The organism is Micromonospora sp. NPDC023966, from assembly GCF_040639095.1.
GTDB lineage: Bacteria > Actinomycetota > Actinomycetes > Mycobacteriales > Micromonosporaceae > Micromonospora.
The window spans coordinates 112650-200148 of record NZ_JBEZZJ010000009.1 but is presented as its reverse complement, the minus strand read 5'-3'; the positions used below and the strand labels follow the sequence as shown (position 1 = coordinate 200148).

General features: G+C 72.1%; 72 protein-coding genes and 1 pseudogene (1 of these 73 running past the window's edge). 20 read left to right on the top strand and 53 right to left on the bottom strand.

All coding sequences use genetic code 11. The features are described from left to right. On the bottom strand, window positions 1–619 hold a 619-nt coding region (locus AB0F68_RS15490), incomplete at its 3' end, for an IS5 family transposase (protein ID WP_357337784.1). Window positions 620–704: 85 nt separating this feature from the next. Continuing rightward, the gene (locus tag AB0F68_RS15485; RefSeq protein ID WP_357337781.1) at window positions 705–983 is read right to left on the bottom strand and encodes a TIGR03618 family F420-dependent PPOX class oxidoreductase; all 279 of its coding nucleotides are present in this window, start codon (window positions 981–983) and stop codon (window positions 705–707) included. 190 nt (window positions 984–1173) lie between these two features. Here AB0F68_RS15485 and AB0F68_RS15480 point away from each other — a divergent pair, with 190 nt between their 5' ends. After that, complete coding sequence (locus tag AB0F68_RS15480) at window positions 1174–4248, top strand: DUF3427 domain-containing protein (protein ID WP_357337779.1); 3075 nt, start codon at window positions 1174–1176, stop codon at window positions 4246–4248. Window positions 4249–5313: 1065 nt separating this feature from the next. On the opposite strand, the gene AB0F68_RS15475 is transcribed toward AB0F68_RS15480, so the two are convergent. The 6 genes from AB0F68_RS15475 to AB0F68_RS15450 form a co-directional block, all read right to left on the bottom strand. Further along, a complete protein-coding gene (locus tag AB0F68_RS15475) occupies window positions 5314–7152 on the bottom strand; it encodes a DUF262 domain-containing protein (RefSeq protein WP_357337772.1) in 1839 nt (612 codons plus the stop codon). 159 nt (window positions 7153–7311) lie between these two features. After that, a complete protein-coding gene (locus AB0F68_RS15470; RefSeq protein ID WP_357337770.1) occupies window positions 7312–12840 on the bottom strand; it encodes an AAA domain-containing protein in 5529 nt (1842 codons plus the stop codon). 381 nt (window positions 12841–13221) lie between these two features. Next, entirely contained in the window at window positions 13222–15663 is a 2442-nt protein-coding gene (locus AB0F68_RS15465; RefSeq protein ID WP_357337768.1) for a M14 family zinc carboxypeptidase, read from the bottom strand. 146 nt (window positions 15664–15809) lie between these two features. After that, the gene (locus AB0F68_RS15460) at window positions 15810–17963 is read right to left on the bottom strand and encodes an MMPL family transporter (RefSeq protein ID WP_357337765.1); all 2154 of its coding nucleotides are present in this window, start codon (window positions 17961–17963) and stop codon (window positions 15810–15812) included. Between the two features lie 199 nt (window positions 17964–18162). Continuing rightward, window positions 18163–18759 carry a hypothetical protein gene (locus AB0F68_RS15455; RefSeq protein WP_357337763.1) on the bottom strand — a complete coding sequence of 199 codons (597 nt, stop codon included), beginning with the start codon at window positions 18757–18759 and terminating at the stop codon, window positions 18163–18165. Between the two features lie 71 nt (window positions 18760–18830). After that, window positions 18831–20012 carry an L-histidine N(alpha)-methyltransferase gene (locus AB0F68_RS15450; protein ID WP_357337760.1) on the bottom strand — a complete coding sequence of 394 codons (1182 nt, stop codon included), beginning with the start codon at window positions 20010–20012 and terminating at the stop codon, window positions 18831–18833. 209 nt (window positions 20013–20221) lie between these two features. Between AB0F68_RS15450 and AB0F68_RS15445 the strand changes: the two genes are divergently transcribed. After that, window positions 20222–20575 (top strand): nitroreductase/quinone reductase family protein, encoded by a 354-nt coding sequence (locus AB0F68_RS15445; protein ID WP_357337754.1) that lies wholly within the window; start codon window positions 20222–20224, stop codon window positions 20573–20575. Between the two features lie 266 nt (window positions 20576–20841). On the opposite strand, the gene AB0F68_RS15440 is transcribed toward AB0F68_RS15445, so the two are convergent. The 3 genes from AB0F68_RS15440 to AB0F68_RS15430 form a co-directional block, all read right to left on the bottom strand. Next, window positions 20842–21108 carry a hypothetical protein gene (locus AB0F68_RS15440; protein WP_357337751.1) on the bottom strand — a complete coding sequence of 89 codons (267 nt, stop codon included), beginning with the start codon at window positions 21106–21108 and terminating at the stop codon, window positions 20842–20844. A 206-nt stretch (window positions 21109–21314) separates the two neighbouring features. Further along, a complete protein-coding gene (locus AB0F68_RS15435; protein ID WP_357337749.1) occupies window positions 21315–22235 on the bottom strand; it encodes a hypothetical protein in 921 nt (306 codons plus the stop codon). A gap of 356 nt (window positions 22236–22591) precedes the next feature. Then, window positions 22592–22792 carry a hypothetical protein gene (locus tag AB0F68_RS15430; protein WP_357337812.1) on the bottom strand — a complete coding sequence of 67 codons (201 nt, stop codon included), beginning with the start codon at window positions 22790–22792 and terminating at the stop codon, window positions 22592–22594. A 249-nt stretch (window positions 22793–23041) separates the two neighbouring features. Here AB0F68_RS15430 and AB0F68_RS15425 point away from each other — a divergent pair. Beyond that, a pseudogene (locus AB0F68_RS15425) lies at window positions 23042–23242 on the top strand (IS5/IS1182 family transposase); the annotation flags it as partial. Between the two features lie 120 nt (window positions 23243–23362). Here the strand turns inward: AB0F68_RS15425 and AB0F68_RS15420 are convergent. The 12 genes from AB0F68_RS15420 to AB0F68_RS15365 all read right to left on the bottom strand — a co-directional run bounded on the left by AB0F68_RS15420 (window position 23363) and on the right by AB0F68_RS15365 (window position 43421). Next, window positions 23363–29551 (bottom strand): S8 family serine peptidase, encoded by a 6189-nt coding sequence (locus AB0F68_RS15420; protein WP_357337747.1) that lies wholly within the window; start codon window positions 29549–29551, stop codon window positions 23363–23365. A gap of 15 nt (window positions 29552–29566) precedes the next feature. Further along, on the bottom strand, window positions 29567–29719 hold the full coding sequence (locus AB0F68_RS15415) for a hypothetical protein (protein WP_357337745.1): 153 nt from the start codon (window positions 29717–29719) through the stop codon (window positions 29567–29569). Window positions 29720–29799: 80 nt separating this feature from the next. Next, on the bottom strand, window positions 29800–32754 hold the full coding sequence (locus tag AB0F68_RS15410; protein WP_357337744.1) for an AAA family ATPase: 2955 nt from the start codon (window positions 32752–32754) through the stop codon (window positions 29800–29802). A gap of 102 nt (window positions 32755–32856) precedes the next feature. After that, a complete protein-coding gene (locus tag AB0F68_RS15405; protein ID WP_357337742.1) occupies window positions 32857–35103 on the bottom strand; it encodes an FtsX-like permease family protein in 2247 nt (748 codons plus the stop codon). Further along, window positions 35100–35771 (bottom strand): ABC transporter ATP-binding protein, encoded by a 672-nt coding sequence (locus tag AB0F68_RS15400; RefSeq protein WP_357337740.1) that lies wholly within the window; start codon window positions 35769–35771, stop codon window positions 35100–35102. The genes AB0F68_RS15405 and AB0F68_RS15400 overlap by 4 nt, the downstream gene beginning before the upstream one ends. Continuing rightward, a complete protein-coding gene (locus AB0F68_RS15395; protein ID WP_313722872.1) occupies window positions 35768–36292 on the bottom strand; it encodes a PadR family transcriptional regulator in 525 nt (174 codons plus the stop codon). Before AB0F68_RS15395 ends, AB0F68_RS15400 begins: the two co-directional genes overlap by 4 nt. Before the next feature lie 51 nt (window positions 36293–36343). Next, complete coding sequence (locus AB0F68_RS15390) at window positions 36344–37168, bottom strand: PPOX class F420-dependent oxidoreductase (RefSeq protein ID WP_357337735.1); 825 nt, start codon at window positions 37166–37168, stop codon at window positions 36344–36346. A 265-nt stretch (window positions 37169–37433) separates the two neighbouring features. After that, window positions 37434–38294: a replication-relaxation family protein gene (locus tag AB0F68_RS15385; protein ID WP_357337733.1), complete on the bottom strand. Its 861-nt coding sequence runs from the start codon at window positions 38292–38294 to the stop codon at window positions 37434–37436. Window positions 38295–39669: 1375 nt separating this feature from the next. Continuing rightward, the gene (locus tag AB0F68_RS15380; protein ID WP_357337730.1) at window positions 39670–40929 is read right to left on the bottom strand and encodes an RNA-guided endonuclease TnpB family protein; all 1260 of its coding nucleotides are present in this window, start codon (window positions 40927–40929) and stop codon (window positions 39670–39672) included. Window positions 40930–41072: 143 nt separating this feature from the next. After that, window positions 41073–41444 (bottom strand): YciI family protein, encoded by a 372-nt coding sequence (locus AB0F68_RS15375; RefSeq protein ID WP_357337728.1) that lies wholly within the window; start codon window positions 41442–41444, stop codon window positions 41073–41075. A gap of 1 nt (window position 41445) precedes the next feature. Further along, window positions 41446–42096 (bottom strand): DUF998 domain-containing protein, encoded by a 651-nt coding sequence (locus AB0F68_RS15370; RefSeq protein ID WP_357337725.1) that lies wholly within the window; start codon window positions 42094–42096, stop codon window positions 41446–41448. A 77-nt stretch (window positions 42097–42173) separates the two neighbouring features. Continuing rightward, the gene (locus AB0F68_RS15365; RefSeq protein WP_357337719.1) at window positions 42174–43421 is read right to left on the bottom strand and encodes an RNA polymerase sigma factor; all 1248 of its coding nucleotides are present in this window, start codon (window positions 43419–43421) and stop codon (window positions 42174–42176) included. A gap of 126 nt (window positions 43422–43547) precedes the next feature. On the opposite strand from AB0F68_RS15365, the gene AB0F68_RS15360 reads away from it, so the two are divergent. Then, the gene (locus AB0F68_RS15360) at window positions 43548–43916 is read left to right on the top strand and encodes a VOC family protein (protein WP_357337716.1); all 369 of its coding nucleotides are present in this window, start codon (window positions 43548–43550) and stop codon (window positions 43914–43916) included. On the opposite strand, the gene AB0F68_RS15355 is transcribed toward AB0F68_RS15360, so the two are convergent. Continuing rightward, window positions 43847–44536, bottom strand: a complete 690-nt coding sequence (locus tag AB0F68_RS15355; protein ID WP_357337714.1) for a Fic family protein — start codon at window positions 44534–44536, stop codon at window positions 43847–43849. The genes AB0F68_RS15360 and AB0F68_RS15355 overlap by 70 nt on opposite strands. Further along, entirely contained in the window at window positions 44526–45275 is a 750-nt protein-coding gene (locus tag AB0F68_RS15350) for a hypothetical protein (RefSeq protein ID WP_357337711.1), read from the bottom strand. The genes AB0F68_RS15355 and AB0F68_RS15350 overlap by 11 nt, the downstream gene beginning before the upstream one ends. 142 nt (window positions 45276–45417) lie before the next feature. Here AB0F68_RS15350 and AB0F68_RS15345 point away from each other — a divergent pair, with 142 nt between their 5' ends. After that, on the top strand, window positions 45418–46290 hold the full coding sequence (locus tag AB0F68_RS15345) for an alpha/beta hydrolase (RefSeq protein WP_357337706.1): 873 nt from the start codon (window positions 45418–45420) through the stop codon (window positions 46288–46290). Between the two features lie 33 nt (window positions 46291–46323). Next, window positions 46324–47058: a DUF2071 domain-containing protein gene (locus AB0F68_RS15340; RefSeq protein WP_357337704.1), complete on the top strand. Its 735-nt coding sequence runs from the start codon at window positions 46324–46326 to the stop codon at window positions 47056–47058. Between the two features lie 4 nt (window positions 47059–47062). Here AB0F68_RS15340 and yidD read toward each other — a convergent pair whose 3' ends face one another. Beyond that, window positions 47063–47422 carry a membrane protein insertion efficiency factor YidD gene (gene yidD / locus AB0F68_RS15335; protein WP_357337810.1) on the bottom strand — a complete coding sequence of 120 codons (360 nt, stop codon included), beginning with the start codon at window positions 47420–47422 and terminating at the stop codon, window positions 47063–47065. Between the two features lie 127 nt (window positions 47423–47549). Here yidD and AB0F68_RS15330 point away from each other — a divergent pair, with 127 nt between their 5' ends. After that, window positions 47550–48452, top strand: coding sequence for an AraC family transcriptional regulator (locus AB0F68_RS15330; protein ID WP_357337807.1), 903 nt, complete (start codon window positions 47550–47552; stop codon window positions 48450–48452). Here the strand turns inward: AB0F68_RS15330 and AB0F68_RS15325 are convergent. Continuing rightward, a complete protein-coding gene (locus AB0F68_RS15325; protein WP_357337702.1) occupies window positions 48401–49570 on the bottom strand; it encodes an aminoglycoside phosphotransferase family protein in 1170 nt (389 codons plus the stop codon). The two genes, AB0F68_RS15330 and AB0F68_RS15325, sit on opposite strands and share 52 nt — an antisense overlap. 108 nt (window positions 49571–49678) lie before the next feature. Here AB0F68_RS15325 and AB0F68_RS15320 point away from each other — a divergent pair, with 108 nt between their 5' ends. After that, window positions 49679–50260: a hypothetical protein gene (locus AB0F68_RS15320; RefSeq protein WP_357337696.1), complete on the top strand. Its 582-nt coding sequence runs from the start codon at window positions 49679–49681 to the stop codon at window positions 50258–50260. A gap of 9 nt (window positions 50261–50269) precedes the next feature. Continuing rightward, window positions 50270–50701 (top strand): VOC family protein, encoded by a 432-nt coding sequence (locus AB0F68_RS15315; RefSeq protein ID WP_357337695.1) that lies wholly within the window; start codon window positions 50270–50272, stop codon window positions 50699–50701. A gap of 4 nt (window positions 50702–50705) precedes the next feature. On the opposite strand, the gene AB0F68_RS15310 is transcribed toward AB0F68_RS15315, so the two are convergent. After that, on the bottom strand, window positions 50706–51869 hold the full coding sequence (locus tag AB0F68_RS15310; RefSeq protein ID WP_357337692.1) for a hypothetical protein: 1164 nt from the start codon (window positions 51867–51869) through the stop codon (window positions 50706–50708). Between the two features lie 253 nt (window positions 51870–52122). Between AB0F68_RS15310 and AB0F68_RS15305 the strand changes: the two genes are divergently transcribed. Continuing rightward, entirely contained in the window at window positions 52123–53664 is a 1542-nt protein-coding gene (locus AB0F68_RS15305) for a gluconokinase (protein ID WP_357337690.1), read from the top strand. Window positions 53665–53710: 46 nt separating this feature from the next. Then, entirely contained in the window at window positions 53711–55228 is a 1518-nt protein-coding gene (locus AB0F68_RS15300; RefSeq protein WP_357337687.1) for an SLC13 family permease, read from the top strand. 48 nt (window positions 55229–55276) lie between these two features. On the opposite strand, the gene AB0F68_RS15295 is transcribed toward AB0F68_RS15300, so the two are convergent. The 5 genes from AB0F68_RS15295 to AB0F68_RS15275 form a co-directional block, all read right to left on the bottom strand. After that, window positions 55277–55594, bottom strand: coding sequence for an antibiotic biosynthesis monooxygenase family protein (locus AB0F68_RS15295; protein WP_357337684.1), 318 nt, complete (start codon window positions 55592–55594; stop codon window positions 55277–55279). An 18-nt stretch (window positions 55595–55612) separates the two neighbouring features. After that, on the bottom strand, window positions 55613–56371 hold the full coding sequence (locus AB0F68_RS15290; RefSeq protein ID WP_357337681.1) for a MerR family transcriptional regulator: 759 nt from the start codon (window positions 56369–56371) through the stop codon (window positions 55613–55615). Between the two features lie 147 nt (window positions 56372–56518). Beyond that, window positions 56519–57151 carry a hypothetical protein gene (locus tag AB0F68_RS15285; RefSeq protein WP_357337679.1) on the bottom strand — a complete coding sequence of 211 codons (633 nt, stop codon included), beginning with the start codon at window positions 57149–57151 and terminating at the stop codon, window positions 56519–56521. A 129-nt stretch (window positions 57152–57280) separates the two neighbouring features. Continuing rightward, complete coding sequence (locus tag AB0F68_RS15280) at window positions 57281–59560, bottom strand: EAL domain-containing protein (protein WP_357337676.1); 2280 nt, start codon at window positions 59558–59560, stop codon at window positions 57281–57283. A 136-nt stretch (window positions 59561–59696) separates the two neighbouring features. Then, a complete protein-coding gene (locus AB0F68_RS15275; protein WP_357337673.1) occupies window positions 59697–60215 on the bottom strand; it encodes a helix-turn-helix domain-containing protein in 519 nt (172 codons plus the stop codon). A gap of 56 nt (window positions 60216–60271) precedes the next feature. On the opposite strand from AB0F68_RS15275, the gene AB0F68_RS15270 reads away from it, so the two are divergent. Next, window positions 60272–61225 (top strand): S41 family peptidase, encoded by a 954-nt coding sequence (locus AB0F68_RS15270; protein WP_357337670.1) that lies wholly within the window; start codon window positions 60272–60274, stop codon window positions 61223–61225. 11 nt (window positions 61226–61236) lie between these two features. Here the strand turns inward: AB0F68_RS15270 and AB0F68_RS15265 are convergent, their stop codons facing one another. The 4 genes from AB0F68_RS15265 to AB0F68_RS15250 all read right to left on the bottom strand — a co-directional run bounded on the left by AB0F68_RS15265 (window position 61237) and on the right by AB0F68_RS15250 (window position 64374). Then, window positions 61237–62760, bottom strand: coding sequence for a hypothetical protein (locus tag AB0F68_RS15265; RefSeq protein WP_357337667.1), 1524 nt, complete (start codon window positions 62758–62760; stop codon window positions 61237–61239). Window positions 62761–62791: 31 nt separating this feature from the next. Further along, window positions 62792–63871, bottom strand: a complete 1080-nt coding sequence (locus AB0F68_RS15260; protein WP_357337665.1) for a hypothetical protein — start codon at window positions 63869–63871, stop codon at window positions 62792–62794. Between the two features lie 90 nt (window positions 63872–63961). Continuing rightward, window positions 63962–64138: a hypothetical protein gene (locus AB0F68_RS15255; RefSeq protein ID WP_357337662.1), complete on the bottom strand. Its 177-nt coding sequence runs from the start codon at window positions 64136–64138 to the stop codon at window positions 63962–63964. A gap of 2 nt (window positions 64139–64140) precedes the next feature. Next, the gene (locus AB0F68_RS15250; RefSeq protein WP_262281738.1) at window positions 64141–64374 is read right to left on the bottom strand and encodes a zinc ribbon domain-containing protein; all 234 of its coding nucleotides are present in this window, start codon (window positions 64372–64374) and stop codon (window positions 64141–64143) included. Window positions 64375–64503: 129 nt separating this feature from the next. Here AB0F68_RS15250 and AB0F68_RS15245 point away from each other — a divergent pair, with 129 nt between their 5' ends. Together AB0F68_RS15245 and AB0F68_RS15240 are read left to right on the top strand one after the other, a co-directional pair. Further along, window positions 64504–64824 carry a YciI family protein gene (locus AB0F68_RS15245; protein ID WP_357337804.1) on the top strand — a complete coding sequence of 107 codons (321 nt, stop codon included), beginning with the start codon at window positions 64504–64506 and terminating at the stop codon, window positions 64822–64824. A 5-nt stretch (window positions 64825–64829) separates the two neighbouring features. Continuing rightward, entirely contained in the window at window positions 64830–66032 is a 1203-nt protein-coding gene (locus AB0F68_RS15240; protein WP_357337657.1) for a sigma-70 family RNA polymerase sigma factor, read from the top strand. A 73-nt stretch (window positions 66033–66105) separates the two neighbouring features. Here AB0F68_RS15240 and AB0F68_RS15235 read toward each other — a convergent pair whose 3' ends face one another. The 6 genes from AB0F68_RS15235 to AB0F68_RS15210 form a co-directional block, all read right to left on the bottom strand. Further along, window positions 66106–66957, bottom strand: coding sequence for an SRPBCC domain-containing protein (locus tag AB0F68_RS15235; protein ID WP_357337654.1), 852 nt, complete (start codon window positions 66955–66957; stop codon window positions 66106–66108). Beyond that, window positions 66950–67510 (bottom strand): helix-turn-helix domain-containing protein, encoded by a 561-nt coding sequence (locus AB0F68_RS15230; RefSeq protein WP_313722899.1) that lies wholly within the window; start codon window positions 67508–67510, stop codon window positions 66950–66952. Before AB0F68_RS15230 ends, AB0F68_RS15235 begins: the two co-directional genes overlap by 8 nt. Before the next feature lie 84 nt (window positions 67511–67594). Next, the gene (locus AB0F68_RS15225) at window positions 67595–68530 is read right to left on the bottom strand and encodes a hypothetical protein (RefSeq protein WP_357337631.1); all 936 of its coding nucleotides are present in this window, start codon (window positions 68528–68530) and stop codon (window positions 67595–67597) included. Next, window positions 68527–69048, bottom strand: a complete 522-nt coding sequence (locus AB0F68_RS15220; protein WP_357337622.1) for a SigE family RNA polymerase sigma factor — start codon at window positions 69046–69048, stop codon at window positions 68527–68529. The genes AB0F68_RS15225 and AB0F68_RS15220 overlap by 4 nt, the downstream gene beginning before the upstream one ends. A gap of 122 nt (window positions 69049–69170) precedes the next feature. After that, window positions 69171–70514, bottom strand: a complete 1344-nt coding sequence (locus AB0F68_RS15215; RefSeq protein WP_357337620.1) for a class I SAM-dependent methyltransferase — start codon at window positions 70512–70514, stop codon at window positions 69171–69173. Beyond that, entirely contained in the window at window positions 70511–71896 is a 1386-nt protein-coding gene (locus tag AB0F68_RS15210; RefSeq protein ID WP_357337617.1) for an FAD-binding oxidoreductase, read from the bottom strand. Before AB0F68_RS15210 ends, AB0F68_RS15215 begins: the two co-directional genes overlap by 4 nt. Window positions 71897–71989: 93 nt before the next feature. On the opposite strand from AB0F68_RS15210, the gene AB0F68_RS15205 reads away from it, so the two are divergent. From AB0F68_RS15205 to AB0F68_RS15195, 3 genes are read left to right on the top strand one after another with little or no spacing between them, the layout of a single operon-like run. Further along, window positions 71990–72460: a YbaK/EbsC family protein gene (locus AB0F68_RS15205; RefSeq protein WP_357337615.1), complete on the top strand. Its 471-nt coding sequence runs from the start codon at window positions 71990–71992 to the stop codon at window positions 72458–72460. A 41-nt stretch (window positions 72461–72501) separates the two neighbouring features. Beyond that, window positions 72502–72786 (top strand): DUF427 domain-containing protein, encoded by a 285-nt coding sequence (locus tag AB0F68_RS15200; protein ID WP_357337611.1) that lies wholly within the window; start codon window positions 72502–72504, stop codon window positions 72784–72786. A 58-nt stretch (window positions 72787–72844) separates the two neighbouring features. After that, on the top strand, window positions 72845–73564 hold the full coding sequence (locus AB0F68_RS15195; RefSeq protein ID WP_357337603.1) for an RICIN domain-containing protein: 720 nt from the start codon (window positions 72845–72847) through the stop codon (window positions 73562–73564). Between the two features lie 4 nt (window positions 73565–73568). Here the strand turns inward: AB0F68_RS15195 and AB0F68_RS15190 are convergent, their stop codons facing one another. Next, window positions 73569–74864, bottom strand: a complete 1296-nt coding sequence (locus AB0F68_RS15190; protein WP_357337601.1) for an MFS transporter — start codon at window positions 74862–74864, stop codon at window positions 73569–73571. 52 nt (window positions 74865–74916) lie between these two features. Between AB0F68_RS15190 and AB0F68_RS15185 the strand changes: the two genes are divergently transcribed. Then, window positions 74917–75903, top strand: coding sequence for a helix-turn-helix domain-containing protein (locus AB0F68_RS15185; RefSeq protein WP_357337599.1), 987 nt, complete (start codon window positions 74917–74919; stop codon window positions 75901–75903). 135 nt (window positions 75904–76038) lie between these two features. Here the strand turns inward: AB0F68_RS15185 and AB0F68_RS15180 are convergent, their stop codons facing one another. The 9 genes from AB0F68_RS15180 to AB0F68_RS15140 form a co-directional block, all read right to left on the bottom strand. Next, a complete protein-coding gene (locus tag AB0F68_RS15180) occupies window positions 76039–76515 on the bottom strand; it encodes a hypothetical protein (protein WP_357337801.1) in 477 nt (158 codons plus the stop codon). A gap of 200 nt (window positions 76516–76715) precedes the next feature. After that, on the bottom strand, window positions 76716–77288 hold the full coding sequence (locus tag AB0F68_RS15175; RefSeq protein ID WP_357337595.1) for a hypothetical protein: 573 nt from the start codon (window positions 77286–77288) through the stop codon (window positions 76716–76718). Between the two features lie 867 nt (window positions 77289–78155). Beyond that, window positions 78156–80108 (bottom strand): VWA domain-containing protein, encoded by a 1953-nt coding sequence (locus AB0F68_RS15170; RefSeq protein WP_357337581.1) that lies wholly within the window; start codon window positions 80106–80108, stop codon window positions 78156–78158. 2 nt (window positions 80109–80110) lie between these two features. Then, the gene (locus tag AB0F68_RS15165; RefSeq protein ID WP_357337579.1) at window positions 80111–81556 is read right to left on the bottom strand and encodes a magnesium chelatase; all 1446 of its coding nucleotides are present in this window, start codon (window positions 81554–81556) and stop codon (window positions 80111–80113) included. Window positions 81557–81604: 48 nt separating this feature from the next. Next, window positions 81605–82699, bottom strand: coding sequence for a hypothetical protein (locus AB0F68_RS15160; protein ID WP_357337577.1), 1095 nt, complete (start codon window positions 82697–82699; stop codon window positions 81605–81607). A gap of 76 nt (window positions 82700–82775) precedes the next feature. After that, window positions 82776–83426, bottom strand: a complete 651-nt coding sequence (locus AB0F68_RS15155; protein WP_357337573.1) for a response regulator transcription factor — start codon at window positions 83424–83426, stop codon at window positions 82776–82778. Further along, window positions 83423–84673: a histidine kinase gene (locus AB0F68_RS15150; RefSeq protein WP_357337571.1), complete on the bottom strand. Its 1251-nt coding sequence runs from the start codon at window positions 84671–84673 to the stop codon at window positions 83423–83425. The genes AB0F68_RS15155 and AB0F68_RS15150 overlap by 4 nt, the downstream gene beginning before the upstream one ends. Window positions 84674–84730: 57 nt before the next feature. Beyond that, window positions 84731–85228 carry a hemerythrin domain-containing protein gene (locus AB0F68_RS15145; RefSeq protein ID WP_357337798.1) on the bottom strand — a complete coding sequence of 166 codons (498 nt, stop codon included), beginning with the start codon at window positions 85226–85228 and terminating at the stop codon, window positions 84731–84733. Window positions 85229–85233: 5 nt separating this feature from the next. Then, on the bottom strand, window positions 85234–86202 hold the full coding sequence (locus tag AB0F68_RS15140; RefSeq protein WP_357337568.1) for an aldo/keto reductase: 969 nt from the start codon (window positions 86200–86202) through the stop codon (window positions 85234–85236). A 113-nt stretch (window positions 86203–86315) separates the two neighbouring features. Here AB0F68_RS15140 and mgrA point away from each other — a divergent pair, with 113 nt between their 5' ends. After that, a complete protein-coding gene (gene mgrA / locus AB0F68_RS15135; protein WP_357337554.1) occupies window positions 86316–87305 on the top strand; it encodes an L-glyceraldehyde 3-phosphate reductase in 990 nt (329 codons plus the stop codon). Window positions 87306–87342: 37 nt separating this feature from the next. Beyond that, on the top strand, window positions 87343–87499 hold the 5' portion of the coding sequence (locus tag AB0F68_RS15130; protein WP_357337546.1) for a hypothetical protein. 152 nt of this gene lie beyond the right edge of the window; only the first 157 of its 309 coding nucleotides appear in the window; its start codon is at window positions 87343–87345; the stop codon falls past the right edge of the window.

Sequence of the window (87499 nt, the reverse complement as noted above, 5' to 3'; positions counted from 1 at the left end):
GGGTCCGCTCCACGACCCACCTGCGCGGGTGCACGGCGAAGCCCCGCTGGTCAGCGGGCTTCCGCACGATCTCCAGCGTGATCTTCAAGGTGTCGTGGGTCCAGTCGACGAGACGGTCCGCGAAGCCCTGGTCGGCGAAGACGTGCCGGATCGGGGTGGCCAGATAAGCGCTGAGCAGGGCGATCTTCGCGCCGTCGCGGTCCTGCCACGACGCGGCCATCACCGCCACCGTGACCAACAGCCCGCCGGTATCGGTGATGATGAACCGTTTCTTGCAGTTGACCTTCTTACCCGCGTCGTAACCACGCGTCTGCTGCCCGACGGTGTCGGCGCCCTTCACCGACTGCGAGTCGATGATCCCCGCCGACGGCTCCGGCTTCCGCCCGTCCTGCACCCGCGCCTTAACCCGCAGCGTGGCCAGCAGGTTCTCGGTCACACCGGCGTCTTCCCAGCGCACGAAGTACCAGTACACCGTCTGCCACGGCGGCAGATCCGCCGGCAGGTACCGCCACGGACACCCCGAACGGACCACGTACAAGATCGCGTTGACGATCTCCCGACGAGGGTGCTTCTCCCGCCGCCCGTCCGTGCTCGGCTCCGGCAACAACCCTTCGATCAACGCCCACTGGGCATCGGTCAGGTCCGACGGGTAACCACGACGAGGCGACGACGCCCGGACACCCTGCCCGCCCCGACGGCCATCGTCACGCCGCCACACCATCCACACTCGACCTTGTCAAACACGCACTTAGCGGCACGAACGCGTATAGCGGGTTCTCGTCGTCGACGCACAGCACGGCCCTGCCGTCGCGGGCGAGGTTGCGGCCCTTCACCGAGGTCTTGCCGGTGTCGAACAGCACGTCGTCGCCGTCGAGTACGAACCACACTGGGACGATGTGCGGCGAGCCGTCGGCCCGTGTTGTCGCGAGCTTGCCGGTGCGGGTGCCGTACGAGACGAACTGCAGCCATTGCCCATGGATCATGGACTTGGCCGTACGGCCATTATGGGCGGCCGACGGATGCAGCCATGCGGGCCCGGCATCTCGATGGTGTCGGCGGTTCCGGCGCAGCCGCTCGTGTCTTTGAGGCCCCGGAAGGCCCCGGCTGGAGAACGGCGCCTGAGCGCGACAGTCGGGGCAGTGCATTGCCGCATCTACTGGTTAGCTTCCTGATGTGACGGATCCTGAGCGGGGTATCTACGAGCACCTGATCACCCAGCAGCTCGCCGAGCGGCTTCAGCACGTCGACCCCGCCCTCGTCCAGCGCCACAAGCTCGACCCGGCCGACGCGCACGAGGTACTCGCTCGGCACATCGCGGCGCTCGCCCGCCGCGCGCTGCTCGCCGTTGTCGGTGGCGACGACAAACTCGCCCGCCAGATCGAACTGGCAAACCGGATTGCTGAGAGCATCGCCGAGGCCGAGCCGGGCGCCGTCAGCGCCGATGACCAGGTCGCTGACGCTCAGCGCCTGCTGCACGCCATCGCCTCACCGCCGATGCCGCCAGCCCTAGCCAGCTTCCCAGTACGCCCCACGACCCCGCTCTCCACCGGTGGGCTCCTGGTCAATGGCCGGCACCAGCCTCGGATCGGCCACGAGGTCACGCACGAGATGGCCTCCGCCGACAACGTGGACCTGCTCTGCGCCTTCATCAAGTGGCACGGTCTGCGCATCGTCGAGCCGGCGATCCGCGACCTGATCGCCCGCGGCGGCAGGCTGCGCGTCATCACCACGACATACATGGGCGCCACCGACCAGCGGGCTCTGGACCGGCTCGCCGAGCTGGGTGCCAATATCAAGGTCTCCTACGAGACCAGGACCACCCGACTGCACGCCAAGGCGTGGCTGTTCCGCCGCAACAACGGCACCACGACCGCGTACGTCGGCTCCTCGAATCTTTCCAAGGCCGCGTTGGTCGACGGCGTGGAGTGGAACGTCCGGGTCTCCAACTTGGAGCAGCCGCACGTCATTGACACGTTTGAGGCGACGTTCACCGACTACTGGAACGACTCAGCTTTCGAGGCGTACGACCCCGCGAAGGACGCCGACCGGCTACGCATCGCCCTGCGCGGCGAGCGCCCCGACGAGGCACCGACCGAGATCGCGAACCTGGACGTTCGGCCGTTTCCCTACCAGCAGGAGATCCTCGACGACCTGGACGCCGAGCGACTCGTGCACGGCCGCTGGCGAAACCTGGTGGTGATGGCGACCGGCACCGGCAAGACCGTGGTGGCCGCGCTGGACTACCGGCGGCTCCGCAAGGCTGGCCACGTTCAATCGCTGCTCTTCGTCGCACATCAGGAGCAGATCCTGCGACAGAGCCGCTCGGTGTTCCGGCAGGTAATGGGGGACGGCAGCTTCGGCGAATCTCTCGTCGGCGGCGACCGGCCCAAGAACTGGAAGTACGTATTCGCTTCGATCCAGTCACTACACCGGCAGGAGATAGACCCCGAGGCGTACGACATGGTGATCGTCGACGAGTTCCACCACGCCGAAGCGCCTACGTACGCCCGGCTGCTGGAACGGCTGCGGCCGCGCGTACTGCTGGGGCTGACCGCAACCCCGGACCGCAGCGACGGTGGCGACGTGCGCCGGTGGTTCGACGGCCGCGCCTCGGTGGAGCTGCACCTGTGGGAGGCGTTGGAGCGGCAGCTGCTAGCGCCGTTCCAGTATTTCGGGCTGCACGACGACGTCGACCTGTCGCAGCTGCGCTGGAAGCGCGGGCAGGGCTACGACCCGGCCGAGCTGGACGGCGTCTACACCGGAAACCATGCCCGAGCCCGGATGATCCTGCGGGCAGTTCGCGACACCGCCGACGTCGGGCAGATGCGGGCGCTCGGCTTCTGCGTGAGCATCGGGCACGCCCAGTTCATGGCCGACTGGTTCACCGAGCACGGCGTACCGTCGGCGGCGGTGACCTCGCGGGTTGACCCCGCTGGGCGGCAGGCGCTGCTGACCGCGTTCCGCAACCGTGAGCTGCGGGTGCTGTTTACCGTCGACCTGTTCAACGAGGGCGTCGACCTACCGATGGTCGACACGATCCTCATGCTGCGACCCACCGAGAGCGCCACGATCTTCCTGCAGCAGCTCGGCCGCGGCCTGCGCCTCGACGACGACAAGCCCTGCCTGACCGTGCTCGACTTCATCGGCGGGCAGAACGCCAACTTCCGGTTCGACCTGCGCTGGCGGGCGCTGACCGGGATCAGCCGGCGGGCAGTGTACGACGCGGTCGACCAGGACTTTCCGAGCTTGCCGAGCGGCTGTCACATCCAGCTCGACCCGGTCGCCCGAAAGGTCGTGCTCGACAACCTGAAGTCGGCCCTACCGACCTCGAAGAACGGCCTGGTGGCAGAGCTGCGACAGCTCGGTGATGTGAGCCTGGCCGAGTTCCTGCGGGAGACCGGCCTGGAGATCGAGGACGTCTATCGGTCGGCGAGCATTGGCGGGTGGGCCGGGCTGCGGCGCCTGGCGGGCGTCGAGACCTCGACCGGCGGGTCGGACGACCGGGAGCTGGGCCGGGCCATCGGCCGGATGCTGCACATCGACGACGTTGCCCGGCTGGACCTCCTGGCTCGCGTGGCGGCCGGCGTGCACCCCGGCAGCGGACAGCTCCTGGACATGCTGCACTTCAGCCTCTGGGGGCCGTCGGTACCACTGAGCGAGCGCGAGGCACGGCTGAAGCGGCTCTGGGCGGAGCCGGCGCGGTGCGCCGAGCTACGCCAGGTCGCCGAGGTGCTGCGGGATCGGATCCACCGGGTGACGGTCGATCCGCTGTCGGACCGGGTGCCGCTGCGGGTGCACGCCCGCTACAGCCGCAACGAAGCGTGCGCGGCCTTCGGGATGGCGAACCCAGGATCTCTGCGTGAGGGGGTCAAGTGGCTGCCGGACCAGCAGGCCGACCTCTTCTTCGTCACCCTTGTCAAGTCCGAGGAGCACTACTCCCCCACGACGATGTACGCGGACCGGGCCATCACCGACAGCCTGTTCCAGTGGGACTCGCAGAGCACCACCTCGTCGGCGTCGGCCACTGGGCAGCGCTACATCCATCACGTCGAGCGTGGGTCGACGGTGCACCTGTTCGTCCGGGAGACCAAGGTCGCCGACCGTGACCTGGGCGCACCACCGTACCTGTACGCCGGGCCGATGACGTACCAGGAGCACACGGGTGACCGGCCGATGCGAATCCTCTGGCACCTACACCATCCGCTCCCCGCCGACGCGTACGCCGCCGCTCGGGCGATCGCCGCCTGAGAAGTCTCCCTGGGTGCAGCTACGAGCAGCGGCACGTGCCGAGGATGGAGATACGGACTGCGCATGAGGGGCAGATCTCGACAGGCTGTGGCGGGGGCGTCCGCCGCGACCGACGAGTGCTCCTGGCGATAAAACGGGCAACTTGTGTGGGCTGAGGCCTCTTGGATTTGCGAGACGAGGCGTCACGGAGGGTCTTCAATACTTTCCGCACCTCTGTCTCTGTGCAAGCGGGCCACCCATTCCTCCGCAGATAATGAGCTAGGCCGGCCGCATCCAGGAGGGGCTTGTGACTCCGGGCCATGCGGACTGCCTCCTCAAATCGACTACGGAGTTGGGGGCCATCGCCCCCGCGCGGCTGATCTGGCGCCTTCGTTGGGCGGAGCGCCTTCTGGCTGGCAGGGCGGGGCCCCGGTTGAGTCGCCGCGCGATTCTTGGCACCTGTCGTGGGGATCGGATGGCGCTGCAGGGCGGCGGCGACCTCCAGCGAGTCCACGTGGGTCCACCCTCGTTGCCGCAGCCGCTTGGCAATGGCCTTCGGGCGGATGTTGGGAATCTCGGCCTTGATGGTGTGGGCAGCGTCGGCGATTTCGCGTTCGGTCGGGCGGGATGAACCGGCGGTACGACCTACCCCACCATTGGCGCGGCCCTTTGTCTGGGGTTGTCGGGCCGACCTGTTGGTTGTGCCCCTCAGCCGATTGCCGTAGAGCTGCGTTGAGGGCGCGGAGGTCAGCCGATCGAGCCAGACGTCAGGTGTACGGTCGGGGCGGTCGTCGTACTCCCAGTCATGTCCGGGCGTGTCCCAGCCCTGACCTTCGGCATCAGCGTAGAAGTCGCCGATGCCCCTTCTTGCGACCACAGCCACCCCCGAAATCCAACGGCCCTGCGCCACCCATCGGCGGCATAGGTTCTTTTGGATTCTTCGGCAAAGTTGGGGGTCGGTAGAACCGTCGATCAGACACCGGTCCTGGCTGAACGGCGGCTATCGGGCTCCTGTCCGCCTATATGCTGGTCGCCGCCCGAGGCATCCAGCTTCTTTAGATGCCCCGGGCGCCGGCATGGCTCAGCTCACTCTGGCCCCGGCCAGGCCAGGCAGGCCACCTCAATGAGCGTCGCGGACCGCACGGCAATATGGTCTTCGGTCCATCCCTGCGTCCAGGTGCGCGCCATGTCCTGCGGTGCATCGGCCGGTGCCTGAAGAACGCTTGCGGAGGTCAGCAGGAGGACGGCGTGCTTGTTGAGTTCGGTGCGCTTGGCGTACCAGGGCCCGTTGCTGATAGAGGAGTTGAGCTTGGTGGTGGTCAGGGTCAGGTTGCCCAGCATGTGAAGGGCGTTTTCGCGCATCTCTCTGGCCCGGTCCGCCGGCTCGTCGGTGCGCAGCGGGTAGTGCTGTTCCCACTCTTGGGGCAGCAGGTGCTCGACGCTCAATTTGGCGGCCTGCGCAGGGCTGAAGTCCATCTCCGACTTCTCTCCCCGCAGTTGAGCCTCTATCCCGCCGAGCAGAACGCGCAGTCGGGGACCACGCAGCAGGAAGTACAAGTTCGTCTGCAGCAGGCGGTCTATGAACTCGTCGTCGTCTGGCCAGTATCGGGACTCAGCAGTCTGGGTGGCGAGTTGATCGCGGAGCTGCTCGCCCACGACGGTGTCGTCGGTGGCCCGGAGGTTCTGCAGCACTGCCAGGAACAACCGGTTGTAGTCCTTGGTGGTCCTGCCGCAGACAAACCTGCGGACTAGGAAGGATTCGATGGCAGTGGCCGCAATTGCTCGCTGCTCTGGGCTAACGCCGGCCCGCGCCTGCAGGTGCAGCAGGACCGGCACCGGGGTGGTGGTGTTGAGCAGATTAAGCACCTGCAGCAGCCGGCCGCTTGGCTCGGAGCCGGGAAGGCTTTCCATCCGCCGCATCGCCGTGCCGTGGTGGCTCAGGTCGGCCAGGACCTCCCCGGCAGCGGCCTTGCTGGCCGTTAGCCAGCGCCGGAAGTCGGCGAACAACCGCTCGACCGGAACTTCCTGCCCGGTGCGAATTGCCAGCCAGTACGACAGCAGCAGGTCGATCCGAGCGCGCTTGAACCGGCCGGTGGTGACTTCCTGGCTCCACCACGCGGCCTCGAGGGGCACCCAATACTTATCGTGCAGGTCCGTGACGTCCTCACCCTGCTGCTCTGCCAGCCGGAACAGGGTGTTCTTCACGAGGTCGGAAGCGCGCAGCCGGGTACCGCGGTCGTTTAACGTCTCGAAGATGACCTGGGCGTCGTCATATCCCTCCAACTGGATCTCGACTAGACCGAGGCGCTCTCGGAGGGCGATCACGAGGGCGTCGGCTCGCTGGACCGGGGTGGGTGATTCGGCGAGCCAGTCCCGCAGTTCGTTGTCGAAGTAGCGGCGAGCCGCCAGCAGTCGGTGTTCGTCTGGCCGCGCCTGTGGAAGGTGGGCGGCGAAGATGGCCTTGAACGCGTCTCGGTCCGGCAGCGACGGCCATACCTTGTACCGCTCATACGGGTGCTGTGGGTGGACCAGCTGCTCGGTGTTGTTCAGCAACAGTTTCAACAGCGCTTCAGCGTTATCGGCGGAGTGCTCCCGGGCGACGACTCGACAGGAGGCCAGCAGTACCTGCAGGGTCGTCAGGCGCTGCTGACCGTCGATCACGTTCATCGCCAGAATCCTGCCTGGCGCCGGGGGCGTCCGCTCAAGCACGATGGCGCCGAGAAAGTGGGTGCGAGGCGTGGTCGGGTACCCGCCGGCGGCACCGCCCATTTCCCCTTCCACTTCCTCGGCTGCCACCCGCACGTCCGACCAGAGCGGTGCCCAGTTGCGCTCCTCGTCCCAGACATAGGGCCGCTGGAAAACGGGGATGACATGTCGGCGGTCTGTGCCGAAGATGTGGACAAGCTGGACGGTATCCGCCTTCATACACGTTCTCCCCTGCTCATCGTTGCGGACTGTATTGCAGCCTTCCGGCACCTCAGGCCAGGTGTGCCGACGCCTCCACTACTCGGCTGCTGGCGGTCGCCAACTCGTCGTCGGTGAACAGCGCCCGGAACTTCGGTCGGATGACGACCGCCTCAACGGTCAGGTCCACCCGCCCCCGCTCCCAGAGCGCCGTAAACCCGTCGGAGACGCCGGGGTTGCGCAGCAATTGCCGGGCGGTCGCCAACCCACCCTTCTCGGTGAGCATGCGGAGGAACAGCGCGGCGTGTAGTTCGCCTCGTCGCGCGCCCGCTCGTAGCTGCGGACCATGGCGTCGTGGAAGGTCGCTTCCAGCGCCCGCCGGTCGGTCGTCTCGCCGTCCGGCTCGTCCGGCACGTCCTCGGCGCCCCCGTAAGCCCGCCCGATCGCCTGGTTGAGGGTGTCCTCGAGAGTCGTGCGATCGGTCGTCTCGAGGGCGGCTGAAGGCGGCGAGGTGGGCGGGACCTCCCGGCCCTCATTACTGCCGGAGAGCCGCAGCAGCCGGGTGGCGCTGCGGAACCGAACCGCGGCTGGGCTGGTCGGCGGGAAGTACTGCACCAGCCCAGCGTGGCGGCCGCGACTGTCTTCCACCGGCGTGTCCCGCTTCATCGAGGCGGCGCTGATGACGGCCTTCGCCTCGTGGGGGCGTACCCAGCAGATCAGTCGCGCGCCGGTCGGGTGGGCTCGCTCGACCCGGACGTTGGCCCGGTACTTGCGAGCCTCGGGGGACGCGCTGTCGTAGTACCTGGCCCAGCCCAGCACCTTGCCTTCGTGCCGGATCGGCACGTCCCGGCAGTGCTGGTAGCAGTCGACCGCGGCCACCGCCTCGTACGGCCGTAGCCATGCGACGTTGCGGTAGCCGACCGGCACGGGCACCATGCCGTCGTCCGTCGCAGGCCCGTCGGTCGACTGCGAGACCACCTCCGGCCCAGGCTGCCGCGGGGGTACAACGACCGCCGGCTCCCGAACGGCCTGCCGAGGCGGCACGACGACCGGCGGTGGCGTCCGCTCCTCGGCGGCGGGCCCGACCGCAGGTGTCGTACCAGGGTCCTGACTCGCCGGCACGGCGGCCGGCGGTGGTGCCGGCTCCTCCGCGGCCGGTTCGACACCGGATGGCGAACCAGAGTCGAGCCGGACCGGCGATGGTCGGGCGGCCTCGCGCGCGGCGGGCTGCGGCAGCAGAGTTTCGGGCGCCGCCGGCGCAACGGACACCTCGCCGACGGGCTCGGCCGCGACGGGCGCAGTGATCGGAGGCGACAACGGCTGTTCCGATGGCGGTGTCACGGCCTCGGTCAGCGCGGGCTCGGCAGGCCGCGCCGAGGGGACCTCCGGCGCGACGAACGGCGCAGACGTAGGCACCGCGACGACCGGCGGCGGGACGCTGATGCCCAGCTCGTCGATCCGCTGCCACAGGGGCTCCAGCGCCGCCTCCGGATCCCGGCTGAACACACTCCCCCGGATGCGCACGAAGACGCAGTTGCCGACCCGCTCCAGCACCGCCTGCCGGCGCATGTCGCTCTCCCACTGGTCCGGCCCGTGGTACGCGTCGCCGTCGCACTCGATTGCTAGCCGCCGGCCGTCGGGCGCGGGCAGGACGAAGTCGATCCGGTACCCGCCGATGCGGAACTGCGGCAGCGGCTGGTATCCGCGGCGCAGGATACGGCGCAGCACTTCACGTTCGAAGTCGCTGTCGCAGCGCTTCTCCAGGTTGTCGTACGCCTCGTCGGCTGCGGTGACGTTCTGGCAGTAGGTGAGCAGCAGCCCGCGGGCGTCGTCCTCGCGCAGGTGGGCCGGCTGCACCGAGTGGAACACCCACAGCTGGTCCCGGGCACGCGAGGCGGCGACGTTGACGCGCCGATGGTGGTCACGTTTCGTGAAGGGGGACACCGGGCCGTGATGCGGCTCGACGACCATCGACACCAGGACGATGTCCCGCTCGTCGCCTTGGAAGGTGTACGAATCGCCGACGCGCAGCCGGCGCCGTTCCATCTCTGCCTCGCCGATTTCCTCGCGGAGGCGGGTAAGCAGGTAGAGGGCCTGGCCGCTGGTGCTGAGCAGGCTGACCACACCGATGCTGCGTGCCTCGTATGCGGGGTCGGCAACAATCGCCGCGACCCGTGCGACGAGGGCTTCGGCTTCCGCAACGTTGACGTTGCCGTAGCCGGACAGGTCCTGGCGGATGCCCTCCGGCACGTGCACGGCGTTGACGGGGTCGCCGATGCCGGCGGGCCGGTCCGTGCGCAGCGGCTCGATCTCCCCGCCGTAGTACGTCTCGCTGGAGAAGCGGATGATCGCCGGCACCGAGCGGAAGTGCTCGGTGAGCAGGATGCGTTCCGGGGAGCGCCGGACGGCGTGGTCGTAGAGGCTGCTCTCCTGATCGAAGTGCTCGGCGGAGGGCACGTCAACCAGGTGCGAGTTGATCAGGCCGCTGATGGTGCCCACGCCCACCAGCTGTGGACCGATCTGCTGGTCGTCGCCGACGACGACGGCGCGTTCAGCCAGGCTGAGGATGGGCAGCGAGAACATGTCGGCCTGGGACGCTTCGTCGACGATCACGACGTCGAAGTGCGCGCCGCCGGCGAACTGCTCGATGGCCCGGTCGACGGACATGACCCAGACTGGTACGGCGTCGACGGCGGCGCTCATGGCCCGCTGGGCGTGCGCCTGCCACTGGGCGGCGTTCTTACCCGTACCCTTTCCGATCTTGCGCAGCGCGGTGGTCCAGTCGGCAAGCGCTGCCCGCCGACGGTCGTCGAGCGCCTTGGAGACTTCCAGCCAGGAGGAGGCGACGACGAGTTCCTGGGTGAGCCGCCGGATGCGGTCCCGGGTTTGCTCGACCCGCCGCCCGAGCGCGAGCGGGTCGATGCTGCCCACGACGGTGTCGAACCAGGTCTGGGTGCGGCGCCACTGCCACCGGTGCAGGCAGTCGCCGCCGGTGCCGGCGATGGCGGTGGCGGTGCCCTCGTCGATCTGGGCGGTCCAGGCGGGGGCGGCCGGGCGGAGCCGTTCGACGAGCTGGGTGAACCGTTGGGCGTCGGGGCGCAGGCCGGCCAGCCGGCGTACCTCGTCGAGGATTCCGTCCCAGCCGGGCAGATCGGCCTGCCGCCGGCTCTGGTCGAGCAGCCGCCACAGCTCACTGGCGTCGCTGGTGGACATGCCGACCTGGAGCACGACGCCCAGCTCGCGCTCCTCGGCGGCGAGCCGGTCGTGGGTGAAGATCGCCGCGCACCGGGCGACCAGGTCGGTGAGCGCGGTCAGCCGGCGTACGTCGATCGCGTGCTCGGCCCGGGGCACCAGCCGGCGGACGGTCGCGTGCAGGGTGGGCCAGCGTCGGCGGTCCCAGTCCAAAGCGGTCGCCGCGTCGGTGAGCAGTCGGCCGGTCCAGAGTTCGGGCTGGTCGCTGGGTTCCTTCGGCAGGTTGAGCAGATTCCGCCACTCGGTCCACCGGGTGGCGAGTTCCTGCCGCAGGCGGAGGCGGTTGACGTACGCGACGACGATGTCGACGTCCTCGGCGGTGCGCAGGATCTCGCCGTCGATGTGGCAGTCCGCGGCGAGTTTGGCGAGAGTGCCCTGGAAGAGCTTGCTGACGCCCTTGCCTATGGCGAAGCGCTGGCGAAGTTCGCCGAGCTGCGCCAGCAGCCGGCGCGGCTCGGCCAGGTGCCCGTCGGGGACGGTTACCTGGTGGCCGGCGACGGCCCGGGTCGCCGTGGCGAGTTCGGCGAGCGCCCGCTGGCAGGCGGCAACGTGGTCCTCCCATATCGCCTGCCAGTTCGGGTCGGCCTGCAGCAACTTGGCCAGCGCGTCCGTCCACGCACCCTCCCTGGCGGTGAGCAGGGTGAGGGCCTCACGCAGGTGTCCGGCGAGCTCATCGAGGGCGGGCCGACCGAACGCCCGTACCTCCGGCAGCACCACACCGTCGGCGACGAGCCGGTCGAGCTCGGCGCGGGTCGCGGCAAGTTCTCGCCGCGCGGCGAGCACGGCCGAGGCGGCCGGCAGCGCGGCCGCCGTGGGCAGATGTCGTAGCGCCTGAGTGCGGTCCTGGCGCACGGTACGGCGGGCAATGTCGAGCAGGTCGGTGAACTCCTCGACGGTGAGCGGGGCGTCGAGGTCCGGGGGGATCTCGTCGGGGATGTCGCCGTACCGTTCGGCGCGACCCCGCAGCCAGCCGCCGACGTCGCTCGGCGACAGCCGGATGCCGTCGATCTCGTGCTGGGCGGACTCGTTCTCTGCCAGGGTGCGCAGCGCCCCGAGCGCCTGGCCGAGGTCGCGCTCGGCCTCCTCGAGCTGGTGGCGTAGCCGGTCCACCCGCTGCTGCTCGCTCCGCTTGTCGAGGGTGGCGCCGCGGTCGGAGAGTTCGCGGGCGGCCAGCTGGAGCTGGACGAGCTGGTCGGTGGAGCGGCCGAGCACCGCCAGGCACAGCGACTGGATCTCCTGCGGCAGGCCGTCTCGCAGGACGCGCAGCGGGTCCTCCTTCTGCGCGACCACGAGGACCCGCTTGCCGTGCGCCATCAGGTGGCAGATCAGGTTGCGGATGGTGTGGGTCTTGCCGGTGCCGGGCGGGCCTTGGACGGCCACGTTGCGGTGCTGGGCGAGGCGCCGGGCGATGGACTCCTGCGCTTCGTTGGTGGGCAGCGGCATGAGCAGCCGCTCCCCCAGCGGCGCCCACCGTGCCGGCTGGTCCTGCGGCATCTCCAAGCGGCTCGGCTCGTGGGCGAGGATGGCGGCCAGCGCCCCGATGCTCAGGGTGTCGCCGCTGAGCAGGCGGGCCCGCAGTTCCTCGAGGAACCGGCGCAGCATCCGCTGCCTGGGCCGGACGAAGAGCACGCCGGTGTCGTGGACGTACGGGCCGGCCGGGGCGGGCGCGTCGGCGGCCCGGACGGTCGGATCGAGTCCGAGGCGGCGCAGGGCCCGTTCGAGGAACTCCAGGCGGGTGAAGTCGTCCCAGACATCGAGGTCGAGCTGCCCGCCGGAGCCGGCGAGGGCGAGCAGTTGGCTGAGGTATCGCTCGTCGAGACCGGTCAGCGGGTCGGTCTGGAGGCGGCCGGCGCCCTGCGGCAATACCCGGATCATCGACCTGTCGGCGTCGAACTCGATGGCGACCGGGGTCACCACGAGCGGGTACTGGACCCGATTCGCGCCGACGTCCGTGCGCAGGACGCCGTGCCCCCACACCAGCTCCTGGCTGGCAGCGTTCATGTCGACGCGGTGCATAAGGTCGAACAGGCTGCGGTGCAGTTTCCGGACCGCTTCGGTACGTCGGGCCTGCTCGGCCCACGGGCGCCAGTCTCGCTCCCGCCACTGCTCGAACCGGGTACGGAGGTGCTCGACCGTCTCCTCTTCGCCGGCCAGCCGCGGTTCGCTCTCATACGACACCGGTGCGGCGAGGTAGGGGCTGAACTCGGCGGGCGCCCGCAGCTGCTTCGGCGCGGGCGGAAGGCCGATCCGCAGCCAGCTGCCGTCGTCAGCAGACACGCCTACCTGGCAGTCGACGTGGCTGGGTAGTTGGTGCTGCCAGAACGCGTCGGCCTGCGGCACCGTCCGAGCCGGCTTCTCCATCTGGGCGCGCACGGCCATCAGATAGTCGACCAGGGAGGTGGCACGGTCCAGGATCAGCGCCGGCGATTCCGTGGCGGACGGGGAGCGGGAAAGCATGCGGCACCTTTTTGGTTCTGGCGGGTGGGACTGTCCCAGGTGACGAGGTCTGGTCCGATGTCAGCACACGTGATGCGGCACTCCCACCTCCCCACCGGCGGTGTCCAAAACACTACCTTCGGCACGCCAGCCAGCGGGACCCGCGGCGCTCCCCCGATCGGACGGCCCCGTCGGCCCGCTTAACCCTGTCAAGAACCTGCACAGGCATTAGTGCCCGCGGCAACAATTGTCATCGGGAGCGTGTGCACACCACCCGGCATCCGACAGCGACCGGCGCCGCGCTCCGGTACGCCCCAGCCACTCAGCACGGGGCCGGCCTTCCACAGGCTGGTGGCCGCCGCCCTAAGGTCGGCGGCCACCAGTGTGCAAGCGGTGAATCGCCTACTGGACGGCCAGCCTCTGCTTGTTGTAGTTGCTGCCTTCACCGTCCGGCTTGTAGTTGCTCTCCACGTTGCCGGCGATGTCGATCGAGAACCAGTTCACCGTCGTATCGCTGTTCACCGTGATGTTCTGGACGCCCTCACGCATCCCCGCCAGCGCCAGCTTCGGCGAGCTGTACGTCGGCCGACTCCCATCAAGCGTGTAGTACACGTTCGCCGGCTCACTGGTGCTGAAGGTGAACGCCGTAGCCCCCGCCTCCTGCTTGACGACCTTCAGCGACGTCCGAGGCTGGATCTTGTCCGTCGCGTACGCCCGGGCCACCTCAAGAATCGCGATGTTGCCGTTGGCGAACTCCATCGCCTCCTCATGCCCCTCGGCGAACGGCGGCTGGAACCCGACCGCGGTGAACCGCCCGGTCGTCGGGTTGTAGATGTCCGCGCCGACCTCGAAGTCCCAGCCGATGATGCCCCGGTTGTACCAGTGCTCGTCGGCGCTGTTGCCGGCCGCCGAGTACAGCACGTCCGTCACCGGGCCGGTACGGCCCGGCCAGATCGCCGTGCCCCGGTACTCCTGCACCCGGGAGAGGATGTAGTCCGAGGAGGTCCAGAAGTACGCCTCGGTGCCCTGGTCCACCCGCGGCAGCACCTCCCGCCCCTCGGCCTTGTACGCCCCCGGCGGCCACATGAAGTACCCGCCGTAGGAGTGGGTGTTCATCGAGAGCTTGATGTTCGGGAAGCGGTCGACCAGCCACACCTCGTTGCGCGCCTCCGGCTCGGACAGCTCGCTCGGCCCGGCGAACGTGTCGCTGGTGCAGTTGGTCGCCGACGCGCCGACGTAGCCGTCGAAGACGGAGCCGACCGAGAAGTTCCGGTTGACGTCGACGCCCCAGGCGTTGCGGCGGCCCGGGTCCGCGTTGGACGCCGGGCAGTAGTTGGTCATGTTCCGCCGCTGCATGTTGAAGTCGTACATGCTGTAGTGCGCGCCGTCCGGGTTGACGACCGGCAGGATGAAGATGTCCAGGTCGTCGACGATCTTGCGGGTGTCCGGGTCCCTGGCGTAGTTGCGCAGCAGCCGCTCGGCGGACTCCACGCAGACCAGCGGGGTCACCCATTCCCGGGCGTGCTCCTGGCAGTAGAGGAAGACCCCGACCTTCGAGCCGTCGCGGTGCTTGCCGATCCGCAGGACCTTCATCTGGAACGGCTCGCGGGACACGCTCACCGGCGCCTTCAGGTTGTCGGTCAGCTGGGTCACCGGAGCGGCGGCCACCACGCCAGTGCCGGCGTTGCCCCGGTACGTGCTGGCGGTGAGCAGCCTGGCCGCGTCGGCGTTGCCGTTGACCGCGGCGACGACCTGCGCCGCCGTGCTGGTGATCACGCCGGACCCGTCGGTGGCCAGGCTCACCGTGACGGCCTTGCCGGACACGCTCACGCTCAGCGGGGCGTTCGCCGTGCCCGGGTTGACCAGCGACATGGTGATGTCGTTGCCGCCCTCGGAGCCGTACGCCTTGGAGGTGACGTAGACGGTGCTGGCCGCGGCGGTGCCGAACTGCGCCTGTGCCTGGCGCCGGTAGCCGTTCGTCTTGTACGGCAGGTCGATCAGTTCGGTCAGCTTCGGGAACTCGGCGGCCAGGCCGGTGAACCGCGCGGTGACCTCGGTCGGGTCCATGTAGTGGTCGACGAAGTCCGACACGTACGGGTGCTTGCCGGGGTCCTTGCGCGGGCTGCCCAGCCACTTCGCGACGTCGACGGTGGCCGAGCCGCCCTTGTTGCTGGTGATGGTGGCCCTGGCCGGTGCGGCGGCGATGGGGACCGGGTTGCTGAAGCGGTGGTACATGTACTGGCCGGCGTCGGTGAACCGGGACATGGTGGCGGTGCCGCCGGAGCCGATCGCCGTGCCGGGCCCGCTGTCCCAGCTGGCCGTGAGCACCGTCGTAGAGTCGGGGCCGGCGCTCGACTTCACCTCGACGTTGAGGAAGAGCTGGTTGTCGAGGCTGGAGAACCATTCGGCCCGCAGCACGGTCAGGGTGTCGGTGGCGGCGGTCGCCGCCGTCGCGGCCCGGATGGAGGCGGACCGCTCGGCCATGTTCTGCGCGTAGTCGCTCTGGTCGGAGATGGCGTCCTGCACGTCGAAGCCCTTGTCGCGCAGCGCCTGGCTCTCCTGCGGGCTGAGGATCGCGTGCACCTCGATGCCGTTGTCGACCGGCTTGACGTACTCGGCGAGGTCGACGCCGAGGGCGTTGAGGCGGTCGATGCCCGACTTGTCGGCGACGACGATGCGCATCAGGCCGACGCCGTTCTGTTCGCCGGTCGACGACCGGTCGGGGGCCACGGCGTTGTCCGTCGTCGGACTGGCGAGGCCGGGTGCGCTGACGGCGAGCGCCAGCGGTAGGGCGAGCAGTGCCAGGAATCGGCGCGGTCCGTGGGATCTTTGCGTACTCCTCATGAGAGTCCTTCCGGCGAGGCGATCCAGAAGGCCGCGCAGTCGAGGCGTCGGGGTGGTCACCCCCGGCTGCCGCAGCTGCGCAAAGTGTGACGCCAACCTCACGATCAGTCAAGATCGATGTAGCGGGCGACGCGCCGAGTTGCCCCCTACACCCCCGCCACGCTCGCCGGCTCCGGCGGGGTATGCCGCCCCCTGACCGGCCGCTCGTCCCCATGCCCTGGCCACCACGCCTTGTGTCCGATCAGCGCCGTCAGCGCCGGCACGAAGAACATCGACATGACGAACGCCGACAGCACGATTCCGATCGCCACGGCGAACCCCATCTGCTGCAGGAACGAGATCGGCGCGAGCATCAGCACCCCGAAGGTCCCGGCCAGGATCAGCCCGGCCGCGGCCACCGTAGGTCCGGCATGCTCCACGCCGATGGCGGCCGCCTCGTGCGGCTCGTTGCCCTCCCGTGCCTCCTCCCGCAGCCGCGCGATCATCAGGATGTTGTAGTCCGTCCCGATCGCCACCACGAAGAGATAGAGGATGATCGGCAACTGGAAGGTCACCCCGGGCTGGTCCTGGAGCCCCTGGAACACGTAGACCGTCGCGCCCAGGGTCGCCGCGAAGTTGAGCAGCACCGCAATCACCAGGTAGATCGGCGCGACCAGGCTGCGCAGCAGCAGCGCGAGGATGAGCGCGATCAGCCCCGCCGCCACCGGCAGGATCACCGACAGGTCCCGGTTGTTCGCCGAGTTGATGTCCGCGAAGATCGCGGTGGTTCCACCGACCAGCGCCCGGGTGCCGGGTGGGGCCGCCGCGTGCACGGCGTCGCGCAGGTCGTCCCGGACGAGCGTGATCGCCTCGTTGGAGACGGGGTTCTCGTTCAGCAGCAGGTTGACTCGGGCCACGCTCGGGTCGCTGCTCCGCTCCGGCGGCTGCGCCCGGCCCACTCCTGGGGCCTTCGCCACGGCCGCTGCGAAGTCGTTGACCTGCTGCTCGGTCAGCGGCGTGCCGTTGCCGGTGGTCAGGTAGACCTCGGTGGGGGCGAGGGCGCCGGCGGCGAACCCCCGCTGGAGGTCCTTCGGGGCCTTCGACGACTCGGTGTCCTGGGGGAAGCCGGCGCTGAAGTCGTAGTCCGCCTTGTAGCCGAGCACGCCCGCGGCGAGCGCGACCAGCAGGGCGCCGGATGCCGCCGCGACGAGTGCTGGGCGCCGTCCGACGGCGGTGCCGAGGCGTCGCGACAGGGTGGCCTTGGGGGTACGCTGCCACGCCTTGGATGGCCAGAAGACGTACCGGCCGAGCAGCGAGACGACCGCTGGGATGAGGGTGAGCGAGGTGATCAGCATGACGGTGACGGCGATGGCGAGCGCGGGGCCGAGGGAGCCGAAGAAGCCCAGCGAGGCGAGGAGCAGCACGAGGAACGCGACGATGACGGCTCCGGCGGCCGAGGTGATGACCTCGCCGACCCGCTGGACGGAGACGATCATCGCGGTGCGCTTGTCGTCGCCGGCGCGCAGCCGTTCGCGGTAGCGGAAGAGCAGGAACAGGATGTAGTCGGTGCCGATGCCGAACAGCACGATGAGCAGGATCGTCTGCAGGTCCTGGCTGACGTTGAGGTCGAACGCCTTGCCGGCCGCGGCGACGAGCCCGGTCGTGATGGTCAGGACGGCGCTGACGACCACGACGGGCAGCAGCGCGGCGATGGGGCTGCGGAAGATGATCAGGATCAGTCCGATGATCAGGATGATCGTCGCGACGCCGACCACGGCGAAGGCCTTGTTGAAGGTGTCTTCGTTGTCGACGAAGCTCGCCACGTCGCCGGCCACGCCCGCGGTGAGCCCGCTGCCGGCCAGCTCCGGCCCGATGGCGGCCCGGAGGTCGTGTACGGCTTTGAGCAGTGCCGGGTCGTCGGGGGTGGCCGCGTCGAGCCCGACGTTGATCACCTGGACCGACTTGTCCGGCGCGACGGCCGGCGGGCCGGTGAGGTAGCCGGTCGTGTCCGGGATGTTCCTGGCCTTGAGCGACTGGGCGAACTGGCCGACCTTCGCCTCGTCGGCCGGGGTGAGCGGCTTTCCGTCGGCGCGCTTGACGACGATGGTCGCCGTGGCGGCGGCCTGCTGGGGGAACGCCTTCTGCCCGAGTTCGGTGGCCTGGACCGACTCGTAGGAGCGGGGCAGGAAGCTTTCCTGGTCGGCGGAGGTGATGTCGCTCAGCGACGGCGTGGTGAGGATGATGGCGGCGGCCGCGAGCACCCAGCCGGCGATCACCCACCAGGCTCTGCGTACGACGAATGTGCCCAGCCGCTCGAACATGGTTTCCCCCCGTGTGTTCGGCACAACGGATGTCTGGGGCGCAGAGCGCCCTCGGCGCCGGCCCGTCACTCTGCTGGGTGCCCTTCGCTACCTCTCGTGCAGCCTACCGTCGGGCAGCAATCCTTTTCGGACGCTTGCGGTGTGGGGCCCGGTGAGTCTCACGGGCCGTTCAGGCACCCTCGCACCGTTCCGGCGGCTGTTACCGTGCGCCGCCCGCTGCCCCGGCGCTGCGCGGTCCGAGGCCGGCCGTGGCGAGTGGAGGCGTGGCCAGAAGAGCGTTCAGCGCGTCCTGCATGCGTTCCAGGGGTCCGTCGGCGCTGTGCAGTCCCTGGTAGAGGTCGCGGAGCACGTCGTCGGATCCGTTGGTGAAGGCCAGGATCTCGGCCAGGGAGAGCTGGTGGTTGAAGATCTCCGCCTCGTTCCGCCAGTCGTGCAGCATGCCGACGAGCGTTTCGTCGCGTCGTGGGGACAGCACGGCCGAGGACAGCGCGGCGTTCACCGCTGACAGGTTCATCCGGGGGTAGACCTGCCGGCGAGCCGGCTGCGTGGTGCCCACGGCGAACGGCGGCGACGCCAGAATCCTCCCGTTGTCCTGCAACTCGTCGCCGATGGCCTGGAGGGCCTCCGCGCGCCTCTCGCGACCTGCCGCCCATCGCTCGGCGACGATGCCGGTGATGCCGCCGAGCAGGCCCAGGATCTGCACGGCCGGCTCGAAGCTCGACGTGCCGGATGACCGGGTCCACCAGATGGCACTGACGACGAAGGCCACCGCCAGGCTGCCGGCGGTGACCAGCATGATCCAGGTGCGTGGTGCCGTCACCCAGGACGGCAGGTGCGCCGGGCGTGGCCGCCGCTGCGATCCGCCCGTCATTTGCCGGGGCGGCGGAACACGTCCCGGGCGGCCGTGTCGGGGCTGGTACCGGCATCGCTGCTGGACAGGAGCATCAGGTCCATGCCGAACCGGCGGACCCGCTCATAGGCCTGGAACTGGGTGAAGGCCTCGCTCTCCACGAAGAGGCCGGCCTTGGCCAGCGCAGCAGCGAGGGCCTTGAGCTGGTATTTCCGGGTGATGAGCAGGCGGATGGTGTCGCCGCTCGGGAAGTGGACCTCGCTGCGGTTCGGCAGCACGATCTTCAGGTCTTCGGCCGAGCGGTTGCAGTAGATCACCTTGATGACCAGCGACCGGCCCTCGTCGACCACCCCTTCGAAGCGGACGTAGTTCATGTTCACCGAGAGGTCGGTGTTCTGGCGCAGGGCGCTGATGACGAACTCGCGGAACACCCAGCTGGTCTCGTACTCGCGGGCGGCCTGCTGCGCCATCCGGTCGTCGAGGTGGGATGCGGTGGCCACCTCCACCATGAGCCGGTCCTGGGGGCGGAGCAGTTGCTTGCTCAGCCGCTCGACCAGGTAGACGTCCTCGTCGAAGTTGGCCATCGTGTTGCCGAGCAGAGAAAACAGCACCGGCTCGTCCCCCATCAGCCGGTCACGCAGTTCGTTCAGCTCGGCCACGTTCTCTTCGACCGAGAAGTCGAGTTGCACGGGAAGCAGCTGATTCCGGAACTGCCGGAAGAAGGGCAGCGACTGTATCGGCTTCAGGCCCAGGCGCAGCATCTCCGCGCTCATGTCGACGGGCACGTAATACATTTCCGGGTTCAGCGGATGGAGGTCGGCCAGAACCGCGGCATCCTTCTCCCCGGTGCCTGGGCCGAGGCTGATGTAGTGGTAGGGCCGGCCGTTGTGCCGGGAGTGCAGGTTTCGCCAGCGCCGGCTGAAGGTCTCGATCCCGTCTCTCATGACGGGATAGTTGGGATCGGTGCAGGCCCGCTGCCAGTTGACCGCCGGCTCGATCCCCCAGTAGGAATAGCCGGACACGATCCGCTTCTCGTCGCCGGTGGAGGAGAAGGGCCGCTGCAGCTCCGCGGCCAGCTCGTTGAGCTTCCGGGACTGGTCTTCTCCCACCAGGCACAGCGACCAGGAGAACTCGGTTTCCGAAATGACTTTCTCGAGCCTGCGCAGAAGCTTCAACTGTTCCCTGGCCTGCTGATCCATGTTGTGCCATCCCCCGAGCGAGGTCGGACCGGTCCCCCATGCTCCGCCCGCCAACCTTAACAGCGCGAAAGTCTCCTCAGTGGACCCAGAAAGCCGCTGATGATCTAGCGCGGCGGGGGTATGCCCGTACCGGGTGACAAGGTCGCGGAACCCGCGGCGGGCCGGCGCGGGAGTGCCTAGCCTGACGGAGAGGCGCAAAGGGGGGCATCGTGGCGAACGTGGTCTGGGACGCGCTGGACGGCGTCCGCGAGGTCGAGATCACCGTGACGGGCCGGAAGACCGGGCGGCAGATCACCCACCCGGTGTGGTTCGTGCTGGACGAGGACAGCGTGTTCCTGGTCCCGGTGACCGGCTCGGACAGCCAGTGGTACAAAAACGTCCGGCAGACGCCGATGATCGAGGTGACGGCGAACGGCACGGCGCTGAGTTCGAGCGCCACCCCGATCACCGAGGCCGACCGGGTCAACCACGTGGTCGAGCTGTTCAGAGCCAAGTACGGCGCCGACACGGTGGAGAGCTACTACCCGAAGCACGACGTGGCGGTCCAGGTCCCGCTCGGGTAGCCGGCCTAGGTGTGCTGTCCAGGGAGCTTGGTCGAGATTGTGTGACGGGTCCACCCGCGTTGACAGGGAGTGACCCTTGTTGACCTGCGTTGACCCGGCGAACCGCCCCGACCGACGACCAAACGCGGATCACACCAGACGGGTCAGCGACCATGATCGTTGACCCCGATTGACCTGAGGTAGCGCAGATTGTGCCGGGATAGCTTCCGCTGGAGAGCACACGGTGCACACATCAGCAAGATCAATAAGGACCTATCGGCGACCCCTCACGTGTTCGCGAGCAGTGCTCTGGCTACATCGTCGGGATGGGTCAGCATCGCTTCGTGGGTGCCGGGGACCATGATCGGCTCGACGGCAAGGCGCGCGGCCAATTCGGTGCCGGGCGCGCCGCCGGATTCGCTGTCATGGACGGCCTTCTCCGTTATCGTCGGCGGCCACCAATGCAGCATTGCCGCGCTACCCGACCGCGGACGCGGCATCGGCCACACCACCGCGACCTCAGCCGCCATGATCCTGACGGACTCCACGATCATCGCCGACAGCCCGAACTCCCCATCCCTGACATCGCTGCGGACCTGGCTCGGCCGATGGGAACATGCCGCAGCCGGGCGACGCCGAACAGCACCTGGCCGAGCTGATGGATCAGGCGTTCGCCGTCGTGGCGCCGGCCCTCGGCGCGCCTACCGCGTCACACCGTGCCGAGTGTCCCCATCACCGTTGAGCTGACGGTGGTCCGCGGTCAGGTCGCGTCTCTGGCCCGGGTCATCGGAAAGGAGGGCTTGGGTAGGTCCGCGACGGCAAGCCGGTCGGCCCGCTCGCGCAGGTGCCGGGCGATCTGGTCGCTGGCCAGGGTGAAGCCGGCGGTGAAATCGGCGTCGAGGGAGATACCGGTCGCGGCAACGTGATGGTCGGCCTGCTGACGCAGCTCGCGGGCAAGCGCGTTACGCCAGCGGATCACCTCCTCGGTCAGGTGCGCCCGCTGAGCCGCCAACCGCCGCTGCGTCGCGGCCAACTGCTCCTCAATCCGTTCGAGACGGCCCAGCGTCTCATCGAGACGGTCGAGCTCCGGCAAGTCAGCCACGATCGCCCGCCCGAGGGCGGTCGGATCCACGCCGGGATGCAATGGCTCGATTGCGTTGGTCACCCGCGCCGTCCACCGCTCGCGCCGAGCGTCCCGCTGGTGCGGGAGTGCCGCCACGGCGTCGCGTAGGGCCACCAGCACCGGGGTGGGCGAATCGGTCGGGTCTGCGGACGGAGCAGTCGTGGCCAGGACGCCGCGGCGGGGGTTGCGCTCCGGCAACCCCTCGAGTTCCCTCGCCCGATGCGCCATCTGCTTGACGAACGCGGCGTACGCGGCCCGGTAGCCAACCTGGTGTTCACCCTCACCGGCCATCGGTGCGTGACCGATCCGCTCCGCCTCGAGCCGGAGGGCATCGGCGATGGTGGTGTCCGGGTCGCCGATCTCGAAAGCCGGGTCCGGGCCGTGCAGCACCAGTTCGCGCAGCGTGCCGAGCAGGCTCTTGGCGTGCTTGCAGCGATCCCGGGCGCTCGCCATCAGGTCCAGCTCCGGCACGGCGTGCCAGACCGCCCAGGCCGCGGCGGCCGCGTCGTCGTCCGGCACCGGCGCATGCCGGCGGATCATCTCGCCGATCTCGTACACCGGCTCGGGTATGTGCGTGTACCTCGCCGACTCAAATCGCCGCAGCAGGGCCAGCAGCTCGGCCCGGTACTCCGGCTGGGCCGACGAAAGGTCCCCGATCAGCTCCCGCAGGTCAGACGACCAGGGGGCCGGTGGTACGCCCGGGCCTGGCCGGCGCAGAGGTTGACGCGATCCACGTCGAAATCGATTCCACCAACCCATCGATCCAGCCTTGCACCCGGCGCGGATCACACGCAATGTGTCCGTACGGCCTCTTCGGGCGAATTCGGGACCGAGCCAAGCGTGATGAGTGCGGCACCGCCGCGCCTGGCGCCCGGCATCGACCTCGCAACTGCCTCGCCACCCTGCTTGCTTGATCAGGCAACGCGGCCGGCCTTGAGGTGGGCGGCGACGTCGACGACGCGGCGGGCCTGGTGGCGGGCCGCTTGCAGGATCACCTCACCGGGCGGGCCGTCGCCGACCACGTGGGAGCTGCCGTAGGGGTTGCCGGACTGGAATTGGGTGGGGTCGGCGTCGCCCCTGGGCCCGACGACCTGTTCATCGTTTCCGATCCGCATCAGCGGATCTATGACAACCACGTGTCGCTCGGCTCGGCTCGGCATCGGCATCTGGGGCCGCAGCCGGCGGCTCACCGTCAACTACCGAACGACCCAGGAGATTCTCGCCTGGTCGGTGAGATTGTTGACGGGCGTGACTCCGACGGGCCAGGACGACTAGTCGTTGCGCGCCGTCTCCGGGCCGGTGATCCGGCGCAGCAGCGGCAGCGTCGAGGCGACGATCGCCAGCGAGATCGACCAAGCCGCGAGCGACGCAGGAAAGGCTCGAAAGGCGGACGCCCGCCAACCTTCTACCCCACCACCTACCGGCAACGCCACGCCGTCGAGTGCGGCATCAACCAGCTCGAACGCAACCGAGCCCTCGCCACCCGCTACGACAAACTCGCCGTCCGCTACCACGCCACCGTGCACGTCGCCACGATCGACGGATGGCTCCGACCGAACTTATGAAGAAGGGCCCAAGGGCGCGAGTACGGGCAAAGATGCAAACCCGGCAGTCGCGGTCAGAGCCTCCCCGGCGATCCTTTCCGAGGAGGCTCTGACCACTGCTGGCGGACCGGTTCGGCTATCTCACAGGCGCGGGTCCTGCTGGACCTTCAGGGCGTTGAGGATCGGGTCGCGCTCGCCGATCTCGCTGCGGAGCTCGACCTTCAGATCGCCACCGGCGTGCTCGACGATGACCGTGTTCACGTCCGCGGTCAGCGCACCCGCCCTCGCCTGCACGTCGTGGTCGTGGAGTACGGCCTTGCCGTCGACCAGAACATCGAAGGTACGCGTGCCGGCCTTGACCTTCTCGATCTCCGCGAAGTCGAGGCCGAGCCGGTACGTCCCGGCGGGCGCGTCCTTGAACACGTAGGTGAACGTCTTGCCGGTCCGCTGGGTGCGGAACAGGTCGTCGTCCTCCGTGCCGCCGATGTCGGCCTTGGTGGCACGCGCCGTGCCGCCGACGTAGCCCCACGGCCGCGAGCCGAGCTCCTGGTCGGGCGACCAGACGAAGCCGTCGGCACCGACGTACCCGGATCCGCCCACGTCGATGCCCTTCCAGTAGGCCGAGGTCGCCAGGCGGACCGGCTTGAGCTGGGCCTCGCTCTTGCCGGCGTTCGACGCTACGAGCACGTCCCCGACGAGCACACCGGGCTCGACGCCGGCGTTGTCGGCCGTCGCCGTGACCGTGGTGGACTCCCCGGCCGCCAGCGTGACCGTGCCGGTTGCGGCCGCGCCCGTGAGGGTCAGCCACGGAAGGTCGGCGGCCTCGTGCCCACCGTCGCTGGTGCGCTTCTGCTCGCTGAGCCGCACCTCGAGCGGGGCGGAGCCGGTGTTGGTCACGGTCACGCCGGCCGTCGCCTTCTGGCCCTTGTCGAGGAGCCAGTCGAGGTCACCTCCGGTGACGGTGGCGATGCCCGTGGTCAACGCCGTGTCGACCACCTCGGCCTGATCCTTCTTGGCGATGGTCACGGGGTGGCTGGCGGTGACGTAGTTCGGCGCCGACACCTCCACGGTGTTCTCGCCGACCAGCGCCTGGGCCTTCCACCGGCCCTTCGCGTCGGCCGTGATGACCCGCTCACCGCCCGGCCCCTTGAGCGTGACGATCGCGCCCTCGATCGGCTTGCCGTCGTTCTTGTCGGTGACGGTGCCCTCGATCGTGCCCGCGGCCGGGAGGGTGTACTCCAGCCCCAGGCCGGCCTTCAGGATGGGCTGGTTGAAGGAGTACTGGCCCGCGGGGTTGCGCGTCAGGCTCTCCAGGCCGACCGTCGCCGACGACCCCCGGGTGAGGGGATTGTCGCCGCCGACGCCGTCGCCGTACCCGATCTGGACGCGGCCGTCCGCGATCAGGGTGACCGAGAAGCTCACCCGAGCCGTCTGGTCGTCGTAGAAGGTAACGTTGCGCCACTCGATGACCTCAGCGGCCAGGCCGTCCACCTCGGTCCTGCCGAAGTAGATGCCCGCCTCGTCGTCGACGACCAGGTCGTCCCAGAGCGGATAGATCGCGTCGAACTCGTATGGCGACGGCAGCTCCGTGTTGTTCCCCACGGCGCTGGCCTGGTCGAAGATCAGCTGGCCGTTCGTCGTCACGCACACGCCGTCCCAGGCCGTGTCGTAGAACGGGAACAGGAAGCTGGAGTCGAACCACAGCACGCCGCAGACGTCATCGCCGTGCCACCCGGACTCCTCCGCACCCTGGCGATAGAGCCCGTCGGTCACCTTCATCGAGTACGAGCGACCGGCGGGGGCCACCGGCACGGGGCCCGGCTCCGGCTGCTCGGGCTGGGGCTCCGGCTCCGCCGCGTCCGCGCGCGGGTCGAGCGTCACACGCAGCGCGGCAATGGTCGGGGCCTTCAGGCCCTTCGAGCCCCGTAGCTCCACGGTCAGCGGACCGCCCTCGTGCTTCACGACGGCGGTGCGCCAGTCGGCGGCGTTCGGCCCGACGGCCGCGGCCGTGTCGTACGCGTACTCCGTCAGCGTTCCGTCCACGAGGACGTCGAACACCCGCTTGCCCTTGGCCACGTTCTCGATCTCGGCGAACCCGAGATCGATCGCGTAGGTGCCCTTGGGCGCGTCGGGGAAGCGGTAGAACAACTGCTTGTCGGGCGTGGTGCGCTGCGACTGGAACAGGGCGTCGTCCGTCGTACGTTCGATCCCGGACTGCGTGGAGGCGACCTTCGTCTTCCCGTCGTAGCCCCACGCCTCCTTGCCGGCGGCCTGGTCCCCGGACCAGGTGTAGCCGGAGCCGTCGGTGAACTGTGAGCCGCCGGCGTTGACGCCGACCTGGTACTTCGTGGTCGTGAGCGTCACCGGGACGTACGTCTTGGACTGCCGTCCGGAGTCGGACCTCACCACGATGTTCGCGCCGAGGACGCCGGGCTTGGTGTCCTTCGAGGAGATCGAGACCTTGACGGTCGTCGACTGACCCGGGGCGAGGGTGCCGCCGGTCGAGGACAGCGACAGCCACGGCAGGTCGGTGAGCAGGTCGTCCTCGACGTCGACCAGCACGACGTCATCGGCGACCTGGTCCGCCGCCCACAGCGCCCCGGTCGAGTCGGTCTCGAGGCCACCGCCCTGGGTCGCCTTCTGGCCCGGGAACCACCACGCGTTGACCAGCGAGCAGTCGTCGGGGTCGACCTGCAGCAGGCGGGTGGGCCTGTTGAAGGTGAGGTCGGTGTACCAGATGGTGTCGGATGCCTGGTTGTAGGCCAGGCCCATTACCTCGGGCAGCGGCGGGGCGCAGAAGGACAGCAGCGCCCCCGCGTTGTCGTGCGACGTACCGGCGACGGTGCCGATCATGCCGTTCGCCCGGCCGCCGACGTAGAACACGTCCTCCGTCGGGTTGTAGGCGAGGCCGGTCAGCTGCAGCGTGGACCAGTCGCCCTTGATCTGCCGGGTCTCCTTCCCGGTCTCCCGGTCGAAGCAGTGGATGTAGCTGGCCGGGCTGTCCTCCATCTGGCACATGTCACCGGTCTTGGTGTCGAGCGCCATGTCGAACGCCCGGTACGCGGGGTTCCACGAGGCGTCGAAGACCTTCCCGGTCGGCTTGCCCGTCACCGTGTAGGCGGTGTTGGTCCGCGCGTTGTAGTCGTGGACCCAGACGTCGCCGTCGTACCCGATGCCGGAGGGCTCCTTCTCCTGGATCGTGCCCGGGATGGCGATCCGGGTGATGACGTCTCCGCCGGCGGTAGGGCCGACCTTGCCGGCCGCCTGTGCTTCCGCGGCGCTGGACGTCGCCGCCTTGCCGTCGACGTTCGACGGCTTCATGCCGCTCGCACCGGCCTTCCAGGCGGTGAGGTCGATCGTGCTGGCCGCACCCGTCCCGGTGCGCGCGGTGGCGCCGGTGGCGTCGAGCTCGGGGTGGCGCGCGGCCTCGCCCAGGTCGTACGTGAGCGGGGCGGAACCGGTGTTGGTCAGCGTCAGCGAGCCCACACCGTTCTGGTCGGTGCCCATCACGGCGTCGAGGCCGCTCGCCTTCAGACCGGCGACGCCCGTGGTGAGGCGCGCGTCGACCGTCGCCTTCGCGTAGAGCTTGTCGAGGGTGAAGTCGTACGACCCCGTCACGTAGTTCGGCGCCTCGACCGTCATCGTGTAGTCGGCGACCGGCAGCTGCCGATGCACGATGCCCGTCGCGTTGGTCGTGACCGCCTCGACGAGCCCGTTCTTGTTCGTGAAGGAGACCTTGGCCCCGGACACCGGCAGCCCGTCGTTCTTGTCGACGACGGTCGCGTCGAGGTAGCCCCAGTCCGGAAGGTCGTAGGTGACGATCATCCCGTCGTGGAGCACCGGGACGTTGTCGGAGAACCGGATGCCGTCCACGCCGGCCCAGCCCTGGATGCCGGTGATGGTGCGGGCGCCGCCGGTCACCGGGTCGTCGGTCCCGATGCCGTCGCCGTACCCGAAGATCACCTTGCCCGAGCGGGTGAGCGCGGCCGAGAAGCTGACCGGCTCCGTGTACTCAGACCGGATCGGATAGGCCCAGATCTTGGCGTTGCGGAACTCGACGACGAACGCGTCCTCGCCGTCGACCTTGGTGGCCGACGTGAAGACTCCCCCGCCCGGGGCGAACTCGACGGGGGACGTGACCCAGAACGGGAAGATGCCCGCACCGCCGCTGCCGGGTCCGGTGGAGGTGTCCGGGGAGATCACGCCGCGCAGGCTGATGCCGAGGGTGTCGTGGCTGCCGTTGTAGAGCGCGACCGGGAACGGCAGCTTCACCGTCGCCCACACGCCGCTGGTGAACGCGACCGGGTCGGTGCCGTGCAGGTACTCGCCTTCGGAGACGGCGCAGCTGTAGCCGCCCTTGTCGACGACGAGCCCGACCGGGATCTCCAGCGACGTGTTCTCGGTGCCGACGGTCATCGGGAGGGACGTCGGCGAGAGGCACGCGTTGGGCGTGACGGCGAGCCCGTACTGGCCCTCCGGCACACCGGCGATCGTGAACGCGCCGTTGGCGTCCGTACGTACCGGCTTCAGCGGCGTGTCCTTGACGGAGACGTCGGCGTTCGGTACCGGCTGCTTCTTGTCGTCGACGACCTTGCCGCTGATGTCGTGGCGCGCGGCGGCCGTGAGCGGCAGCTTGACGGAGGTGTCCTGGCCGAGGGAGATCGTGACGTTGGCGGTCGCGGTCAGGTAGCCGAAGACCTTGGTGCTGAGCTGGTAGTCACCGACCGGGAGGTTGATCTTGAACCGGCCGTCCTTGTCGGTGCCGATGGACCGGCTGAACGGTCCGCTGATCGTCACGTCGGCGGCGGGGACCGGGGCGGCGTTGGCGGTGACGACACCGGTGAGGGTGCCGCCCTGCCGGGGCGCGAGCTCGAGCAGGCGGACGAGGTCGAGCCGGCCTTCGCCGTACTTGTTGTTGACGTCGGCGGTGCCGCCGCACTCGGTGTCGTCGACGTCGACGGCCGAGTCGGCGAGCAGGCGGCGGGTCTGCTCGACCTGCCCGATGAGGGTCGGGTCGTAGCTCCACAGGTCGGCGACGGCGCCGGCGACGTGGGGAGCCGCCATCGACGTGCCGGACATCTCGGTGTAGCTGTTGTTCGGGTAGGACGAACGGACAGCGACGCCCGGAGCGGAGATCTCGGGCTTGATCCGGCCACCCTCACCCTCACCCTTGCGGGAGAACGACGCGAGCGTGCCGTCCGAGTCGTACGCGCCTACGGAGTAGGCACTCTCGGCGGAGCCGGGCGAGGAGACGGTGTCGCAGGCCGCGTACGGGCTGGTGTTGCCCGAAGACCAGACGCTGAAGACGCCCGCGGCGCTCCAGGCCTCGTCGATGGCCTGGAAGAAGTCGTCGAAGTTGTGCTCGAGGGTCTGACCCCACGAGTTGTTGATGACGTGGGGGCGCTTGGACGGGTCAGGGTTGTTCCCGTTGACGTCGGTCGGAGCAAGCAGCCACCAGCCGGACTTGAGCAGCGACTCGACGCCGCTGCTGTCGCAGCAGCCGTTCGTCGCGATCCACTGCGCGTCCGGGGCGACACCGATGTGCTCGGTGCCGTCGTCGCCGACCATGGTGCCCATGGTGTGCGTGCCGTGTCCGTTGTCGTCGCACGGCGCGCCCGTGCACGGGCCCCGGGTGGCCATCCAGTTGTAGTTGTGGTCGACGGTGCCGTCCGGCTTCGTGCCGCGGTACTGGTGCATCAGGGCGGGGTGGTCGAATTGGACGCCCGAGTCGAGGTTGGACACGGTGATGCCCGCACCGGTGGCGCCCATGGCCCACGCCTGGGGGGCGTGGATGGCATCCAGACCCCACGTGGTGATGCCTGCCTCGGCGGCGGCCTTTGGGGCGGCGGGGCGGGCAGCCTGGTCGGCGGGGACCTTCTCCTCGACGGGCTCGACCAGCGCGACCTGCGGCGTCGCGTGGATCTCGGCGACCTGCCCGACCGAGGCGACGTCGAGCGCGAGCTCCTGCGTGCCGCCCTTGACGAGCACGGCGTTGACGAGCGGGTAGGACGTGTACTTCACGCCCGCCGCGTCGAGCTCGGCGGCGACGGACGCCGCGGAGCTCTTCGCTGCCACTTGCAGCGCGTCGTAGACGAACTGACCGCGTTCGGTCCAGTTCGCGATCTTCTTGGCGGGGGCGAGATCGGCCTTGGTGTCGAACGTGATCCAGAAGTCGGAAGCCGGCTGCGTGCGGAAGCGATCCTTCAGGTTCGACGCGATCTTGTTGGCGGCCGCGCCGGGATCGGGCTCAGCGGCGGACGCCGGTAATGGCTGGATCATGCTCAGGCCGACCGCTGCGGCCAGCGAAGCCGCGAGGGCTTTGAGTCTCATGCGGGATCCTTCTGCCTACAGGGGTTGGTAGGGGTCGTGGCTCTCGTGCTCGTCGGCGTCGTGGGCGTCGCGGGCGTCGGAGGCGCTGACGCGCGGCTCGCGCGACACCTCGAGAGGTGGCGGGTGCTCGCTGGCGGAGTCGTCACGCGCGACAGGTCGCTCAGCCATGCATTGGCCTACGGCTATGGATCATGCAGTCATGCTCGGCGGACGAGTGACCGCTCGCTATCCAGCGGATACGTCAATTTTCACGACGCGTCGCCGAGGGAGTCCTCTTCTGCGAACACTCCGGCCTCCACTGCCTTGACCGCGAGCGCGGTCCGGGAGGTCACTTTCAGCTTGCGCATCGCCGCACGTAGCTGTTGATCCACCGTGGCCGGCGACTTGGCCAGGATCCGGCTGATCTCCCGGTTCGTCTTGCCGGCGACAACCAGTTGGACCACGTCGAGCTCGCGAGGTGAGAGCTGGTCGCCGTACCCTCGTCGGCCGCCGCGCCACAGTCGCGGAACCTCGGCGCCGTGTTCGCGAAGCCGCTGTGCGACACGGTCCGCATCGCCGCGGGCGCCGAGCCTGAACAGTTGCTCGTACTGCGCGGCCAGCAGCTCTCGGCCCTGCTCGATCTGGCCTTGCGCGATGAGCGCCTCGGCTTGGCGCTCGCGGGCGAGCATGGCGTCGTAGGGACGCGGCAACGCGCTCCAGGCGCCCGCCGCCCGACCGTAGGCCGTCGCCGCGCGGGCGTGGTCTCCGGCTGCCGCGAGCAGCAGGGCACGGCATACGGCGAGCGCGGCGCGAGGCGCAGGCGCCGTACGGCCACGCAGTCCTCTGGCGAACTGGTCGCCCAGGCGTGTCGCGGCCTTCAGGTCGCCCGCCGCGAGGTGCGCCTCGATCCGGGCGGGGACGAGGTCCGTCGCCCAGACCCAGATGCCCTTTCTCCGGACGGTGTCCATCGGCTCGTTCGTGACCTGCAGCGCCCGGGCGCTGTTTCCGTCCGTCAGCCACAGTCTGGCCAGCGCGGCGGCGGCCTCCATCGTGTCGTCGGCCGCGCCGAGACGGGCAGACTCCTCGAGGACGAGCCGGAACTGCTCCTCGGCGGCGCGCCGCCGTCCGGCCGCGGCTGCCAGCCGCGCCGCGAGGCGGATGCTGCCGAGGTAGTGCGCCGGCCGGTCCCGGTCGGCATCGGCGAGTGCCGCGCTTCGCTCCGCGAGACCCTCCCACCGGCCGGTCAGCCAGGCCAGGTTGGCCTGTTCGAGTCGGACGTTGTGCTGCAACCGGGACGCCTGCTCGGCCTCGGCAAGGCGCATGGCCACAGTGAGGTGTTTGTCCGCGTCGGCGTACCGACCCCAGATCAGCGCGCCGGTCCCGACATTGGCGTGGATGCGGGCCACGTCGAGACGCTCCGCCGAGCTCGCGCCGTCGACGGGCAGGTCGGCGACGACGTCCCAGGCCTCCTCTTCGCCGAGCATGAGCAACGCCGCGGCCCGGTTGCCGGCCAGGTTCAACCGCGCCGCGGGAGAATCGAATTCGCCGGCGAGCTCGGCGGCGCGATCCAGCCAACGCCGGTGGGTCGACGCGGGCCACGGTCCCGCATAGGCCCATCCCAGGTAAGTCATCGCCCGAGCCGCCTCGACCGGGTCGTGGTCGAGGTTGGCCACCGCCTGCTCCAGCTCGCTGAGTGCGGCCTGCGCCTCACCCCCGGTGATCAGGAGTCGACCCAGGGGGTTGCGGATCTCGGCCTGCTGGCGGGCGGAGAGTTCAGGGGTCTCCAGCACCCAGCGCAAGGTACGGATCACGCGGTGGTAGACCTCGTCGACCGGTTCACGACGGCCCAGTGCGGCAACTCCGGCGATGCGCGCGACTCGTGCCCGATCCACCGGCGGCAACACCGCCCACGCCAACAGATCGACAAGCAGGTCGACGGCCTTGGTGTGGTCACCCGAGGCCATGGCCAACTCGGCGCCCCGCTCGGCGTACCGCGCCCAGGACCGCGTCTCGCCCGCCTCACGGAAGTGGCGGGCAAGGCGGGCGACAGGCGGCGGATGGATGTCCTCCAACGCCCGGCCGGCCAGCAGGTGGAAGTGTCTGCGGTCGGTCAACGGGATCGCTTCGTAGACAGCCGTGGCGGCCAGCACGTGCCGGAACCGCCACTGGCCGCGGTCGTTTCCGTCGAGGATGCCGGCATTGGCCGCCTCCGCGACAGCGCCTCGGCACGCATCCGGTGACAGACCGGCGGTCATCGCGATCGTGGTCACCGACGACCGCTCAGCCAACGTCGCTGCGGCTCGCAGCACCTGCTGCGCCGTCGGTGACAGCCTGCCCACGCGCTCCCGGGTGGAGTCGCGCACCGTCGGCGGCACCTGTAGCTCGCGCAGCTTCAGCCGGACCCACTGCCCGTCGCGAAAGACGAGGTCGGCACGGTCGCACATGAGGCGAACCGACTCCTCCAGCGCCAGCGGAACACCACCGGTCCGCTCGTGCATGAACGTCGTGAACTCCTGCGATATCGGGTTGCCGTCCAGCATCGAGGACACCAGCGCTGCCGTGTCGTCGGGTCGCATCGGCGCCAGGGCGATCCTCAGCTGGGTCACGCCAGCGGGCAACCGGGACGTCAGCCGCAGCAACAGCGACCCGGCGTCCACCTCCTCCGGCCGATAGGAGACCACGAGGCTCGGCCCGTCCGACTGCTGTCGGGAGGTGACGAACAGCAGGAACTCCAAGGTCACCTCGTCGGCCCAGTGAGCGTCCTCGAGCACGAGAACGTCGACACGCAGAGCCCGCAGCAGCTCGTCCAGGGCGCGGAACAGGCGATGCCGCGCCGCCTTCGCATCGTCCAAGGGCGGCAATGCGGGCGGCAGGTCCGACGACCATTCAGGGAACAGGGGTCGTAACGCACCCGCAAGCTCGGTGAGCCGCAATCGGGACACCGGCCGGTCGATCCCACGGAACGCGTCGACGATCGGCCCCAACGTCAGCGACTCGCGAAGCGGTGGGCACACCGAGACCAAGGCGGTGTGCTGGTCCGGCGCGGCCAACCACTCCCGCAGCAGTCGGCTCTTCCCGATCCCCGCCTCGCCCTCCACCAGCACGATCGCCGGTGGCCGGGCCAAGGCGCCCCGAAGCGCCGTCATCTCCCGATCACGACCCACGAAATGCGGCGTGGAAACCGTCGGTGAAGTCCGTTCGCCCTCGGGCGAGGGGTCGAGCATGCGTGATGATCTCGCTTTTCGCTGCTCGGGCGCAAGTAGCGCGATCCACGTACTGCTCGAAGCGGAGGGCCGGCTGCCTCGCCCGGCCCTCCCCGACCGAACTCAGTCGTTGCGCGCGGTCTCCGGGCCGGTGATCCGGCGCAGCAGCGGCAGCGTCGAGGCGACGATCGCCAGCGACACCGCCAGCCCACCGGCGACCATCAGGTAGAACGACCCGTCCGGCGCGAGCAGCGTGTAGCCGAGCTGCGCCCGCAGGAACAGGTGCGCGGCCAGGAACCCCATCCCGATCGCCACGGCCGCGACGAGCAGCAGCGGCACGACGGTCTCCAGCCCCACCACCCACCGCAGCGTGCGCAGCTGCACCCCGGTGAGCCGCAGCATGCTGAACGGCCGCTTCCGGTCGCTCAAACCGCCGGCCACGCTCACCGCCAGGCTGCAGCCCGCGATCGGCAGGCTGGCCAGCATGATCACGTTGGCCAGCTGCTGGAACTGCACCATCAGCCGTGCGGAGTTCGACTCCCACTCGGCGACGCTGGACGGGAAGCGCATCGTCGGGAACGCGTTGATCAGCATGGTCCGGGCCTGCTCGAACGCGGCGCGGCTGGTGGTGTTGACGACCACCGACCGGATCGGTTGCCGGTCGACCTGCGCCGGGTCCAGGTCAGCCGGCGCCCAGACGTAGCTGTCGTTGGTCAGGTCCCACGCGCGCTCGCCGATCAGGTCGTCGGCCACGGCCGCGACCCGCGCGCCGGCGGGGCAGCTGCCGAACACCGCCAGCCGGTCCAGCTCGGCGCAGGTGATGACGCCCGGCCACCACCATCGATAGGCGGGCGATTCCGTCCCGTTCACCTCGAGCGGGGGTGGCGTGTCGACGGGGTTGGCGCGGACCAGGGTCACGCTGCGTACCCCCGGGATCGTCGCGAGCCCGGCCGGGATCTGGTCCGCGGTCGGTGCGGGGCCCTCCTCGTGCGGGAACGAGATCGACAGGGACGTGGCGGCCACCGAGTCGGTGCGCGGCTCGCCCCGGTTGGCCACGTAGGTGGTGATGATGCCGGTGGCGACGCTGGTCACGAAGAGCGCCACGATCAGCCCACTGACGGACCGGAAGCCGGCCCGGGGGTTGTCGGCGAGGCGTCGCCCGGCGATGAGCGCCGCAGGCCGGCTCGCCCGCCCGGCCAGCACCCGCGCGCCGGCCATGGTCAGCCAGGGACCGGCCAGCACCAGCCCGACCAGGATCAGCAGAAACCCCGAGAGGTACGCGGTGAGCTGCCCGTTGGTCGTCGGCGGGCGACGGCCGACGAAGTACGCCAGCTCGACGAGCCCGGCGACCAGCGGGATCAGCCGCCAGGCGTGGGGCGGTTTCGGGGTGACCCGGCGCGCGACGCCCAGCGGGGAGATCTGTACCCGGCGCAGCGCCAGCCAGGAGGCCACGACGGCGCCGAGCGGGATGCCGAGCGCGACGGCCAGCACGTCGACGGCGGTGAGCGACAGGTCGCTGGTGAAGAACGGCTCGCCGGTGAACGGGATCGCGGCGATACCGGGCCGGGCCGCGAGGAACAGGCCGAACCCGGTGAGAGTGCCGGCCACGGCGGCGAGGGTCGACTCGACGGCCGAGATGAGGGAGATCTGCCGCGGGGTGGCGCCGATCAGCCGCATGGCGGCGAAGCGCTGTTCCCGCCGGGTCGCGGCCAGCCGGGTCGCGGTGCCGATGAAGATGAGCACCGGGAAGAGCAGTGCGGCGGCGACGATGGACAGCACGAGGGCCATGCCGTCGTGGTTGATGCCGACGTAACAGCCTCTGGGGCAGCCGTCCGGCGAGGTGGTCATGATCTGGGTGACCTTGCGCGCGCCCAGCGGTTCGAGGTCGGCCGGGGTGCGGCCGATGACGATGAGCAGCGAGTCCGGCGAGGGCAGCGCCTCTCGGCCGATGGTGCCGACGTCCCGGCCGGGGAAGCGGTCGCCGAGTTCCGCGGCGGGGGTGGCTCGCAGCAGCTCGCCGAGGGCGGGTGAGACGTAGAACTGGCCCGGCCCGGGCAGCTTCGGGATGCCCGGCGGGACGGGGGTGTCCGGCCCGGTCGCCGCGACCTCGACCCGGCCGATGGACCGGCCGTGGAAGTAGTCCTCCCGGATGAGCCACCACATCGGCTCTACCGAGGGATCGGCGGAGGCCGGGGCGACGGCGGTGTTGAGCCAGGCGTACCGCTGGTTCTGCGCGTCGACGGCATTCATGCCGGCCAGCGTGGTGAGGAGCATGCCGACGCCGAGCGCCACGGCGGCGGCGATGACGACGAGCCGGGTGGCGGCCTCCCGTCCGCCGGCCAAGGACAGCCGCACCGCGAACCGGATCATGCCGACACCAGCGCGTTCACCTTGCCGTCGCGCACGATGACCTGCCGGTCGGCGTACGCGGCGACGCGGGCGTCGTGGGTGACGAGGACGACGGTCGTGCCCTCGTCGCGGGCCGAGGAGACCAGGAGGTCCATGACCTGCTCGCCGGTCAGCGAGTCGAGGGCGCCGGTCGGCTCGTCGGCGAACAGCGCACCGGGCCGGGCGACGAGGCCGCGGGCCAGCGCGACCCGTTGCGCCTGCCCGCCGGACAGCTCTCCGGAGCGGCGCCGCTCCAGCCCGGTCAGGTCGAGCCGCTCGAACCAGGGCCGCGCCTCCTTCAGCGCGGCGGCCCGCTTCACGCCGTTCAGCAGCAGCGGCAGCGCGACGTTCTCCTCGGCGGTCAGCTCCGGCACGAGCTGTCCGGACTGGAACACGAAGCCGAACCGGTCCCGGCGCAGGACGCTGCGCTGGTTCTCGTTGAGGGTGTCGATGCGGCGGCCGTCGAAGTGGATCTCGCCGGCGTCCGGCACGAGGATCCCGGCCAGGCAGTGCAGGAGGGTGGACTTCCCGGAGCCGCTCGGGCCCATGATGGCGACGATCTCGCCGGGGGCCACCGCGACGGTCGCCCCGCGCAGCGCCGGAGTCTCCCCGAAGGACAGCACCACGTCCCGTGCCTCGACCGCCGTCATCCCCGCACCTCCTTGGCGAGCGCGTCCAACCGGGCGGCTGTGGTGTCGATCCAGTGCAGGTCGGCTTCGAGGTGGAACAGGCCGTGGTCGGCGAGCATGGCGTCGACCAGCGAGCCGGAGCGCTTGATGTCGGTGAGTTCCTTCATCCGGCCCAGGTGGGCGGCGCGCTGGCGGTCGAGGTACTCCTCGGCGGGCCGGCCGAGCATGAGCGCCAGCACCACCTTGGTGAACAGGACCGTCTGCAGGTTCGGCTCGGCCGGGACCGGCTCGGTCAGCCACGACTCGACCTCGGTGGCGCCCCGCTCGGTGATGACGTAGCGCTTGCGCTCCGGGCCGACGCCGGGCTCGACCTCGCCGATCACGATCTTGCCGTCGCGGGCGAGCCGGCTCAGGGTCGCGTAGACCTGCCCGAACGGCAGTGGCTTGCCCCGGCTGAAGAAGGCGTCGTAGTCGCGCTTGAGGTCGTAGCCGTGGCTGGGCTCCCGTTCGAGCAGGCCAAGGAGGGTCATGGGAACGCTCATGCCGCGACTATAACCCGAGGGTATACCTCGCGTATATACCTCCGGCGTATGTCAGCGGACCCTCCCGCTATCGGCACCGGCAGCGGCCGGCTGTCCGGTCGTCGTCGACGGGATCAGTTCGAAGTGGACGGTGCGGCCGGTCCTGGCCCTGCCCAGCCGGTGGGTCAGCGGCACCAGCACCCCGTGCAGCAGCGGATGTTTGCGGACCAGCGCCTGGCTGGCCGCGCGGTACTCCGCCCCGTCCAACCGCCGCGCCACCGCCTCTACTGCCTTCCCGGTCGGCTTGCCGAGGGCCGTCGACGGGGCCAGCTTCACGTGCGGGTTGTTGCGGATGCGCCGGGTCTTCCACGCCTTCTCGAAGCTGCGCACGTACGCCCGGTCCCCCGCCACCGCGACGCTCACGGCCGTCGGCACGGCCGTCCCGTCCCGCTTGAACGTCGTCAGCACCACGGTCTTCTGCCGCACCAGCGGCGCCCACCCAGGTGCCGGGGCGGGGTCGACGTATCCGACCACCCAGCCGAGCTGACGCAGCCGGGCCACCAGCGCGGCCAGGGCCAGCAGGGCCGACAGCAGGACCAGCCAGGTCTGGGCCGCGCTGCCGCCCAGGTCGGCGTCGACCACGTGCGACACGGTGTGCGCCGCCCCGCCGACCACGTATCCGGCCAGGGCGACCGCCAGGGCGTCGGCCCAGATGAGCGCCAGCAGCAGGGTAGCCCCGATGCCGAGCTGGAACGCCCCGACGTCGTGCACGAAGTGCTCGTGCGGCGGGAAATTCACCGCCGAGCTGAACGAATCCGCCCGGGCCAGCGCCCAGACCCCGACGACCAGCGAGGCCGCGCCGAGCAGTGCGGCCGTACCACGTACCAGTGCTCTCATGCTCGTGGGACGGGCCGGCGGCCTGGGATGTGACCACCGCCGGAGCAGCGCGCGGCGAGCCGGCCCTTGGTCGTTCCGAAGCGCCGGCCGACGAGCCAGGTCAGCTCGGCAGTCGGAGGCCAGCGGGATCGACGGCCATGCCCGTGGAGGCTTCGGGATCACCGCCCAATTACGCGCCGTTGAGATCTACACCCGACGCGGGGTCCGTCTGGGCGCTGCGCTCACACGACGGGATGCGGGAGCCGGGTCATCCTCTGCCTCCGTGTCACGGAGGGCTGGTGGTGGCGAGGTCGGCGAGGGTGAGCAGACCAGGGCGACCATGGAGATGCCACAGCGGACCCGCAGGGCCAATGCGCACAGCCTGGTCACGGCTGGCGGTGGCGACAGGCACGGGCACCGGCGCGCCGGCGAGGTGCTGGTGGAGGTGGCGGGCACGGGCGGCGGAGTGGAGCCAGAACAGCACCGGCCAGCGGGGTCCGCCGGCGGCGGTGAGGCGGGCGTAGCCGATGAGCTTGCGCATAAGTTCGGTCAGCGGTTCGGTGCCAGTGTCGTATTCCAGGAAGAACGGCACCTGTCCGGTGGAGGCGGTCCAGATGCCATGCCCGTCGGGGCGGATCGGCGTGGTTAGGGCGAGGACATCGACCGGATCCCCAGGGCTCCCGGGACGAGTGAAAGCGCCAGGTTGGGAACAGCGGGTTTCGGGCCACCAGCGGGTGAGGGCGTGGTCGGGGTGGGTGCGGGCGTAGCCCACGAGGTCGGTGAAGAAGCCGTTGACGCCAAGCCGGTGGCCGAGAGTGCGGGCGGCGGTCCAGCGCCGGCGGTTGGCCTTGCCCTGGCCGGGGCGTGGTGGGGGCTGTCCTCGTTGAGCGGCGACGACTTCGACGCCGAGCTGGTCGATGACGTAGTGGAAGGGATAGGAGCCCCCGTCAGGGCGAAAGGGCCGGAATCGGTCGACGACCCGCAGCGTGGTGAGACGTGTGAGGCGGTGTTGCGCGAAGTCCAGGGACGGGAACAGGGCGTAGGCGAGCTGCGGTGTGGTGAACACGCCGTGGTCGACGAGCCATTGCAGGAGCAGGTGGTCGCGGGCGGTGAGGATGGACTGCAAGCGCAGGACGTGGTCGGGCATGACTGGCATTCCTTCATTGATGACCGCGCACGGGTGGGCAGAGATGACACGCCTGTGTCTCTGAGCGGTGGGCCGGATCTGACATACCGGCCGTGAGCTGCGCTGACAGGCCGCGGCGGGAGTCCGTCTGGGCGTCCACCTGAAGGCGGACGGCACGACGGACAGCAGCGAGGACAGCAGCGGGGACAGCAAGCCGACGTCTGCGGAAAGCACACCGCTCCTGCCGCTGGCACCGCCGATCAGCTGACTGCGACGCCATCGCGCGGGTTGGGCATGTCACCGTCGTTGCTGCGCCACCGGGCGGCTGTTTGTCCACCCGCCGCCGCCCCGCTCCACCCTTCACCCTCAAACCGGGCTCTGTCAGCTCTGACGAACACCCTTGTCTCTGACACCGGCCTGACAACCTCTGCCCGGTGTCGGACGCCGGTCTGACAAACTCGCGCCGTGTCTGACAGCCCAGCCGCCGGCGCTCTGTCAGGGCAAACCGCGCTGCCGCTGACAGATGCGGTCATGTCCGCCGGGGTCTGACAAGCAACCTGCTCGCCTGTCAGTCCAGCGCTGTCAGACATCGACAAGCACGAGCCCCGTGCACGGCCGACAGCCGCGGGCCGCGGCCCGCGCGGACAGAAACCGCCGTGATCTGGGCGTTGACAAGACCGCCAGGCTCCGATGGCAGGGACAGCGTCATCAGCAGGGGCGCGCAGCCGCATCGCGCTCACGTCGACTCCTCCTGAGTGGCAATCAGAGGTGCCGCCGGTCTGCAGGCTCTGCCCATGGCGCCCGCGATGGTGATGCCACAACCACTGGTTGACAACCCGCCGGTCTGACACCTCAGCTCCACCCGGAGTGACATGACATTCCCTACCTCACGAGTCCAGAACGGATGAGATGTCCTCCAACCCTGGCAGCCGGGGAGATGCGAAAAACGGAGTCCTCCGCCACGGCGGCCTGACAGACGGGCTGTCCCTCCACGTGTCCTGGGCCTGCCCGGCAAGAGTGCATCTCTGGGCTGCGGACGGTCAGTGGCGCGGCCGGGCCACTCGCGACGCACGGCGCGCCGACCGAGGCGCAAGCGCTCGGCATCCCGCTCGACCTCGGTGGCCGGGACCCCGCCGTGGTCGTCAGCGACCTGCAACCGCCGCCGCGGCAGGACCCCGGTGGCCGACAGTTGACCACCCTCGCCACCCGCTACGAGGTGTTGTCAGATGTCTGTGAGATCCCGGAGTCCTGCTTCAGTGCTGACAGCCGCCGTTTGAAGATGTCAGCACTCCAGCTCCGGCGCAGGCAAGGCAGCCACCGCTGACCGTCACCTTGAGGATCAAGCGGGGACTGAGCAGCTCCACTTTGACCGCGGATTCGGGTGGCAGCTTGTGCATCAACATTTGACGTTCTCTCCGCCCGAGGAGGCGGCGATTCCCTCCGCGCTACGCGCGACAGCGCTCGCGCCCGGGTGGATTCCTGCTTCTCGGCGCGGTGCCGGCACCTGGGGTGCTGGTCTTACCTGCGCTCCGCAGGCGTTTAGCCTCTCGGCGCGTCCCGCCGCGAGAACATTGATTGCGGCGTTGACGTCTCGATCATGGGCTGCCCCACAGGGACAGGTCCAAGCTCGGACGTTCAACGGCTTCCGTCCATCGATCCGGCCGCATCTAGAGCACGTCTGCGAAGTCGGCGTGAACCGGTTGATCTTTGCGAAGACCCGCCCATGTCGAGCAGCCTTGTACTCCAGCATGTGCACGAACTGCGACCAACCAGCGTCATATACAGACTTGGCCATTCGGGTGCGGGCGAGCCCTGACACGCACAAGTCCTCCACATACACCGCTTGGCTGTCGCGGATGATCTGGGTGGATAGCTTGTGCTGCCAGTCCCGCCGCGCGTCGGCGACCCGTGCGTGAGCGCGGGCGACCTTGACCACGGCCTTCTTGCGGTTACTGCTACCTCGTTGCTTGCGGCACAACGCCTGTTGCAGCCTGCGGAGTTTGCGCGCGGCGCGGCGCAGGAACCTCGGCGACGTGACCTTCGTGCCATCGGAGAGGACCGCGAAATGGGTCAGCCCCAGGTCGATCCCTACCTCGGTGCGGATCGGTGGCAGCGGCTGGCCGGTGGCCTCGACGACGAACGAGGCGAAATACCGACCCGACGCGTCCCGGATGACCGTCACGCTTGACGGCGTCGCCGGCAGCGGCCGAGACCAGCGGACCTCGATGTCACCGATCTTCGGCAAGCGCAGCCGGCCGTTGCCCTGCACTCGGAAGCGAGCGTTCGCGGTGAAGCGGATAGTCTGCCTGTTGTCCTTGCGTGACCGGAACCTCGGCGGCGGAACCTTGCGGCCCTTGCGCCTGCCTGACACAGAGGCGAAGAAGTTCCGGTAGGCGGCATTAAGGTCGGCAAGAGCCTGCTGCAACACCACCGCCGACACCTCACCCAGCCACACCCGCTCAGGCGTTCGCTTAGCCTCCGTGATGACCCGCTTCGACAGATCCCCGTCGGTCACGTACGGCAGACCCTGCTGTCGGGCCTCCTGCCTGGCACGCAACCCGTCGTTGAACACCACCCGCGCACACCCGAACGCCCGCGCCAGCGCTTGCTGCTGGACGGGCGTCGGATAGATGCGGTATCGGTAGCGAAGCAGCACGGTCCACAAGTTAGCTCTGTTCTGAGACAGATCAAGTCGTTCCCATAGCTCAGGGCGACCCTGGCACAACGGGTGGCATCGGAAATTCGCTCCGATGCCACCCGGTCCGCTTTCCGATAGAGGCTCAGCCCCAGTGCGTCATTTCAGCCTTCGTGCGGGCCTTCGCTTACCCTTCGGACGTCGACCTCGACGTCAATGCCGCTCTCCACGAAGACATCAACGAATCGCTTTCCCCACTCGACCGCCTCCTCCTTCGACCGGACCTCGATCAGCCCGAACCCGGCGATCAGTTCCTTGGTTTCGGTGAACGGCCCGTCGGTGATGGTGGTCTTGCCCTTGGTGGCGGTGATCCGCGCCGACTCCTCGCTGCTCTTGCACAACCCCTCGGCGGCGAGCAGGATCCCGGCCTTGGTCACCTCTTCGAAGTAGGCGCCCATCCGGGTCATGAACTCCGGCGACGGCTCGAAGTTGCCGGGGACGGCTTCGTCCAGCTTGTGCATCAACATGAATCGCATCTCAGTGCTTCCTCTCGGTGATCGTGTGCAGGGAAACCGCGGTGAGCCAGCCGAACACCAGGGCCGCGCCGAGCGCCATCCGGACGCTGATGCTGCCCTGGTCGGGCCAGGCCATGACGACGACCGTCGCCAGGGCGACGAGGACCGACGACAACGCGCCCACCCGCCCGAAGCGGCGGGCGAAGACCAGGCAGGCGACGGTGAGCGAGCCGAAGGAGAGCATCGCCCCGACCCCGTGCCCGTAGGAGTGCCAGCTCATCGTCTCGGGGTTGCCTTCCGGCGCGCCGGCCGGCCAGCCCATGCTCGGGTCGGCGCGGAGCACCCCGGCGACGATCAGCCCGACGCCGAGCACCGCCACCAGCGCCGGCCCCCACGTCCCGGCCGGTGCGCCGCGCAGCGCCCGCCGGAAGCCGACCGCCCCGGCGAGGGCGAGCAGCCCGGAGGCGACGAAGTTGGCGATCTGGATCCAGCCGAACTCGCCGAGGGCGAGCAGGCTGAGCGGTTGCCGGCTCGGGTCGAAGCCGTCCCGGGTGAACGCCTGGGCGAGGCCCAGCGCGAGGAACAGCGGGCCGGCGGCGGCGCCGGCGGTGAGCAGGGTGGCGGTCGAGACACCCCGTGTGGTCCCGGCCTGGGTGAGCGTCGTGCTGGTCATCTCGATCTCCTCGTCGTCGGTTCTCACTGACGCGTCGATCGGGGCGACCGGGATCCGACATGAGTTTTCAAGATTTTTTACGAGCCGCAGGCGGCGGCCCGGTCGAGCAGCAGCGCCCGCTCGCGGGCGTTGCCGGTGAGCGACGCCGCGCGCTCGAACTCGGCCCGCGCCTCCGCGTGCCGGCCCAGCTTGACGAGCAGGTCACCGATCACGCTGGGCAGCAGGTGGTAGCCGGCCAGCGCCGGCTCGGACTCCAGCTCCCGGGCGAGTTCGAGGCCGGCGGCGGGCCCGTCGGCCTGGGCGACGGCGACGGCCCGGTTCAGCTCCACCACGGGCGAGGGCACGAGCCGGGCCAGCTCCGCGTAGAGGGTCGCGATCCGCGCCCAGTCGGTCTCTTCCGGGGTACGCGCCCGCGCGTGGCAGGCCGCGATCTCGGCCTGGAGGGTGTACGGGCCGGGGTGGTCGGTGCGAGCCCTGTCGAGCGCGGCGAGGCCGCGCCGGATGAGCAGCTGGTCCCAGCGGCTGCGGTCCTGGTCGTTGAGGAGGATCGGTGCGCCGTCGGGGGCGGTGCGGGCGCGGGTGCGGGATGCCTGGATCTCCAGCAGCGCGGCGAGGCCGTGCACCTCGGGCTCGTCGGGCATGAGCCCCTGGAGCAGCCGGGCCAGGCGGAGCGCTTCCTGGCTGAGGGCGGGGCGCATCCAGTCGTCGCCGGCCGTGGCCGAGTAGCCCTCGTTGAAGATGAGGTAGACGACTTCGAGGACCGAGTCGAGGCGTTCGGCGGCTTCGGCCGGGCCGGGCACCTCGAACGGGATCCTGGCGTTGGCGAGGGTCTGCTTGGCCCGGGTGATGCGCTGGCCGACGGTGGGTTCGGTGGTGAGGAAAGCGCGGGCGATCTCGCCGGTGGTGAGGCCGCCGATCAGCCGCAGGGTGAGCGCGGCGCGGGCGATCGGGGACAGGATCGGGTGGCAGGACACGAAGATCAGCCGCAGCAGGTCGTCCGCGATGTGTTCGTCCAGCGCGGCGTCGAAGTCGGGGGTGACCTGCTCGTCGAGGTCCCGGCCGAGCTCGGCGAGCGTACGCTGCTGGGTCTGGCTGCGGCGCAGCATGTCGATGGCCCGGCGCTTGCCGACGGTGGTCAGCCACGCTCCCGGGTTGGCCGGCACGCCGTCGCGCGGCCACTGCTCCAGGGCGGCGACCAGCGCGTCCTGGGCGAGTTCCTCGGCCTGGCCGACGTCGCGGACCAGCGCCGCGATGCCGGCGACCACCCGGCCGGCCTCCATCCGCCACACCGCCTCGACGGTGCGCCGCGCGTCGAACTCCCCCATGGGCACATCTCAGCAGGCCGGGCCGACGTTTCGCCAGCACCTGTGGGGTCAGGCACTGCTCGGGCGGGGAAGTGTCGTAGGCGGCTCATAGCCTGGCGCGGTCATCGACGATCGCAGGGAGACGACATGCTCGACCACTTCTCCGTCATGGTGCGCGATCTGCCGGCCAGCGCCGCCTTCTACGACGCGGTGCTCGCCCCGCTGGGCGGCCGCCGGATCATGGAGCCCGGCCCGATCGGCTACGGCGTCGACCGTCCCGACTTCTGGCTGGTGCCCGCGCCCGCCGACGGCGGCGGGCCGCTGGAGGCGCACATCGCCTTCACCGCCCCCGACCGGGCGGCCGTGCAGGCGTTCCACGACGCCGCCGTGGCCGCCGGCGCCGAGGTGCTGCACGCGCCGCGGGTGTGGCCGGAATACCACCCGACCTACTTCGGGGCGTTCGTCCGCGACCCGGACGGCAACAACGTCGAGGCGGTCTGCCACCGGCCGGAGTGAGGCGTCCGGGCCCGGCGGCGGGTGGCGGCGATCAGCACGTCGACCAGCCGGGCCAGGTCGCGGGCCCCGTCGGGGTCGTCGGCGCGGCGTGGGACCAGCAGCACCGGGGCGACCTGGTCCAGCACCACGCCGGCGCGGCGCAGCACGGCGTCGAGGGCCAGCATGGCGGCCCGGCCGTTGCCGTCGGGGAACGGGTGGAAGAACGCCACGTCGAGGTAGGCGCGGGCCGCGCGGGCGGCGAGGGGCAGTTCCGGGTCGGCCGACTGGGCGAGGCAGTGCCCGAACTGCTCGGCCGTGTCCACGGTCAGGCCGTACCGCTCCCGGCCGCCCTTGGCGAATGCGGGCCCGCGCCGGAACCTCACCTCCGGCACGCCGAGCACGGTGGCCTGCCAGCTGGCGAGCAGCGCGTACGACAACGGTTGGCCGGTGGTGGCGCGGGCCTGGGCGATGGCGGCGAGCAGGCGGGCGGCCCGGGCCGGGTCGCGGGCGGTGACCGGGCCGCGGACGAAGTCCACGATCCCGTCGCGGCGGCCGGTGACCGGGCCGCCGACCGGGTGGGCGGTGGCCGCCCAGTCGACCTCATCCCGGATGCGGCACCAGGTCAGCAGGTCATCGCGCATCGTCGGTGACGTCCGCGGCGAGGCGTTCGGCGACCTCGCCGATGACCAGGTTGGTCGGGGCGACCCAACTGGCGAACCGACCCCCGATCGCGGTGTCGATCAGCCGCTCGTGCCGGCCGGCAGGCACGCCGGCGGCGGTGAGGAACCAGCCGAGCACCTGCCTGCAGTGATGCTCCCAACCGCTCTCCGCGCCGCTGCGGTCCACGACGACGGTCACCAGGTTGGCTACGGCCCGCTCCCAGGCGTCGAGGACGATGGCCTCCGGCTGCGCGGGGTCGGTGACCAGGGGCAGGAAGCGGCCGAAGCGTTCGGCGAGGTCCTCCAGGTAGGTCCGCCATTCCAGCAGTGCGTCGGCGACCACGGTCAGGGTCGCCTCCGGCGTGCTGATGGAGTGGCTGGGGCAGCACCAGGATCCGACGGGGCCGCCGCCGATGTCGCCCTCGCCGACGCTGTAGCGCCACCCGGTGGCCCAGCGGCCGTACCGGTCGAGGATGGCGAAGCTCATGGCGTCGGCCCACTCGTCGCCGGCCTCGTAACGCAGCGCCGACCGCTCGGCGGGGGCGGGCACGGTGGCGGCCGGGGGCAGCGACCGGATGGCCTCCGGTGCCGTGGTCGGGTCGAAGGGGTGCCGGGCCGGGTCGACCTCGGCCCAGGTCAGCGACCACGGGAGGATCGGCTTCCGGGCCTCGAAGCGGGCCTGCAACCTGGCGTACTCGTCCGGGTCGGAGCTGCGGTTCATGCGACTCCCGGGGGTCGGCGCGGTGGATCCTGGGTCATCAGAGCAAGCGGGTCACCCGTTCTCCGAGTTAGGGCGCGCCGGCGGTGTGTCGGTCGGTGCACCGGGGCGCGTTCACGAGAGCCGGGAAAGGAGGCGGCATCCGGTGTTCGACGGCTTCGAGGAACTGGACGTCGTCACCAGCGACACGACCATCCACGGGCGGCGGGCTGGTGAGGGGCCGCCGGTCCTGCTGCTGCACGGCATGCCCGAGACGCACCTGATGTGGCACCGGGTCGCGCCGCGGCTCGCGGAGCGGTTCACCGTGGTCGCCACGGACCTGCGCGGCTTCGGCGGCAGCGGAGCGCCGCCCAGCGCACCGAACCACGCCCCGTACAGCATGCGGCGGGTGGCCGCCGAGCAACTGGAGGTCATGCGGCTGCTGGGGTACGACCGGTTCGCCGTGGTCGGGCACGACCGCGGCGGGCGGTGCGCGTACCGGATGGCGCTGGACCATCCCGACGCGGTGACCCGGCTCGCGGTGCTCGACATCGTGCCCACCGCCGACGCGTTCGACCGCGCCGACATGGCGTTCAGTCTGGGGTTCTGGCTCTGGTCGTTCCTCGCCGCACCCGAGCCGGTGCCGGAGCGGCTGGTCGCGCAGGCCCCCGAGGTCATCGTCGACCACATGCTCGACGATCTGTCCGAGGTGCCGGACGCCTTCCCCGCGCCGGTCCGGGCGGAGTACGTGACGAAGCTCGGCAGACCGGAGGCCATCCACGCGATCTGCGAGCAGTACCGGGCGGCGGCGACCCTGGACTACCAGCACGACCGGGCCGACCGCGGCCGGCGCCGGATCGGTTGTCCGGTGCTGGCGCTCTGGGGCCACGCCGGTCCGGTCGCGACCTGGTACCGGCCGCTTGAGGTGTGGCGGTCCTGGGCGGACCAGGTCGAGGGCGGGCCGATCGCGGCCGGGCACTTCCTGCCCGAGGAGGCGCCCGACGAGACGCTCCGGCACCTGCTGGCGTTCCTCTCCTGACCGCGCGGGGACTCGCGGGGCACGATGGGACGCGTGGACATCGAGCCGGTCGAGTGGGCGCCCGTACGGGCGTTCCGGCGTTCGTGGCTGCGGCAGCGCTGGCAGGACCTCACCTTCCTGCACTGGGCGGTCGAGCCGGAGCTGGTCGCGCCGCTGCTGCCCGTCGGCACCCGGCCGGACACCCTCGACGGGCTCAGCTACGTGGGGCTGATCGGCTTCCGGATGGTCGGGCTGGGACTCGGGCGGGGACCGGGCGTGCCGTACTTCGGCACCTTCTGGGAGACCAACGTCCGGCTGTACTCGATCGACGGCACCGGGCGGCGGGCCGTGGTGTTCCGCTCGCTGGACGCCTCCCGGCTGGTGCCGGTGCTGGTCGCGCAGCTGAGCCTGCGGCTGCCGTACAAGTGGTCGGCCATGCGGCTGGAGCGGGACGGCGACCGCCTCACCTACCGCTGCCGGCGCCGCTGGCCCGGCCCGCTCGGCGCGGCCAGCCGGATGGCGGTCCGGGTCGGTGAGCCGATCGCCGACCCGACGCCACTGGAGCATTTCCTCACCGCCCGCTGGGGGCTGCACACCCGGGCGTACGGGCACACCCTGCACCTGCCGAACTGGCATCCGCAGTGGCCGTTGCACCGGGCCGAACTGCTGCACCTGGACGACGACCTGGTCACCGCCGCCGGGTTGCCGCCGCCGGCCGGGCCGCCGGTGAGCGTGCTCTACTCCCCCGGCATCCCGGTGGTGTTCGGCGGGCCGGCTCCCCTACGTTGAGTCGTCAGCGCAACGGGTCGTGGGTGCCGCGCGGGACGTCGGGTCGGCAGCGACGGACCCGCTCGGCCGCCAGCCGCCCGCCCACCGCCAGGCCGTACTTCTCCACGGCCGCCAGGCCGTAGGCGCTGCACGTGGGGGTGTAGCGGCACTGGGCGGGCCAACGGTGCGACAGCCAGCGACGATAGCCGAGGATGGCGGCGCGGCCAGCGCGGTCCACGGCGGGCCTGCGCACCACACCGGCGGCCACCGAGCCGAGGGTCAGCAGCAGCGAGAAGAGGCCGAGGTCGCAGCAGCCCGGGCCGTCACAGGGCAGGTCGCAGTCGCACCAGTCCCGGTCCTTCTTGCGGCGGCGCCGCTTCCGCATGATCACAACGCCATGATGCGACACCCGCGCCAGGACGCGGCCAACCGATCGGATCGGGTTCGGTGGGGTCGGGTGGGGCGGATCGTTGATGCCTAGCGTCGAGGGCGTCAAAAGGAAGGAGCACCGGGTGCTGGAGCGGCTCAACCAGGCCATGGACCATCTCGAACGCCACCTCGACCAGCCGCTCGACGTGGCCGGGCTGGCCCGGATCGCCTGCACGTCGGAGCACCACTTCCGGCGGCTCTTCTCGGTCCTGGCCGGGATGCCGCTGTCGGAGTACGTGCGCCGGCGCCGGCTCACCGTGGCCGGGGCCGAGGTGCTGTCCGGGGAGGCGTCGCTACTCGACGTGGCGGTCCGCTGGGGGTACGGCTCGAACGAGGCGTTCGCCCGGGCGTTCCGCGCGGTGCACGGGGTCGGCCCGGCCGAGGCCCGGCGCACCGGGGCGGTGCTGCGGTCGCAGCCCCGGATGTCCTTCCGGCTCGTCGTCGAAGGGAGCACCACCATGGACTACCGGATCGTGACCAAGGACGCCTTCCAGCTCGCCGGGTTGAAGGCCCGGGTGCCGCTGGTCCACGAGGGGATGAACCCGCACATCGTGGCGTTCCTCAAGGGCATCGACCCCGAGGCGGTACGCCGGATCGAGGCGCTGTCCGACCAGGAGCCGGGCGGCATCGTCAACGTCAGCGACGACCTGGCCGGTTCCCGGGCCGAGGGCACCGAGCTGGACTACTGGCACGCGGTGGTGACCGGCGCGGAGGTGCCGGCGGACCTGGACCGGCTGCCGGTGGCGGCCGGCTCCTGGGCGGTGTTCACCGTGTCGGGCGCGTTCCCGCAGGCGGTGCAGCACCTGTGGCGGGACGTGTTCACCCAGTGGTTCCCGTCCAACCCGTACGAGACCCGTCCGGGGCCGGAGATCTCGAAGGTGCGGGTGTCGGCGGATGGGCGGACCGCCGACGCCGAGCTGTGGATCCCGGTGCGTCAGGCCACGGCGGCGGCCCGCGACAGGCAGGCCGGCACGTCGCCGAGGTGATAGGGGTGTTCGCTCGGCTCGATGCCGGCGAGGAACATCGCGTACACGGCGGCCATCCGCAGCTCGGCGACCGGGCGGAGCAGCTCGACGGCGCGCTCCGGGTCGCTGCCCGGCACGTCGGCCCGCCAGCGCGCCGCCCAGGCCGCGCGCAGCCGGCCGGCGACGGGCGGGTCAAGCGTCTCGGTGAGGCGCAGGATGTCGAAGGCGGGGTGGCCGACGAACGCGTCGCCCCAGTCGATGACGACCCGCCGGGTGCCGTCGCCGCGCACGTTGCCGGGGTGCAGGTCGCCGTGCACGAGGGTGTCGGGCAGGCCGCAGTCGCCGACCTGGTCGAGCCGGTCGTCGAGGCCGGCGAGCAGGTCGGCGGCCACGGTCTGGTCGTGCGGGGCCAGCCGGTCGCGGATCCAGGCGGCCAGCTTCGGCCCGCGCAGATCGGGTACGCCGGCCGCGACCAGCCCGGCGGCCTCGCCGGCCGCGCGGAGCTGCACGGCGTGGTGCTCGGCGGCGACGGCGGCCCGCTCCGCCTCGTCGGCGCCGTAGCGGTCCTCGCCGGGCACGTGGTCGAGCAGGATCCGGCCGGTGTCGTCGGCGGCGAGCAGGGTGGGGGCGGCCGTGGGCGCGGCGGTGTTCAGCCAGCGCAGCACGGCCGCCTCGTGCCGGAAGAACGGCGGCACCTGCTTGAGCCAGGCGCTGCCGGCCGGGCCGTCGAGCCGCCAGATCGCCGACAGGTTCCAGGTGCGGTGCTGCGCCACGGTGGTCGTCGGCCGGCCGAGCCGGCTCAGCTCAGCGGTGGCCCAGGCGACGCTGCGGGCCGGGCCGCCGGGTTCGGCGTACGGGGCGCGCAGCGGGTGCGGCGCGAGGTCCACCGGCGCCGGGGTCAGGGGCACGGCGGGTGGCTCGGTGACCTGAGCCAGGTAGGTGATGTGGCCGCCGGGCGGCTCGGGGCGGTCGCCGGCGAGCAGCCGCAGCACGGCGACGTCGACGCCGTACCGGCGGTGGGCCTCGTCGACGATCGAGCCGACCTGCTGCCACCACGGCTCCGGCACGTCGTACGGGGGCAGGGCGCCGAGCGGCCGGCCGGCGGCGTCGAGCAGGACCAGGGTCACAGTGCGGGACACCTGCCGGACGCTAGTGGCGCATCCCTGAGGGACGCGAACGGTTAATCGGGGGGCGGTTGGGGGGTCAGCCCGGATGTCCCCCGGCCGCCCGGCGACCAGGCTGACGCCATGACCCTCACCGATATCCGGACGCGTCCCACGTACCCCTGGTTGCGGCCGGTGGCCGTGACCGCGTCGCTGCTGCTCCTCGGCTACGGCCTGCTTCGCCTGCTCGACCGGCTGGACGGGCACAGTGACAAGGGCGCCTGGGCGTGGAACACCGGGCACACCCTGTTTCTGCTCGGCATCCTCGGGTTCGCCGCGCTGATCGTCGGCCTGCACGGCGTGCTGCGTACCCGCTCGACCCGGCTGCGGGCGGTGGACGACCTGGCCGCGCTGGCCGGCCTGGTCGGCGCGGCCGCCTTCATCTGGGTGATCCTCGGCGACCTGTTCCCGCGCTTCGCCGACGCGGTGGAGACGCCGGACGCGGTGCTGCTCGGCGGGCCGGCACTGTTCGAGCTGGGCCTGCTGGTGCTGCTGTACCGGGCCGCGGCGGCGCGGCTGCTGCCGGTGTGGGCGCCGGTGCTGGTGCTGGTCGGGTTCGTGGCGATCGGGGTGAACCTGGACCTGCTGCCGGTCGGCGCGGCCCTGGTCCTCGCCGGCCTGCTCCCGCTGCGCCGGACGCCCCGCCCGGCGCGGATCGGCGGGTAGGGTCCGGGCATGGAGCAGCGGATCAGCCTGATCACCCTCGGCGTGGCCGACCTGGCCCGGGCCCGGGCCTTCTACGAGCGGTTGGGCTGGCGCGGCCAGGAGGTCGAGGAGACCGTCTTCTTCCAGGCCGGCGGCCTCGCCCTGGTGCTCTGGGGGCGGGAGAAGGTGGCCGAGGACGCCGGCCTGGCCGACCCGGGCGGGGACGGATTCGGCGGGATCAGCCTGGCGCAGAACGTGCGCAGCCGCGCCGACGTGGACGAGCTGCTGGGCCGGGCCGCCGAGGCCGGCGCGACGGTCACGCGGCCGGCCCGGGACACCTTCTACGGCGGGTACGCGGGCTGCTTCACCGACCCGGACGGCCACCTGTGGGAGATCGCCTGGAACCCGAGTTTCCCGCTGGCCGAGGACGGCTCGCTCACCGTCCCCGACCTCGACGGCTGACCGGTCAGGTCCAAAAGGTCCGGCGGTAGCCCCGGTTGTCGGCGCAGGAGTCGCGCTGCCCGCCGGTCAGGCTGACCGTGCCGTCGCGGCACTGCACCAGCCAGCCCCGGCCGGACCAGAAGCCGGGCACGCACTCGAACCAGTCGCAGATCCCCGCGGCCGGCTTGCGGATCCGTTGGCCCCCGCAGAAGTCGTACCCGTAGGGGTTGGCCGGGGCGCCGCAGCGCCGCTCGGCGGCCGGCTGGAACGGGGTGCTCCGGGACGGCGCGGTGGCCGGCGTGGTTCGGGTGCGCTGCGGCCCGGGGTTGGGCTTGACCTGGACGGCGGGGGCGATCGGCGGGGGCGTGGGGGTGGCGGTGGCCGCCGGGGTGGCCGCGGAGGCCATCTCGGAGCCGGGGCGCACCGGCGGGTCGGACTCGAAGAGCATGGCCGGCACGATCAGCGCGAGGGCCGCGCCGACCGCCACGGTCCGCCGGCCACCGGGAAGCCGGGCGGAGAACCGGGCCTGGGCCGGGGTGAGCACGGCCGGCCGGACGGGCTGCACCGCCTCGTGCTCCGCGATCAGCTCGTCGAGCTGGGCGACGACCGCGGCGCGCTGCTCGATCGCGTCGGCGAAGGCCAGGGTGAGCTTGAACCGGAAGTCGGCCACCGCGCCGGTGGGCAGCAGCAGACCGGAGGTACGCCGCCGATCGAGGACCTGGATCAGCGTGACCGGCGCGCCGGGGTCGTGGGACAGCCCGGTCATCCGGCCGTACGTCCAGTCCCGCCGGCCGCGCCCGCCGAGCAGCACGAGACGCCGGTTGGTGAGCACGGCGAGCCCGGCGTCGACGACCTTCACCCCCTCGGGGCGGCGCGGGCGCAGCACCGGCGGTTCCGGGTCGACGGTCAGCTCGGGGGCCGGCAGCACGGCGGTGTGCCGCACCTCGACCAGCTGCGCGGCCGGCAGCGTCCAGAAGACCACCTCGCCGGGGCCCAGCTCCATGGGCAGGCCCGCGCCGGCCTCGGCCGAGCCGTGGAAGGACCCGGCGAGGGTACGCAGTCGGCGCAGCTCGTCGTCGCGGCGTCGCCACGCCTCGTCGGCCATGCGGAAGGCCCGCTGTCGCCGGTCGTTCTGCCGGTGCGCCCACCGGTAGCGCCATGTGGAACCCGTCGAATCAGTCATCGCCACGCCGACTCCTCCGCCGCGCGAGCCCACCAATCGGGGTGTCATTCATGTCAACGGCGGCGCAGGGGTGGCAAGACACGCGCAAGTCACCAATTTGACCGAAAGGGTGATTGCGCGACACGTTAGGCGGAATCTTCTGCGTCGGTTCACCGTGGTCCGGGCGGCCGCGCTTCGCCATGCGAGGGGGTCGGTGCGTCGGTAACGTCAGCCGCAGGGCGGGACGCGCCGCGACCCCGGGACGCGAGGAGGTGCACCGGTGGGCGACCCGGCCGTCGTGGTGGGCGTGGACATCGGCACCACCAGCACCAAGGCGGTCGCGTACGACACCGGCGGCCGGCAACTCGCCACGCACTCGATCGGCTACCCGCTGGAGGAACCGCACCCCGGGTACGCCGAGCAGGACCCGGTGCGGATCTACGACGCGGTGGTGGGCTCGATCCGGGCGGTGGTCGAGGAGTTGCGCGAGCCCATCGCCGGCCTGTCGTTCAGCACCGCCATGCACAGCCTGATCGGGCTCGACGCCGGCGGCACCCCGCTCACCCCCTCGGTCACCTGGGCCGACTCCCGGGCCAGCGCCCAGGCCGAGCGGCTGCGCGCCGTCCCCGCCGGGCTGGCCCTGCACCGGCGCACCGGCACCCCGGTGCACCCCATGGCGCCGCTGCCCAAGCTGGTCTGGTTCGCCGAGCAGCAACCCAAGCTGCACGAGCGGGTCGCGCACTGGGTCGGCATCAAGGAGTACGTGCTGCTGCGGCTGGCCGAGACGCTGGTCATCGACCACTCGGTCGCCTCCGCCACCGGGCTGATGGACATTTACCGGCTGGCCTGGGACGCCGAGGCGCTCGGCATCGCCGGGATCACCGAGGAGCAGCTCCCGCAGCTCGTCCCCACCACCCACGTGCTGCCCGGGCTGACCGCCGAGGCGGCCGTGGCCACCGGCCTGCCCGCCGGCACCCCGATCGTGGTGGGCGCCGGCGACGGTCCGCTGGCGAACCTGGGGCTGGGCGCGGTGCATCCCGGCGAGGTGGCGTGTTCGATCGGCACCAGCGGGGCGATGCGGGTGATGGTGGAACGCCCCGGCGTCGACCCGCTCGGCGGCGTCTTCTGCTACGCCCTGACCGAGCAACGCTGGGTGGTCGGCGGGGCGATCAACAACGGCGGGATCGTCCTGCAGTGGGCCAACGAGGCGCTCGCCCCGGAGCTGGGCGAGCACGCCGAGGAGGAGCTGCTCGACCTGGCGGCCCGGGCGCCGGTCGGCTCCGGCGGGCTGATCATGCTGCCGTACCTGCTCAGCGAGCGGGCGCCGCACTGGAGCGCGCTGCCCCGCGGCGCGTACGTCGGGCTGACCCACGGACACGGCCGGCCGCACCTGGTCCGGGCCGCGCTGGAGGGGGTCTGCCAGCAGCTCGCCCTCGTCCTCGCCTCCGTCCGGGCCGCCGGCAACGAGGTACGCGAGATCCGGGCCAGCGGCGGCTTCGCCCGCAGCCCGCTGTGGCGGCAGATCCTCGCCGACGCGCTCGGCATGCCGGTGCGCTTCCCGGCCGGGCACGAGGGCTCCAGCTTCGGCGCCGCCCTGCTCGGCATGCAGGCGCTCGGCCTGATCGACTCGATCGAGGTCGCCGCCGACCTGGTCCGGATCGAGGAGACGGTCCACCCGGACCCCACCTCCGCCGCCACGTACGCGGCCCTGCTGCCGCTCTTCTCCGAGCTGTACGACGCGCTCGTACCGACGTTCGCGTCGCTGCGGCGGCTGGCGCCGAGCCTGCCGCCGGAGCCGCCCCCCACCGCTCCTCCCCAGTGATCGCCCGTCCCGGAGGCACGGACGACTACCGAAGGTCGTGATTGCCGTGGTCACACTGCTCGCCGCACCGGCGGAACCCCTCACGAACGCCGGCAACACCCAGCTCGTCATCGCCGCCCTGCTCGGCATCGCCGCGGTGGTGGTGCTCATCGCCTGGGGCAAGGTGCACCCGTTCCTGTCCCTGATCCTCGGCGCGGCCGTGCTCGGCGTGGTCGCCGGGGTGAGCCCCGACAAGATCGTCACCTCGTTCAGCGGCGGGGTCGGCTCCACCGTCGGCGGCGTCGGCCTGCTGATCGCGCTCGGCGCGATGATCGGCGGTCTGCTCGCCGAGTCCGGCGGCGCCGACAGCATCGTGGAACGGGTGGTCGGCCGGGTCTCCGGCGGCGCGCTGCCCTGGGCCATGGCCGGCGTGGCCGCGCTGATCGGGCTCCCGCTCTTCTTCGAGGTCGGCGTGGTGCTGCTGGTGCCGATCGTGCTGCTGGTCTCCCGCCGGGTCGACGTGCCGCTCATGAAGATCGGCATCCCGGCGCTGGCCGGCCTGTCGGTGCTGCACGGCCTGGTTCCGCCGCACCCCGGCCCGCTGGTCGCGATCGACGCGCTCGGCGCCAACCTCGGCCAGACCCTGGCCCTGGGCCTGCTGGTGGCGATCCCGACGGTGATCATCGCCGGTCCGGTCTTCGGCAACTTCATCGCCCGCTACGTGCCGGCCACCGCGCCGGAGGCGCTGCTGCCCACCCGGCGGCCGCTCGCCGTCGGCGGGGACCGGCGACCGACCCGCCCCGGCGAGGGCCGGCTCGACGCCGACGGCGACCTGGTCACCGAGGACGACCTGGTCAACCCGGGCGCCGGGCGCCCCGGCGCGCCGATCGAAGAACCGGTGGGCCCGCGCGCCCGCCGGGAGCCGGCGCTCTGGGCCGCCGTGGTCACCGTGCTGCTGCCCGTGGTGCTGATGCTGCTGCGCGCGATCGGCGAGCTGACCCTGGCCGAGGACACCGCCGGCCGCAAGGCGCTGGACATCGTCGGCACTCCGATCGTCGCCCTGCTGGCCGGCGTCATCTTCGGGATGATCTTCCTGGGCTACGGGACCGGGTTCAGCCGCAACCAGGTCTCCGGCTTTCTGGGCGGCTCGCTGCCGGCGATCGCCGGCATCCTGCTGATCGTCGCCGCCGGTGGTGGCTTCAAGCAGGTGCTGGTCGACGCGGGCGTGGGCAACCTGGTCGCGGACGCCGCCGAGGGCGCGAACCTCTCCCCGCTGCTGCTGGGCTGGCTGGTCGCCGTCGGCATCCGGGTGGCCACCGGCTCGGCCACCGTCGCCACCATCACCGCCGCCGGCATCGTCTCGCCGCTGGCCGCCACTCTCCCGGGCTCCGAGGTGGCGCTGCTGGCGCTGGCCATCGGCTGCGGCTCGCTGTTCTTCTCGCACGTCAACGACGCCGGCTTCTGGCTGGTGAAGGAGTACTTCGGGCTGACCGTCGGGCAGACCATCAAGAGCTGGTCGGTGATGGAGACGATCATCTCGGTGGTCGGCTTCGCCGGCGTCCTCCTGCTGGATCTGATCCTCTAGCGGACGCTTGTCGCGCGGGCGCCCGGCCCGGCCGGTCGGGCGCCCGGGTCACGGGGCCTCGACGCCGGAGATGCGGAACTTGTGCACCTCCGCGCCGAGGATCATCGCCGCCTGCTCTCCGTCCGGGCCGGAGCCGCGGAAGTCGAGCAGTTGCTGGTCGGACTCCCACCGCTCGTAGACGTTGATCCGTCCCGGCTCGACCAGGTCCGCGCTGACCGCGAAGTCCACGCAACCCGGAGCCGAGCGGGCCGCCCGGACGACGTCGGTGCAGGAGGCCAGGTACGCGTCTCGCTGGGCCGGGTCGACGTAGAGGGTGCCGGCGACGATGAACAACGTGACCTCCGGAGGGTGAGCCGTCGGGCCCATCCTGGCACCCGGGGCGGATCAGGCCCGGCTGATCGCGTTGGCGTGGATCGCCTCGTTCAGGTACGCGGCCAGCCCCGGCCGGATCTTCTCGAAGTACGCGGTGAACCGCGGGTCAGCCACGTACATGTCGGCCAGCCCGGTGTGGATCTCGTACGAGCACTCGTAGAACCACCGGCTGATGAGCTGCCGGTGCTCCTCGGCCAGCGCCATGGCCTCCGCCGAGTCGGCCGGCGCGCCCGACTCCATGAGCGCGGTGATCCGCCGCCCCCACTCCTCGTTCTCGGCCTTGTTGCGCAGCCAATCCTCCTTCGAGTACCGGCCGACCCGCTCGGTCGACTGCCGGTACGCCTCGGTGCCGCCCCAGCGCCGCTCGGCCTCCTCGGCGTGCTCGTCGGGGTCGAAGTTGCCGAACACCTCGAACCGCTCCTCCGGGGTGAGCTGAATGTCCAATTTTCTCGCCTCCATCGCGAGTTCGATCGCCGCGACCATTTCCCGCAGCTTCCCGATCCGCCCGCTCAACAGCTCGTGCTGCCGACGCAGGTGCGGCAACGGGTCGCCGCTCGGGTCGTCGAGGATCTCGGCGATCTCCTCCAACGGGAACCCCAGCTCCCGGTAGGCCCGGATCAGCTGCAACCGTTCCAGGTCCGCGTCGTCGTAGCGGCGGTAGCCCGCTGCGGTGCGGCCGCTCGGCGAGAGCAGCCCGATCTCGTCGTAGTGGTGCAGCGTCCGGACCGTGACCCGGGCCGCCCGCGCCACCTGACCCACCGTGTACGCCATGGTTCCCTCCCTTCCGCGACAAGGCTCCCGCCTCCCGTTGCGTGAGGGTCAAGCCCGATTCTGCGGCGGGCGCGACCGGGCCGGCGGGAAACGGCGATCGCCCCGGTCTCCCGAGGGGGTGCGGGAGGCCGGGGCGATCGGAGCGGGTCAGGCGCTGACCCGCTCCTTCTCGGGGGCGGCGAACGTCTCGCTGGCCGGGGTGCGGAAGGCGTGCACCAGGCCGGCGACCGAGAGCAGCAGGAGCAGCGCCGCGCCGAGGTACATGGCCAGGGCGCCCTGCCCGGCCTTGCGGCCGAACTCGCTGAACCCGTACGAGGTGAGCAGCAGGCCGCGCAGCGTCTCGCCCTTGAACACGGTCTCCCGCTGGGCGCTGACGTCGGCGAGCTGCTTCTGCAGGTCGGCCAGGTTGGCGGCGTTGGCCTGCTCGGCCTGGGCCACCTGCTCGCGCAGCGCGGTCTGCGGCTCGCCCAGGTCGGCGTACGTCCTGCCGCCGCCGATCGACTTCAGGTGCCGGCCGATGTAGTCGTTTGCGTAGCACTCGGCCTGCTTGCCGCTGGTGAGCGGCTGGCCGGCGTACTCGCGCAGGCAGGCCGACTTCTTCTCCTCGTCGCTGAGCCGGTCGGCCGGCGTGAAGCTGATGTGCTGGGCGGCGAGCTGGTCGTGCACGTAGCGGTTGGCGAAGTTGGCGTTCGTCGTCAGGACGACGCCGACGACGAGCAGCAGGACCGCGAGGCCCAGCCCACCGATGCTGAACAACAGGTCGAGCGTCCGTCGCTTCATCTCTGGTCTCCTGTATGGATGGTGTCTCCGTTGCTTGCCGACACCATCGTGGCGGTGGAGTGGGCACCGCCGGCAGGGCCGAACCCCCCGTCCTGCCCGGGACCTTCGACCCTGCGCCGGCCGGGCCCGTCAGCGGGTCGCGTCGACCGGGGTGAGCGCGTGCAGCAGCTCGGCCAGGGCGACCGGGCGGCCGTAACGCCAGCCCTGGCCGTGCAGGCAGCCGATCGCGGTCACCGCGGCGTGCTGGCTGCCGGTCTCCACGCCCTCGGCGACCACGGCCAGGTCGAACGCGCCGGCCAGCCGGTTGACCATCTCCACCGTGGCGTACGCCCGCGGGTCGTCGGCGTCGAGCCGGGACACGAAGGACCGGTCGATCTTCAGCTCGGTGGCCGGGATCCGGTGCAGGTAGCTCAGCGAGGAGTAGCCGGTGCCGAAGTCGTCGATGGCGATGCCGACCCCGAGGTCGCGGAGCTGGGTCAGCCGGTCGAGCACCGCCTCGCTCCCCTCGATCAGCGCCGACTCGGTGAGTTCCAGGGTGAGCGCGCGGGGCGGCAGGCCGGCCGCGCCGACCGCCTCGGTGACCGTGGCGATCAGGTCGGGCCGGCGCAGGTGGGCGGCGGCGATGTTGACCGCGACGGTCACCTCGGGCGTGCGCTCCCGCCAGGCGGCCGCGGCCCGGCACGCCTCGTGGATCACCCACCGGTCGATGGCGATGATCAGGCCGGTCTCCTCGGCCAGCGGCAGGAACCGCGCCGGGGCGAGCACCCCGAGCCGGGGGTGCCGCCAGCGCACCAGCGCCTCGGCGCTGCGTACCGCGCCGGTGGGCAGGTCGACGATGGGCTGGAACTCCATGAGTAGCTGGCCCTCGTCGACCGCGCGGCGCAGGTCGGCGATCAGCTCGGCCCGGGTCACCGCCGACTCCCGCAGCTGCGGCGTGCAGGTCCGGTACACGGACTTGCCGGCCGCCTTCGCCGCGTACATGGCGATGTCGGCGTCGCGGAGCAGGTCGGTGTGGGAGGTGTGCTGCGGGCCGTACTCGGCGATGCCGATGCTGGCCGAGGGGTGTACGCCCAGGTCCTCCTCGCCGGGCAGCGGTTCGAGGGCGGCGAGCAGCCGGACGGCGAGCCGCTCGGGCGCCACCGGCCGGTCCCCGGCGACCAGCACGGCGAACTCGTCGCCGCCGAGCCGCGCGATCATCCCGTCCGGGCCGGTCGCGTCGTGCATCCGCTCCGCGATGGTGCTCAGCAGCCGGTCTCCGGCGGCGTGCCCGAAGCGGTCGTTGACCTGCTTGAACCCGTCGAGGTCGAGCAGCAGCACGGCGACCGGGCCGCCGTCGCGCAGGGCCCGGCGCAGCCGCCGGGTGAAGGTCAGCCGGTTGGGCAGGCCGGTGAGCTGGTCGGAGTATGCGAGCCGGCGCAGCCGGGCGACCAGCCGCAGGTTCTCGTTGGCGGCCAGCCCCTGCCGCACCGCGAGCACCCCGAGCAGCGTCATCATGCCGACGAAGATCAGGTGCGGGGTCTGCCCGGTGGGCCGCCGGGAGAGCACCACGGCGATGATCGCCCCGCCCACCGGCAGGTAGGGCAGGGCGACCCGCCACCACGGCGGCAGCGGCGACTCGCCGGTCTCCTCGTCTCCCGCGCAGGTGGGCGGCGGCGGGTAGCGGGTGGCGAGGCCGATCAGCAGGTAGCTCAGCGGCCAGCAGACGTCGATCGGGTGGCCGGGGGCGTAGGTGCCGTGCGCGACGAGGGAGACGTAGACGGCGTCGGCGCCGGCCCGGATGGCGAGGCCGACGCCGATCAGGGTGAGCGCCCGCCACATCGGACGGGCCGGCCCGGCGACCGCCACCAGGATGGTGAGCTGCATCAGGTCGAGCATCGGATAGAGCAGCCCGGCGGTGCGCAGCGGATCGGTCAGCTCGGCGTCGGCGAGGTCGCGGAACACCACCACCCAGCCGATCGGGATGAGGGCCAGCGCGACGATCACGCCGTCGAGCAGGGTGCGGGCCTGCCCGACCAGGCTGCGCGGGGCGGCCAGGGAGCAGAGCAGCGCGGCGGTGCCGGTGAGGATGCCGGCGGTGAACAGCCCGCCGACCAGCGGGGTGTGCGGCAGGTCGTGCCCGCCGAGCCGTTCGACCGTCCACACCGTCCGGCCGAGCGCAGCGAGGATCATGGTGGCCGCGAGCAGCGCCCAGAACCGGCGCAGCGGGGCCGGGTGCCGCCGGGCCACGCCCGTGCAGGCCACCGCCGCCCAGCTCGCCATCGTCACCGCGCCGAGGTCGCTGACCAGGGCCCCGCCCGGCAGGCCGGTGACCAGCCAGATCGCTTCCCCGGGTACGGCGAGGGCGGCCGCGACGAGCCCGACACGGCCGGAGAGCGGGCGACGGGCCGGCGCCACGGCGGCGAGGCTCACGTCCTGCTGGGGTACAACGATTCGCTCCGGCTCTCTCCCAGACGGGCACCCTCGACGATGAGGACCGGTTGCGGACGGCGATCGGCGCAAGCCTAGTCAGCCCTCGGGTGCCGCCGCCAGAGCCGATCGGCGTCGGTCACCACCCCTGCGGCCCAGGGTCCGCCGGGTCACGTCGGCGGTAGAGGGAGACGAGGACGCCGTAGCGGGGCTGGTCCGGGCCGGCCTCCTCGGCCTCGCCGACCAGCGTGTCGAGGGTGGCCCGCAGCCGCTCGGCCTGGGCCGGGGTGAGCCGCAGGTGGCGCAGGTGCAGCAGCGGGTCGGGGTCGCCGGCCAGTTCCTCGGCGACCGCGCCGAACAGCGCGGTGGTGGCGCCGGCGTCGGCGGTCTCGCCGACCAGGCGGCGGAAGGCGCGCTCGTGGTACTGCTCGGTGCCGCCGCGGACCTGGCGGGTGTGCGCGATGCGGACCATGCCGGCCTCGGTGAGCACCTTGAGGTGGTGGGCGACGGTGCCCTTGGCCGCGCCGAGCCCGGTGGCGAGCTGGCTGATGGTGGCCGGCCCGGGCCCGAGCGCGAAGAGCAGCCGGTGCCGGAACGGGTGGGCCAGCGCCTTGAACTGGGCCGGGGTGCGGACCTCCAGCTCGGGTTCGTGGTTCACCGCTAAAGCGTCTAATTCTCTTGACGCTTTGTCAACCGGCCTGCTCTACTCGGAACATGCGTCAGGATGAGACCACCGACATCATCGAGCGGGCCGCGAAGCTGGTCGCCGAGCAGTACGTCTTTCCCGAGGTGGCCGGCCGGATCGCCGCCCACCTCGGCGACCGCCTCCGCGCCGGCGCCTACGCCGACGCGAGCGACGCGGCGGCGCTCGGCGCGCTGGTCACCGCCGACCTGCAGGAGGCCAACGGTGACCTGCACCTGCGGCTCAAGCACCACGAGACCCCCCTTGCCGACATCGCCGACGACCCGGCCGAGGTGCAGTTCGTCCAGCTCGCCGCGCAGACCATGGGTGGCATGGCCCGGGTGGAGCGGCTGCCCGGCAACGTGGGGCTGCTGGAGATCGCGCCCTACCTCTTCCCGCCGCAGCTCGCCGGCGACCTCGTGGTAGCCGCGCTGCGGCTGCTCGCCGGCACCGACGCGCTCCTGCTCGACCTGCGCGGCAACCGGGGCGGCAGCCCCGACATGGTGGCCCTGGTCTGCGGCTGGTTCTTCGCCGAGCCGACCCACCTGCACACCATGCACGAGCGGGCCGGGGCCACCCACCAGTACTGGAGCGCCGCCTGGCTGCCCGTGCCCCGCTACGCGCCGGACAAGCCGGTGTTCGTGCTGACCGGCCCGGAGACGTTCTCCGGCGGCGAGGAGCTGGCGTACGACCTCCAGCAGCTCGGCCGGGCCACCGTGGTCGGCGAGCGGACCCGGGGCGGGGCGCACCCGCGGGTCGGGCACCGGCTGCACCCGCACCTGGAGCTGACCGTGCCGGTGGCCCGGCCGGTCAACGCGGTGAGCGGCACCAACTGGGAGGGCTGCGGGGTCGTCCCCGACGTGGAGACGCCGGCCGGGGCGGCGCGCGACGTCGCGTACCGGAGGGCTCTGGAGGCCTTGCTGGCGGCGGACCGTCAGGGGCCGGCGGCGGCCGAGGCGCGCGAGGCCCTGGCCACCCTCGGCTGAGCCCTGAGGGCTCAGGACCAGTCCTCCGCCGGGTCGGCGTCGACGGACGGGGCCGGGGCGTCGGGTGCGGGTGCCGTGGCCGGCGGGCCGCCGTGGGTCCAGGGGGTCTCCTCCGGGGCGGGGAAGCTCCCGGCCGGCAGGAAGCCGTCCGACAGGGTGGTGAGGCAGAGCCGCTCCCCCACCTCGGGCACGGTGCCCGGCGGGGCGGTCAGCCCGCGTCCCATCCCGCCGGAGAGCTCCAGGACCACCTCGGTCTTGCCGTCGGCGGCCGGGGTCCGGAAGACCACCTTCGCCTTCTGGCCGGGGCGGGCCGGCGAGTGGAGCGTCGCGCCCACCGGCACGAGCACCGGCTCGGTGGTGACCACCTGGATCCGCGGGCGCAGCATCGGCCGCTTGCCGGAGTCGTCCACCCGCTTCGGGTCGGCCAGCGTCACGTCGCCGACGAACGCCTCCCCGGTCAGCCGGTGCTCGGCCATCACCAGCGGGTCGTCGTAGGCGCGCTGCACCGCGTAGGAGGTGAGCGCCCGTTCCAGCCGGTGCAGGCGCACCGCCGCGGCCACCGCACCGTCCCGGCGCGGCTGCGGGCCGCCCCCGCCGTCGATGTGCTCGGCGTGCGCGGTGAAGGCGTCCTTGTCGCCGTCCCAGCGGCCGGCCACCCGCGCGCCGGGCGGCAGCGCCCGGAGCAACCCGACGCCGCGCCACATCAGCTCCCAGGTGGGCGTCAGCTGCTCGCGCAGCAGCCCTTCCAGCTCCGCGTACGCGGCCGCGCGCGCAACCTGGTCGTCACCGGCCCGGGTGTACGCCTCGATGGCCGGCGCGAGCCGGTGGTTGTCGAAGTCCGGGTCGGTGGCCGGGCCGGCGGGCGGGCAGCGGGCCGGGTCCTCGGCAAGGGCGGCGGCCTCGGCGCCGGTACGCCCGGGCGGCGGGTCGAGCCAACCCAGCAGCGCCGGCAGGTGCAGGTCCTCCACGGCGCTCTGCCCGGTCGCCCAGTGCAGGGTCAGCGCCTCGGTCAGCGCCACCAGCGCCGCCGAGCCGGGATGCTCGGCGCGCTCGGCGAAGAAGGTCAGCCAGCGGCCGAGCAGCGGCACCGACGGGTGCACCGGATGCTCCCCGTCCGGCCGGCGGAACCGGGTGGAGCGGCCGAACAGCCGCAGGAAGGTGATCCCGGCCGGGTTCGGCACCAGCAGCTGCGGGGCGTCGGCGTAGCGGTACCGGACGTCCTTGCCCCGGTCGATCGGCACCGCCTCGCTGACGCCCCGGAACCCGTCGAGGTACGGCAGCACGATCCCGGCCAGCTCGGCCGCGAACGCGAAGCGCTGGTCCCGGTTGCGGGGCTGCGGCACGATCAGCAGCCGGGCCTCGTCGGGCGCGGCGCCGACCAGGGCCGCGAGCGGGGCGTTCGCCTCGCCGGCCAGCGCGAGCGGCACCAGCACGAGCGGGCGGTCGGACAGGTGCAGGTGCCGGACGGTGGCCACCGGCTGGGCCACCCCGGCGGCGACCGCCTGCGCCTGGGCCAGCGCGCGCAGGGTGCTCACCGGGTGCTCCGGTCGGGGCGTCGGGCCGTCCTCATGCGGGGTGCCCGGCCAGGGCGTCGGCGCGCAGGCGCGCGGCGGCGCGCAGCAGGGCGGCGGCCTCCGCCTGCTCCGGTTCGGGGGCGCGAACGCCCTCGGCGAGCGCCAGCACGTCGGCCACCTCGGCGACGCCGCCCAGCGCCTCGCGGACCGGCCGGCCCAGCGCGCCGGTGTGGCCGCGCGCCTCGTGCCGGCAGAAGTAGGCCAGCTCGCAGGCGGCCAGGCAGTCGGGCGCGTAGTTGGCCGGTACGCCGGTGAGCGCGCCGGCCAGCGCGGCCGGGTCGGCGGTCAGGTCGGCGGTGAACCCGGCCGGCACGGCGGTGAGCAGGTCGTCGATCCGGGCCGTCCGGTCGAGCTGGCGGCGCAGCACCAGCAACTGCTTGCGCACGTCGAGCAGGCTGGCCACCGGCCGGTTGGCGAAGTCGCGCGGGCAGACCAGCACCACCTCGTGCGAGACGAGGTCCGGATCCTGCCCCTCGGCGGCGAGCAGCTCGCGCAGCGCCAGCACGTAGACGGCGGACTGGATCGCGGCCGCGGCGACCTTGGCCGGGTCGGCCTGGCCGTCGATGATCGGGAAGGACTTGATCTCCACGACGTGGAAGCGGCCGGCGAGCCGGGCGGCCACCAGGTCCGGTTCCAGGTTCACCCGGCGGCCGGCGACGTCCAGGCCGAGCAGCGGATGGTCGAAGAGCGCCGGGCCGTCCCCGGACGCGGTCAGCGCGGCGCGGGACCGCTCCGGCCGGTCCTCGTCGCCGCCCAAGTCGGTCCAGGTGGCGCCGTCCGGCACCGGTACGCCCAGCCGCTCCGCGACCAGGCGCAGCAGTTCCGCCCCGCCGTCGGCCTTCACCTGGGCCTCGAACGCGTTGCCGCGGGTGATGGCGAAGCGGGACTGACCGAACCGGGCCGGGAAGCCGATCCGCTCGGCCAGCTTCGGCTTGTCGACCCCGGCGCTGTCCAGCACGGCGCGGCGGGTGCAGCCGGGGTTGCCGGTCAGCGCGGCGATGGTGCGGGCGTTGTGCCGCCGGGGCGGCACGCCACCCCGGATCTCGGCCAGGCGCTGCGCGGTCTCCGTCACGACAGCCCACCCTAGCGGTGGAAGGACGGGCCCCCTGTTGACGCCGGCGGTCGAGAAGGGTTTCCTTCTGACCGTCGGGCCGGAGCGGGGTCAGCGGCCGGCGGAGCGGTTCCAGGGGGAGCGGGGTGACTGGGCGCCGGCCGTGGGCCGGGTGCGGCGGCGGTGCCGGCGACCGGGCGTGCAGGGCGGCCGGGAGACGGTGTGCACCGGCGCGGCCGGCGGGGTGACCGGCTGGCGGCCGATCAGCCAGCAGAGGAAGCGCGCCACGGTCAGCCGACCGGGAGGCGCTCGGCCTCGGCCCGGGAGACGTCGTACTGCGCGCCACAGAACGTGCACTGCTGCGCGTAGCGGGTGCGCACCGGGATCAACGGGATGAAGAAGAGGGTGAACTTCGTGGCCCGCCGGGTGATGACCTGGGCGGCCCGGTTGCCGCAGTTGCGACAGACCTGGGTGACCACGCCGGACCGGTCGACCTTGGTCCGGAGCCCGAAGATGAAGAACATCGCCCGGCATTACCCCGCCGGGCCCCGAAAATCACCACCAAAAATTTCTGCCGCCGCTGTCCGGATGCGCGGCCGGTGTTCGTCAGGGTGGATGAAGGCACGACCGACAGGAGTGAAGCGATGAAGTACATGATGCTCGTCTGCACCGACACCCAGCCCGACCGGAACCCGGACGCGGCGCCCGACATCGAGAAGTGGGTGGCCGAGCGGGACGCCAACGGCCAGCGGCTGACCGGCAGCCGGTTCGCGCCTGCGTCGGCCGCCACCACCGTCCGGGTCCGCGACGGCGAACTGCTGCTGAGCGACGGCCCGTTCGCCGAGACCAAGGAGGTCATCGTGGGCTTCGACCTGCTGGAGTGCGCCGACCTGGACGAGGCCGTCGAGGTGGCCCGCGCCCACCCGATGGCGTACGCCGGGCGCATCGAGCTGCGTCCGCTGGTCGAGGACTGATCCGGATGACCGACGCGGCCGGGGCGGTCGCCGACGCGGGCGCCGAGGCGTACCCGCGGATCGTGGCCGCCCTGATCCGCGTCACCGGCGACTGGACCCTCGCCGAGGACTGCGCCCAGGAGGCCCTCGCGGCGGCGCTGGAGCGCTGGCCCCGCACCGGCGTGCCGGACAACCCCGGCGGGTGGCTCATGACCACCGCGCGCAACCGGGCCGTGGACGTGCTGCGCCGGGCCACCGTGGAACGCCGCAAGCTGCGCGACCTGGCGCTGCTCACCGACCCCGCACCCGCGCGACCGGAGGGAGACGTGGTGGACGACCGGCTCCGGCTCATCTTCACCTGCTGCCACCCGGCGCTGGCGCTGGAGGCCCGGGTCGCGTTGACCCTGCGCACGGTGGCCGGCGTGCCGACCGCCGACATCGCCCGCGCCTTCCTGGTCACCGAGTCGACCATGACCCGACGGCTCACCCGGGCCAAGACCCGGATCGCCACAGCCGGCGTCCCGTACCGGGTGCCGACCGGGCCCGCGCTGGTCGAGCGCCTGCCGGGCGTGCTGGGCGTGCTCTACCTGCTCTTCACCCGGGGGTACGACGCCGACGGCGAGCCGGCGTTCGCCGCCGAGGCGATCCGGCTGGCCCGGCTGCTGCACACGCTGCTACCGGACCAGCCCGAGGCGGCCGGGCTGCTCGCCCTGTTCCTGCTGCACCACTCCCGCTGGGCGACCCGCCGCGACCCGGCCGGCGACCTGCTCACCCTCGACCAGCAGGACCGCACCCGGTGGGACCCGGCCGCCATCGCCGAGGGCGTCGCGCTGCTGGACCGGGCCGGCGACGGCCCGTACGCCCTCCAGGCCCGGATCGCCGCCGCGCACGCCACCGCCCCGACCGCCGCCGAGACCGACTGGCCGGCCATCGCCCGCTGCTACGACGCGCTGGCCCAGGTGCACCCGACCCCGGTGGTGCGGCTCAACCGGGCGGTGGCCCACGGGTACGCGTACGGCCCCGACGCCGGGCTGGCCCTGCTCGCCGAGGCCCGGGAGGGCGGGGCGCTGGACGACTACCCGCCGGCGACGGCCGCCGAGGCCGAGTTGACCGCCCGCCGCGGCGACCCGGTACGCGCCGCCGTGCTGTTCCGGGCCGCCGCCGACGCGGTCCGCTCCGACCCGGAGCGGCGGGCACTGCTCCGCCGGGCCGCCGAGCTGTCGCCGTGAAGCGTCAGGAGGGGCCCCTCCTACACCTGAGGCGTTAAGAAGGGGCCCCTCTTGACCTTGACCGCACCGCGGCTCAGGCGTTGCTCGGCATCTCCACGTCGAGCCAGATCGGCTGCCAGTCGGCCACCTCGTGGAAGCGGCGCAGCTCGGCGAGCCCGGCCACGCTCCCGGTCCAGGCCGCGTACGGCGGGTTGCTCTCGTCGAAGCCGGACTGCACGAAGGTCAGCTTCGTCCGGCCGCCGGACTCGGCCAGTTCCCAGGTGCTGACGCCGGTCGGGCCCCAGTCGACGGAGAGCGCCCGGCCCGGCGTGAGGTCGACCACCTTGGCCGCGTAGCCGGCGTCGAAGCCGCCCATGGCGTAGCGGCCGCCCACCCAGGGCTCGATGCCGATGGGGAAGCCGAACCAGGCGCTGGCCTGCTCCGAGTTGGTCAGCGAGGTCCACACCTTGTCCATCGGCGCGTCGATCAGCACCTCGCCGCGCAGGTCGGCGGAGGTGAAGTCGGTGCGCGGCAGCAGCGGACGCCCCTCCAGGTGGGCGTTGAGGTTGGCGATCGCGAGCGCCCAGAAGGTCTGCAGGACGCCCCGGATGCTGCTGCCGCTCATCGCCTCCTCGAAGCTGAAGTGGCTCTGCCGCAGGGTCAGCACGGTGCTGCCGTCCTCCGGCGTCAGCTCGAACTCGGTGGTGGTCTCCACCCCGTCGAGCGTCCAGGCGAAGCGCAGCGTCCGCTCGTCGGCGTGCAGCAGGCGCTGGTGCGGGGCGTCGCCCTCGGGCGTGTAGCGGCCCCAGAACGCGTAGCGCCGCGGCAGGTCGACCTCGGCGTGCTCGGCGAGCCAGACGCGCACCTCGGCCGGGTCGGTCAGCGCGCGGCGCACGGTCTCGACGGGTGCGGCGAGGCGGGCCCGGACGGTCAGCAGGTCACTCATGGTTTTCGTCCTTCGGGTAGCAGGCCACGGCGAGTTTGAAGGCGTCTCCCTCGGCGCCGCCGTAGCGGGTGAACAGGTCCTGCAGCGTCGACTGCAGGTCGTGCAGGAACTCCTGCCGCCGCTCGGCGGGGACCCGGATCTCGCCGGAGACCCCGATCGACGGCAGTTCGGGTGCGGTGCGGTCCAGCGCGGCGATGTCGGCCTGGACCTCCTCCATGAGGTCGAGCAGGTATCCCAGGCTCAGCTCGTCCTGCGCCCGGCGTGCCCCGCCGATCCGGCCGACCAGCCGGGGCGAGAGCCAGTAGGACCGGGCGACGGCCTGGTAGATGCCCTCGCTGATGCCGCGCACCCGCCGCTCGGCGACCTGCTCGGCCAGCCCGGCGGCGACCAGTTGCTTGACGTGGTAGTAGACGCGCTGCGGCGTCTGCCCCAGCCGGGTGGCGATCTCGGTGCAGGTGCGGGGCTCGGCGAGCTGCCGCAGCACCTCGATGCGCTGCGGCTTGAGCAGGGCTTCGGCCTGCTCGCGCTGTTCCAGGTACAGGACGTCTCTCATGGCAAAATCAGTTTGAACGTACAAAACTTCTTTGTCAATGGGTTCGACGAAAGGCCGCGCGGATCGCGCGGCCTTTCGTGCGGCCTACTTGCCCAGGACGATGACGTGGGCCGGTGGCTCCACCTTCACCGGCAGGCCGTAGCCCGAGAACTCGATGACCACCGCCAGGTGCCAGGTGTGGTTGTCCCGCGCCGGCCTGCTGGTCCGGTCGTAGGAGACCCGGGCGATCCGGTCGTCCGCCCCGATCCGCACCTCACCCTCGAACCTGTCGGCCAGGACCTCCGGGGACGGCTTCGTCAGCGCGAGTTCGAAGTGGTAGACCCCGGATGACCTCTCCGTCACCGTGGCACCGGCCTGGCCCAGCACCCGGAACAGCTCCTCGGGGCTCGCCGAGGCGCCCAGGCTGCCGCCCATCGCCGTGTCGAGGTCGAGGTGGTCGTACCGGCCCTCCTCCCGCGACCAGGCGAGCTTCCGGCCGCTCCGGTCGCTGCCGTCGATCGCGGCGCGGTACCGGACCCCGCCGACCAGCTTCTCCCCCGACCAGCCCGACACCACGGAGGGACGCGACTTTCCCTCCCACGGCGAGTTCCAGTAGCCGGTGTCGGTCGCCGGGTCGAAGGCACCCTCGGTGACCCACGTGTCGGCCACCCACGCGGACAGCTTCCCCGGCTTGGCGGACCCGTCCCTGGTGGTGATCTTCACCCGGTAGCTCACGTTCTGGCTGGCCGCGGCCGCGGCCGCGAGCCGCATCCGCGGCGCGTCGCCGGCCGCCGTCGCGGGACCGGCCACGACCGGTGCTGGCGCGCCGCCGTCGCCGGCCGGCGTCCCGCCGCCCACGGTCACCACCGCGGTCACCGCCCCGGCCACCCCGACCACCCCGGCCGCGTACGCGGTGCGGTGCAGGGCGGTGCGCCGCCGGTGCCGGCGGGTGGCCGCGCCGAGCACGTCACGGGTGGGCGTCAGGCCGGTCACCCGGTCCCGCATCCCGGCAATGAGCTGGTCCTCGAGGTCGGTGGTCATCTGCGTGCTCCGTTCATCCCGGCGCCTTCGAGCGCCCAGTCGGCGGTGAGTTCACGTAGCCGGGTGAGCCCCCGGGAGGCGGTCGACTTGACCGTGCCGACCGAGCAGCCGAGCAGCTCGGCGGCCTCCGCCTCGCTCAACTGCTCCCAGTAGCGGAGCACGAGCACGGCGCGCTGCCGGGGCGGCAGCAGGCCGAGCGCCTGCACGAGCGCTTGCCGCAGGTGCAGCACGTCGGTGCCGTCCGGCTGGCCCGGCGGTTCGACCTCCGCCAGCACCTCCGGCCGGCGCCGGCGCAGCCGCCACCGGTCCACCGCCAGGTGGTACAGGGTGCGGCGCAGGTAGCCCTCCGGGTCGCCGTGCACCCGGTGCCAGTTCCGCATCAGCCGTTCCAGCGCCGCCTGCACCAGGTCCTCCCCGGCGACGCGGCTACCGGTCAGCAGCACCGCCGTCGCGAGCAGGGCATCGCCCCGCTCGGCGACGAGGACCTCCAGCCCGTCGAAGCGTTTCTTCCGCCACACCGGCTCTCCTCTCGTCGTCACCAAGGACGACGGGACACGCCCGGAGGTTGACCGGCCGGACCGCCCGGTTTCACGACGAGAGGCCGCGCGGACCGCGCGGCCTCTCGTGGGATCGGAACCCGTCAGGGCGTCCAGTCGGGACGCAGCGGGTAACCGTTCACCCCCTGCGGACCGTTGTGCGTGGCGAGCACCTGGTGCAGTTGGATGCCGTTGCGCTCGAAGGCCATCCGGGAGCCGGCCATGTAGAGCCCCCAGACCCGGGCGGTGCCCGGGCCGACCTCGTCGACGCAGAAGTCCCAGTGCTCGACGAGGTTGCGGCACCAGCCGGCCAGGGTCAGCGCGTAGTGCTTGCGCAGGTTCTCCTCGTGGTGCACCTCCAGCCCGGCGTCGTGGATCTCGCTGATCAGCCGGCCCGGGCCGGCCAGCTCGCCGTCCGGGAAGACGTACCGGTCGATGAACGCGCCGGAGCGATGCGGGGCCCGGTTGTCCGCCCGGGTGATGCAGTGGTTGAGCAGGCGGCCGCCGGGCTTGAGGCGGCTGCGCAACGCCCCGAAGTAGGCCGGGTAGTTGCGCACCCCGATGTGCTCGGTCAGCCCGATCGAGGAGATCGCATCGAACTGCTCGCGCGGGGCGTCCCGGTAGTCCAGGTGGCGCACCTCGGCGAGGTCGCCCAGCCCCTCCCGCTCGATCGCCGCCTGCGCCCACTCGGCCTGCGCCCGCGACAGGGTCACGCCGAGCGCCTTGACGCCGTATTCGCGGGCCGCGTGCCGGACCATGCCGCCCCAGCCGCAGCCGACATCGAGCAGCCGCATACCCGGCTTCAGCGCCAGCTTGCCGGCGACCAGGTCGTACTTGGAGCGCTGCGCCTCCTCCAGGGTGTCGGTGGGGCTGCGGAAGACCGCGCAGGTGTACGTCATCGACGGGCCGAGCACCTTCTCGTAGAAGGCGTTGGAGACGTCGTAGTGGTGGGAGATCGCGTTGCTGTCCCGGGTGCGGGAGTGGCGCAGCCCGTTCATCACCCGCTTCCAGCGCGGCGCGGCCTCCTGCGGCGGGGGCGGCGGCGGCAGCAGTCGCTCCCAGCCGAGCCCCTTGACCAGGGCCAGCGCCTCGGCCACCGGCGGCATCCGCAGCGGCATCTCGTCCTTGAGCACCCGCAACGCCTCGTACGGGTCGCCCGGGTGGACGCCCTCCAGCCCGAGGTCGCCGCTCACGTAGGCCCGGGCCATGCCCAGGTCTCCCGGGGCGGTGAGCAGGTAGGACAGCCCGCGTTCGGAGCGGATCGCCAGGGTGATCCCCGCGTCGGCCGGGCCGACGGCGCTGCCGTCGTATCCGGTGATGCGCACGGGCAGGTCGCCCGTGGTGACCGCGCGGATCACATCCGCCACGGTCGGTCCGGTCCGCCGGCCCCCCGCCGGCGGTCCCGCCGGGGCACTCGCCGCCCCGGGTGTTCGGTCGGTCAGACTCATGCTCTCGCTACCGCCTTCTCGTACAGTCCGGTGAGCCGGTGGTCAGGGTCGTAGCGTTCCTTCACGGCGCGCCAGGTCTCCCCGCCGTAGAGCCGGTCGAACGCCGCCCGGTCGTAGTACGCGTCGGAGTAGAGCGACTTGTGCCCGCCCGCCTCCGACACCGCGTGCTCGATCTCCCGGTTGACGTCGCCGTCGGCGGCGCCCTCGGCGATCGGCACGCTCCCCCAGAAACCGATGTTCACATAGGTTTCGCCCGGTTGGAGGGGATACAGCGGCCAGGCCCGGGCGGATCCCGGGCCGGCCGGCTCCCGCAGCCGCAGCGGGCAGAGCCACACCGGCGTCATCCGCACCGTCTGGGCGAACCAGCGCAGGAAGTCGGCGGTGCCGGCGAGCGGGATCTCCACGTCCTGCACCACCCGCTCCCGGGCCGGCCGGCCCCGCCAGCGGTCGACCCGGGCGGCCACCTGGTGCCGGTGCTCCAGCCGGACGAGCCGGTGGTAGAAGTCGCTGCGCCGGTAGCGCTGCGGCCAGAGCCGGCGGACCACCGGGTGCTGCACCCCGAACGCGGCGGAGCACCAGAACCAGTCGGTGTCCCAGCGCCACAGGTAGTCGTAGGTGGTGAGCACGTCCCGGGTGCGCCGGCGCAGCGAGCGGTAGTAGATGTCCTGACCGGTGTAGTCGCTCGGCCGGCCGTCGGCCTCGTCGGTGAACGTGGCGAGCACCAGGTACGCCTCGCCGGGGCTGAACATCACCCCGTCCATCCCGTCGACCGGCTCGCCCTCCCAGGAGCCCTTGGCGACCACCTCGGCGATCGCGTCGGTCAGCTCCTCCAGCCGGCTGAACCGAATGTTGCGCAGCGCCACGTAGCGGCGGACCGGTTGCAGCTCGATGCGCAGCCGGGTCGAGTAGCCGAGGCTGCCCAGCGAGTTGGGGAAGGCCCGGAAGAGGTCGGCGTGCTCGCCCACCGGCCGGGCGGTGACCAGGTCGCCGGACCCGGTGAGGATGTCCAGCTCGGTCACCGACTCGTGCGGCAGGCCGTTGCGGAACGAGGTGGACTCGATGCCCAGCCCGGTCACCGCGCCGCCCAGGGTGATCGTGCGCAGCTGCGGCACGACCAGCGGCATGAGGTTGTGCGGCAGGGTGGCGTCGACCAGGTCCTCGTAGGTGCACATGCCCTGCACGTCGGCGGTCCGGGCGTCCGGGTCGACGGAGAGCACCCCGGTCAGGCCGCTCACGTCCAGGCCGGGGGTGCGCGGCGCGGATCGGGGTCGGAAGAGGTTGGAGGTCCGCTTGGCCAGCCGTACGGGTTCTCCGGCGGGCACCGCGGCGTACGAGCGCCGCAGCGCGTCCACCGCCCGCTCATGATCACGGACAGCGTGCATGAGATCACCTTACGCCTGGGTACGACAATTCGTGGGATGTCCACGGTGGCCTTTTCGAGGCCGTCCGAAGATCGGCGGGTTACCGTGGCGGGCATGCCCTCCCCCGCGCTCACCGCCCTGGACGACGCCGGCCTGCCCTACCGGGTGCTCCGGCACGGCCCGGTGCGGAGCCTCGCCGAGGCGGCGACGGCGCGCGGCGTCGAGGTCCCCGACGTGGTCAAGACGATCGTGGTCCGCCGCGGCGAGGACGACCACCTGTTCGTGCTCACCCCCGGCGACCGGGTCATCTCCTGGCCGAAGCTGCGCCAACTGCTCGGGGTGAGCCGGATGTCCATGCCGGACGCGGAGGCGGCCCGGGCGGCCACCGGCTACGAGCGCGGCACCATCACCCCGTTCGGCGCCACCACCGCCTGGCCGGTGGTCGCCGACGAGCGGCTGCGCGGCCGGGAGATCACCCTCGGCGCGGGCGAGCACGGGGTGGCCGTCGCCCTCGACGCCGACGCCGCCCTCGCCGCGCTCGACGCCACCGTCGCCGACGTCACCGACCCCGAACCGGCCCGCTGAGCGGTGGCCGCCACGCCCCTGCCCGGCATAGCGTTGGGGACATGCCGAAAGCCGTCTGGAACGACCTGGTCGTCGCCGAGAGCGACGACACCGTGCTGGTCGAGGGCAACCACTACTTCCCCCGTACGACCCTGCGCGACGACCTGATCCGCGAGTCCGACACCCACACGGTCTGCCCGTGGAAGGGCACCGCCTCCTACTACACGCTCGAACACGCGGGCGCGACCAGCCCGGACGCGGTCTGGTACTACCCCGACCCCAAGCCGGAGGCCGAGATGGTGCGCGACCGGGTGGCGTTCTGGAAGGACGTCCGGGTCGTCGACTGAGTCACCCCGCGGCCGGGGCGACTGGCTCTCGACGGGCCCGGTGGGCCAGGATGCCCCCATGGCCGACCCACACACCGACCCCTCCGGCACCGTCTACGGCGGCCGCCGGCCGGCCCGCCGCGGGCTGCCGCAGGACCCGCTGATGCGGATCGCGCTGGGCGTCGCCGTGGTCGGCGTACTCCTGGGGGTCTTCTTCGCCACCGGCGTCCTCGGCGGCGGCGGCGACCAGCCGGTGGTGCCGGCGGCGGCCGTGCCGACCCCGGCGGCCAGCGAGTCGAGCCCGGCCGCGGCCACGACGGCGGCCGCCCCCACCACGGCGGCGGCCTCGCCGAGCGCCGCGCCGACCACACCGGCGGCCCCCGCGGCCACCCCGAAGGTGGTCCGCGGCGTGCCCTCCGGGCTCTGCCTCGGGGTGACCGGCGAGGACCCGGAGGGCGCGAACGCCGCGCTGGCCGACTGCACCGGCGGGCCGGAACAGCAGTGGGTGGTCACCCCGGTCGCCGCCGACACCTACGTCCTGGTCAACGCGGCCAGCGGCAAGTGCCTCGACGTGTACGGGCAGGGCACCGACGACGGCACGGACCTGGTGCAGTGGTCCTGCAACGGCCAGGCCAACCAGCAGTGGAAGCTCCAGCCGGCCGGGTCCGGCCCGGTGCTGCTGGTCGCCGTGCACAGCGGCAAGTGCGCACAGGTCGACGACGCCCGCACCGAGGCCGGGAGCCAACTCGAACAGGCCCCCTGCAACGGCGCTCCGGAGCAGCAGTGGGCGGTCGGCTGACCGGTCAGCCCCGGTAGCTCCAGGCCCGGCGGCCGACCGCCACGGGGAGCGCGAACGCCGGCTCGTCGCCGCGGCGGCGCAGCAGCAGCGAGAGCCCGGCCGCGCCGATCGACAGGGCGCCCGCCACGTACCAGGCGGTGGCGTAGTCGCCGAGCCGGTCGCGCACCAGGCCGGCCCCGGTGGCGGCGACCGCCGCGCCGACCTGGTGGGCGGCGAACACCCAGCCGAAGACCACCGCGCCGGACGCGCCGAACCACTCCCGGCACAGCGCCACCGTGGGCGGCACGGTGGCCACCCAGTCCAGGCCGTAGAAGACGATGAAGACCAGCATGCTGGGCCGGGCGGAGCCCGCGAAGAGGCTCGGCAGCACCAGCAGCGAGGCACCGCGCAGCGCGTAGTAGGCGCCGAGCAGCAGCCGGCTGTCCACCCGGTCGGTCAGCCAGCCGGAGGCGACAGTGCCGACGATGTCGAAGAGCCCGACCAGGGCGAGCAGGCCCGCCGCGGTGGTCTCCGCCATGCCATGGTCGTGCGCCGCCGGCACGAAGTGGGTGCCGACCAGGCCGTTGGTGGTCGCGCCGCAGATCGCGAAGCCACCGGCGAGCAGCCAGAACGGCCGGGTCCGCGCGGCGGCGGCGAGCGCGCCGACCGCCCGGGCCGCCGCCCCGCCGGCCGGCGGCGCCGGGGGCACCACCTCGGTCGCGCCGTAGGCGGGCAGGTCGAGATCCGCCGGGTGCTCGCGGAGCAGCCACACCACCAGCGGTACGACCGCCAGCGCGGCCCCGGCCACCACCAGCGCCGCCAGCCGCCAGCCGTGGTCGCGCACCAGCACGGCGACCAGCGGGAGGAAGACCAGCTGGCCGGCGGCCCCGCCCGCGGTCAGCACGCCGGTGACCAGGCCCCGGCGCTTGACGAACCAGCGCCCGGTGACCGTCGCCACGAAGGCCAGCGCCATCGAGCCGGTGCCCAGCCCGACCAGCACGCCCCAGCAGAGGATCAGCTGCCAGCTCGCGGTCATCCCCACGGTCAGCGCGCTGCCCAGGGCGACCAGCACCAGCGCGCCGGCGACCACCCGGCGGATGCCGAACCGGTCCATCAGCGCGGCGGCGAACGGGGCGGTGAGCCCGTAGAGCATGAGGTTGACCGAGACGGCGGCGGAGATGGTCGCCAGGGGCCAGCCGAACTCGGCGTGCAGCGGGTGCAGCAGCACCCCGGGGGTGGCGCGGAAGCCGGCGGCGCCGACCAGGGCGACGAACGAGACGCCGGCCACGAGCCAGGCCGGATGCAGACGGTGTCGGGTCACGCTCCGAGTCTCGGCGGGGCGGGACGACGCGACGAGTGGCCGGAAAGCCATCATGCGCAATAATCGGGCCATGACCCCGCACCGCATCGCCGTCCTCGCCCTCGACGACGTGGTCGGCCTGGACCTCGGCACCCCGGCCCAGGTCTTCGGCACCGCCCGCGCGGCGGACCTGACCCCGCTCTACGCCGTCGAGACCTGCACCCCCGGCGGGCGACCCGTCCGCAGCACCGCCGGCTTCCAGGTGCTCCCCGACCACGGCCTGGAGCTGCTGGACTCCGCCGACACGGTGATCGTCCCCGGCATCCACGCCGGCCCGCCGCTGGCCGACGGCACGCTGGACTCGGAGGTGGCAGCGGCACTGCGGGCAGCCCACGATCGCGGCGCCCGGATCATGTCGATCTGCACGGGCGCCTTCGTGCTGGCCGCCGCCGGCCTGCTCGACGGCCGCCGGGCCACCACCCACTGGGCGTACGCGGACCGCTTCCGCCGGTTCCACCCGGGTGTCGACCTCGACCCGGACGTGCTCTTCATCGACGACGACGGGGTGCTCACCTCGGCCGGGGTGGCCGCCGGCATCGACCTCTGCCTGCACGTCATCCGGACCGACCACGGCAGCGCGGTGGCCAACCGGTCGGCCCGGCGCTGCGTGGTGCCGCCGTGGCGGGAGGGCGGCCAGGCCCAGTACATCGAGCGCCCGGTGCCCCGGACGGCGGAGACCGGCACGGCGGCCACCCGCGAGTGGGCCCGGCAGCGGCTGCACGAGCCGGTCGCGCTGCGCGAGCTGGCCGCGCACGCCCGGATGAGCGTCCGCACCTTCACCCGGCACTTCCGCTCCGAGACCGGGCTCAGCCCGGCGCAGTGGCTGCTCCAGCAGCGCACCGAGCACGCCCGGCTGCTGCTGGAGACCACCGACCTGACCGTCGACCAGATCGCCCGGCACGCCGGCTTCGGCACCACCGCCGCCCTCCGCCAGCACTTCCACTCCCGGGTCGGGGTCGCCCCGACGGCCTACCGCCGCAGCTTCCGCCCCGTCCCCTGACCCTCGGCTGCCTCCGACGCCCGGGACCCGGTGGTTACTCGGCAGCGACTCCGCGCGTGGGGTGGGTCGGTGCGATTGCGGCTCGATGGGGTCAGGCGCGGTGGGGTGGGTCGGTGTGATTGCGGCTCGGCGGGTTCAGGCGAGGTGGGGTTGCCGGCGGAGGGCGCGGAGCTGGGCCAGGTGCATGGGCAGATGGACTCGGGTGTGCAGGTCGAGGGCCCGACCCCAGGGCAGGGACTCATCCACGTCCAGGTCGAAGCCCTCCCGCAGCACGGTGTCGACCGGCGTCTCGGCTGCCGGGCCGAGCCGCTCGGCGAGCGTGCAGAGCTTCTGGCTGGTGGCCCGGAGCAGGGTGGCCAGCCCGTCCAGCCCGCCGCACTCCGAGACCAGCGCGTCGAGCTGCGGCCGGTGGATGGTCTCCAGGTCGTAGTAGGCGAACGGCGAGCCGACCAGCACCGCCTCGGTCGCCTCGCTCATCAGCTCGTCGCTGGCGGCGAGGTGCGCCACGATCTGCTCGGCGCTCAACTCCCCGTCGGGGGGCGGCCCGAACCCGCCCGCGTCCACCTCCGCGAGCACCGACTCGTACGCCCGCCGCAGCGCCGCGGCGTCCACCTCGTCCATGCCCGCATCCAACCCCCGCTCCCGACAACCGCACCGCGGTTACGCCGCCCTCTTCACCCGGACGGGGCGTTTCGCCGCTCTTGATCTCGGCGAGTTGCCGTTCGCTGCTTGCTGAGAGCAAGTCGCCAAGATCCGGAAACGCCGCTGGCCGGCACCCGTGTCGGGGTGCCGGCCAGCGTTGTTTGCTTGTATCAGCTGTTCCAGTTGTGGGCGACGATGTCGGCGGCCTGCCGCTCCCACTGGGCGTAGGCGTCCGGGTAGGCCGAGACCTGCACGGTCTGCGCGGCGTCGGTCAGCGGCATGTCCTGCCAGCCGTCGACCTGCTTCAGACCCTTCAGGAACGCAAGCGTCGAGTACTCGGGGTCGGTGATCTGCTCCGGCGAACCCCAACCGCTCGACGGGCGCTGCTGGAACAGGCCCAGCGAGTCATGGTCATTCTTGTCGCCGAGGTGGCCCAGGTTCTCCAGCTTCGACTCCTGCAGGCTGGTGGCGATCGAGATGACCGCGGCCCGCTCCGGGAGACCGGCCTTCTTCGTCGCGGCGATGATCGCCTTGGCGTTGGCGGTCTGCTCGTCGTTCAGAGCGATCTTCGACTGGGCGCCCTGCACACCGTGCGGGATCAGCTTGTCACCCTGCACCGCCACCGCAGCCGGCTTGCTGTCGTGCACCGGCTCGGCGTGGGCGGCGATCGGACCGGCGAACACACCACCGGTGAAAGCCAGACCAGCAATACCGAGCACGCTCTTACGCAGCATCGTGTTCATGGGGGTTAGCTCCATTCGGGGGTTGGCGCACACACGCCGACGGGGGTCGGCTGGGGGGTGTGCGCAAGCACCGTCAGGCGCTCAAAAAGTCCTTGGGGGGTCGAGCGAAAGTCTTGGGGGATCATCCAGCGCGCGGGGCCGGAGGCCGCTTCGTCGCGCCGGGACCATGTACAACGACCGGCCGCCCACCATCATTCCCGGCTCAGCGCACCGACCTCGGCGGGCAGCCCCTGGGGGCCGGTCACCCCGCTGGGCGGGGCGTCTTCCTCGGCCGTTCACCCGGATACAACGACCCCCGGCCGCCCGCCATTCCGCCGTCAGAGTGCCGCCGACCACCCACGAACCGGACACCCCGCCCAGGCCGACCCCGTCGGTGGAACGCTATGGAGGTCACCGGCCGGCGGAGACATACATGGCGTTCCACTCATCGCCGAAGCACGGGCGGGAACCGGACATTCACCCCAGAACGGGGTCCGCCCCTGGCCTGCCAGCTCGGCAACGGCCCCGCCCACCGGGCGGCCGGCCGAACGGGCGTGATCGACTCCAGATCGCCGAGGTGGGGGCATTAGGCACGCGCTGATACCGCCACCTCGGCGAGCAGGAGTCGATCAAGCAGCCGTGGCGCGGAGGCCCGGCCAGGTGGCGGTGTCCGGCTCACCCGGACACCCCCACCACGCCGAGCAGGAGTGGATCAAGCAGCCGTGCGGCGCGGAGGCGCCCCGCCAAGTGGCGGTGTCCGGCCCACCCGGACACCCACCACGCCGAGCCGGAGTCGATCAAGCAGCCGTGGCGCGGAGGCCCGGCCAGGTGGCGGTGTCCGGCTCACCCGGACACCGCCACCATTCCGAGTCGGAGTGGATCAAGCGGTCAGCGGGGGCCGCGGCGGGCGCGGAGGTAGTCGGAGACGACGTACTCGCCCAGGTCGTCGAGGTCGGGGGTGAACATCCGGCCCTTGGAGCGGCGGGCCACCGCGTCCACGAAGCGGCGCAGGCCCGGGTCGTCGCCGAGCATGAACAGGTTGAGCGTGGCGCCGTACCGGGTCAGCTTGTCCACCTCGCGGATGGTCGCCTCGATGGTTTCCGGCAGCGGCGGCCAGTGGAAGTACGCCTCGCCGTCCTCCGGGTCGAGGTGAGCGGTGGGCTCGCCGTCGGTGACCACCAGCACCACCGGCTCGGCGCCGGGGTGCCGGCGCAGGTGCCGCCCGGCCAGCCGCAGCGCGTGCTGGAGGTTGGTGCCCTGCTCCATGTCCGGCTCTACCGCGGCCAGCTCCTGCTGGGTCAGCGGCATGGCCTCGCGGCCGAACCCGACGATCTGCAGGGCGTCCTGCGGGAAGCGAGTCGCCATCAGGTGCGACAGGGCCAGCGCCGTCTGCTTCATCGGCCCCCAGCGCCCCTGGGAGATCATCGAGTACGACAGGTCGACGCAGAGGGCCACCGCCGCCGACGCCCGCCGCTCGGTCTCCATCACCTCGAAGTCCTCGACCGCGAGCTGCACCGGCACCCCGGGGCCGGCGCGGCGGACCGCGCGGGTGAGGGTGCGCACCACGTCGATGGGCTGCTCGTCGCCGTACTCCCACTGCCGGGAGGCGCCGCTCACCTCGCCGGCCGCGCCCGCGGAGCGCAGGTCGTGCTGGCCGCGAGGACCGGCGGTCAGGTCGGCGAAGACCCGGCGCAGGGCGGTCCCGGCGAGCCGGCGCAGCGCCTTCGGGCTGAGCGTCAGCCCTTCGGCGTCCCGGGTCACCCAGCCCTGCCGGCGCAGCTCGCGTTCCAGTTCCCGCAGCCGGCGTACGTCGTCGGCGGCGTCCCGGCCCAGCGTCCGGGCGACCGCGTCGACGTCGACGTCGTCGAGGGTGGCGCCGGGGTGGTCCTGGTCGAGGGAGTCGAGCAGCTCGTCCAGCTCGGCGATCTCGCCGAGCGCGCCGGTGGCCTCGCCGTAGCCGAGCGGCTGGTCGCCGCGGACCCGTTCGCCGCGCTGCCAGTTCAGGTCGGGGCGCAGCGACCGCAGGTGGGCGTCGAGCTGGGACAGCTCCCCGGCCAACTGCTCGCCGAGGGACTGGCGCATCAGCCCGGCCAGCTCCTCGCGCTGCCGGTCGGAGAGCGACCGCATCAGCCGCTCGCCGGCCGCCGAGCGCCGGGCCAGCACGTCCACCAGCTCGTCGACGTCCTTCGGCCGCTCCGGGAAGAACTCGCCGTGCCGGCGCATGAACTCGGCGAACGCGTCGGTGGTGTCCTCCGACCGGGCGTGCCGGGCGAGCAGGTCGTTGAGGTCGCGCATCATCTCGGCGAGCTGCCGCTGGGTGGCCGGGTCGGCGGCGGCCCGCGCCGCGTCGCGCAGGCCGGCGAAGCGCTGCTCCAGCACGTCGCCGCGTAGCCCGTCGAGGATCCGCTGGTAGCTCTGCCGCGCCTCGTCGCTGGCCCAGTCGTAGCCGGACAGCTCCTCGACGGCCCGGGCGGTCGAGCGGGGCAGGTTGTCCAGCACCGCCTCGGCGAACCGGGCGTCGTCGCCGTCCCGCCCGCGCAGCTCCTCCCGCTCGGCGGCGAGGGCCTGGTCGAGCAGCGCCTGGGCGCGGGTCACCGCGCCGTCCAGGTCGCCCCGGCGCAGCGCCTCCCGGCGCAGCCGGCGGGCCCGGGCGGCCAGGTCGTCCAGGCCGCCCCGCCCCTGCGGTCCGCGTCGCAGCAGGTCGCGCAGCGACTCCCGCAGGCTGCCGCCGGCGAGGACCTCTGCGCCGACCGCGTCCACCGCGGCGCGTACGTCGTACGGCGGGGCGAGCGGGTCGGGCCCGCCGCGCCACTGCCCGTACCGGAACCGGTTGCCGGCCATGGTCAGCCCCGGCCGCCGTAGACGGTGCGCCCGGACTCCGTGACGTCCTTGCCCAGGCGGCGGGTGAGGTGCAGCCCTTCCAGGACGAACTCGATGCCGGCGGCGGCCTCCGCGGGGGTGGGCGCGTCGCCGAGGCCGAGCCGGTCGAGCACCTTGGCCAGCCCAGGCACGGTGCCGACCTGGCGGAGCAGTTCGGCCGAGGAGACCAGCTCGCCGGTCTCGATCTCGCCGCCCTCGGCAACGAGCGCGGTGAACCCGGAGAGGTCCAGCCCGGCCAGCCGGTCCCGGAACGCCTCGGCGGTGGCGGTCCGCAGCAGGTGGCCGAGGACCTCGATCTCCCGCCCCTCCTCACCGCTCTCGAACTCGACCTTGCCGCGCAGGGTGGAGGTCACCGAGACGGCGTCGCCGACCCGGGCGACCGGAGCTTCCTGGGCGGAGGTGGCCAGCAGGCCGGCGCGGCGCAGCGCGGCGGCGGCGACGGTCTCGGCGGCGGCGATGGCGAACCGGGCGGAGACGCCGGAGCGCGGGTCCACGGACGGCGACTCGCGGACGGCGCGGGCGAACCGGGCGAGCACCTCCAGCACGTGCTCGGGGACGGTGGCGACCAGGTCGGCCTCCTGCCGGATCAGGGCCAGCTCCAGCTCCAGGTCGAGCGGGTAGTGGGTGCGGATCTCCGCGCCGAAGCGGTCCTTGAGCGGGGTGATGATCCGGCCCCGGTTGGTGTAGTCCTCCGGGTTGGCGCTGGCCACCAGGAGCAGGTCCAGCGGCAGCCGGAGCTGGTAGCCGCGGACCTGGATGTCCCGCTCCTCCAGCACGTTGAGCAGCGCCACCTGGATCCGTTCGGCCAGGTCGGGCAGCTCGTTGACGGCGAAGACGCCCCGGTTGGTGCGGGGCACGAGTCCGAAGTGGATGGTCTCCGGGTCGCCGAGGGTACGCCCCTGGGCGAGCCGGATCGGGTCGACGTCGCCGATCAGGTCGCCGACGCTGGTGTCCGGGGTGGCGAGCTTCTCGCCGTACCGCATCGAGCGGTGCAGCCAGCCGATCGGCAGGTCGTCGCCGCGCTCGGCGACCAGGGCGCGGGACGCCGGGGTGAGCGGGTGCATCGGGTGCTCGTTGAGCACCGAGCCGGGGATCACCGGGGTCCACTCGTCGAGCAGCGCGCCGAGCGAGCGGATCAGCCGGGTCTTGCCCTGGCCGCGTTCGCCGAGCAGCACCATGTCGTGGCCGGCGAGCAGGGCCCGCTCGACCTCGGGCAGCACCGTGTCCTCGTAGCCGACGATGCCGGGGAAGCGCTCCTCGCCGGCGCGCATCCGGGCGAGGAGGTTGTCGCGGAGTTCCTGCTTGACCGTGCGGTAGTCGTGGCCGGAGGCCCGCAGCTCGCCGAGCGTGCCGGGCAGGTCGACGGGCGGGACCGGGGGAACCTGGTTGGGCGCAGTCACCCGACCCACGCTATCTCGGCCGGGTGACCGCGCGCCGCCTTCCGGACGGCCGGACCGTCACGGACGGGGGTCGGGCCGCCCGCAGCGGGCGCAGGCGCCCCGCCGCCGCAGGTGGTACGCCAGGGTGGCCGCCCCGAGCGCGACGCCCCAGAGGGGCCAGAGCAGCATCGGCGCCGAGGCGAGGCTGAACCCGCCGGTCATCCGCCAGAAGTCAGGGTTGCTCATCAGCCCGAGCGTGGCCGCCGTCACCGACACCGCGACCAGCGTCGCGGGGACGACCGCCAGCCTGATCGGCACCCGCCGGCCGGCCAGACCCACCATCCAGCGGGGGAACCGCTCGCCCCAGGGGCGGACCAGCCCGAGGGTGAGGATCGCCCCGACGGTGGCGAATCCGCCCAGCCCTGCCCCGGCCCAGACCAGCCCGGTCTCCTGCATCTCGGCGAGGAAGTCCCGGGAGATGCCCAGCGGGATGCCGGCCGCCCAGGCGAACCGGGTGAGGGCGTAGCAGAACGGGATGACGGCGGCGGTGTAGGCGGCCCAGCGCCCCCAGCGGGCGACCGACGCGGGTGAAATCCAGCCCCGCTCGTCGTCGTCCCGCCCGCAGGCCGAGCAGGCACCGGCGGTCCGCCGCTGCCAGAGCAGCAACGCCCCGGCCAGCAGGAGGCCGCCGACGAGCGCGGCGCACCGGGCGGCCAGCGGCCAGTCGAAGACCTGCCCGTAGTCGACCGGCGGCCAGCCGAACGGTGCGCCGATGATCAGCATCGGCAGGTAGCCGAGCACGACCAGCACCCGGGCGTCCGGGACGACCACGGTCAGCGCGAAGGCGACCGCCCAGCCGTAGCCGAGCAGCAGCGTGCGGGGCAGGCCGGGCCGGCGTACCGTCGCCGGGCCGCTCATGGCGAGCGCCGCGACCGCCGCGAGCAGCAGCACCCCGGCGAGGAGTGGGGCGCCGACGTCCACCGGCACCAGCCGGAGCAGGCTGACGTCGCCGCCGTGCGGGTCGTTGGCGCCGAACGGGTAGCCGACGCCGGTCAGCGTCGAGAACAGGGCGAGCACGCCCCAGCCGCCGAGCCAGGCGGCGGCGAGCGGGGCGGCCAGGTCGAGCCGCGTCCGGGCGGCCCGAGGGGGTGGGGAAACGGTCGTTGTCGTCATGCCCTCAGCCTCGGCCGGCCGGGCCTCGGATCCCTCCCGCGCCGGGGTGGACCGCCTCCCCCACCGGAGGGAGCGGTCAGCCGGTCGGCACCACGAAACCCGACTCGTACGCGGCGATCACCGCCTGGGTCCGGTCGCGCACGCCCAGCTTGGCCAGCACGTTGCCGACGTGCGTCTTGACCGTCTCCACGCCGACCACCAGCCGGTCGGCGATCTCCGGGTTGGACAGCCCGGAGGCCATCAGCCGCAGCACCTCGCCCTCCCGCTCGGTGAGCCGGGCCGCCCGCAGCCCGTCGGAGCCCCGGCCGCCGTACGCGCCGGCGAGCCGGCGGATCGCCGCCGGGAACAGCAGTGACTCGCCGGCCGCCACCACCCGGATCGCCTCCACCACCTCGGCCGGGCGGGCCCGCTTGAGCAGGAAGCCGCTGGCGCCGGCGCGCAACGCCTCGTAGACGTACTCGTCGTTGGCGAACGTGGTGACCACCAGGACCCGGGGCGGGTCGGCGGAGGCGGCCAGCAGCCGCCGGGTGGCCTGGATGCCGTCGATGGCGGGCATCCGGACGTCCATGAGCACCACCCGCGGGCGCAGCTTCGCCACCAGCGGCGGCACCTCGGCGCCGTCCGCGGCCTCGCCGACCACCCGCAGGTCCGGCTGGGCGTCCACGATCGCCCGCAGGCCGACCCGGATCAGCTCGTCGTCGTCGACGATCAGCACGTCGATGGTCACCCGGTCTCCCCCCTCGGCGCCGGCAGGGTGGCCCGGACCCGCCAGCGGTCGCCCTCCGGGCCGGCGGTGAGCTGCCCGCCGAGCAGCAGCACCCGCTCCCGCATGCCGTCCAGGCCGCGCCCGCCGCCACCCGGCCCGGTGGTGCCGCGCAGCCCGTTGACCAGCTCGATCTCCAGACCTCCATCGGGTAGGGCCACCCGCAGTTGCACCGGCCCCCGGCCGTGCCGGGCCGCGTTGGTCAGGCTCTCCTGCACGATCCGGTATCCCTCCCGGGACACCACGGCGGGCAGGTCGGCCAGCGCCCCGCTGACCCGGGAGTCCACGGCCAGCCCGGCGGCCCGGGTGTCGGCGACCAGCCGGTCCAGCCCGTCCAGGGTGGCCTGCGGCACGGTGGGTGCGGGCGCCCGCCCGTCCTCGGTCTCCCGGAGCAGCCCGAGCACGTGGTCCAGGTCGTCCATGGCGCGGCGGCTGGTCTCCTCGATGGCGCGCAGCGCCCGCCGGGTGAAGTCCGGGTCGGTGTCGAGCAGCTCGCGGGCGGCGCCGGCCTGGAGGGTCGCCACGGTCAACGCGTGCCCCACCGAGTCGTGCAGCTCGCGGGCCAGCCGGTTGCGCTCGGCCAGCCGGGCGGACCGGGCCTCGAGGGCGGCGATCCGCTCGGCCTGCGCCGGGCCGAGCAGCACCGGGGCCATCGAGGCGGCGAGTGCGCCGAGCCCGGCGACCGCGTAGCCGAGCGCGACCAGCAGGGCCAGCCCGGCCAGTCCCGCCGTGACCGGGTGGCCCGGGTCGAACGGGCCGAAGCGGTCGTCGGGGGTGGCGCCGGTGTCCACGCCGACCAGCCCGGCGAGGAAGACCAGCGCCATCGGGAACGCGCTGATCGCCGCGAACAGCAGCAGCGCACCGGTGAGCAGGTGCAGCGCGATCCAGAGCGCGGCACGCAACCGGGTCTCCCGGTCGATCCGGTGGCCCGGGGCGGGCTCGGGCAGGTCGGCCGCGAGCAGCGCCCGGGCGGCGGCGATCTCCAGCGCCCGGCTGCCGGCCAGGAACACCGGCACGGCGGCGAGCACGGCGGCCACCAGCAGCAGCCCGACACCGACCGGGCGGGGCACGTCGCCGGTGCCGAGCAGTTGCGCGAACGCCGCGGTGAGCAGCGCGTACGGCAGGGCGAGCACCCCGCCGAGGAGCAGGAACACAGCGCGCCGCCAGGTGCTCCCGCGCACCAGCGGCGCCAGCACGACCGGGACCGTCACCCGGTCATTCTGCCGCCGGTAGCGGTCCGCCGACTCCCCCGCAACGGGGAGATCCGATCAGCGGTGCTCCTGGACGTACTTCTCCGGGTCCTTGTCGCGGAAGGGCAGGTTGCGCCCGTTCTTGTGCTCGCCGTAGAACCTCAGCCAGCGCGCCCCCAGCTCGGCCCGCAGCTCGACGCCGGCGTGCCGGCGGAAGTCGGGCAGCGCCTCGTCCTCCTCCTCGGCCAGGTGCTCGCTGTTCTCCCGGCGGGCCCGCCCGACCGCCGCCCACCAGGCGTCCGAGCCGACCTCGTGCAGCTTCGACTCGGCGATGGCGTCGCGGATCTTGTTGTGGTCGCCGATGGCGTCCTCGGTCTCCTCCGCGCCGTCGTCGCCGTGCTTGACCAGGTGCGGGTAGAGGATGGCCTCCTCCGCCTCGGCGTGGATGTCCAGGTGCAGGGCGAGCGCCTCCCAGATGGCCAGCAGTTCGGCCGGCTCGCGGGCGTCGTCGAGGCGGGCGAAGCCGCGGCGGAAGGCGGCGTGGTCGTCGAGGATCAGTGCGGTGATGTCGTCCATGGTGGTCACTTCCCGATGCGGGCGCGGATCATCTTGGGTACGGCGGCCAGCCCGGTGAGCGGGCGGAACGCGTGGGCGGCGGTGACCAGCGCGGCGTACTCGTCGTCGGCCAGGTCGATCTCGGCGGCGGCCGCGTTGCGCTCCATCTGCTCCACCCCCGACGCGCCCGGGATGGCCACCACGGTGGGGTGGCGGAGCAGGTACGCCAGGGCGATCTGGCTGGGCGTGGCGTCGTGCGCGTCGGCCACCTCGCGCAGGGTGGCGATCAGTTCGGTGCCGCGGTCCAGGTTCTCCGGCAGGAAGTACGGGTTGGCCCGCCGGACCGCCCCGGCGGGCGGGTTCCTGGCGTCGTACCGGCCGGAGAGGAAGCCCTGCCCCAGCGGGCTGTACGCGATGACGATCCGCCCGGCCTGCTCCGCGTACGGGATCAGGTCCTTCTCGGGGCCGCGGTCGACCATGCTGTAGCGGACCTGGTTGCTGAGCACCCGGCGGCCCAGCGCGGCCTCGGCGAACCGCCAGCGGCGCAGGCTGTAGTTGCTGACCCCGACCTCGCCGACCAGTCCGACGTCCTGGAGCGCGCGCATCCCCCGCATGGTGGTGGTGTCGGCGACCACCGGGTTGGGCTGGTGCACCTGGTAGAGGTCGATGCCGGTGACGCCGAGCCGGGCGGCCGAGGCGACCGCCCGCTGCTGTACCACCGGCGCGAGCGGCAGCACCGGAAAGATCTTGCTCGCCACCACGACCTTGGCCCGGTCGTCGCCGAGCGCCGCGCCGAGGATGCGCTCGCTGCGGCCGAAGCCGTAGATCTCGGCGGTGTCGAAGAGGGTGACGCCCAGGTCGAGCGCCCGACGGACGATCTGGGCCGCCCGGCGTTCGTAGTCGGGGCCGTAGCCCCACTCGCGCGAGCCGAACTGCCACGTGCCGAGGCCGATCTTGGAGATGGGCTTGGGGGTGTCGAGCGGGACGTAGCGCATGGACTCGAAGCTACCCAAGCCGGCGGAGCGGCACGCCCGTTCCGGCGGGCACCGGCCGGGAGGCGCCACCTCCGCTCCGACCCGGGCGCCGGCCCGCGACTAGGGTCGAGGACGTGACCTACCTCGCCAGCGAAGACCGTTACGACTCGATGATCTACCGGCGCAGCGGCCGGAGCGGCCTGCGCCTGCCCGCCATCTCGCTCGGGCTGTGGCACAACTTCGGGCCGGACCGGCCGTACGAGCGGCAGCGGGACATCGTCCGGCGCGCCTTCGACCTCGGGATCACCCACTTCGACCTGGCCAACAACTACGGCCCGCCGCCCGGCGCCGCCGAGGAGAACTTCGGCCGGCTGCTCGCCACCGACCTGAAGCCGTACCGGGACGAGCTGGTCATCTCCAGCAAGGCCGGCTATCTCATGTGGCCCGGCCCGTACGGCGAGTGGGGCTCGCGCAAGTACCTGATCTCCTCGCTGGACCAGTCGCTGCGCCGGATGGGGCTCGACTACGTCGACATCTTCTACTCGCACCGGTTCGACCCGGACACCCCGCTGGAGGAGACGATGGGCGCGCTGGACGCCTCCGTCCGCTCCGGCAAGGCGCTCTACGTCGGCATCTCCAACTACAACTCGGAGCAGACCGCCCGGGCCGCCGAGATCCTCCGCGAGCTGGGCACGCCGCTGCTGATCAACCAGCCGTCGTACTCGATGCTCAACCGCTGGACCGAGGCCGACGGGCTGCTGGACACGCTGGAGCAGGCCGGTGCCGGCTGCATCGCCTACAGCCCGCTGGCGCAGGGCCTGCTCACCGACCGCTACCTGGGCGGCATCCCGGCCGACTCCCGGGTGCGGACCAGCGTCTTCCTCAACGAGAGCGACCTCAGCGAGGAGAAGATGGCCACCATCCGCGGGCTCGCCGCGGTCGCCGAGCGGCGCGGCCAGAGCCTGGCGCAGCTCGCGCTGGCCTGGGCGCTGCGCGACCCGCGGATGACCAGCCTGATCATCGGGGCGAGCAGCGTGGCCCAGCTGGAGGGGAACGTCGCCGCGCTCAACAACCTCGACCTCGGCGTCGACGAGCTGGCCGAGATCGACCGCTACCTGGGCTGACGCCCGGTGGTCACCAGATCCGGCGACGGCCGGCGCGGTGGCTGCGGACGCCGCACGGCCGGCCGGCACATTGCCGGCCCGCCGCAGCCGCAGCGTCACCAGGGCCGCGAGCAGCACGATGAGCCCGGCCGCCGCGCCGACCACCAGCGGCCGGGGGAAGCCGGTGTCGGTCACCGCCGCCACCGGCACCCCCG

Bases quoted from the DNA above. Each gene is read 5' to 3' on its own strand.
- AB0F68_RS15415 (WP_357337745.1), bottom strand. From the start codon at position 29,719: ATGGCTGAGCGACCTGTCGCGCGTGACGACTCCGCCAGCGAGCACCCG.
- AB0F68_RS15455 (WP_357337763.1), bottom strand. From the start codon at position 18,759: ATGCTGGTCACCGCCGGCAGCCTGGCGGTGGCCTTCGTCGTCAGTGCC.
- AB0F68_RS15240 (WP_357337657.1), top strand. From the start codon at position 64,830: ATGACCGACGCGGCCGGGGCGGTCGCCGACGCGGGCGCCGAGGCGTAC.
- AB0F68_RS15175 (WP_357337595.1), bottom strand. From the start codon at position 77,288: ATGAACACGATGCTGCGTAAGAGCGTGCTCGGTATTGCTGGTCTGGCT.
- AB0F68_RS15365 (WP_357337719.1), bottom strand. From the start codon at position 43,421: ATGGGGGAGTTCGACGCGCGGCGCACCGTCGAGGCGGTGTGGCGGATG.
- AB0F68_RS15355 (WP_357337714.1), bottom strand. From the start codon at position 44,536: ATGCGCGATGACCTGCTGACCTGGTGCCGCATCCGGGATGAGGTCGAC.
- AB0F68_RS15145 (WP_357337798.1), bottom strand. From the start codon at position 85,228: ATGGACGACATCACCGCACTGATCCTCGACGACCACGCCGCCTTCCGC.
- AB0F68_RS15295 (WP_357337684.1), bottom strand. From the start codon at position 55,594: ATGGGCCCGACGGCTCACCCTCCGGAGGTCACGTTGTTCATCGTCGCC.
- AB0F68_RS15205 (WP_357337615.1), top strand. From the start codon at position 71,990: ATGCCCTCCCCCGCGCTCACCGCCCTGGACGACGCCGGCCTGCCCTAC.
- AB0F68_RS15235 (WP_357337654.1), bottom strand. From the start codon at position 66,957: ATGAGTGACCTGCTGACCGTCCGGGCCCGCCTCGCCGCACCCGTCGAG.
- AB0F68_RS15290 (WP_357337681.1), bottom strand. From the start codon at position 56,371: ATGGCGTACACGGTGGGTCAGGTGGCGCGGGCGGCCCGGGTCACGGTC.
- AB0F68_RS15315 (WP_357337695.1), top strand. From the start codon at position 50,270: ATGGAGCAGCGGATCAGCCTGATCACCCTCGGCGTGGCCGACCTGGCC.
- AB0F68_RS15360 (WP_357337716.1), top strand. From the start codon at position 43,548: ATGCTCGACCACTTCTCCGTCATGGTGCGCGATCTGCCGGCCAGCGCC.
- AB0F68_RS15485 (WP_357337781.1), bottom strand. From the start codon at position 983: ATGATCCATGGGCAATGGCTGCAGTTCGTCTCGTACGGCACCCGCACC.
- AB0F68_RS15375 (WP_357337728.1), bottom strand. From the start codon at position 41,444: ATGCGATTCATGTTGATGCACAAGCTGGACGAAGCCGTCCCCGGCAAC.
- AB0F68_RS15450 (WP_357337760.1), bottom strand. From the start codon at position 20,012: ATGGATCAGCAGGCCAGGGAACAGTTGAAGCTTCTGCGCAGGCTCGAG.
- AB0F68_RS15400 (WP_357337740.1), bottom strand. From the start codon at position 35,771: ATGACGGCGGTCGAGGCACGGGACGTGGTGCTGTCCTTCGGGGAGACT.
- yidD (WP_357337810.1), bottom strand. From the start codon at position 47,422: ATGCGGAAGCGGCGCCGCCGCAAGAAGGACCGGGACTGGTGCGACTGC.
- AB0F68_RS15320 (WP_357337696.1), top strand. From the start codon at position 49,679: ATGACCCTCACCGATATCCGGACGCGTCCCACGTACCCCTGGTTGCGG.
- AB0F68_RS15390 (WP_357337735.1), bottom strand. From the start codon at position 37,168: ATGAGAGCACTGGTACGTGGTACGGCCGCACTGCTCGGCGCGGCCTCG.
- AB0F68_RS15270 (WP_357337670.1), top strand. From the start codon at position 60,272: ATGCGTCAGGATGAGACCACCGACATCATCGAGCGGGCCGCGAAGCTG.
- AB0F68_RS15215 (WP_357337620.1), bottom strand. From the start codon at position 70,514: ATGAGTCTGACCGACCGAACACCCGGGGCGGCGAGTGCCCCGGCGGGA.
- AB0F68_RS15395 (WP_313722872.1), bottom strand. From the start codon at position 36,292: ATGAGCGTTCCCATGACCCTCCTTGGCCTGCTCGAACGGGAGCCCAGC.
- AB0F68_RS15475 (WP_357337772.1), bottom strand. From the start codon at position 7,152: ATGAAGGCGGATACCGTCCAGCTTGTCCACATCTTCGGCACAGACCGC.
- AB0F68_RS15230 (WP_313722899.1), bottom strand. From the start codon at position 67,510: ATGAGAGACGTCCTGTACCTGGAACAGCGCGAGCAGGCCGAAGCCCTG.
- AB0F68_RS15420 (WP_357337747.1), bottom strand. From the start codon at position 29,551: ATGAGACTCAAAGCCCTCGCGGCTTCGCTGGCCGCAGCGGTCGGCCTG.
- AB0F68_RS15195 (WP_357337603.1), top strand. From the start codon at position 72,845: ATGGCCGACCCACACACCGACCCCTCCGGCACCGTCTACGGCGGCCGC.
- AB0F68_RS15385 (WP_357337733.1), bottom strand. From the start codon at position 38,294: ATGCCCGACCACGTCCTGCGCTTGCAGTCCATCCTCACCGCCCGCGAC.
- AB0F68_RS15210 (WP_357337617.1), bottom strand. From the start codon at position 71,896: ATGCACGCTGTCCGTGATCATGAGCGGGCGGTGGACGCGCTGCGGCGC.
- AB0F68_RS15405 (WP_357337742.1), bottom strand. From the start codon at position 35,103: ATGATCCGGTTCGCGGTGCGGCTGTCCTTGGCCGGCGGACGGGAGGCC.
- AB0F68_RS15245 (WP_357337804.1), top strand. From the start codon at position 64,504: ATGATGCTCGTCTGCACCGACACCCAGCCCGACCGGAACCCGGACGCG.
- AB0F68_RS15285 (WP_357337679.1), bottom strand. From the start codon at position 57,151: ATGAAGCGACGGACGCTCGACCTGTTGTTCAGCATCGGTGGGCTGGGC.
- AB0F68_RS15440 (WP_357337751.1), bottom strand. From the start codon at position 21,108: ATGATCGTGGAGTCCGTCAGGATCATGGCGGCTGAGGTCGCGGTGGTG.
- AB0F68_RS15225 (WP_357337631.1), bottom strand. From the start codon at position 68,530: ATGACCACCGACCTCGAGGACCAGCTCATTGCCGGGATGCGGGACCGG.
- AB0F68_RS15170 (WP_357337581.1), bottom strand. From the start codon at position 80,108: ATGGCCGGCAACCGGTTCCGGTACGGGCAGTGGCGCGGCGGGCCCGAC.
- AB0F68_RS15460 (WP_357337765.1), bottom strand. From the start codon at position 17,963: ATGTTCGAGCGGCTGGGCACATTCGTCGTACGCAGAGCCTGGTGGGTG.
- AB0F68_RS15470 (WP_357337770.1), bottom strand. From the start codon at position 12,840: ATGCTTTCCCGCTCCCCGTCCGCCACGGAATCGCCGGCGCTGATCCTG.
- AB0F68_RS15185 (WP_357337599.1), top strand. From the start codon at position 74,917: ATGCGCAATAATCGGGCCATGACCCCGCACCGCATCGCCGTCCTCGCC.
- AB0F68_RS15430 (WP_357337812.1), bottom strand. From the start codon at position 22,792: ATGCGGATCGGAAACGATGAACAGGTCGTCGGGCCCAGGGGCGACGCC.
- AB0F68_RS15350 (WP_357337711.1), bottom strand. From the start codon at position 45,275: ATGAACCGCAGCTCCGACCCGGACGAGTACGCCAGGTTGCAGGCCCGC.
- AB0F68_RS15410 (WP_357337744.1), bottom strand. From the start codon at position 32,754: ATGCTCGACCCCTCGCCCGAGGGCGAACGGACTTCACCGACGGTTTCC.
- AB0F68_RS15200 (WP_357337611.1), top strand. From the start codon at position 72,502: ATGCCGAAAGCCGTCTGGAACGACCTGGTCGTCGCCGAGAGCGACGAC.
- AB0F68_RS15160 (WP_357337577.1), bottom strand. From the start codon at position 82,699: ATGACGACAACGACCGTTTCCCCACCCCCTCGGGCCGCCCGGACGCGG.
- AB0F68_RS15465 (WP_357337768.1), bottom strand. From the start codon at position 15,663: ATGAGGAGTACGCAAAGATCCCACGGACCGCGCCGATTCCTGGCACTG.
- AB0F68_RS15250 (WP_262281738.1), bottom strand. From the start codon at position 64,374: ATGTTCTTCATCTTCGGGCTCCGGACCAAGGTCGACCGGTCCGGCGTG.
- AB0F68_RS15140 (WP_357337568.1), bottom strand. From the start codon at position 86,202: ATGCGCTACGTCCCGCTCGACACCCCCAAGCCCATCTCCAAGATCGGC.
- AB0F68_RS15370 (WP_357337725.1), bottom strand. From the start codon at position 42,096: ATGACCAGCACGACGCTCACCCAGGCCGGGACCACACGGGGTGTCTCG.